Source organism: Fischerella thermalis PCC 7521 (assembly GCF_000317225.1).
Classification (GTDB): domain Bacteria; phylum Cyanobacteriota; class Cyanobacteriia; order Cyanobacteriales; family Nostocaceae; genus Fischerella; species Fischerella thermalis.
In genome coordinates this window covers 113807-215160 of sequence record NZ_AJLL01000033.1, presented here as the reverse complement: position 1 = coordinate 215160, position 101354 = coordinate 113807, and the positions used below count along the sequence as shown (strand labels likewise).

Sequence of the window (101354 nt, the reverse complement as noted above, 5' to 3'; positions counted from 1 at the left end):
AAAGATCAACTTTAACATTACCTTAATCCCCATTTGGTTATGGATTGATATGTTCGTTTTGCATGGTCAAATTACTGAGAAACGAATTAATAAATACTACCAAGTGGGGCAATATGAAACTGATGGATGGCGATCGCTTGCTATCAATCCGGTGCAGACGGCGAAATTTTTTACTGGGTGCAGGATTTTTCACAGGCTTAGCAGTAACTAGTCAATGGCATCCAGTATTGGCACAGCCCAGGTTTTCTAGTTATCCATTCAGTCTTGGTGTAGCCTCTGGTGATCCATTACCTAATAGTGTGGTGTTATGGACACGTCTAGCGATCGACCCACTTAATGGTGGGGGAATGCCACCAGAAAACATTATAGTGCGGTGGTCGGTTGCCGTTGACAAAAACATGACCAAGATAGTCAGAAGTGGTCAAACCTTAGCAACTCCTGAACTAGCCCACTCAGTACACGTTGATGTGCGCGGACTAGAACCTGAGCGTTGGTATTGGTATCAGTTCCGAGTGGGTAAGGAAGTTAGCCCGATAGGTCGGACTCGCACAGCCCCAGCCCGGAATTCCTCTATTCCACAACTCAACTTTGCTTTTGCCTCTTGCCAAGATTGGCAAAATGGTTATTACACAGCCTACAAGCACATGGCGGAAGAGGAACTCGATTTAGTAGTGCATTTGGGTGACTACATTTACGAGTACGAAGCCCAACCTGACAAGCTACGCCAGCATATTGGTTCTGAAATCTTTACCCTAGAAGACTATCGTAACCGTCACGCTCAATACAAAACTGACCCAAATCTGCAAGCTGTTCATGGCAAGTTTCCTTGGATTATTACCTGGGATGATCATGAGGTAGAAAATAACTACGCTGGTTTGATACCAGAAGAGAATCAAAGTCAGGAAGAGTTTGTGAATCGGCGGGCTTACGCTTACCAAGCTTACTACGAACATATGCCCCTGCGCCGCTTTTCGTTGCCTAAAGGGCCTGACATGCAGCTATATCGACGGTTTACTTTTGGTGATTTAGCTGAGTTTAACGTGTTGGATACCCGTCAATATCGTACTGATCAACCTTGTGATGATGGACTCAAGCCCCGTTGCTCCCAAGCTTTGGCTGAAGAAGCCACGATGACAGGCCAAAAACAAGAGCAGTGGTTGCTCAAAGGTCTCGATAAGTCATCAGCACGCTGGAATGTGATTGCTCAGCAGACTATGTTTGCGGAATACGATTTTGATCCTCGCCCAGAAACAGGACTGTTCAACGTGGATCAGTGGGATGGTTACGTAGCTGCACGGAATCGGATTTTGAATTTTTTAGCTCAACGCCAACCTTCTAACCCAGTGGTGATTACCGGAGATATCCACTCTAGTTGGGTAAATGACCTGAAAGTAGATTTCCAAAACCCAGATTCAGCTACAGTCGGTACTGAGTTTGTGGGAACTTCAATTTCATCAGATTTTCCAACCGAATTTATTGCTCCAGTCAAAGCTGCTTTGAGTGACAATCCCCACACTAAATTTTTTGATGGTGCTTACCGGGGTTACGTCCGTTGTAACCTGACGCGCGATCGCTGGCAAAGTGATTACCGTGTTGTCTCGACAATTACTGATGAAAACGCCTCCATCAGCACCCTAGCTTCGTTTGTAGTTGAAAACGGTCAACCAGGCGCACAAAAAATTTAATCAAAATAATGTTTTAGTCGGTTACAAAAATATTCGTAATAGTGTGAATTTTGTAGGTTGGGTCAAGTTTACCAGACCCAACCTACAAAATCTAACACGCTATTTTAGTAGTGTTAGTCCATTACTGACTTATAGCTTCTTTGACAGTCAAACCATAAATCAAGGATTTCAGGGCAAATTTAGGTAAAGCCAACATGCGTCGCCAACGCCAAGGTTCTTTGTATAGCCGATACAGCCACTCTAAATGGTTGTTCCCCAACCAAGCAGGAGCGCGAGTTTTTGTCCCAGACCAAATATCAAAGCTACCACCAACACCGATCCAAATTGCTTGGCGACACAAATGGCGGTTTTGGGCAATCCATAACTCTTGACGTGGCACACCTAAACCAACAAAAATAACTTGTGGTTGGACTTGAGCAAGAGTTTGTCGTAATTGTTCTTCTTCTGCTGGGGAATGGAAACCCGAATGTGTACCTGCTATTGCCAAACTCGGAATTTGCCTCTGCCAGTAATCTGCGGCTTTGGCAGCAACTCCAGTAGCACCACCATAGAAAAATACTTTTGCATCCGTTTGTTTTTCTCCAAGTTCTCGCAACAGTGTCTCTGCTAGCTCGATTCCTGGAATTCGCTGCACTTTTTGCCGCCGCAGCCACCGCAAAAACAGAACTACTCCCGCTCCATCTGGAATAACTAGCTCGGCAGTTTTTATTACCTCAGCTAGAGATTTGTTTTGTTCTGCCTGCATAGTCATTTCGGCATTAAGCGTAATTACATGCGCTCCCATGCCTTGCTTCAGGCTTTCCAGCAACCAGCTTGGATAATCAGTCATTATATGAACTGGTAGCCCCAACACCGAAAATACTTTAGGCGGTTTAAACATAGCCTATTTTTGAGTAGCCTCACACCAATGTCCATCGAACGATAGTCTAACAAATTTTTGCAAATAGAGAATTCCTGAAAAATGCGTATTTTATATCACAAATTTTGATTAGATAATTTTCGCTACATTCCTCCTAAAACGCAGATTGCAACTCTGCTCAAGATACTTTAGGTCGAAATTTATGCTGTATTAATAAATACAAAGTATTTTATACTACAGTATTCTTCAATTTCCAAACACAAGATGAGGGTAGAAAGCATTAGGCATAAAAGTAAAAATAGAGAGGGCTTTATCTTCACCCCTTAACATCAAAGTATTGTGCAAACTCATGATTTAAGTCGTTTATTTTTAGTGCAGCATCAAGCAACTAAACTCAAACTAATTCAGGATTCGCTATTGGCTATTCTCAATTTGCAAGTAGTTCACACTCCATCTTCTAAAACTTTTTAGTAAACTCAATCATACACAGTTAAGAGTGCAACAGGCAGAATTGACTATGAATAAAATTCGTGTGGTATTGATAGAAGATCATGACCTCACCCGTGTAGGTATCAAAATAGCACTACAGCAAAAAGAAGAAATAGAAGTGGTGGGAGAAGCTGCTAACGCTGCTGATGGGATAAAATTGTTAAAAACTATACAACCAGATATTGCAATTATAGATATTGGTTTACCAGATAAAGATGGTATTGAACTCACACGGGAGGTCAAAGCATTTAACAATGGGGAAGATTCGGGAGTAAAAGTATTAATTTTGACTCTGCGTGATAATAAAGAAGCCGTTCTAGCAGCTTTTGCTGCTGGGGCTGATTCCTATTGTATGAAAGATATTAAGTTCGATAATTTACCAGAAGCTGTACGTGTTACTTACAATGGCAATGCTTGGATTGATCCAGCGATCGCCCGTATTGTATTACAACAAGCACAACAAAATCCATTGAAATTGGAGGGGACAACAGAGAATAAAGTTTCAGTGCCAAGTCTAGAAAACAATGGTACTGAAGAAGATATAATTGACCCCTACATCCTCACAGAAAGAGAATTAGAAGTACTGCAACTGATTGTAGAAGGTTGTAGTAATGCTGTAATCGCAGAAAGGTTATACATTACGGTTGGTACTGTCAAAACACATGTTCGTAACATTTTAAACAAACTATGTGCTGACGACCGTACCCAAGCAGCGGTTAGGGCTTTGCGTTCTGGATTAGTTGGATAGGCTAGACAAACTACTAGAAAAATAATTTGATTTCCCTATTCGCTAATCAGTATAATTACTACTTTGTTCCCATAAATATGTGTTAAAAATGAGTTGATTACCCTGAATACGGTCTTTCTTAATGTTCTAATGACGATTAGGTGTAACAGATATGATTACGCCATTCCGCCATTGAAATATCTGGAATAGTGAAGTCAAATATGACTGAGACAGATGTAGAAAAACTTAAATTGATGGTTGTAGACGATGAGCCAGATAACCTAGAACTACTCTACCGCACTTTTCGGCGAGACTTTCAAGTGTACAAAGCAAATCACGCTATGAAAGCACTTGAAATTTTGGACAAAGAAGGCGAAATGGCTGTGATTATCTCTGATCAAAGAATGCCAGAGATGAATGGCACGGAATTTTTGAGTTTGACAGTAGAGCGCTTTCCTGATACGATTCGCATATTGCTGACTGGTTTTACTGATGTTGAAGATTTAGTTGATGCCATTAACTCTGGTCAGGTCTTTAAATACATTACTAAACCTTGGAAACCAGATCGACTCAAAGAAATTGTTGAGCAAGCAGCAGACGCCTATCAGCTAGTCAAAAAGCGTACTCAAGAGTTACGTCGCGCCCTACGACGAGAATCATTATTTAATGCTGTTACCACTGCAATACGTGAGTCTTTAGACTACTCCAGCATGTTGGAGAAAATTGTTGCCACAATAGGTCAGTCTTTTAAAACTAGTTATTGCTTGCTTAGACCAGTAGAAAGCAATTGTTTGACAGCAGATGAATTCTCCTACTTAGATCCTCAAATTACCTATTCCTGTGAATTTTTCGATGCCAGTTTTTTGATTGAACAAGTTCTAGAAACTCAGCATTATCAGCATAGTTTATATAATAAAAATGATAATCCTTGTTACCAATTGGCGGTGCCACTGATTTATCAGCAACATCTCCTTGCTGTTCTTGCTCTCTATGAAACAGGACGAGATCAACCTTGGCAAGACGAGGATATCCAGCTAATCACAGGTGTTGCGGAACAAGCAGCTTTAGCCCTTTCTCAGGCAAAACTCTATCAACGTCTTCAGGAAAAACAACAACAGATTCGAGCGGAATTAGAGATTGCTCGCCAAATTCAAAACAACTTGCTACGTCAAAGCTTACCTGATATCAAAGGTGTAAAGGTACAAGCTTGTTGTTACCCCGCCCGTGAAGTCGGCGGAGATTTTTTTGAAGTGTTTGTCCATCCCAAAGGAGATTTATGGTTAGCAGTGGGTGATGTTTCTGGTAAAGGCGTCCCTGCTGCATTGTTTATGGCTAGTGCAATTTCGGTGTTACGCCGGGAATTATCTCAGGAAACACCAGCTATGCCCAACATGGTAATTCAAAATCTGAATAAAGCTTTGGGTGATGACTTAATTAGTAGCAATTGCTTTATCACTCTCATCTTAGCCCGATATACTCCCAGCACCAGAGAACTTGTTTATGCCAATGCAGGCCATATATATCCTCTGCTGTGGTCTCGTGAAACTGATATAGACAATCCCCAGTACCTAAAAATACGTAGTATTCCTTTGGGTATTTTACCCAAATGGCAAGCAGATTTTGGGCAATTGTTTCTTGCTCCCAAGGACATCCTACTGTTTACCAGTGACGGCATTACTGAGGCGATGGTGACAAAAAAGACCTGTGTTCCAGAAAACTCAGTAAATGGTTTTAAGTCAAATCATCGTTCCATGCTACATCTTGATGGTCTTTGGCAACTTTTGCAACAAGAAACTCAACCACTATCCCTCAATCATTTGTTAGCTCGTATCCAGGCTGACAACAATATTCAAGAAGATGATCAGACTATACTCTCACTGGAGGTTTTTTAAATGATGAAAAGTGAGCTTCATGTACCAAGCGACCTGAAGTTTTTAAGCATCGTCGAAAACTGGTTGTTGGGATGCTTGGAAATCCAGTTCAAAGAATCGATTGATTGGTCACGACAATCAAGTCGTCTACGACTTGCTTTGGTAGAAGCTTATTCTAACGTTGTGCGTCATGCCCATAGAAATCAGCCCTCTTTACCAGTGTTAATCCGTTTGGAATTTAAAGACCGAGATATAGCCTTGGAAATTTGGGATCGTGGGGATGGCTTCGACTTATCCAACTATTTCCCTCCTAGCCCCACGGATAAACAAGAAGGTGGTTATGGTTGGCTAATTATGAATCGTCTCATGGATAAAGTTGAATACAAGTTACAGGTTGATGGTTACAACTGTCTTAAACTAGAAGTGACTTTGCCAGATTCTGCTTAATTAGTACATTATTAGCGAGTTTAAACGTAGAATCTCGCAAAGATGAGCGCACAGAGGCGCAGAGTGTTTACTTATAGAGAATTTGCTTATACTAAGTGCATTTTTGAGCAGCCTTGATATTAAGAAGTGTTAATTAGTTTAATAACTTTTGCTAATTTTATTTGATTTATAGGTGATATTTATCAAAAAATAAAAATATCGCTAAGATGACCTTGCCGTCCATTTTCCACAAGTGCGACTCCGAAAGTTTTTTTGGGGGTGTGCTTGACTCGGTAAGGCATTAATTATGGATAGAACGGGTGCGATCGCAAGTTCAACAATCGACTTTGCACGTGTCCGGTGATAAATCTCACTCAAATATTGCACAACAAAGTCACTGTTTTACCTATGGAAGCCTTGTTTTGTTTGTCACCACGCTATCGTCTTGATGATGAATTACCCTGGTTAGAAGGAATTGACCCCAGTCGTCACTACTGGATTATGGTAAATGGAGACAAAAATTTAACAGTAGCGCTTCCTGGGTTGATTGTGTCTGCCAAAAGCGAACTGAAGCAAGTCATGCAGCAATTTCGTTCGCTACAACCAGGAGAACAAATGACCTTGGCAAGAATTGCTGATACTTGTAAGATTCACTGTGTTAGCTCTAATTGCTATGCCATAGAAACAGAAATTAATGGCGCCCCTGTCTGGCATTTATTCGATCAAGAAACTTTGGACAGTTTGCTCATGACAGCACATCCTGATTGGCAGTGTGCGCCCAAAGATATAGAGTTAGGACGAAGATTACTACTGCGCTCTTTTGAACAAATGGCAGCAATAAAAAATTAGAATTTGTTAGTGGTTGGTAGTTAGTGGTTAGTGGTGAACAACTAACAACTAGCAACTAACAACTAACTAACCTCGTCGCATTTTCAGCAATTCTTGAGGAGAAGCTAACAATTTAATTTTGGTGTAAAGAATTTCCCCTTGCTGATTGAGGACAAACTGCCATAAAACGTTGACCCCACACCAAGAAGTTTGCGCTTTTCCTGTCACCTGAAATTGAATTACACCTTCTTCCAAAGTCTCAGATATTCCTTCGCGGGGATAAACTTTAATATCCACAGCTTCTTTTTTTAAATAACTAGCGATCGCCTCTGGTCCTACGATTCCAGATTCAAAAGGTGGATGCATTACACCATCATTTGCAAATAAATTAGCAGTAGCATCAAACTCTCCTGCATTCAACGATTGAAAGTAACACAGGATAGTTGGTTCTGTAATTCCCTCAATAGTTAATTCTTGTGTAGTATTTCTAGATGATTGTGATAAAACCATAAAATTAACTCCAGATTATATTTCCATTAATTTACAAATAACAATCAATTTAATCCTGTTGCTGGAGATGTATTTTTTATGTTGGTTAGTGGTTAATTGTGAGTTGTTTGTTGTTAGTTGTTAGTCTTCGATTTTGCACCAACTTTTCATCCCGCCAAGAAATAAATTTCTTGGCTTATAGCTTAAGTCAGATAAATCTGACTGCAACAAGATTTGAGTCCGTTAAAACTGACTAAGGCGATCAAGACAGAGAATTTATTCTCACACCAGTAAATTGGGTAAGTCCAAGATAGAGTAGTTGTTTGTTGTTAGTAGGTGATAGCTCAATGTAGCCGAGTACAGCATTCCATTAATTCGTGGCGGATTAAATTTACCGATACTCTGCGTCCCTCTGCGCTAACTCCCCAATCCTCTGCGTTTCAAAGAATTACAACTTTGTACTTCCTGAGTATAAAAAAGACTCTTTATATTACCCAGATGGGAATATAAAGAGCAACTTGGTAGTTGGAAATAAGGGGAGATAGAGAAAGATACTTACAGAACCTAAGCAGGATGCCAGAATGTCTTAAATGGTTACAATGAAGTGTATACATCAGAAAGCGTGCAAAAATCTTACTTGCTTTTTCCTGACTCCTGCCTTCATAATACTTAGTCGGCGAGAGGGTCAACACCCATGTCAGTTACGACCTTACGGAGAACGGTGATTTGTTGACCAAAATCGAGTTCTTTTAATGTTTCCAATACCTGCACACCATCACGAGACAATTGATAATTAGATGGCATGGGAACAACAAAACCTTTAACCATCAATTCAGACAGTTCGTACCAAAAAGCTAGCTTGGTGTTAGCGCTCAGGATACCATAGGAACGGCAGAACTGGGTATTTTTCTTGGCAGCCAGATCACGCATTACCTGTAACTGCTCTTCATGAGTCATCTGCTTAATTTGATTCAGCAGACCTTCGGCTAATTGCAAACGAGCAGCGCCTGTAGCAGCTGGTGTAATTGAACGCCCCATTTCAGTGTAAGCATACCAAAGTACTGCCAGCTGATCATCTACACTCAAGTTTGTAAATACAGCCACAGTGGATGCAACTGCATCCACTGCTTGGGTGCTGTAGTTGAAAGTGTTAGAAAAGCGGTTTTGTGCTGAATCAGTAGTAAATGTCATGATTGCACCAAAGTCGATAGTTTGTACGCTGGGAACTACTGAAAGCATTATTTTTGCTTCCGATATATATCTTGCATCATTTATTTACAAATTGCAAATAAAATTTACAAATACCATGTCTAAGAAATGGCAAATATATGTATTGACTAGGTAGTGTAAAATAGCGATGCCGTAGTTACGGCAAATTTCAGATAAGATAAATGAATCAATTGCCGGGAACAAGCAGTGCTGAAGTTAAACAAAAAGCTCTGGAGTTAGGATTTCACAAAGTCGGAATAGCTGCTGTAGATGGGGACGATACAGAGATAAAGCGGTTGCAAGCATGGATTAAGCTTGGTTATCACGCCGACATGGAATGGATGACTTCTCCTAAGCGCCAGGATATTCGGTTAGTGATGAGTGATGTGCGATCGCTAATCTGTGTAGCCCTCAACTACTATACGCCACACCAACGCCCTGAAGGCAAGGAATACGGTAAAATCTCTCGTTATGCTTGGGGGCGGGATTATCACAAAGTCATGCACAAAAAATTAAAAGCACTCTCGCTTTGGTTGCAGGGATTAGGTGAAAACATTCAAGCACGCTATTATGCAGACACAGGTCCGGTACAAGATAAAGTCTGGGCGCAAAAAGCCGGAATTGGTTGGATTGCCAAAAATGGGAATGTGATTACCCGGGAATATGGTTCTTGGGTATTTTTGGGAGAAGTGCTAACCAACTTGGAGTTAACTCCAGACAAACCCCATACACAACATTGTGGTAATTGTACTCGCTGCCTAGAGGCTTGTCCTACAGATGCTATAACTAGTCCATTCGTAGTAGACGCCAATCGTTGCATTGCTTATCACACGATTGAAAATCGTCAGGAAAAGCTACCAGAGACAATTGCATCTAATTTACAAGGTTGGATTGCTGGTTGTGATATTTGCCAAGATGTTTGTCCTTGGAATCAGCGTTTTGCTAGTCCAACTGATGTGGATGACTTTCAGCCATATCCTGGGAATATTGCCCCCAAACTGATAGAATTAGCCCAAATCTCAGATCAGGACTGGGATCAACAATTTCCGGCATCGGCGTTGCGGCGAATTAAGCCAGAAATGTTACGACGGAATGCCCGTGCTAACCTAGACGCATTCCAGCAGGCACAAGAATGACCCAGAAAGTAGTTATTTTTGATTTTGATGGCACAATCGCTGATACGGTAGACGCACTTATAAGTATTGCTAACCGTTTAGCTAAAGAGTTTGGTTATGTGCAAATTACTCCAGAAGAACTAGCTTTGTTGAGAAATTTAACTTCTAGGGAAATTATTAATTATTCAGGTATTTCTGTATTTAAAATACCTTTTTTAGTCAAAAAAATCAAAGGAGAATTAAAAAGTAAAATACCAGAGCTAAAACCAATTCCAGGCATGAAAGAAGCCTTAATAAACTTGAAAAATGCAGGTCATCGTCTAGGAATTATCACGTCTAACTCTAAAGACAATGTGACGGAATTCTTGAGAATTAATGAATTAGATAATTTATTTGAATTTATTTATTCTGGCATAACTATTTTTGGTAAAACAACAATTATTAATAATCTGCTTAAACAAAAACAACTGAAACCAGAAGAAGTAATTTATGTGGGAGATGAAACTAGAGATATTGAAGCTTCTAAAAAAGCTAATATCAAAGTCGTAGCAGTCAGTTGGGGGTTTAATTCTCCAGAAGTTTTAGCTAAACAAAATCCAAATTATTTAATTCACCATCCAAGTGAACTGTTAGATGTAGTGAATAATAGTTAAATATCAAAAGTCAAAAGTCATGCAATTTTGGATTTTGGATTGACACGTTAGTTAATGAGAAACTATCAACTACTATCAATTAACTAACCCTTCACACTTCAGTTAACGTCGCCATACGATTCAAATCAGCCGGGGTAAGGTGCGAGTGTACCACTTGTCCATCACGAAACCAGACAATACGTTGAGTTTGACGGGCAACATCTGGTTCGTGAGTTACCATGACAACTGTAATCCCAGTGGTATTTAGTTCGGTAAAAATATCCAATACTTCTTGGGTGGTACGGGAATCAAGCGCGCCTGTGGGTTCATCTGCTAGCAGCAACACCGGACGATTGACAATCGCACGAGCGATCGCTACTCTTTGTTGTTGTCCTCCAGAAAGCTGATTTGGTTTGTTGTTGATACGTTTTTCCAAGCCAACGCGTTTAAGTGCTTCGACGGCGCGATCGCGTCTTTCCCCGGAGTCCACACTAGCATACACCATTGGTAACATTACATTTTCTAGTGCTGTTAGTTGGGGTAAAAGGTGGAATTGCTGAAAGACAAAGCCAATTTTTTTGTTACGAATGTGGGCAAGTTCGGTATCATCCATTTGTGCCACATCGAGATTATCTAAATAATAATGTCCTGATGTGGGGCGATCTAAACAGCCAATAATATTCATCGCTGTGGATTTCCCAGAACCAGATGGGCCCATAATTGCACAATATTCGCCCTCGTGGATTACTAAATTCACATTGTTAAGTGCTTTGACTTCAGTTTCACCACTGCCGTATATTTTAAAGATATTTTCTAACCGAATGATTGATGATTTGTGATTTGTCATTTGTCATTTATCCCCTATTCTTTATTATCTCCACTCATTTCCTCATTCGACTACTTCCTATTTCTATAGACTTTTTGCAAAAAATCAGGCTTTAGGCTTTAGATCAAACGAACACAGATAAACACAGATGAACACAGATGAACACTGTTTTAGTTCGCTCAATTCAAAGTTGAAGCGCTGACTACGAACCTTTCACAAAACTAAGCGCTTCTTAAAGCTACAATGGGGTCTAGTTTCGCAGCACGACGCGCAGGAACAACGCCAAAGAATAAACCAATACCACCGGAAACGCTGACTGAGAGAGTGATTGCGACTACAGAAATTCCTGCATCTAAGGGTGTTAAGGCTCCCACTAACAAAATACCACTCACACCGATCGCAGTTCCGATTAAACCACCTGCGGCGGAGAGAATCACAGCTTCAATCATGAACTGTAATAGGATGTCTTGCTGGGTTGCACCTATTGCTTTGCGCAGTCCGATTTCTTGGGTGCGTTCGGTGACAGAGACAAGCATGATATTCATGATGCCAATACCACCGACAATTAAAGAAATAGCTGCGATCGCTGCTAGCATAATTGTCAATGCACCTGTGATCTGGCCGATAGTCTGCATTGCATCTTTTTGCGTGCGGATCGTAAAGTCGTCTTCGCCAGTAATTTTGTGTCGCTGACGCAGCAAATTTGTAATTTGAAACTCTGCACCATCAACACTATTCGCATCACGAGCGGAGACAACAATGTAATCTAAACCAATACCATAGGGAGAATTTCGTCCCACTAATCGGTTTGCAGATGTGGTGATTGGTATCAAGGCTGCTTCGTCATAATCTGCACCCAAGCTTGAGCCTTTAGCTTCCAACACACCAATGACTTGAAAGCTGGAATCTTTGATTCGCAGCTGTGCGCCGACAGGATTACTTTCATTGAAAAGTCTTTCTGCCAATTTCGCACCCAGTACCGTAACTTGATTATTGCGCTTAATATCGACTTCGGTGAAAAACCGTCCTTGAGCCATGTCAAAATCCCGTACCTCTGGGAAAGTGGGAGTTGTACCAATAATGTTGACGTTGGTGTTGCGGTTGCGGTAAGTTACCACTTGTCTTCTGTTCAACTCTGGAGCAACTCCTGCTACCGTTGGTACTTGAGTTGCGATCGCATCTGCATCAGCTAAGACAAGAGTTTTCGGTACTTCAAAAGAAATGCGCTGAGTTTCGCGATTTCCAGGAAGGATAAACAGCACATTTGGTCCCAAAGATTCTAACTGCTTATTTACATACTTTTGTCCAGCTTCACCAATCCCAATCATGGCAATTACGGAAGCATTGCCAATGACAATACCCAACATGGTGAGAGTACTACGTAATTTATTTGACAGCAGGGTTTTCCCTGCCATTTTGATACTTTCTACTAGGTTCATTGTTGTTGTTCTTTTGCTTGCTGTTCGCGTTTATAGTCTTTGGGTGGGTTGAGAAATACGCGATCGCCTTCTTCGACACCAGACACAATCTGAGTCTGATCTTTTACCTGCGCTCCCACTGTCACTGGACGGAACAGAGGTTTATTTTGAGCATCCGGGACAAGTACTCCAGTTTCACCCTTTTCAGTAACAATTGCCACAGTCGGTACTAAGAGGGCATTATCTAATTGATCGCCTAAAAACGTCAAATCAACATTTAAGCCAGAACGTAGCACTTCTTGTCCCGTAGTAATAGCTACTCGTACTTGGAACAATGTCACACCTTCTTCCTTCACGGCTTCGGGAGCAATCAGGCGGACACGACCTTTAAATACTTGGTCTGGGTAAGCATCGGTAACAATTTCTACCTGTTGTCCTTTTTTAATTCTGCCAATATCGGCTTCAGGAACTTGTGCTAACACCTCTAAACCCTTAGCTAGAGCAACGATAGAACTGGAAGTAGCCGAGGCACTCGAAGAAGCAGAAGTAGTCGGTGCTACATACGCACCGTCGTTAGCATATTTCTGAGTCACAATTCCTGCGAAAGGAGCGCGGATGATTGTGTCTTGTAGCTTCACCTGAGCCGCCTTTAACTGTGCTTCTGCAACACCTACGGCTGCTTTGCGTTGAGCGATGATTTCCGGACGAGTACCATTTTCCAACAAGCGTAATGCTGCTTGGGCTTCCGCAACAGCAGCTTCTTGGCGGGCGATTTCTTCGGAACGAGAGCCGCTTTCTAGTAGTGATAATCGGCGTTGAGCTTGTTGAAGAACAGCTTTTGCCCTTGTGTCTTCACTCACGTACTGATCTAATTGGTCTTGAGAAATGGCTCCTTGTCGTGCCAATTCTCGATATCGCCTGACTCGTGCCTGTGTCAAGTTTACCTGTGCTTTAGCATCATCTACCTGAGCTTGGGCTTCTTGAATCTCCTGGGAACGATTACCAGCACGGGCTTGATCTAGTTGTGCTTGGGCTTGTGCTAAACGCGCTCTGGCTTGGGCAATTTCTTGGGGGCGGCTCCCGGCTTGGGCTTCTGCTAACTGTGCTTTGGCTTGATCTAGACTGGCTTGATATTGCAGAATTTGGGCATTGACATCTGCACTATCCATCACAGCAAGAACTTGTCCTTTCTGGACGCGATCGCCTTGTTCAACTCTTAGCTCTGCCACAATTCCTGGTTGTTTCGGGCTAATATTCACGCTTTGAGCTGGTACTACCTTACCACTGGCAGTAATCCGTAATGTGACATCTTTTGCTTCTACAGGAATAGTGAGCGCTGCAATATCTTCTCTACTTGCCCCCCGATTTACCAAAGTATAAGTTGTAGTGCTGCCAACAACCAAAATCCCAGCTGCCATTAGCCCAATTAGCCAGCGTTGGGGGTGCTTCACTTTGCCTATAACGGGAATTTCTATATGAGTATTCATCACAGCAGCCTTGAAAAATAACTTGGATTTCAGGATGGTAAAGCGGGAGACAAGAAAGAAATATTGATGAAAATTTTCTATCCGTTGCCAAGATCGTTAGTTTCCTATTGAACTTAAGTTCCGTTAGGATGCATCTTGCACAGGAAAGAGCATGTGTATAGATAAATAATTAACTTATAGTTTCTTAACTTTCCTTGATGGTATCCTGCGCCAAGTATTTTTTACTTCACCTGAATGGGTGACTTTAGTTAAAGGGGGATCGGGAATTCGACATCAGTGCTGCTTGTACCTGCTCCTGGAACCACAAATAGATAAGTTTACGTTTATTCAACCCGAAGAATTGCCATTGCATGTCGATATTAGAAGACCTGTCGCTCCTGCAAATGAGCTAATATTTCCTGACGCTGACGCCAAACTGGATGTAATTGTTTTTTGGCAAACATCTGTAATTGCTTACCACCATCAAATGAATTTGGTTGCGATGCATTACCGTAACTAGTGAGTGCCATTGCTCGTACAGGATTGGAAAATTCAATGACAGCAACATAGGAATCACCTGCAACGGCTTGGAAGCGATCGTTTTCACTAGGAGCAAAGTTGAGTACACGGAAAATCCCCAAATCACCATCTCCACCATTGGCAGGTAAATCAATATCACCCACCCTTACCCGAAAGACATCCCCCCAAGGAACATCCAGCGCCCCATAAGTCTTTTCTACCTGTGCTGCTACTGCTTCGAGTGTTGCAACTGCACTTTTCGGATTAGCTAAACCATCAGGGGTGGTGCGTGGTGAATTTTCACTCCAAGGTTTACTAAATGCCTGATCCCAGTCCATCTTTTCTACCCAAAGGGCAAATAATACTGCTCCCCGACTATCTGCATTGGCTTGCCGATCCCAGGCTTCTAGAATATTAGCTGCTCGCCGTCCTATGTCCTGACCGTATTTGCGAGCAGCTGGGATTAAATCATCCAAAAGCCGATCAGCCAGTTCCATACGGGTAGAGTGCTTATATGCAATCATTTCATCAAAAGAAATTTTTTCATCTTCATCCAGCATTCTTACAGAACGTTGGGAGCGGAAATCCATGAAACGAGGCGCTATGTAGGGCGGGTAATTATTTGCTTTGATGGTGGCTGGAAATGTGGTTGTCCAAGGTGGATCATTGGTATTTTGTAGCCAACCGCTCTTGGGGTCAACTATGCGCGGTAAATCCCGGTATGGATGCATTTTTGTCCACAAAGTTTTGGATGTATTGCCTGGAATAATACCTTCCCAGTAAGTAAAATCACCATTTGATCGCACTGGAACTTGACCGTTGAATAGGTGCATAATATGCCCTTTTCTATCGGCGTAGATTACCGTAAACATTGGTAATTGCAATCGCTTGAGTACCTTTTCAAACTCGTTGAGGTTTCGGGAACGTGCCATGTCCCACCATTGTTGGAGGACACCTGGTCGGTCAAGACCGACAACTCTCAGGGCAAAGGCTTTATTATCTTTTTCAACGACGACGGGTCCATGGACAGAATTTTTCACTACTAATGATTGTTCTTGCAAAGAACCATTTTTCTGCTTCACCTTCAAGGAGAGGGTTTTGGAAAGGAAGTCGCGAACTTTGCCATCAAAGCGATAACCATTACCTGCCAATGTCAGTTCATAAACATCCCAGCCATCGTGGGTGTTAACAGTGTGAGTCCAACCTAAGTTGTCGTTAAATGCGATCGCCAACACCGGAATACCTACAAGTGTTGCTCCGTAAGCATCAATTCCAGGCGCGGTGATTTGAGCTTCATACCACAGGAATAAATCTGACCAGGGTAGGTGTGGGTTGGCTAAAAGCATTGCGTTTCCACTAGCAGAATGACTGGGTGCGATCGCCCAACCATTAGACCCTGCTTGTAATTTTTGTTGGCTTAGTCCTATGACTTGTTCTGGATTGACTACAAAAGTGAAGTGGAGTACCCGATGCAGGTGAGCCATGACATCTTCTGGTTTGACTGGTAGCACCACCTCTACTTCATCATTAATCAAGTTACCGTGTTGGGAAGCATAGGCATTGATCCCAGCAGCAAAAGCATCTAGATAACTACGAAAAGTAGGATTCTGTACCTTGTACCAACTACGAGCGCGTTCTGGTATTCCTGTCGTCAACACCCATCGGTCTGAGTCTAGATATTCCTCTCCCCAGTATTCGGCTGCACGTCCCCGTGCTTGACCGTAGAGACGTAAAAGCAAATCTCCATGACTTTGCATTTGCGCCCAACCGAAGCCATAAAATGCACTCCGGTTATCTTTACCGTAGATGTGCGGTACACCATAGGTATCCCATAATATTTCTGTAGATTTGGCTGATACAGCTGTAGTCTGGCTCCCTACAAACAAAATAAGTATCAAAGCGAGTATCAACGGTAAAACGCGTCTTGATACTCTTTTGTAAACCCTGGATAAAAAGTCAATCCTCATTACCACCACCGTGTGCAGGTATAACGTCTGGTGACTGAAACTGCTAAGTAAATTGTGCGTATAACTTTTAGACCTCTTGCAAAATTATCTTTTGCAAGAATTGGGGTGCATATTAAAGGGGAAAGGATGTTTTAATCCCTTTAACCCTTTCCCCTGACTTCTGCAAGAAGTGTATTATTTCTATGACCGTCATTTGACCAATGACCAAGCAGATTCTCGTTGAGCTAACAACGCCACCTTGTTGAGAAATTATATCAGGCTTTACAAGAAACTGGAATGGTATATTTATTGTTATAAAAAAAGAGGAAATAGCTAAATAATCTACATAATAATGTAATCTATATATAAATTTATCAAGAAAGATTATCAAATTAGTACTTTAAAAACTGTTAAATATTGAGAGTGCAAATTACAAAACAAATAGCCCACAGAGTCTAAATTTTTCAAGTAACAGCAAGATAATGACAAAAGCGACCACAGTGTCACCAAGAGGATTGAAAAAGCGACAAATGCCAACCTTACTTGGTCTGGTTCTGGGATTGTGTATCCTGCTAATTTGCTTGGTATACAGTGTCACCCTAGGTGCAGCAGACATTCCCCTGGACAAGATTTTGGCATCTTTTATCGCCTTTGATGGTTCCTATGAACACTTAGTCGTCCAGACAGTGAGATTACCGCGTGTACTCATTGCTATCCTTGTAGGTTCAGCCTTAGCAGTATCGGGAGCATTAATGCAAGGTTTGACACGCAATCCCTTAGCAGATCCAGGGATTTTAGGTATAGAGTCAGGAGCAGCACTGGCTGTAGTTGCCACAATCTTTATTTTTGGCAGTTCCAGTTTGAGTGTTTTAACGATTGTGGCCTTTTTGGGTGCAGGAGTCACAGCAACGTTAGTCTACTTTCTGGGTTCTCTGGGACGGGGAGGAGCTACCCCACTGAATCTCACAGTCGCAGGCGCAGCACTCACGGCTCTAATTTCTTCTCTCACTACTGCTGTTCTGATCCTCAGTCAACGAACTTTAGAAGAAATTAGATTTTGGTTAGCAGGTTCCCTGGCTGGACGCGATAGTAACATACTCTTGCAAGCACTACCTTTTGTCATGGTTGGATTAGTAGTTGCTTTTGCCCTTGGTAGGCAAATTACCACTATGAGTCTGGGTGAAGATGTAGCTAAAGGCTTAGGTCAAAAGACAGCTTGGATCAAAATAGTTACTGCCATTAGCGTAGTTTTACTAGCAGGCAGTTCAGTCGCTCTTGCTGGGCCCATCGGTTTTATTGGCTTAGTAGTTCCCCATATGGTGAAATTCTACATCAAAGCCGATTATCGTTGGATTTTACCCTATAGTGCCGTTTTAGGTGCGATTTTACTCTTGGTTGCAGACATTGCTGCGCGCCTGTTACTCAAACCCCAGGAGTTACCTGTGGGTGTAATGACAGCACTGATTGGCGCTCCCTTTTTTGTGTATCTGGCTAAGTCTAAGGTGAAAAAATGAAGGTTGATTGGCTAGTCATTCGTTCCCAGGTGATATCCTTCCGGATTGACCGACGCGTACCACTGGTGCTGCTATTTCTGGGATTAATCACTATAGTGGCGATGGTGATGAATTTGGGCAGGGGTGAATATCCAATCTCACCCTTGGATATCATCAAAACTGTATTGGGTATAGATACGGGAAACCCAGATCATGCCTTCGTGATTTATAATTTGCGTCTATCCCGTACTCTTGTGGCTTTGATGGTGGGAGTGGCACTGGCCATCTCTGGCACTATTTTCCAAGGTTTAACACGTAATCCTCTGGCAGATCCTGGAATTATTGGCATCAATGCCGGAGCGAGTCTGGCGGCTGTTTCAGCAATTGTACTAATTAATTCAGTACTAATTTATACTTTACCCTTGGCAGCCTTGGTTGGTGCTTTATTGATGAGTGTTTTAATTTACTCGCTAGCTTGGAACAAAGGTAGCTCCCCAGTTCTATTAGTTTTAATGGGTATTGGCTTGTCTGCGATCGCAAGTGCTTTCACCAGCTTGTTGATTACCTTTGGAGATATTTATAACGTCAGTGACGCTTTAGTATGGTTGGCTGGCAGTGTCTACGGACGTACCTGGGAACAAGTATTTTCCTTCTTACCTTGGTTGATTGTTTTCGCACCAACGGCGTTGCTCCTAGCAAGGCATTTGAACGCTTTGAACTTGGGAGATGATGTCGCCAAAGGTCTGGGTACTCGCGTGGAATGGGAGCGTGGGTTACTAGTGCTAGTGGGTGCAGCCTTAGCAGGTGCAGCAGTCGCCACCGCCGGAAATATCGGTTTTGTTGGTTTAATCGCACCCCACATAGGAAGACAGTTGGTGGGTGCAAACCATCAAGGATTAATTCCTACCTCAGCGCTGTTAGGCGGAATGATTGTTGTGATAGCAGACTTCCTGGGAAGAACACTGTTTGCACCCATTGAAATACCTTGTGGGGTGGTGACTGCTGCGGTTGGCGCTCCTTATTTTCTGTATTTGTTAATTCGTAATCGTAAAAAATAAGAGACTGGGGACAAATTGATTCATAATTCATGAAACTATGGCAAAAATTATGTTTTTAAAGTCGAACACCGATGAACACCGATGAACACAGATAGATTATCGGTGTTCATTGCCTTATATTGTGTACCCTAGCTTAAGCCTATGATCGCGTCTACGTTAATCAAATCAAACTCTGGACAATTGCTGAAAAACCTTATATTACTTCTTCAATTCACAGTCTTACGTGATTCATAATTCATCATGGTTTCGCCTATGAAAGGACTATCAACCAAAAGCCTGTCTTTAGCTTACGATGGTGTGCCAATTATCCGTGATTTGAATTTGGCAATCCCCAGTGGACAAATTAGTGTTTTAGTTGGTGCGAATGGTTGTGGTAAATCAACTTTGTTAAGAGGTTTAGCCAGGCTGCTCAAACCCCTTGGTGGCACGGTATATCTTGATGGAGAGTCTATTTTTAAGCTTTCCACTAAGGAAGTAGCGCAGCAGTTAGGTATTTTACCCCAAGGACCAGTTGCACCAGAAGGGTTAACAGTAAGAGATTTGGTAGCACAAGGGCGTTATCCTTATCAAAATTGGTTGCAGCAGTGGTCAGCAAAAGATGAAAAGATTGTACAACAGGCACTAGAAATCACAAATTTACTGGATTTGGCAGAGCGAGAATTGGACACTTTGTCTGGTGGACAAAGACAACGAGCTTGGATTGCAATGGCATTAGCACAGGACACAGATATTTTACTTTTGGATGAACCGACTACTTTTTTAGATTTGGCGCACCAAATAGAAGTGTTGGATTTGTTGTATGAGTTGCACCAAACTCAAGGACGGACTATTGTCATGGTGCTGCATGATTTAAATCACGCGTGTCGTTATGCTGATTACTTGGTTGCTGTCAAAGATGGTCGGATTTTTACGGCTGGGGAACCAAAGCAGGTAATGACTGAGGAGATGGTACAAGAGGTTTTTGGGTTAGAGTGTCGTGTTGTTAATGATCCAGTGGTGGGAACACCAATGTGTGTGCCGATAGGACGTAAAGGAACAAGTAAATTACAATCAAACAGGCCGAACTTGCAAAGAGAGTTGGAGTGAAGTTTTTCGTTGTTAGCGTTTTCTCCTGGTTCAACTAACGAACACAGATGTAGACACGCTCAAGCGGCTTCCCCGTTACTGCTAGGTTGAAGCTGAATAAGACCCGCAAACTTGCCCCTTACCGCGTAAGCGGAAGTGTAGGTAGTTCACAATTCATACAAGAGGTCTAAATCTATCTGCATTTATCGGTGTTTATCGGTGTTCATCGGTGGTCGATTTCTTAAACATACTATTGTTCACAGCTTCACATCAGGCATTATCATTAACTCTTCACCTATTGCCACACTACCACTACTAATTACCTGCGCTAAAACACCAGTCTGGGTATGCTGAAATTGCTCTTGCAAAAGAGACAGTAACCTCATATCTCTTTCTCCGGTTTCAGGATGAACATCTATATTTAAGCAGCGATTAATTCTGGCAGTCACAACGATTCGGGCTGTTCCGAGTTGTATTTCTTTCCCCACCCAGTCAAATTCTCCCCAAGCAGGGACACCTTCTACAACAATATTTGGGCGGAAGCGCCGTACGTCTATTGGCTGTCCAGCTAATTGACTTAAATTATCAATAGTGCCTCGGCTGACAAGGGAAATATGTACTGCTTCCCGGTCAGGATAGCGAGTTTTGTCAAATTCTCCAACTAGCTGTAGAGGGGCGCGGTTAGGGTGTCTCGCAGCCTGACTAGGGTAAATTCCTGCTAGGTAGCCAGTGAAAAAGGCTGAGATCAAATCCCTTCCTTTGCCAGTTTTAGTATCAGCAACTAATAACTCTACAGCTTTGCGCTTGACTGTGAAAGTGCCAGTGTCTGGATCATAGAAACAATTCAAAGCAGCGAGTCCTGGCCAGTCGTTTTGCATGGCGAAGTTTTGCTTGTTCATCCAAGACACAGTAGTCAAGCTAGTATCTGTGGCATTTTGCTTATACATCAAAGCAAAAGCGCGATCGCCTGGAATACCATGTCCGACTTTGAGATAGACGCGATCGCACTTGTGACTACTTAATCCTTTAACAGGATAAATCAATAATTGCTGAACGGATATTTTAGTCATAGGGGATCGGGGATCAAGGACAAGGGAAGGGAGAAAAGGAGGACAAGGAGGATAAGGGGGACAAGGAAGTATTTATCTCTTATCTTCCCCTATCCCCAATCCCTATTCCTTAGCTGGACTAACCGATTTTTGTCCTGCTGAAATATTCTTACTATCTTGAGCAGAACCACCCATAATACTACGGAAATATAAACCTCCAACGGTCAATAAAAATACAACATACCCTACTGCCTGCACAACATAAAGATGTTCTCTGTAGCCAAACAAGGCTTTGAGTAGAATACCGGGGAATTTTTCTTCAGGTAGGATATTGGCTGTATTCCAAACCATTGGCCCTAGTATACAAGAATGAATTTTGGTAAACCTTTCGTAGTAAAAACAAAGGCTTTCGGAAGCACGATTACTGAGGGCATAATTAGCTGCGGCTTCGTCAAAATTATGTAATGCAGAAATTACTAATCCACCAACAATTAATACCAACAAAACACCCATGATTTGGAAAAATTGGCGGATATTAATTTTAACTCCCCATTTAAATAAAAGTACACCAATTGCTGCTGCAAGTGCAATCCCACCAATAGCCCCAAGAGCAGGAATTAGCCCCTGTTGAAAATTAGCAGCAATGAATAGAACTGTTTCAAAGCCTTCGCGGACAACAGCAATCAAAATTAAACTAAAAACACCCCAGCCAGCATTAGTATTATCTTTTAAAGCTTCTGTTACCGCTCCCTCTACTTGAGCTTTCATAAATCTAGCTTGTTTGGTCATCCAGATCAGCATCCAGCTGAGCATGATAATGGCCAGTACGCTAAATACAGCTTCCATCAATGGTTCAACAACAGATGTGTACTGGGGATTAATTGTTCCCAATACTTGTATTACCCAACTAAATAACACGCCAATCAGCGCACTTAAGGCAATACCAACACCGACACCAGCATACACCCAAGGATTGAGTCGGGATTGTTTAGCTTTTTTCAACAAAGCCAAGACAATACCAACTACTAAGGCTGCTTCTACTCCTTCTCGGAGTGTAATTACAAAAGTAGGTAAAGCAGTACTAAAGTCCATCAGTTGTCCTTTTTCATTTGTTATTTGTCATTGGTAATTTGTCATTTTTATGTTGCTTGTTATTTGTTGTTTGTTGTTTGCAATTACAACCAACCATCAACTACCAACAAATAACTAATGACTAATGACCAATGACTTGTGACTCTTAACTAAAATCGCGTAACATTTTCTTCAGTTCAAGATTATGCATCTCTTCTTGACCGATCATAGTTCGGGCGAATTCTTCTAAGTAAATACTTGCATCAGTTACTGTATCAAGCAACTTTTTATACAAATCAAGTGCTTTCTTTTCGTGTGCCAAGCTTTCTTCCAAAATATGTTTCACTGAATGCTTGTAACTTTCTTCTATTGGGGCAATTTTTAGGCTAGGATGTCCATCTAACCCTGTGAGAATTTCACCTACTTGTTGAGCGTGCAGCAAAGATTCGTTTGCCTGGGCCTTAAAGAAAGTTACAATCGGAATCCGATTGGGGCCAGTTACCATCAAAGAGTAGTGAGTGTAACGCACAACTCCTGCCAATTCAAACTCCATAATGGCGTTGAGCAGGTCAATTGTTTTCTTTTGGTCAAGTTCTTGCATTAGTTCTTAATTTTCGTTAAAAGCCAGAAGTTTTTAGTTATGAACTATAAGTTAGAGATGTCTAACTTTTGATCCATTTCTCAGTAAATTTTAAATTCATAGTTTGGAACAAAAAGTCAATAGTAATCTAACCATATGTATTATTGTGTTTGTAGTCAGGACTTTTGTCCTTGTTGAGCGAAGACAGCACTGACTACAAACTTAATTATCGCTGTGCTTGGGTTTTGGCAGCGTCAATGACTTTTTGAGATGCTGATTCTATCGCTTTAATTTGTTTGGTGACTTCCTCAGGAGTATTGACTGGCTTGGCTGCTGGAATCACACTTGGCCAGGTTTTTTTCAGTTGCGCCATACTCGCCTGAATTGCTTTGTCTGCTTCTGGCTTATCTTTAGCAACCTGGCTAGAGATGCTTTTATACAACTCGTCAGCGTAGAGTACAAAGCCACGAGAATCTTGATATTCGATGGCTGCGGTGATTTTACCGTCGGCGACAGCTGCACCATATTCTGAGTTAGCAGAATCCAACAGGCCATTAATTACCTGGAGGACAAATGATGGCTGAGTACGCTGAGTTTCTGGTAAGGCTGCGATCGCTCTATCCACCGACTGCATAGAAGTAGTAAAATTAGTCTTGACTTTGCTGTCTTTGGGGTTAGATTTCACCAAATCTTGCAAATTCACTAAAGTTGTCTTAAATTCTTTGACTTGACGCTCATTTAATTGGTCTTCCACATCAACATAAATCTCTTCTACTGGATGACCAATATGAGGTTCTGCCTGTTTCGGTTGATTTTGATCCAATAGCTCTTGCGCTACAATCAGATGTCCTTTCATCAACCCTAGCTTGGTCATGTAATCTATATCTTTGGCTTCCCCAGTTAAAATAACTTCTTGAACAGTTACTTGATCCTTTATTTTGTCAAACTGTTCTTGGGTAATTACCTTCTTGTTGACTAATTCCTCTGGACTAGCGTAGGGACGATTTGCCTGAATTTTATTTGATAATGCTGGTACACCTAGCTGCGCTTCAAATTTATCTAACTCAGACAAAATAGCTGTATTAATGTTAATTTGTTTTTTGCTACCATGACTGCTATGGCTTACTGCTTCTGTTGTCTGAGCAACAGAATTGGGAGTACTGGCTGAGGGTGAATTTTCTGTGGTTGAAGTGCCGTCGTTACAAGAACTCAAAGTTACTATGGCACACGCAGTCACAGCTAAATACAAATAACGAAATTTTTTCATATTTACTCCTGAAAATGTTGATACAGTTATTAGTTATTAGCTTTATTAAGTGGGTATAAGTTTCCCAACGGTAAAGTTCACTGATTGAAAAGCAAGTAAACTTAGATCTTGCACCTATTCCACCAAGAAATAAATTTCCAGAGTTTTTACTTCAAGTAAGCTAAAGCTTACTGGATATGCATTTGAGTCCGTAGTTCGCTTCCCTAGGGAATTGCCACGGTTATATTTGAGATTTATTGTAGATTTGGCTAAATTATTTTTGCACCTAGTGAAAGTATTTATCAACTATTTCACCCTTGAAAAGGCTAAAATTTAATAATTAATTTCAATTTAAAAATGCTACGATTTTACGCTTTTTGCTGGATTTTGATAGTCTTTCTCAGCCACAACTTCAAATAAGCCCATACACCCATTTTCTGCGATCGCGTCTTGATGCGGATGAAACATATACTTACCTGGATAGCGAAAAGCAAATTCTAAGATGTGCCTTTCTGCTACACCCATCGTCACTACATCACTTTTTTGGCTAGGAGTCAGAGTCATTCCAGTCGGATAAACATCAAAGAAATTGGCGTGCAAGTGAAATGTCACTGCGGGGTCGAATTCAATAATATTGAGGACATACAATCGAATCAACTGATTTTGATAAATGCGGATAGGGTTATCCATGTAGTAATGGGGTAAACCATTAAAGGCGTAATATTCGTTGTGGTTATCGTCATTGACGTCATACCCAGCCATCACTAATACAATCTCATCCGCCGCTGGACGAGGCTTGGGTGGATCGATGATGAACATGCCGTATAATCCTTTGGCAATATGTCGAGTCACTGGTTCAATGTGACAGTGATAAAGATGAACACCAAAGGGTTCAGCATCAAACTCGTAAATTGTTGCGCTACCGTTACTAACTGGACGAACGCCGTCCATCTCGGCTGGGTGGACACCATGAAAATGTAAAGAGTGCGAATGTCCAGCTTTGTTGAAGAACAATATCCGCACGCGATCGCCTTGTTTTGCTCTCAGTGTTGGGCCAGGAATGCGACCATTTAAGTCCCAGATGTTGTAAGATACAGCACTATTGAGTTTAATCGCCGAAGTTCCAGCAGTAAGACGAAATTCCCGGATTGTCCGCCCGTTTTCTTGCTTCAGTGTCCCGTAATCAAAATTCCGCAATACTTGTACCGGGTTCACAGCACTATTAAAATTTTCCTCTGTCTCCAAAGGTGGTACTCTTGCCAACTGCTTTTGTGCTGTTAATCTACTCCATAGCACAGCTGCTCCTGTGACGCCTGCACTGATTAATGCTAGTTTGAGCAGTTGACGGCGATTCAACAATTTTCCTTGGTTGAGAGCAAAGTAGTTAGGCATGGTAGTATCACGAATATTTGCAGTCCAAGACAAACTGCAAATATTTTGCAATTACTTTTTATTCATATAGGAATTATAAATTATTGTCAATTGTTTTTGAGTGACTTTAAAGTTGCAAATATGACAATATGCCATTGCATACAATACACTTTTAACTCACCCTCTCCGCAAGCTCGGAGAGGGGCTGTTCTTGTGAGGTTTGCAGTGAATGTTTAATTTTTTATTTATAAATGCATCTACCATAGGTAAGAATATACAAAATTTAATCTATTTTTTTAGAGAATGATAATCATTATATAATCAACTTGAAGATTAAAAACTGCCAATATAAACTAAGTCCTTATACATATTTATGGAATGGCTGATTTTGAGAATAATTCTTAAGGTGAAACGTCTATTACCCATTTTGCTGGGGATTTTTAGCTTTTATATAGTCGTAAGTGCAGCTGCACCAGCCTACGCCATGCACATCATGGAAGGCTTTCTACCCGTGGAATGGGCAGTATTTTGGTGGATAGTAGCTTTACCTTTTTTTGTGTTGGGGTTACGACGAATATCACAGATTACCCAAGCAAACCCGCAATTAAAATTACTCTTGGCGTTGGCGGGAGCATTCACGTTTGTGCTATCTGCCTTAAAAATGCCATCGGTGACTGGTAGTTGTTCTCATCCCACAGGTACAGGATTAGGAGCAATATTATTTGGGCCTTTAGCCATGTCTGTATTGGGTAGTTTGGTACTACTGTTTCAAGCGTTGCTCTTGGCTCATGGTGGTATAACTACACTAGGAGCGGATACATTTTCAATGGCGATCGCAGGGCCATTTATTGCCTATTGGATTTACCGCTTGGTTGTACCAACGGGTAAACAAAGGCTAGCAATCTTTCTCGCCGCCGCGATCGCAGATTTGGTGACTTATATTGTCACCTCTATTCAATTAGCTTTGGCATTTCCTGCGGCTACAGGCGGAGTCCTCACTTCCTTTATAAAATTTGCAGGCATCTTTGCTATTACGCAAGTTCCTTTAGCAATTAGTGAAGGATTATTAACAGTACTAGTTTGGAACTGGCTTGCTAACTATGGTCGTCAAGAACTAGAAATGTTGCAGCTAATCAAGCAGGATGAGTAATCTGTTTGGATTAGGTCTGGAACTAAGGTTCCAGGCTTATAGCCAAAGTCATCTGAAGTTGACTGAAGATGGTTGAGCAACTGGATGAGTGTACTTTTGTAGACTTAAGCTATCAGCCAATGAATTTATTTCTTGGCGCTCAAAAAAATGGGTGTAAGACTTCCACAATTGACCACAACGAAGGAATGAAATGTTAACTCCTCCTACGTCTCTACACCCTTTTTCAAAACAGATGTGATGTTACAAATAAGCATAGACTATTAACTTATGACTAATCCAAAATCAAAAATTCAAAAACATCGATGGAATAATTGGTTATTACTATTAGCAGTAGTTGCATTATCAGTAATACCCTTAATGCTCATTCAAGATGCAGAATTTGGTGGAGCAGATGGTCAAGCTGAAGAAGCAATTAAAGAGATACAGCCTCAATATCAACCTTGGTTTAATTCATTAATTGAATTACCAAGTGGAGAAGTTGAGAGTCTATTATTTGCAGTGCAAGCGGCTGCAGGGGCTGGCGTAATTGGTTATGTAATTGGACTGTATAGAGGACGCTCAGAACAACAAAATCGTCGTAATGAAAATTCAGATTGACACCCTAGCTTATACTAATCGTTTGTGTTGGTTGCCACCAGAACAAAAACTGCTATTTGCTAGTGTCCTACTAATAATTTCTGCCTTTGGTCATTCTTTTATACAAGTTATGATTGCTCTTTGGATGACTATTTGGACAGTAATTTATGCAAAAATTCCTAGCAAAACATATTTAAAGTTGATTTACGTCGCAACTTTTTTTTGGTTAACAAGTTTGCCAGCTTTAGTCATCAACGGGATTGACATATCTCATTTAAATTTAGTAGAAAAAGACTCAATTGCAGGATTAAATTTTGGCAATTATTACTTATACCTTAGTCACCACGGTGTTGTACAGAGTTGGGCAATTTTAACACGAGCTTTAGCTTCTCTTTGTTGTTTGTATTTCATCATTCTGACTATTCCTTTTACTGCACTCTTGCAAACTTTAAGACGCATCGGCTGTCCAGTAATTATTACTGAAATTTTATTACTGATGTATCGTTTTATTTTTGTACTGTTAAGCACAGCTTCTGAATTATGGGTTGCTCAGCAAGCTAGGGGAGGATACCGTACTTTTGCTACTGGAATCAGAAGTCTAGCGCTGTTAATTGGACAATTACTCAAACGTACAATAGACAACTATCGTCAAGTTTCCTTGAGTTTAGAATCCAGGGGCTTTAATGGAGAATTGCGGGTTTGGCATCCCTATCGTTATCATCAATCAAAGCGATATATAATAGAGGCTATTTTTGGCTGTGCTTTATTAATAGCATTAGAATGGGGGCAGAATGCAGGAATGGTTACTAGAATTTGAACAAGTACATTACACCTATCCAGGAGCTAAGCAAGCCGCTATTAATAATCTTAGTTTAAAAATTCCTGCTCAAAAAAAGTGTGCATTAATTGGTCAAAATGGTTGTGGCAAAACCACCCTTTTTTTATTAGCAAATGGTTTATACAAACCAGATAAAGGTAAAATTATTTGGCAAAGTAAACCACTACAATATGATCGTAAATCCTTAGTGCAATTGCGTCAAAAAGTTGGTGTGGTTTTCCAAGATCCAGAACAACAACTAGTTGCTTCCACGGTAGAAGAAGATATTTCTTATGGACTGTGTAATTTAGGTTTACCAGAGATTGCAATTCAACAGCGAGTCGAGCAAGCATTAATTGAATTTGATTTAATCGAACTTGCGCAAAGACCTGTACATCACTTAAGTTTAGGTCAAAAAAAGCGAGTGTCGATCGCAGATGTGATGGTGCTAAAACCAGAATTATTATTGTTAGATGAACCAACAGCCTATCTAGATAGACTGCATACTCGTAAGTTGATGACAACTTTACAAGATATCCATGCTACTGGCACAACAATAGTAATGGCAACCCATGACCTTGATTTAGTATATCGTTGGGCAGATTGGATGTTTGTGATGGATCGGGGACGGTTAGTGTTGGAAGGAGAACCCAAGGATGTGTTTTCTCAAGGTGACACTCTTGAAGAGTTACAGTTAGGAGTGCCTTTAATTTGTGAGATACTACGTGCTGTGGATGAAGTAACTCAAAATGAAACTATTTTAGAGCAATTACAACAGCGAATATTAAATAAATTTCTTTATTTTTAGAGATTTGTAAAAAACAAGATCCCCGACTTCTTTAAGAGGTCGGGTATCTGATATCAAGTCCGGCTAATTACTTACGATATGGTTGGTCTTGTAGGTAACAGGTAATATCAAGTTCGACTAATTGCTTACGATATTATGCTTCGGTGTTGGTCATTGGTTTTTCCCATTACCAATTACCCATTACCTATTACCAGCCCACGCGACAGTATAAGTATTTAAGCGAACATGATATAACTGGTTTTTCCCATTACCTATTACCCATTACCAATTACCGGCCTTCACAGATATGATAAGTCTTCAAACGGACATGATATGACTCTCTCAATTTTCACAACTCGTTGAGGATTGCTACGCATTTTAATTATTGATTTTTGATGTGAAATTTTATTTATTTTAATTTTTGATTTTTTTAAATTTCTTAACTTTATTATATGCATTGAAACATAAGTGTTAGACAACAAATTGTAACGCAACAAAATTTATTTGCTTTGTATGTTGTTAACTTACAGGATTTAACAATCAAAATTATAAGTAAATCATTTTATACAAACTTTGTTGTCAATAATCCTGAAGTAAGAGTATAAAATCCCCCGCGAGGGCATTGCACAAGAGGAGCAAATTTTGTTTTTTATGAATTAGTTTCATGTCTTAGTTATAAAAATTACTCTGTACAAATAAAAACACAAACGGGAGATACCTAATGCATATTCCTGATGGTTTTATTTCTCCACCAGTAGCAGCAGCTACTGGTGTGGCAAGTGTGGCTGCACTAGGTATTGCATTGACGCGATCACGGGATGCTTTTGGAATTAAACATGCACCTATTTTGGGTTTAACTACTGCCTTTATTTTTGCTGCCCAAATGATTAATTTCCCAGTTGCAGGGGGTACAAGTGGTCACTTATTAGGGGGAACTTTAGCAGCAATCATTCTTGGTAATCCTGGGGCTGGTACAATATGCATCGCCACAGTTTTAATTATTCAAGCTGTGTTGTTTGCCGATGGAGGAATCACTGCCTTAGGAGCGAATATTTTTAACATGGCAGTAGTGGGAGTCTGGGTAGGTTGGAGTTTAACCCAAACCCTACAGCGATTGTTTGGGGGTTACAGAAGTCGCTTACCATTAGCAGCTGGGATCGCTGCTGCTGTGAGTGTGGTTGTAGCTGCGATCGCCTGTGCGATTGAGTTAGCTATTTCGGGAACAGCACCTCTGGGACTAGTTTTACCAGCCATGACTGGTGTACATATTTTGATTGGGATTGGCGAGGGTTTGATTACTGGGGGTGTGTTAGCTTACCTAGCCACAGTTCGACCAGATTTGTTACCTGGAGAACAACGCCAGTTGCAAGGGTGGGTAGTGCCAGTAGTCATTGTTCTTTTGATTTCTGGTTTACTTTCCTTAGTAGCCTCCGCCTGGCCAGATGGTTTGGAAAGAGTTGCAGAAAACTTAGGCTTTATTAACCTCGCCGAACAGGTAAGAGTAGCAGTACCAACACCTTTCGCTGACTATAGTATAGAAGGATTGGGCCCCATCGGTACAAGTATCGCCGGAATTATTGGTTCGATTGTTTGCTTTGCCGTTGCCTTTGGCATTGCACAGGTAGTAAAACCAAAGAATGCTTAAACTATCATTACCCTTACGCTTACAGCTATCTCTGGTAATTGTCATCGGGGCGGCTTTGTTAAAGTATGAAGCTTGGTACTGGCTAGCTGCATATGCTTCCATCGCCCTTATTTGGACTGTGTTATTACGCGCACCCCTACCTCAACTAACAGGCTTGTTGGGTACAGAATTAATATTTCTCTCATGTGTGGCTTTACCTTTGGGATGGGAACGAGCCAGTTTTTTGTTGGTTCGTTCTCTTGTTTGCTTACTCACAATGAATAGTTTTTTGTTAACTTTACCACCACATAGTTTTGGTATTGCTCTGAAGGCTTTGCCTGTTCCCAGTGGTTTGAAGCAAAGTTTACTGCTGTCTGGACAATATCTAGAAATCTTATTGGCAGAAGTACAGAGAATGCAGCGTGCTGCTCAATTACGGGGTCTGAGTGGCCCAGCTGGGTGGTTACGTTACGCCAGTGCAGCGATGATTGGTAGTTTGTATCTCCGCAGTTTAGAAAGAGCAGAACGAGTTTATGCAGCAATGGTAGTTCGTGGTTATACAGGAGAACTACCTGTAGATTCAAAATTAACAACAAAAGAGCGAATGATTTTATTCGCTGCTTGTGCGATCGCTGCTAGTTTAACCATAGCTTCTCATATCTGTCGGTAAACAGATGTGGGTCATGACAAATAAGCGATCGCTCAACACCAGCCAATTCTTGGTTTAAAACAAATTCCTCTGTCCCAAAATGAAGCGAGTTTTACAAACGAGAACAAAAGCTCAAACAAGAAGTGTTAGAGTTAAAAATTCAAATAGACCAAGCAAAAAAAGAAAGCGATATTGCTGAGATTGTGAATCTTGATTATTTTCAAAGGTTGCAGCAATACGCTGAGCAGTTTAGAAACAAAGATAATCTCACTTGAAAATGGGTGTGGGGGTGTAAGGATGTAGGAGTATAGAGGAGTTAAATTTTTATCGCAAGGTTCGTGGGGCTTTACCATGATTGGCTTGAAAAACTTCACACTTCTTTATCACTCAACTTCATTCCCAGCAATTGCCGTACAAGATTTTGCCTTAACCTGATATTTGAGAGTAGAAACACAGGTTAAAATTCATGGCTTATTCTTGGTTTAAAGCATTTCATATAATCGGCGTTGTGGTTTGGTTTGCTGGGTTATTTTATTTAGTGCGTCTTTTCATCTATCACATCGAAGCTGAACAAGAACCAGAACCAGCAAAGACGATACTAAAAAATCAGTATCAAATTATGGAAAAGCGCCTCTACAACATCATCACAACTCCGGGAATGCTGGTGACTGTGGCGTGTGCAATTGGGTTACTGGTGACGCAACCAGAGTTTTTAAAACAAACTTGGTTACACTATAAACTCGGATTTGTGGCACTTTTACTTGTTTATCATCACTACTGCGCTCGTTTGATGAAACAGTTGGCAGAAAATAGATGCAAATGGACTAGTAAACAGATGCGTGCGATGAATGAAGCACCAACAGTTTTATTGGTGGTGATTGTGATGTTGGTTGTCTTTAAGAATAGTTTGCCTACAGATTTGACTGCTTGGGTTATTTTTGGCTTGGTTGTGCTGATGGCGGTGACTATTCAGCTTTATGCTAGAAAGCGCAGACTTGATAAAGAAAAGCAATTAGCACAAATGACACAGGTTCCTCAGCAGCAAGCTTAAGTAATTATGCCTGAACACCCCTTTGCATCTAGATGGAGTACACCCCACCCTCACCCTCCTCACTTGCGGGGAGAGTGCGCGTAGCACGGGCGGGGTGGCAAAGAAAGACACGGGAGAAAAACAATAATTAACCACAACCACCAACAATCAACAACCATAACTAACTAACTTGACTGCTGTATCACCCTAGAGTGAAGATAAAATGGTTAGGCCCCTTGGCAAAGCAACAGGTGATTTTATATCTCACCTGGTTCTCTTATTCTCCCATCGATTGGAAAACAAGGGTCTTAGACTAAGAGAACGAACCATATTCAAGCCTGCATAGGCAGGCTTTGTTTGTCTAGGTAGTATTAAGGCGTTAAATCACGCCTCAATACTGCTTAGAAGCCAAAAACGACTTTTGCAAGCAGTCTATGTTTTATCAGCAGCAAGTTCAGTGAGGGATGGCAGTGGAGACACTTGTGGAAAAGCAGAAGCTAGGTGTAAGTTCTATTATGAAGAAAGGCGATCGCGTTCGTGTTAAAGAATCCGTGGTAGTGTACCATCATCCCGAGCATCGTGGTAATGCATTTGATCTAAAAGGTACAGAGGGAGAGGTAGTAGATATTGTTACCCAGTGGCACGGTAGACCAGTTAGTGCTAACTTGCCTGTTCTAGTGCAGTTTAGCAAAAAATTCAAAGCTCACTTCCGTGAAAAGGAGTTAGAAATTATTTAACGTCCCTCATTGGCGGCGAACAAAAAACTGCATTATATTCAATTCGCCGCGCATTTTTTTTAGGTCTTGACGATGTTGTTCTGCTGTTGCGTAATACCACTCACAGTATTGTTGATAATCTGTTCTGGTTTTAACTTCGTGATAAAATTGGTGAGTGGTTTGGTAGACAGCAAAACTTTCCTCAATTTGAGGTTGAGGACAAGGAATAATATGTGGTAAGTCTTTAGACATAACTTGAATGAATTAAAAGCAAAAATTTAAGAGTGAAAGTTCATAATTACTTATTCAACTCCTCATTTATTATTACAGCCAGCCTCTCAAACGATAGACAAACATACCAACATACTCTTTAGCTGCCACAGTAAACTTATGTAAATTAGAACTATCTGGTAACAAACTCAAAATAGCAGCTTTAGGAGTATGGCCGAGTGCTTTGATTTCGGTGTTAGTTATCAGAAAATCAGTAGGTGCAGGGATAGCCTCAATACCCTGACGCTTAAAGATTAAAAATGACCGAGGCATATGCATAGCGGAAGTCACTAGTAAAATCCGGCCAATCCCACGAGTGTCAAGTATTTTTTTGACATTTACTGCATTTTGATAGGTATTGAGAGATTCAGCTTCTTGAACGAGAACTTCTGATGGTATACCAATAGAGGTAAGGACTTGGGCCATATCTTCAGATTCTGATAAACCTTGATTGTCGCCCCAATCAATGCGCCCACCACTCAGAATAATTAAAGGGGCTTTGTTTTGGCGATAAAGTTGAGCAGCATAAATAACGCGATCGCCACTCTCATTTAAATCTACACTTGGTCGTGGTGGCAAAGCTGGTTTAGTAGCACCGCCTAACACAACGATTGCTTCTGCATTTGGTAGTTGTGCAGGTGGCAAATACTGCCATTCTAGCGATCGCACTAGTAAATTAGCAATCCAGGCATTACTACTTAATAACAATATCACTAGCGCCAACGTGATAGCGATCGCTGCTGTACGAGGACGTTTCCACAACATGAACAGTGCTACCAGCAAACAAATACTAGCTAGCCCCAAAGGATAAAAAAATAGTGGTAGCAACTTTGAGAGAAACAAGAACATGGGAGATGGAGAGACGGGAGGACAGGGGAGAAAACAAACAACAAACAACTAACAACTAACAAAACTTTTTTACCTCCGCCAAAATTGTGGCCAGTTAGAACCTCCAGATGAACGACGGTAGCGACGTGTAGGCTTTCTGACTCGTCGCTTGACAGTTGGGGTAGGAGGTAACTCTAGTTGTGTTTCATCTATTAATTCGTCCGGGATTTGAGTTCTAGTCTCTTCCTTACTTTTCCACCAAGCAATAATCCAGCCTCCACCAATACCGGCTAACGAACCCAGCAATATACTTACGGATGGTTGATATCCCAGAAACACAAAGCCGAGTAAGAAGAATAACCAGTATTTTAAACCCGCATCAATACCCTCAGAAGAGGCTATTGAATCACCTTGGGGAGTACCTTTACTAGCTGTTGTTAGCCAGCCTACAGCTAAGCCACCTAATATACCCAAGAAAAGACTTACAGGTAGTGGGTAACGTACCACTAAAAAAATGAGTGTTAAAAAGATCCCAAATAGTATCTGATTTAAAAAATTGGGCGATATCGATAGAAATTGCTTGAAATTGTTCTTCTGTGGTGTCATAAGGTCAACCGATTTTGAATTTTGCGAAAAGTTTGAGCGGAGGAAACCTCCGTACTCTTACGAGAAGTCGCTTACGCGCCTACGCGCAGCGTCCCGGAGGGAACTTCAAAGCTTTTCAAGATGGATTTCGGATTTTGGATTAATCAGCATCAAGCCAATTACAAAAATTACTTTCCTAATCACTGAAATCCAAATCCCAAAATCTAAAATTCACTGTTAAGGCTTTTTGTAAATCTTTACCTTCTGCCTTCCTTCGTAAATATTTCCTTTAATTGTGCCTGTATTGGTTGAGTTGTGTCCAAAATTTTCACAAATGGTTTTTCTTTTTCAGTCCAGCCCTCAGCAGTATCAAGTTGTGACGCTAATAAATCAGCAGTTGCATCAGCAATATCACCAGTACGCTGTTGCAGACGTTGTTGTAAAACATCCAGTGGTGCTGTACAACACAAAATCTGCAAGGGTATTTTCTTAGCTTGGGCTTGAGCGATCGCTTCTTGTCGTAACTGCTGGCGATCATACTTGGCATCTAAAATCACATTAAAACCTTGACTTGCCAGCATTATCCCCAACTCCAGTAAGCGTGTATAAGTTTTCTGACTCATTTCGGGGGTATACAAATCATCTCCACCACGTTGCAGCAAGGGAATACCCGCCAAATGCTTGCGCACTGCATCGGAACGAATGTGAATTGCTCCTATCTGTTGAGCTAAATACCGAGCTGTTGTACTCTTTCCAGAACCAGATACGCCCGACATTAAAATTAGCTGTCCTTGACGCGGCTGAGTATACTCCCACGCTTGCTTGTAATAAGCAGCAGCAGTTTTCGTCGCCTCCTGCTTAGCTTCTGTTGGTACACCCGGATCATCCAGCAAAAACGAAGTGACTTTCGCCCTGACATAAGCTTGGCGACTTAAATACAAAGGTAATACCTGTAAACCTTCCCAATCCCCTGTTTGTTCAACATAAGTATTCAAAAACACATTAGCTAAATCTCGAGACTGTCGCGCTTCCAAATCCATTACCGTAAACGCCACATCGTACATCACATCAACAAAGCGAAACGGCTCGTTAAACTCAATGCAGTCAAATAGCAAAATCTTATCTTGCCATAGCGCAATATTTCTCAAGTGCAAATCGCCATGACATTCCCTAATATAATCATTAGCAATACGACTTTTAAACAGTTCCCCACGCTCTGCAAAAAATTGACCTGTATATTTCTTCGTTTCCTCAAACTGCACCTGCGTCTGTGGTCCACCAATATACCTTTCCGTTTGCTGATAATTTTCCTCAAACGCAGCCCGGACTTGTGATACTTCTCCAAAAGAACGAATGTAATCATTACTAACAGTTTTCCCATGAAATTCTGCCACTACCCGTCCCAATTCCACCATATGCCTCTGTTCTAATTTCCCCTGTTCAAACATCTCACTCAACAACGCCTCTTGGGGAAACTGACGCATCTTTAGTGCATACTCTACCACTGGCGTTCCCCCCAATTGATATTGCTCACCCACCAAAGCAACAGGTAATACTTCCAAATAAAGTTCCGGCGCACCCCGTTGATTTAACCTTAACTCCTCCTCACAAAAATGCCGACGCTTCTCCAAAGTCGAATAATCCAAAAAGCCAAAATTTACTGGCTTCTTCAACTTATAAACAAAATCCCCAGTCAATAACACATAAGAAACATGCGTTTGAATTAACTTCACTGGTTCCTGCACCTGATGAGGATAAAACCCAGGCTGCAACATCTGCTGAATTAAAGGTGGAACTAAAACCTCTGTCATTTCTTAGCGTCCTTGGCGTCTTCGCGGTTCAATCAATAAAAAACCAGGGTGAAAACCCTGGTTCCATCAGCAATTATGACAAACTGTATCAACCTTTGCTGGAAGCAAAAAAACTTAGATGATAAGGTGTCCCTTTCGCTGGATGAGTTTGAACCTCTCGGATCACCGTTGTACCGCGCCAATCCAAATCTGTTACATTAAGTTCAAACTCAGTTTTGTTGACACGAGCCTTTTTAAGCAACTGCTCAACAGTTTTAGCATCAACAACTAGAGAAACAGACTCGCTACCTTTGTGACCGTACAAATTAGCAGGTATTAACCCAGAACGACGCAAAGCATTAGGCTTGCTACCTTCTGGCCGCTTTTTACACTCAATCGTAAGTTCCATAGAAATTGTTAGTAGTGAATCGACAAATTGGGCTAGCCTAGGCACTCAGCAAGGAAGCTGGAGAGCCATCAGCATGTAGCAAAGCCCGTTTGGGGCCATGTATGGGGTCTTCAACAATGATAGTTTGATCGCGGCTGGCTCCTAAAGAAACAATCGCGATCGGCACTTCCATTAATTCTGCCAAAAATTTTAGATAATCCAATGCTTGTCGTGGCAAATCATCTAAAGAGCGACAGTTACTTGTAGACTGCTGCCACCCAGGCAAGGTTTTGTAAACAGGACGACACTGAGCAAACTTACGGGCGCTGGTGGGAAAATGTTCACAGCGATCGCCGTCTATTTCATAAGCAACACAAACTTTGATTTCCTCTAATTCATCGAGGACATCTAGTTTGGTGATTGCCAAACAGTCTAAGCCATTGATACGCACAGCATAGCGACCAATAACCGCATCAAACCAGCCACACCGACGTTTGCGTCCGGTGGTTGTACCAAATTCTGCACCGCGGTCACACAACAATTCTCCCAATTCCCCATCTAATTCTGTGGGGAAAGGCCCTTCACCAACCCGAGTGGTGTAGGCTTTTGCTACCCCAATTACCCGGTCAATCATTGTCGGGCCTAGTCCTGTACCAACACAAGCCCCTCCCGCTACTGGGTTAGAAGAGGTGACGTAGGGATAAGTCCCGTGATCGAGGTCGAGAAGTGTACCTTGTGCGCCTTCAAACAAAATATTGCGCCGCCGCTGAACCGCATCGTAAATTTTTAGCGAGGTATCGACCACATAGGAGCGCAACCTTTCTGCATACCCTAAGTATTCGTCTATTACCTTTTGGGGTTCTAACGGTGGTAAGTTATAAAGCTTTTCTAAAATTACGTTTTTGTAATTGATAGTCCACTCTAGCTGGTCACGTAGCCCTTGGGGATCCATCAAGTCTAACATCCTGATGCCTGTACGCTCCGATTTGTCGGCATAGGTTGGACCAATGCCACGACCAGTCGTCCCTATTTTATGATTTCCTCGCCGCTCTTCTGATGCCTGATCAATCAAGCGATGATAAGGCATCGTCACATGTGCTGTTTCAGCAATTAATAAGTTTTTGGTAGAAATACCAAGTTTTTCTATTTGATCGAGTTCTGCTATTAAAACCTGTGGATCAATGACTGTTCCACAACCAATAATACACTCTGTATCCGGGTACAAAATACCAGAGGGAATCAAATGCAATTTAAAGGTTTGACCCTTGACTACAATTGTGTGTCCAGCATTGACACCCCCTTGGTAACGTACTACGACATCTGCGGAGCGGCTGAGTAAGTCAGTTATTTTTCCTTTTCCTTCATCGCCCCACTGGGCACCTATAACAATGACGTTAGCCAAGAGTTTATTTTAAAAAGCTAAAGTTTTCACAAACGTTAATTATCGACAAATTTGGGAGCAGATGTCAAGCTTTGAAAGCAAAAGTTTAGTGGAGACAAACGTAGGTGCGGTATACATCCTGAAAGTACTTGGTTGTTGAGAGGAGAGAAAGTTACCAAAGTCCAAGATATGGCAGTCAAAGCACTTTTGTCTAAACTTTGTGGCAAATTTTAGCAAATCAAATTTAGATGTACTCAATGCAAAAGCGCTACATCAAAAACAATGGCATCGCATTTAGGTAATTTTAACTGTATCGCTTATACGCGAATTCAGTGAAGAGACTAGATATTTTATTTCGGAGTGTCGCGATCAGCACACTACACAAAATAAATCCCAATGTCAAAATTATTGCTACTGGTAGACTGTTGTCCCGACAAAATCTAGCCGAACACAAGCTGTAGGAGTAAAAGCATTTTTATCAAAACTGTGTACGGTGAAAGAATTATTACTGATAATTGCCGCAGTCAAAAAAGTAATTAAAGAAACTTACAAAAAATTTATCCAAAAGCAGATTGTTTTTTTATTTGTTACTGTTAATAATAATTAAAATTTATTCTAAATACACTACTATGGCTTTATATGCAGAGTTACACAGACACCTTGGTGGTTCGGTCGTACCAAGAGTTTTATGGCGATACTTTGAACGTCATTCTTCTAAGTTAATTTCTCGGTTTGCTAACTATGGAGATTTTGAAGAGTTTTACACACGTCCGCGTAATACTTTGGATGAATATTTAGAGTTACACACTCTTGTTGAAAGTGTGCAAACTGTAGAGACTCTACCCTATTTTATTTATCGTCTGCTGCGGGGTGCTTATATATTTGAAAATTTGGCTTATTTAGAATTACGTTACACACCTTATCTGCGAACACCAGAACACCTGAGTCAATCAGAAAGAATTGACAAAATGGCGGAAATTGTTGAAGTGGTGGGTAAAGCGAGCAAAATATCTGAGTATCCGATTGTCACAAGTCAAATTCTTTGTATGCATTCCCGTCTACCCTATGAGGTGAACAAAGCGATTGTAGATTTAGGCGCACAAAATAAGCAGTATGTATGTGCAGTAGACGTGGCAGGCGGGGATAGTTATTATGGCGATCGCCTAGAAGAATGGGTAGAATTATACGAATATGCCCTGTCTCTGGGAATTGGCACAACAGGACATCTTTACGAAACAACCGCTGGTTGCTACCCAGAACTGTTACCTTATCTGATGCGAATTGGTCACGGTATCCAAATTCCTTTGTTACACCCCGAATTACTTCCAGATTTAGCCAAACGTAATCAGTGTTTAGAAATTTGCCCGACAACTTACCTGAAAACAGGTACTTTAGAGGATATCCGGCAACTTAAAGTTGTTTTTGACCGTTGTTTTGATGCTGGAGTAGATATCGCCATTTGTACAGATAACGCCGGGCTACATAACGTCCGTTTACCGTTTGAATACGAAAATCTTCTCACCTATGACATCATTAACTTTCAACAGCTCCAAGCCTGTCAAGATGCAGCTTTCCGTCATGCTTTTGCTTGGCCTTACGGTCAACGTCCAGTATCGTTGTTAAATGGGTTGCTCAATCATGAAGATAGTAAACTTGTAGCGATGCAACATTAGATCGGGGACAGGGTATTGGGTATCGGGAATTGGGAAGAGACCTGTTAAATAATTCTCCCTTCCCTTGTATCCGTTTCCCTTTCCCCTTATACTTCCACTGTTGCACCTCCAACTGACTTCCAGGCAGACAAGCCACCTTTGATTTCAGTAACATGAGCAAAACCTGCCTCTTTTAAAATCTGTGTAGCTTGGGCAGCCTGATCATCGTTTTCACCATAAACAAAAATCTCACGCTTGCTGTGGAAAGCAGTTTTAGCACGACTTGCCAACTCAGCTAAGGGAATGGGTACTGCTCCTGTAATATGACCTATATTGTAGCTGCTGCGATCGCGTACATCAACTATCGAAAAACCAGGTTGACCAAATTCCAGACGAGATTTCAAGTTGTGTGCAACAGAATCAAGCATAATAGCCTTGCCTAATAGTTAGTTGATTTTCACCATAAACAGCAATCTATCAAAGAATTTATTTTTCTCGAGCTTTTTTTAAAAATAATAAATATTTTTATTAAGATTGACAAAATTGAATAAATTTAACTTAAAAAATATAAATTTTTATATAGAAATAAAAGGAAATTTATTTAGATGCTAAATTAATTAACTCCTCGCCTAAACTAGACTTTATGGTATCCACAATTCAAGTTTTACCAAAAGAAGTCGTACACTTAATTACAGCTGGAGAGGTAATAGACTCTTTAGCAGCTGTAGTGCGGGAACTAGTAGAAAATTCCCTTGACGCAGGGGCAACACGGGTTGTGGTTTCTTTATGGCCTGAACAATGGCGAGTTCGAGTTGCTGATAATGGCTGTGGTATGAACTTGGAAGACCTACAGCGAGCAGCATCAGCTCATAGCACAAGTAAAATTCGTAGCTGTGCAGATTTATGGAAAATCACTAGTTTGGGATTTCGTGGTGAAGCCTTACACAGTTTAACGACCTTGGCAGAATTGGAAATCTTGAGTCGTCCATCTGCACGTATATCTGTTCCGTTGACGGGGGGGACGGAAGAAGGCGTCGGTTGGCGAGTAGTGTACGGCTATGGAGGGCAAATACTAGAGCAACAAGTCGCTGCGATCGCACCTGGTACAGTTGTCACAGTCTCCAATCTCTTTGGTAGTTGTATAGCCAGACGTCAGGGATTACCAGCACTAGCACAGCAAATGAAAGCAGTGCAAGCAACAATCTACCAAATTGCCCTTTGTCACCCCCAAGTTGCTTGGCAAGTTTGGCAAAATGACCGGGAATGGTTCACTATCTCTCCCGCCCCAACAATGGGGAAACTCATACCGCAACTTCTCCAGCAAGTGCGTCCGGGTGACTTGCAAGAATTGCAACTAGAATTCCCCGATTCTTCTAAAGACCTTACATCTAAAGTCTCTACACTGAATTTAGTTGTGGGATTGCCTGATCGCTGCCATCGCCATCGTCCAGATTGGCTGCGGGTAGCGATAAACGGCAGAATGGTCAAAGCACCAGAATTAGAACAAACTATCTTAGGAGCATTTCACAGAACATTACCACGCGATCGCTACCCAGTTTGTTGTCTACATTTGTTGATTTCCCCAGATCAAATCAACTGGAACCGCAACCCAGCTAAAACAGAAATTTATCTTAATGACTTGACTTACTGGCAAAAGCAAGTTAATCAAGCGATTGAACAAGCACTCCGCATCAACTCTGACACGATTCAAGAGGCAGTTCATACTAGTAGAGTGGGAAAATTAATCAAAGTCGCAGAAGAAACTGGTGCTTATAACACCAATCCTTCTACCCCTCATACTCCCCCCACTTCCCCTACTTCCCGCACCCTCAAAGCCGTAGGTCAAGTAAACAATACTTATATAGTTGCTGAACATCCTGGTGGTTTGTGGTTAGTGGAACAGCACATAGCCCACGAGCGGATATTGTACGAGCAATTGTGCGATCGCTGGCAAATCATTCCCATGGAACCGCCGATCATTTTCTATCAATTATCATCAGTACAAGTATCTCAGCTACAACGTATTGGTTTAGATATTGAACCCTTTGGTGAACAACTTTGGGCAATTCGCAGTGTACCCGCAATGTTACAGCAGCGAGATGACTGTGCAGACGCAATTTTAGAACTGAGTCGGGGAGGTGACTTACAAACTGCACAAGTTGCTGTTGCTTGTCGCAGTGCCATTCGCAACGGTACACCCCTTTCCTTGGAACAGATGCAGCAAATTTTAGATGATTGGCAACGCACTCGCAACCCCCGCACCTGTCCCCACGGACGCCCAATATACTTATCACTAGAAGAACCTGCTCTAGCCCGTTTCTTCCGGCGTCATTGGGTGATAGGAAAAAGTCATGGGATTTAAATCATCCAGGCAAAGAAAAGAGGAATTAGTTGTGACTGCTTTATTTTAATTAACACTTAGATAATATGATAAAAAATTTACTAATATTTAATTAAATTTAAACCAATTACTCCTACAAAAATTAAGCCAATACATAAGACTTTAGCTAGGTTAATATTTTCCTGAAAGATAATTGCACCCAAGATAGATGTCCCAATAATTCCTATTCCAGACCAGACTGCATATCCCACACTAATTTCAATTGTTTTCAGAGAGAATGCAAAAAAGCTAAATGCAAGAGGATAACCAATTATTGACCCCATTAAGTAAATCGGTTTTGAGAAGCCATCTGCAAATTTTAGAGAAGTGGTTGCAAAGATTTCACAAGCAATTGCTAGAAACAGAAAAAACCAAGCCATGAAAACATTCTCTAGTTCATAATTAATAATTTAACGTGATGTGTGACTGATTGTAAAACCAATTGCTCAAATCTTATTAGTTTGTCATCGCAGGGCTAGGTACTATAAGTCTGAGAAATTGGGTTGTCAGGAGATAAGGAGGACGAGGAGGTTGCTGAATTTGGTCATGAATTATGTTTGCATACATTTTTGTAGATCGATGCCAAATCATTGACCAGACGTAGTAGCATTGCTACGTCTCTACTAAATTCTCTCAACGAAGAGCAGAATCACGCATCATAGCGTTTAGTTACCGAGAAAAGACTTTTGACATACCTCCTCGTCCTAAAGGAGCGAGGATTCCTTGACGCTTCACAGAAACTTGCTACTAGGTAGTCTTACAGTCTCTCCACGTCCGTTTAGAGTCTCCCAATGCCCTATGGCGACTTGTTTCTATGGTAGTAAAGATATCGGTTCCTTTTAAAACAACAACACCCAAGCATCTAATCGCTGAGAAACTTCCTCTCTTTGTTCATTTAATTTAGGGTTGTACTGCCTGAAATTTGCTTAGAAACAGTCACATTGCCCTCAATTTACTACTATGAGGAAATATCAGCGTTCGAGTTGGGTGTTGGTGTTAGCTGACGAGACAGACTGGAATAAAACAGCTTTTTTACCTCTTAACTAAATTGAACATTGGCTGTTAAATCTGCCAGGGAAGCTTTCTAGCTTCAATTAATAAGTTATCACTCCTACAATCAGAATAAATTATTCTGCAACTAAACTTTACTTTTTTACCAAAGTGCTAGGAATGCGATCGCTTTATCTAGTTACAACCCTATCTAAAAGCACAAGCGATCGCTAATTCTGCATGTTGCTTGAGTGTATCTTGGTCAAGGGCAGAAACTGAGTATTGCGGCGTCATGGCGATTAAGCTATCAATTCGCATTTTTGCTGCTTCGACAATGCGTTCATCTAGGCTACCGTTACTCAGAGAATTTACAAAATCTTGAGCGATCGCAAAGGTGCGTTCCACAGATGATGAAGGTAGATTGCGGGAAACGATGAATAAATCACAGCCAGCATTAAATGTCTGTGCTACAGTGCCACTTTTAGCATACATACTTGAGACTGCTTTCATATCTAGGTCATCAGATACAATCACCCCTGCAAACCCAAGTTCTTTCCTAAGTATGCCCGTTAAGATAGTTTGTGAAAGTGTCGCAGGTACACCAGCATCTATCTGTGGAAATAAAATATGAGCAGTCATAATCATCGGCACTTGTTCGGCGATCAGTGCTTTAAAAGGTATAAGTTCCCGATTTCGTAATTCTTCTATAGTTAAATTCAGAACTGGTAACTCCAGATGGGAATCTGTGCTGGTATCTCCATGTCCAGGAAAGTGCTTAGCACAGCCAATAATCCCAACTTCGCGCAGTCCCAGAAAATAATCACGCGCACCAGCAGCAGCCGTATCCGGAGTAGTACCAAAAGCGCGAGGCCCGATAATTGGGTTATCTGGATTAGAGAAAATATCTGCTACAGGCGACCAGGATATATTAATTCCCAATGACTTCAATTCTAATCCTGCTGCTTTTGCGACTTCACGCGCCCGGGACTGCAACAAGAAAGCATGGGGAAAGCGAGTTATTGGTAAATATGGACGATGGACAGTACCACCTTCATGATCGATGGTGATTAACATCGAGTTACGTTCAGCATATTGCCGAATCTGATTAACTAGATCCTGATAGATTTGCAGCCATTCTTCGTAGTGGACACCGTAACGAAAGTTCTTAGCATAAAAGATAATCCCCGCTGGCTTTATCTCGCTCAGTATGCGTTTATCTTCATCGTTTAATTTAGTACCAGAAATACCGACGATGAGGTGATGTCCAAAGCGATGCATATCTTGCGCTACTGCCATGATGGGTTCCTTGTGCTCAACCGACTGGAACACAAATTCTAACCCGCATGAGCGGTTTTGAGCTATTAGCCGGAACTTTAGTTCACGGCTTGTTGATAACTTGCTCACAAATCGGTGATAATTGCCAGCTTTTTACTAGGTTTCTGATTTTTCAGACTTAGGTTCAGATTTTTGAGAGTCATTTTCACTTCACTTGGTTGCATAATCACTGCTTCATAGGGTACCACTCCAGCAACTTCACTATTGATACAACGAGCTGCTACTCGTGACAAATCTAGACTTCGAGGGGGAATATAAGGACCGCGGTCATTTACCCGCACAATTACCGCTTTGCCAGTTTGCAAGTTAGTGACTTTTAAGAAGGTGTTAAAAGGCAAAGATTTATGAGCAACTGTCAATTCATTTTGATTGAATATTTCACCATTTGCCGTTAAGCGACCATGAAAATATGGACCATACCAAGAAGCTAGACCATACATTTTTTTCTGGGAAGGCTTTAAACCATACATCTCTAATTGCCCTTCCACGAGTGATAATGTCGGTGCATTCATTGCCATACGTAGGTTATTAGTCCATTCAATTGCTAATAATTCGCCACTACGATTGGCTTTTTGAGTAATTTGTTTGTTAATGCCAAACAGATAGCGATTTCCTGCCATTAATGCTGGTACACCATCTACTAATGCTGGTTGCAGTTGCAATGCATTGAGATTGGGTGATTGCAACAATCGTCTCAAGCGTTGTTGCATCAAAGTTGCTTGTAACCTATTAGGTAAATTTGCAATCAAGCGGTTATTCACCCAAACTTCGTAATTACTTTCGCCACGATGCACTACACCCACCGGTAAACCTGATGAAGAACTAAACAAAGACTCGAAAGGCGTGGAAAAGTGGAAAAAGTTATGCAGCGATCGCAATATTTTATCTGCTAGAAAAGCTGGTTGAGTCGCAGTTGCTTCTATAAATGTAGCAGCTGATAAATTGCTGACACTTTTGACAGAAGGCTGGCGAATTTCAGTTACCTGGAGGGAAGGACAAAATTGATTTTTGTTGCTTTTAGTCCTTAATTTCAAAGCATTTGACGATTTATTTAGAGTAGGTTTTGCTGCTTTATCTCCCCAGTCTATCTTTAAAAAACGTGTAGGTAGTAGCGTCGTAGTCCAAAATTTTACTGGTTGCCTTGGCTGCACAAAAAATGGATGAGACTTACTAACCAATTTACCTAAATTAGCAGCAAATTTTGTCGAATCAACTGTTGATGCAATGCTTGGTAGCAAGCTTTGATTCAGTGACAAAAATGAACCAATCCAGGATGTAGCCCAAAGTAGTCCAAACAATATCATGGTTATTGTCAATGTTCAGAATAGTGCGCCTTTCTACAGGTGCAAATTACTTATGTTTTCCCAAGTTTCTCAACAACTATTTGTGCATATATTCTTTCCTTTGGAAAAGAATATACATCTGTTTAGATACACACCAAAGGAGCGATTACCAGCAGGGATCATCTTATACTGTTAATGCTAATTAAGCAAATCTATGTTTCATAAAACTTTCAGATATGAAAAGCAAACTATACTGGTTTTTCGATTTAAATTTTTTATAAGACAGGCAAATAAAATCTACAAAATATGCAAAAATCTGCTCATAAAGTCCAGTCTAAATACGTAAAATCCAAAAATGATTAGTCTTAAATTTTACATTGTTGACGTATTTGCTGAAGCAAAATATACAGGTAATCAACTAGCTGTTTTTCCCGACGCAGCTAATCTTTCTACAGAACAAATGCAGCAAATAGCTAAAGAAATTAACTATTCTGAGACTACATTTGTGACTTCAACCCAGACAGTATCTGAGGGCTATAATGTAAAAATATTTACACCAAAACAAGAACTTCCTTTTGCAGGCCATCCTACTTTAGGCACAGCATATATCCTCCAAAAAGAGATTATTAAAAGCTCAGTTAAAGAAATTTTATTAAATTTAAAAGTTGGGCAAATACCAGTAAAATTTTTGGATCAGAATGGTTCTGAAAAATATCTATGGATGCAGCAACAAGCGCCTACTTTTCATCAAGTCTTAGATAGACACAAAATAGCTGAAGTTTTGAGAATAGAGTCAGATGAGATAGATGATTGCTTTCCTATTCAAGCAGTTTCTACAGGGGTTCCCTTTATTATTGTTCCTCTGAAAACTCTGGAATCTGTAAAGCGAATTCAGGTTAATAGAGACAAATATTTTGAACTGATTAACACCATAGATGCTAAATGTATCCTTGTATTTTGCCCAGAAACATACAAAAAAGAGAATGATCTGAATGTGCGAGTGTTCTGTGATTATCTAGGCATACCGGAAGACCCTGCTACTGGCAGTGCTAATGGATGTTTAGCTGGTTATTTAGTTCAATATTCTTATTTCGGCAAATCAGAAATTAATTTACGAGTTGAGCAGGGGTACGAAATAAACAGACCTTCTTTGATTTTGCTACAAGCAGAGCAAAAAGGTATAACCATTGACGTGAACGTGGGAGGACGAGTGGTTATGGTTGCGAGGGGGGAGTTTGTATGAGGTGGGGAGGTGGGGGGAGTATGAGGAGTATGAGGGGTAGAGGAATTACCACTAGCTACTAACCACTAACTACTAACAACCAACAACCAACAATCAACCATCAACCATCTTCTGCAAATGTAACGGTTTGCAAAGTATAATGAGTACGGCAAAACCCTTAAGAAATATTGAAGAGCAGTAAAGTTAAATGCGAGTAGCGATCGCCGGAGCAGGTTTAGCAGGACTTTCCTGTGCTAAATATTTGACGGATTTAGGTTATACCCCCATTGTCTTGGAAAGCCGGGATGTACTGGGAGGGTTAGTAGCAGCTTGGCAAGATGCAGACGGTGACTGGTACGAAACTGGTTTGCATGTCTTTTTTGGGGCTTACCCCAATATGTTGCAGCTACTCAAAGAACTGGGAATTGAAGACCGTTTGCAGTGGAAAAAACACACTATGATCTTCAACCAGCCTGAGAAGCCGGGAACCTATAGCAGGTTTGATTTTCCCAACTTGCCAGCACCGTTAAATGGCATCGTGGCAATTTTGCGGAACAATGACATGCTCAGTTGGAGAGAAAAAATCGAACTAGCAAAGGGATTGGTTCCCGCAATGCTCCGCGGACAAAAGTATGTTGATTCCACAGATCAATATACTTTTTCCCAATGGCTGAAACAGCAAGGAGTGAGCGAGGATGTCCAACAAGATATTTTTATTGCGGCCTCGAAATCACTTAATTTTATCAATCCTGATGAAATTTCGGCAGTAGTATTATTGACTGCCCTGAGTCGCTTTCTCCAACAAAAAGATGGCTCCAAAATGGCATTTTTGGATGGTTCACCCACAGAGCGTTTGTGTCAGCCACTGGTAGATTATGTTACAGAAAAAGGAGGAGAAGTACGTATAAATGCTCCATTAAAAGAAATCTTGCTGAATGAAGACGGTACGGTGAAAGGATTCTTGATGCAGGGACTCAATGGATCAGCAGATTACATAGAAACTGCTGATGTTTACGTTTCGGCAATGCCAGTGGACGTCATGAAGGTGATGCTACCAAATCCTTGGAAGGAAAATGACTTCTTTCAAAAGCTAGAAGGGTTAGAGGGCGTGCCTGTGATAAACTTGCAGTTGTGGTTCGACCGCAAACTTACTGATATAGACCAGTTGCTATTTTCGCGCTCGCCTCTACTCAGCGTTTATGCTGATATGAGCAATACCTGCCGTGGGTACGCCAATCCTGAGCGCTCAATGCTGGAATTGGTTTTGGCTCCGGCAAAAGATTGGATTGCCAAATCCGACGAAGAGATTTTGCAGGTAACTCTCGCCGAGTTACAAAAACTCTTTCCCTCACACTTTAGCGGAGACAATCCAGCAAAATTGCTGAAATATCATGTAGTCAAAACGCCGCGTTCAGTATATAAAGCAACTCCTGGTCGCCAACAGTACCGTCCTTCTCAGCAAACACCGATTAGCAACTTCTTTCTGAGTGGGAGTTACACTATGCAACCCTATCTCGGTAGTATGGAAGGTGCTGTGCTTTCTGGTAAGCTGACAGCGCAGGCGATTGCTGAAGGACGCTTGGTGGCAAATTCATCAAACCTGCAAATGCAAACCCCTCAGCCCGCAACGAATGCTGCAACTGTCTGATTCCCCCCCGCGCATGAAACCGCCGGTCTCTGTGGACGAGTCCTATCAACTTTGCCGTCAAATCACAGCAAAGTATGCCAAAACTTTTTACCTTGGCACTTTGCTGATGAGTAAGGCAAAACGTCCAGCTATTTGGGCAATTTATGCCTGGTGTCGCCGTACCGATGAACTGGTGGACGGCCCGGCGGCTGCTATTACCACACCAGAAACCTTAGATAAATGGGAGCAGCAGCTGGAATCCATTTTTGCGGGACGTCCAGTAGACAAATTTGATGTGGCTTTAGTGGATACCCTCCAGCGCTTTCCGATGGATATTCAGCCCTTTCGGGATATGATTGCCGGTCAGCGCATGGACTTACACCGCAGTCGCTACCAAAACTTTGACGAGTTATACCTGTACTGTTACCGTGTCGCCGGTACTGTAGGGCTAATGTCAACGGCGGTCATGGGAGTAGATACCAAGCAAAACACTGCTCCTTGGAACCGCAATCAACCACCTTATGTGCCTACAGAAGAAGCGATCGCCCTCGGAATTGCCAGTCAACTCACCAACATCCTGCGGGATGTCCATGAGGATGCACGGCGGGGAAGAATTTACATTCCTCTTGAGGATTTAGCACGATTCAACTACACCGAGCAAGATTTATTCAAAGGCGTGGTAGATGAACGCTGGCGTTCCCTAATGCGTTTTTTAATTGCTCGCACCCGCCAGTTTTATCAAAAGGCAGAAAAGGGGATTAGTTACCTCTGTCCAGATGCACGGTTACCTGTGTGGGCGGCTTTGATGCAATACAGTCAAATTCTGGAAAAGATTGAGCATAACGACTACAACGTATTCAGCCAACGTGTTTATGTGCCACAGTGGCAAAAAATACGTAGTATTCCACTGGCGTGGTTGCGATCGCAAGTACTTTAATTACTTGTTGGTTGTTGGTTGTTGTTTGTTGTTTGTTGGTAGTTCAACCAACAACTAACCATCAACCACCAACAAGATAAAAATGACTCTTGACTCTACCAAAATAATCTGTTAAGATTTATGTTCAACATAGTGGAGAGGTGGCTGAGTGGTCGAAAGCGGCAGATTGCTAATCTGTTGTACGGATCGAAAGGCCGTACCGAGGGTTCGAATCCCTCCTTCTCCGTTTTTTATTAGAGACGCGATACATCGCGTCTCTATTTATTAGGGACACGACAAACTCTGTCTGTAGATATCCAGAGAAATACTCCTTTTGGCAGATGCTATTATTTATGCTTCGGAGCGATTACAGATTAAACTTATCTTGCAATTAGAAAATAAGTTTGCATCTGTATTAATGACTCAGCTACTGAGCAAAATAAGGAGTGGAATTTAAATATATGAAAAAAACTATTAGTGCTTTTGCTCTAGCTATAACTACCTTCACAACAGGCTTTTTAGTAGCGGCTTGTGATGGCAACACCACCACAACCTCCAACACAAGCACTGATGGAGCTACTAGCACCCCAGCAGGTTCAACAATTACAGCCGCCAGCAGCACTCAAGGGTTAAAAATAGGTTCGCTGTTACCAACAACAGGTGACTTAGCAGCGATCGGACAGCAGATGGTAGAGTCTGTTCCCTTGCTTGTAAATACTGTAAACGCTTGCGGTGGTGTGAATGGACAACCCGTAACCCTAGTGCAAGTTGATGATCAAACCGACCCTAAAGCAGGTGCTGCTGGTATGACTAAACTGGCAACCTTAGATAAAGTTGCAGGTGTAGTTGGTTCCTTTGCTAGTAGTGTCTCCAGTGCTGCTATCTCCATAGCTGTGCCAAATAAAGTCATGCTCATTTCTCCTGGTAGTACCAGCCCTGTATTTACCGAAAAGGCAGCAAAAGGTGAATACAAAAACTTTTGGGCGCGTACTGCACCTCCAGATACCTACCAGGCTCAAGCTTTAGCTCAACTTGCTAATCAAAAAGGTTTTAAGAGAGTTTCCACTGTCGTGATTAATAATGACTATGGTGTGGGTTTTGAAAAAGCCTTTGTACAAGCATTTGAAAAATTAGGAGGAACCGTAGTCAATAAAAGCAACCCTGTTCGCTACGACCCCAAAGCCACGACATTTGATACCGAAGCACAAGCAGCTTTTGCGGGTAAGCCAGATGCAGTACTAGGCGTATTTTACGAAGAAACTGGAGCCCTATTTCTCAAATCCGCATACCAGCAAGGTGTAACTCAAGGGGTGCAGATAATGCTGACTGATGGTGTAAAATCAGATACATTTCCAGAGCGAGTCGGTAAAACTCCTGATGGCAAATACATCGTTGCTGGAGCTATAGGTACAGTTCCTGGTTCTAACGGTAAAGGATTAGAAGCTTTCACCAAACTTTGGCAAGAAAAAAGAAAATCCCCACCTGCACCATACACTCCCCACGGTTGGGATGCAGCTGCTTTGTTAGTTTTATCTGCCCAAGCAGCGAAGGAAAACACAGGGGTTGGTATTGCCAGTAAAATCCGTGAAGTTGCCAATGGCCCTGGTGTGGAAGTTACTGATGTTTGTGAAGGTTTGAAATTACTCAAAGAAGGTAAAGATATCAATTACCAAGGAGCTAGCGGTAATGTAGATATTGACGAAAATGGCGATGTGGTTGGTGTCTATGATGTTTGGACAGTGGGTGATGATGGCAAAATCAAGACCGTTGAGCAAGTTAGTCCAAAGTAGGAACTAGGTATGAATGATGAATTATGAAAATTTCAGCATTCATAATTCATCATTCATCATTTTTACAGACCGAAGTTATAACCAACTCCGAGTGTCAAACCGATGTCAGTGTCATCAAAAAATGCTGCATTCACAGCGGCTGTCGCAGTAAATTGACTGTTGAGTGGGAAATCTACACCACCAGATAACAAGAAGGAAAACTGAGAGTCATCACCTGTGTTAATCGCTGCACCAGCACCGACGTAAGGGGCGATCGCAACAGGTCCACTGAAAGGATCTCCTAGCTGTTGGAAGGAAAAATCGTAGGTGACAGGGACGAGAATTGTGGTGTTGTCACCCACGACTACTGAAGGTCTAACAGATAAGCTTCTTGATAGTCCTACCTTACTGATCACCATAAAGTTACCATCACCTAAAGAGGAGTCACCACCAGCCAGACCAATGTTTGCTGCTATACCAATATAGCTAGATCCTCCACGGGTAGCTCGACCTGGAAGAATGTCTGATTGTGCAACTTCCTGAGTAGCAGTAGATGGTTGAGAAATTGAGTGTTGATCTTGAACAGTAGTAAGTCCTGTGGATGATGTTGCTACCGTGCCAGGAATCGGTGTAAATGTAGGATTATCTGTTTCTGGTGTAGCGACATTATAGAACTGTTCCTGGGTAGAAGTAGAATTAGATACTTCTACTGAATTTTCTACTGGAACGGGTGATGCAGTTATGGCTTCTGCTTCCAAGCTAGTAGAGTCAGCAGTCTGAGCAACAGTAGGCAAACCACCAAATAAAACAGCGGTAGTTGCTATACCAACTAAACCGACAAGTTTTTGATTAAAAAAAATCGTATTCACATTCACTCCTCAAACAATATTACCTTTATATATAATGGGTTTTACCCATATTGAGCCAATGTTTGGCAATATCTACATTTAACATCAAAAAATTTATTTCTACATCCCTATTTTCAAGGTAGTACAAATTTTTGAATAGTCACTATATAGAGGGATAGATCCTCAATTCAACGGATGACAAAAATTATTCAAGAAATAAAAATAACTTTCTACCAATCATCAAAGTTATTTTTTGTCATTAATCACTAATTGCTATTCATTTATTCTTGATTATTGATTGCATAATAGACCTTTTGTACAAATATTTTTACCCCACCCTAACTCTAAGCGAAATCGGGGAGGTAAGTAAATTTTCTTCTTCCGGGGGAAATTAAGGGGGTTTAACAATTCATGGAAGAAGCCTAATAAGCACTGACTAATGACTAAGACATAACTTCTAACTAATGTTAATAAAATACAAATAATTTATATAAATTAATAGTAGTACTGCTCATAAAAAAGTCATTCTACCTTTACCTTTTGGCGCTCTACATCTTGTAATTTCTGTAGTAAATGCAATGGTTGTTCGACTTTTTGCCTGACTAATAAGTCAGTTACTTTGATAATCTCGTCAAAGCGAAAATTATAAGTGAGTTGCGTTAGGACTTGAATTAAATTTGGAAATTGTGTGGGAATTTGAGCCAATAGCTGAAGAATACTTTCATCATTGCACTCTTTAGCTGCTGTGTGTAGTTTTTGTATCCATGCATCTGGCATCTTTGCTAGGTCTTCAGGAGTTAAGCTTCCAGATTTCACATCCTTATTTTGGTTAACTATACCTGGTTCAAAGTAAATGTAGCGTACGCCTAAGTGTTTTGTAAGTTGGGCAAAAATTTCTTCTTCAGAAAATGGTTTGCTAATAAAGTCATCACAACCAGCAGCTATCATTACTTGGCGCTGTTCCTCAAAAGCATAGGCCGTGAGGGCGATAATTTTGGTATGAGATGGGAGATGGTTCTCCCTATCTCCCCAGCTAGATTGCTCCCTCCTTTTAATTTCCCTGGTAGCTTCGTAACCATCCATAATTGGCATCTGCATATCCATAAATATGATATGGGGACACCAACTTTCCCAAATAGCTATACCTTGTTGGCCATTTTCTGCTTGTTGTATTTCAAAACCCAAAGGTTTTAAGAGTTTGATGAGACATTGGCGATGGTCTTGATTATCGTCCACAATTAACAGACGATAAATTGGTTGGTCTGGTGCTAGACACTTAACCCGTTGACTTGACAACTGTGGTAGCTGTGTCATCTCTGCTAAGTTGACCTGAATGTCGAATGCAAATATACTTCCTTTTCCGACTACGCTGTTAACAGTAATATCTCCACCCATTAACTGTACAAACTTACGACTAATTGCTAATCCTAAACCTGTACCTTCTTGCGATCGCTTACCTGTTTCGGTTTGGACAAAAGCTTCAAATAAATTGTTGGTTTCTTCTGAAGCAATACCAGAACCTGTATCTTCGACCTCGAAAATTAAGAATTGAGGATTGGAAATTTTCGTTTGTCTTGCTTGTCCCATTCTCACACGTAGAGTCACGCTTCCTACTTGAGTGAATTTAAGGGCGTTACTCAACAAGTTCAATAAAACTTGCCGCAGTTTACTTTCGTCAGCAATTATGTGTTGTGGTACTGATGGCGATCGCTCAAAATTGAGAGTGAGTTTTTTGGCTGCGGCTTTGGGGCGCAGCATATCTTCTAAGCTATCTAACAGACTATATAAATCTAATTTTTTTTCATTGAGCTTAATTTTACCTGCTTCAATTTTGGACATTTCTAGCACATCGTTAATTAATTGCAGCAAGTGTTGACCACTTCTGTTAATAATGTCGAGATACTCCCGATTTTCACCGTTGCAGGAAGTATCGTCATACATGATTTGAGAAAAACCTAAAATACTGTTGAGGGGGGTGCGGAGTTCATGACTCATCGCTGCCAAAAACTGGCTTTTAGCCTTGTTAGCTGCTTCGGCTGCTTCTTTGGCATGTTGCAATTCTATTTCAGCTTGCTTGCGATCGCTAATATCTCGTGCTACCCAAAGTACTGATTGGTCTGAGATAGGGGAAATACTAGCGCTAAACCAAACCTGACGCCCCTGCCGAAACAAATTGTAATCAAAATAAAGTGTCTGCTGTAAATCTAAAGCCTGTCGGACTTTTTCTAACCAAAGCTGAGCGGTCTGTTCATGAAAAAATTGTTCTACCGTCTGACTAATCACATCAGTATCATCTGTATGTGTTTGATTGGGTTTTGTTGGTAGAATTTTTATGCTTCCAAGTTGGTTGCTGTGAAGATTAATGATCAGCACTACATCAGTCATTGCCTCAAAGACAGCACGCATTTGAGCTTCAGAAGTCCGTAGCTTTTGCTCAAGTAACTTCCGCTTGCTTGTTTCCTTTTGCAGCTGCTGAGTTAAGTTTCTTAATTGGCATTCCGGGCAATCAACTAGATCCATATATCTTTAAAATTTGCGAATAATGACTAGTAAGAAGTTAGAGATAAGGATTTATGCTATGTAAAAAATAAGTTTTTATATAAAAAACACTTTATCTTAAGTATATTCTTGGATACATCATTAGTCACTACTTAATTTTTGCAGAGGACGCGCAGAGAGAAGAGATGGGCGACGCGGGGACCAGCAGCAGATGCTTCGATTTGAGAATACGCTCCGCGTCTCTCTTTCTCCGCCTCCATCTTCTAATTTAAACTGGCAACTGCTTCGGCGATACGCTGAGAAACAAAAGGCAACAGATTACGATTTTTGGCGTGCATTTTGCCTTCAGTAAATACAACTACAAGATAAGGGCGAAGATTGGGTATTTCTATATACGCAGCATCATGTCGGACTTGGCTAGTCCAACCCGCCTTTGACCAAATTTGTGCTGTTTGGGGAAGACCTGCACCTAAAAAGCCTGTAATTTGGTCTTCCTCTACATCTTGCGGCAATTCATCAGCCTTGAGACTACGTTTGAGTATACTCATCATCGCTTGCGATCGCACACTAGATACTGCTACACCACCAACAATACTATGTAACAGCCTGGCGGTAGCATTAGTTGTCAACATATTGCGATTTTCTAGCAATTGTCCATAAAATGCCCGTTCCCGTCCGTAAGGTCCATCACACCAGGTCTTTTGGCAGACGTTAATACTTTCCATTTCCGGCCATCCCAAGGATTGATAGTAGCGGTTAACAATATGGCGCTGTTGCTTCCACGTCTCAAATGGTCCTGGTGGCAATTCTGGTCCGGATGTAGTTCCTGTCAGTATATCTACTATTAAGCTAGTAGCATCATTACTAGAATCGATAATCATATCACCCATGGCTCTTTCCAACTCACCAGAGGTCTGAACCATACCTTTTTCTAGCCATTCCTGGACTGCTACCAAGTAAAATAGCTTCACCACACTGGCTGGGTAAATTCGCTCTGAACCTCGATAAGTAAAACCACGAACTGGATGGTTCCAAAAAGCATCTGGCGTCAAAGCACCACCAGTATTTACCAACACAGGTGGATCGTAGACAATCCAAGTCAAAGCAATTTGGTTAGGGGCTAAGGTCGGAAATTCTGCCCAAGTTGCTTCTAAAATGCCATTACCTAGTTTTTCCAGTTGTTCTTCTTGATTGAAAAAAGTCATTGTTGTGTTTGCAGAATGTCCCTAAATCTCAAATCCCAAATCGAAAATTTAGAATCAGGTGAGTACGAGTGTCTAACTGACCTGAACATATATGATTCTCCAGAATGTACACGCTTGGCTACCCAAGCCCAAGCCGGGCGACATTTGTGGTTAACATCAAATTATCAGGATGTGGCAGTAGAGGTGTGTTTGTGTGAGGATGACTATCCAGGTTGGTTGTCGGTTGCAGATTTGGTTTTTTTACAGACAGCTACTGTACCTTATCAGGCTAAATCATTTTCCGAATCAGAAATTAAAAAATTGCTACCAGAAGTGATTGCTTTTACTCATAAAGCGATGCAACAACCTAATTATTATCTCTGGGGTGGTACAGTTGGGCCAAATTATGACTGTTCAGGCTTAATGCAGGCAGCATTTCGTTCAGTGGGTATTTGCTTACCTAGAGATGCGTATCAACAGGAAGGCTTTACCCAACCAATTGCCCTAGTACTGCTGCAACCAGGTGATTTAGTATTCTTTGGGTCTCCCCAAAAAGCCACTCATGTGGGACTCTATTTAGGAGATAGTTTTTATATCCATAGTTCTGGTAAAGATAAAGGACGTAATGGTATTGGGATTGACATTCTCTCGGAACAAGGTGATGAGGTGAGTCGGTCATACTATCAGCAACTACGCGGTGCTGGCAGAGTGGTGAAGAGTTATGAACCGCAGAGTCATAGAGGATTGAAAGAAAAAATATGAGGAGTGGATTAGTTTCTAATGGGTTAGCTGGACAATATGAGGTGATTTCCTCACCAGTTCCCAGTGTTTCAGTGGTGGTTCCTGTACGTGATGAAGTGGAAAGTTTGCCTCATTTACTAGAGGCGATCGCTTCTACCCTAAACGCTAGTAATCTTAGTTATGAAATTATCTGTGTCGATGATGGTTCTACGGATGGTTCCGCGCAGTTGCTCAAAGAACAAGCACAAAACCGTAATGATTTAAAAGCAGTAATTCTGCGGCGTAACTACGGTCAAACTGCGGCAATGGCAGCTGGATTTTATTATGCACGTGGCAAAGCAGTTGTAACTTTAGATGCCGATCTGCAAAATGACCCAGCGGATATACCAATGTTGTTGGCAAAGTTGGAGGAAGGCTACGATTTAGTGAGTGGTTGGCGGCTAAATCGCCAAGATGCAGCTTTGACAAGGTTATTGCCCTCTAAAATTGCCAACTGGTTAATTCGACGGATAACTAGCGTAGACATACATGATTACGGCTGTTCATTAAAAGCCTATCGTGCGGAATTGGTAGCAGATATGAACCTCTACGGTGAACTGCATCGATTTTTACCAGCCTTGGCATATATCGAAGGGGCAAGAATTACCGAAATGCCCGTACGTCACCATGCACGCCGCTTTGGGCGGAGTAAGTACGGTTTGTCGCGGACTTTTCGGGTGGTAATGGATTTATTAACGATCGCTTTTATGAAAAAGTTCCTGACTCGCCCAATGCATGTTTTTGGGCTATGGGGCTTGATTTCTATGCTTTCGGGAGGTGCGATCGGCATTTATTTGACTTGGGTAAAATTAGCTTTGGGTCAAGATATTGGCGATCGCCCTTTATTAATTTTGGCTGTTCTTCTGTTAGTGACAGGGGTACAGTTATTTTGCTTTGGTTTGTTAGCAGAGTTATTGATGCGTACTTACCATGAATCCCAAGGACGTCCTATCTATCGAGTACGAGAGATAGTGACAGCCAAGGAAGTTGAGTAATTCAGTTATCAGTTTTCAGTTACCAAGTTCTATTAATTGCAGTTGGCTATTCATTGATTCCTAACTAACAACTCACTACGAATAGACTTCTTGCAAGAGGTCTAATAAATAAAAAAGGCGATCGCTTTTCCGTCGCCCTTTTTTATTTAGTTTGTAGTCAACACCAAGCGTGCTTATATTTACTAAGAATTAAAGACTTAGACTTGTGCTAGTTCTGGTGTAGGACGCTTGCTGTTACGAACAGCTGCGATCGCCTCGCCATAATCCTTAGCGTTAAACACAGCCGAACCAGCTACAATTGCATTAGCTCCGGCTTCTAAAACTTGCCAAGTATTATTGGCCTTCAGCCCGCCATCTACTTCAATCCAAGGGTCAAGACCACGTTCATCACACATCTGACGCAGTTTGCGGATTTTGGGAACTACCGCTGGAATAAAGCTTTGACCACCAAAGCCAGGGTTGACACTCATTAGCAACACTAAATCGCAAACTTCTAGCACATACTCAATCAAATCCAAAGGTGTAGATGGGTTAAGTACGACACCAGCTTGCTTGCCAAGTTCTTTAATTTGGCAGAGAGTACGATGTAAGTGTGGCGACGCATTATGTTCACAATGTACAGATATAATGTCTGCCCCAGCTTTGGCAAAATCTGCAACATATTTTTCTGGTTCCACAATCATCAAGTGGACATCCAGTGGTTTTTTCGTCACCGGACGAATCGCCTCCACTACCAAAGGACCTATCGTAATATTAGGTACAAAGCGACCATCCATTACATCAACATGAATCCAATCTGCCCCCGCCTCGTCTACGGCGCGTACTTCCTCTCCCAGGCGACTAAAATCGGCTGATAGGATAGATGGAGCAATTACAATCGGCTTGTTAGATAGCGTTTTGGTCATGGCTAGTGGATATTTAAGCGTCCTTTTCTGTAAACATTGTAACAAAACTTGAGCAAAGGCTCACAAGGGGAAAAGGGGATAGGGGAAAGGGGATAGTTAATATTCAACCACCAACAACCAACCACCAACAACCAACCACCAATGACAAATGAGTATGGTAAAAAAAATTAGCTGGATAATTTGGGGCTTAAGTGTTACCTGTCTGAGTGTGCCGGTGTTAGCTTTGGAAAATACCCTTAGTACTAACGGCATTGATGCTCTTAAGTTACATAAGCTTCCGTATAATCTCATAGGTCGCAAGATTGCCATTGGTCAGGTGGAAATTGGGCGTCCTGGTAAATTTGGTGTAGACAAAGCGGTTTCTAAAAATCGCTCTGTAAATATAGCAGGTGTCTTTTTACGCAATAGTCCTGCTAAGTCAAATAGTGGTGTTGATTCTCACGCCTACAATGTTGCTGGTGTCATGATTAGTACAGATAAAGCTTTTCCAGGAGTAGCTCCAGGAGCGCGCTTGTATTCATCTGCTGTGGGTTCTACTAAAATGGGTCAGCCAGAAGAATGCTTGTCTGCACAGCACATAGCCTTACAGAACAGTGGTGATGTTCGCGCCATTAACTTTAGCTTTGGCGAACCTCTAAACCGCGATCCGCGACCGGATGCTGTTTTGGATGGTAACGCCTTACTAACCCAATGTATTGACTGGTCGGCTCGCGCTCACAACGTTTTGTATGTGATTGCTGGCAACCAGGGTAAAGGAGGAATTCCCATCCCTACCGATAATTTTAATGGAGTTAACGTGGCTTTTTCCTCTCGTCGGGGAGGAATTTTTAATAAAGTAGATGTTTCTAATTTAGTAGCTACATCTGAGGCAATGACTCAGCGTCTATCTGGCAAGGAAATTAATCTTGGCCCACGTGGAACGATTGGTATAGTTGCTCCTGGTAGTAATATTCCTATGCTTAATCCTGATGGCAAAATCAACAAAGTCACAGGCACAAGTTTTGCAGCACCCCACGTCACAGCTACAGTTGCTCTATTACAAGAATTTGGTGACAGACAATTACGGAAAAAACAACCTAATTGGAGTCTTGCTTCTCGTCAACATGAAGTCATGAAAGCTGTCTTATTAAACTCAGCCGAAAAAATTCAAGACATGGGCGATGGTTTGCGGCTAGGAATGACTAGAACACTCATAAATAAACAGAATCAAGACTGGCTAGCTTCTGAAACCTATAAAAATCCCAAAAAACCTTTAGATCCTCAAATGGGAACAGGTCATCTCAATGCTTACCGGGCTTACGAACAATTTAGTGCAGGTCAATGGCAACCATCACAATCTGTACCTGCAATTGGTTGGAATTATAATACTATCAACGCTGGCTCATCTGTGGAATATGTTTTAGCTAAACCACTACAGCAGAACAGTTTTGTCTCCATAACCTTGGCTTGGGACAGGTTAGTAGAACTCAACGATAAAAATAAAAATGGTCAATTTGATCCAGGGGAAGATTTTCGCGATCGCGGTTTAAACAACCTTGATATCTATCTAGTTAAAGCCGATGAAAAAAGTCCAGACACAGGAACTGTTTGCGCCTCCATTAGCGAAGTTGATAGTGTAGAACACATTTTTTGTCCTGTCCCTACCACTGGTAAATATAAAATCCGTGTCCAGTTTCAAAACCAACTCAACGAAGCCACTCAACTTTATGCCTTGGCTTGGTGGACTCGGGCAAATAGGGACTAGGGATCGGGAAGCAGAAGGGAGACACGGATAAATATCTCTCCCCATCACCCCATCTCCCCATCCCCGATAAAATGGTTGCCAAAACTGTAACCACCAAATGGCTGTGTCATCTGAAATGTCATAGTCGATAGATAGACTCTGCCTTTTGGTGTGATAACATGAAGCAGAAATTTGGTAGTTCTTGGGAAAAATTTCTACAAAGACGTTATGCCGTGCGTTTAGGAAGGCGCTACGCTCTGGCAGCTGCTAGTGTGGTTTTAATGGGTGTGATCGGATGTACCCAAGTAGAAGGTAATACAAAAGTTTATGCCCAATCCAGTGTACCTCGCTCAGAATCTCTTGCTCAAAAATCTGTCTTGCCTGATACTAAACTTATTCTAGCTAACACCAAATTTGGCTTCAAACTTTTTGAAGAAGTTCTCAAACAAGAGAACAATAAAAATGTATTTATTTCACCTGCTAGTGTAGCGATCGCTTTAGATATGACCTACAACGGTGCTAATGGTAGCACTCAGCGAGCAATGGCCAAGGCACTGGAATTACAAGGGTTAAGTTTACAGGAAATTAATTCCTCTAATGCAGCATTAAAACAGCTTTTAGAGAATTCAGATCCAGAAATTCAATTGAATATTGCTAACTCACTTTGGGCAAATCAAGAAGTTAAATTTAATGCCGATTTTATTAAAAAAAATCAGGATTTCTATCAAGCAAAGGTAACGAATTTAAACTTTCAAGATCCAAATTCTGTTAGCAAGATTAATAACTGGGTAAGCGAAAGTACTCGTGGCAGAATTAATAAGATTATTGAAAGAATAGAACCAGACCAAGTATTATTTCTGCTTAATGCCATTTATTTTAAAGGCAAATGGACAAACGAATTTGACAAACAGCAAACTGTGCAACAGCCTTTTTATCTGACATCTGGTACTCAGAAACAACATCCCATGATGTCACAAAAAGGTAAATATAAATACTACGAAAACGAACAATTTCAAGCCGCGAGTCTGCCTTATGGTAAGGATGGTAAGTTCAGTTTTTATGTCTTTTTGCCCAAAAAGAATTCTAATTTGAAATCTTTTTATGAAAATCTCAATGCTGAGAACTGGGAAAAATGGATATCCCAGTTTAGCCTACGAGAGGGTTTGATTCGCCTACCCCGTTTCAAAATGGACTATGAAATAACACTTAACACTGCTTTAGAAGCATTAGGTATAGGTGAGGCTTTTACCAACCAAGCTGATTTTTCTCAGATGGGACAAAACTTTCAAATTAGCGAAGTGAAGCATAAAACTTTTGTGGAAGTCAACGAAGAAGGAACAGAAGCTGCTGCAACTACTTCTGTAGGTGTTACCGCAGTATCTGCAACAGTTAATCAACAACCATTCCAAATGACTGTTGATCGTCCATTTTTCTGTGCAATTCGCGACAACCAAACTGGAAGCATTTTATTTATGGGTGCAATTTTAGACCCTTAATTTCACAACCAACAACTAACAACTAACCTTAGACTAAGCAGTCGGAGGAGATGCTTCTGGTGTCACAGGTGCGCCTACTTCTCGCGATCGCACATTTGCTGTTTCACCTATTTGTTTCCGACAAGCTTCTTCCCCTTGATCAGGACTGTGAGTGGTGACATCTCCCGTCTCGCTATGACCAGATGCAACATCAGGACGCAAAGCACTTAAAGCTGTCTTAATGACAACGGCAGTAGGTACTGCTAAAATTACACCCAACAAACCACCTATTCTTGCTCCTGTTAAAACCGAAATTAACGCCCAAACAGGATTTAACCCTGTGAAACTACCCAAAATTCTTGGACCAATCAAGTTTTCCAGAATTTGTTGCACTATAACTGCTGCAATCAACACTCTTGCTCCCATCCAGACATCTTGTAGCGATACCAACAAAGTAGTTAAGGCAATACCCACAGAACCACCGTAGGGAACAAGAGCCATAATCCCAATACTTAAGCCAAATAGCAAACCAAATGGTACTTTCAGCCATAAAAAAGTTGGAATTAGGGCTGAAGCCATACAGGTAGATAAAATTAGCTGAGTAATAAAGAAATTTTGAAAGCTCAGACGTACAGTTTGAGAAAAAGCCTCACGAAATTTGCTGGGTAGCCAGCTAACTAAACTTTGCCAAAGTTCATCCCCATGCTGCAATAGATAAAAAGTCAAAACCATTGTCAGCAGAAAATCCAGCAGACTGGTGAAGGTGACAACCGCCAGATTTAAAACTTGTCCAGCGATCGCCTGTAATTGTCCCTTGACACGATCATTGATTTGCACTAGTAAAGCATCAAGGTTAATGGGTAAGCCCATACTTTCGGCTTTTTCGTTCAAAATCATCAACTGGGAGCGTCCAGAGTCAATTAACTCCGGTAAACGCGCCACCAATTGTTGGGCTTGAGTTAGAGCTAGTGGAACAAGAGTCAAACCTAATGCTAATAAAATCGACAAAGCCAGTAAAAACACCAAAATGGCTACTTGCTCTCGCCTAGCACCATGACGTTCCATCCAACTTACAGGATAATTGAGCAGAAACGCTAGTACGGAGGCTCCCACCAAGATAACAATCAGCGAGTGAAAGTAATGGAAAATGACTGAAAGCGCCCAGCCATTCAGCACCAGAAGCGGAGCAAATAAAGCGATCGCACCAAATCGTGCCAATGGTGTGAGTGCTTGCCACCAGTTTAAGAGCTTGCGTGTCTGCATCTGCCGATTGCGGGATAACACAAAATTATGATCCTTATTTAAAGATTATTATCTCTAACTACATCAATATCATTCATCCCTCTAATTTAGGATTACACTCAACCAAAATGGATAATTTTGAATCAAAGTACAGGAACCCAGGGGCAAAGGGACAAGGGGACACGGGGGACAAGGGGACACACAGATACGGAGATATTATTAACAATTTCTCCACGTCAGCGCCCCCCTCACCCTCTGCGTCTTCTTCTGTATACCTAGTTTGGTATCTTCTACCCATTATCGGTTTTTTCCCATCTCTGTGGACTCTTTATCGCCGCCAGGGTAGCAGGGAACAACTTGCTATCAGTCGTATATCAATTACGCTGGCTATTTCCTGGTTGTTAGGTTATCTTTTTTTAGCAACTGGGGCAGCAAATTTAGATTTTTTGTCAGTGCGCCTACTGATACTTAATAGTTTTCTCACCTCTGGTTACTTTTTGATCAGTTTGTGGTTAATAATTGTCACCATCCGAGGCAAATCTCAACGTATACCAGCTTTTAGCCGTTTTGCTGATGAAATCGTTGATAAGTATCTTTCATAGAAAGAGGGGAAAAGGTTGTTTTCACTGATCACTCAAAATTTCTAATTTCTCCTCAAGCCATCTAGTCAAATGCCGCCTAATATTGCCATACTTCATAAATAAAACACCTAAACCATTTTAAATGAATCAAAAAATTAAGAAAAATACGGTGGGAAGTGTTACGTGAGACACTTAATCTATGAATTTGGCACTATTAATTAAGAGTTAGTTATTATAGTCTGATTCGTCTGTTTTCCCAAAAGTGGATTCACCAAGTATTATTCAGTAAGTGTGAGGAAGTCTGTGACCATTCAAAGAGGTTCGGCGTCAGAAAACCATTCTAAGCCCCGCCCTAAATCCAGGCGCAGAAAGGTTAATCATCCAAAATCGGGACGTTGGCTATGGTTTTGGTTGGGCGGTATCGCGATGCTGTCAGCCACCATTGGAGCATTGCTGGCGAATTCTTTAAGCAGTACACCTCTCATGCAAGCCAATCTGAGTGCGGATGAGGCAGCTGTTTTTGGTGGCGATCGCATTTCTGGAGGTGGGTTACGATTCTCAGAATTAACTCGCCCCGTTAATATCCTAGTTATGGGTATGAGTGTACTACCGCCAGATGTCCAAAATGCGCCAGAAGAAACCAAAAACTTGGGATATCTACCCCAAATTAATTCCTTTGATGGTCTTACTGACGTCATGCTCTTGATCAGGTTTGATCCACAGACAAAAAAATTGGTCATGCTTTCCATCCCCAGAGATACCCGTGTAGAAATTGAAGGGCATGGAATTAAAAAAATTAATTCTGCTAATGTCCAAGGTGGACCTGCTCTCAGTGCGAAAACTGTTAGTAACCTCTTGGATGGAGTAGGAATTGATCGCTATGTTCGTATCAACATCTTAGGAGTTGCCAAGCTGATCGATGCTTTGGGAGGTGTAACTGTTTATGTCCCCAGAGATATGAAGTATCAAGATGATTCACAGCATCTATACATCAATCTAAAGAAAGGAAAGCAGCATCTCAATGGCGATCAAACGCTGCAACTTTTGCGTTTTCGTCATGATGAAAATGGGGATATTGGCAGAATTCAGCGGCAACAAATGGTGATGCGAGCATTGATGGATCAAGCTCTCAACCCCACAACAATGGCACAACTGCCCAACATTCTCAACGTAGTTAAAGAACACATTGATACTAACTTGACTGTTGAAGAATTAGTAGCATTGGTGGGATTTGGAGCAAGAATAAATCGTTCTAATATGTTGCAGTTGATGCTACCCGGTCGGTTTAGTGAAAAAGGAGAGTATAGCGCTAGCTACTGGATACCAGATAGGGATCGCATTGCCAGCACAATGGCACAGTATTTTGATATGCAATCGTCTGACCAACAGCAAGCAGTAGATCCAACATATTTGCGAGTAGCTATTCAAGACAGTACCGGTAGCGATAACGCTAACCTCCGACCACTAATTAGAAGCTTGCAAAAAGCTGGTTATCGTAATGTCTACATCGCTAAAAGCTGGGGTGAACCATTAGAAGTCACTCACATTGTTGCTCAACAAGGAGATGGTAACAGTGCCGAATCAATTCGTAACACTCTAGGATTTGGAGAAGTGCGAGTAGAAAGTACTGGTAATCTCTATTCTGATATCAGTATTCAAGTTGGTAAAGATTGGTTAGAACAAAAAGATTTGTTTGAATAGCCAATTCAACCCTGATATCAATTTTGGATTTTGGATTTAAAGTCTCCTGCAAAAGGTTATTCCAGGAATCTCAAATAATACTAACTATCCAAATGTCATACGAGAAGGCTGGAGGGATAGGAAAGAACAAACTTTTATTTAAAAGCTAAACTATCGGATTATCCATTACTTACTTTCCAAGTTCTGAATCCTGAATTCTTGTTCTTTCCCATATCCAGTCCTGTAAAATTGGATTGACCAACTCCGGGGCTTCATCCTGAGGACAATGCCCTACGCCTTCCAGAGGTATAAACTTTTGCACTTGTGGAAAGCTGGCTAACTCTCTGCCTAACTCAATCGGTTCCCAACGGTCAGCTGTTCCCCACAAAATAATTGCTGGACAAGGCAGTTGAGGTAAAAGGTCTTCTGGTAGGGGTCCTTGGGAATAAGAGGTAAAAGCAAGAAACACTGCTGCTGCACCTGGGTCACTCGCAGGAGAGGTAATAATATTTACCAGTTCTTCTGTCACCATTGCAGAATTTGCATAGGCTTGCAGTAGAACTTTACGCACAGTTTTTGGTTTAGCAATTTGATTGAAAAAAAATTCGCCAATTGGTTTAAAAGATAGTAAACGTTGCAGAAGAGGCGCTCCTAAACGGCGATGCCAAGGTAAAGCCCCGCGTTTGCGATCATGCAACAGCCGCAAAGAACAATTTAATAACGCTACTCCCAGAGCAATTTCGGGGTTGCTGACAGCTGTTTGCATCGCTACAATACAACCGATGGAGTTCCCAACCAAAAAAGCAGGCTCTCCCACCACTTCACGGCAAAAATCAGCTACTTGTTGTCCCCAAGTTTCAAAGGTATAAGTAATATTCTCACCAGGTTTAGGTTTAGCTGAAGCACCAAAGCCGATCAGATCAATTGCATAAACGCGACAATTTTGTGCCAGTGTCGGCATATTTTTCCGCCAATGCCACCACGAAGCTCCAAAGCCATGTACAAAGATCACGGCTGGACCAGCACTTCCTTGAGATTGATAGCAAATAGAAAAGCCTTGCCAAATCCAGGTTTTTGTTGGAGTCAGTGCGATCGCTGAAATGGAGGAAGCCATGAGTATTTTATGAATATAAGTATGAAAATCAACAAATTAGAAAAAAGCAGATATATTTATTTTTATTTTTACAAAAATTTACGTAATTTTACAACTAAACTTTCCTCCGGTTAATATTGTTAATCTAAGTAAAATCCTAAAAATAATGTAGTTCTGACTACTGTTGTTGCCACTATCCCCTCAAAACTTTAGAACTTTGTACATCTGTCTTGAAGATAAGGAAAGGTGCTTGAAGCCCGATTTTTGTTTTCTATCCTCAAGACATTGTACAAGTTAATGAACTGTAATTTCAGTAGTTTCACAATTCACATCAGCAAAATTGGTTTATAAAATAGTCTAGATACAAAGGAATTCCCTGATACCGTTTCACTATAAGTCTGATACATTTAGTGGTTAAGGAGACAAGGAGGACAAGGAAGACAAGGGAGAGAATTTGTAGCAAAAATTTTGTGAAATGGTATGAAAGGTGGTTGAAATTAGAAAAAATCAAGCTAAATTTGGCTATATTTTATTTTTAAAATCTAGGGTTGCAGAACTCAATATCTAGTTGCAAAATTTTAAAATTTATTTTTGGGCGTAGTGCAATATTTAAGTCTTTGACTAGTAGCAATTGCCACTATTCAAAGATGAAAAAACATAATTTTTCTCCTACACCCTTACATCAGCCAGTTGCTACAAAGGAACGGTTCCTTAACTGGAGGAAACCTTCAATGGCTCACTGGTTACCCTATAACCCTATACAGCCTGTGTTTCTTGAGAGGATATTTATCTCTCTGCCTTCTGACTTCTGCTTCCAGCATAGCTATCCTTGTGTTCTTAGTTCCTGTGAGTCAGAAAATATGAATAAAGTAGAAACAATCAATACTCCTGTGGGAAGTTACGCACCAGATTTTGAACTACCAGGAATCGATGAGCAAGTACATCACTTGAGCCGTTATTTAAAGAAATTTCATGCAGTTGGTGTCATTTCGATGTCTAACTATTGTCCCTATGTAAAATTGTATCTAGATAGGCTTAAAAAAATTCAACTAAAGTTTTACAAACAAGGTTTTACACTTATTGGTTTGAATGGTAATGATGCCACTCAATTGCCAACAGAAGGTTTTGAAAATATGAAAGCTTTCGCGAAAGTCAATGAGTTGAACTTTCCTTATTTATGGGACTCCACCCAAGATGTAACTCGTAGCTTTGGTATTAACAAAACACCAACGGCTTTCTTAATAGACACCGAAGGTATAGTTCGCTACAAAGGTATGATTGATGATCAACCCTACAACCCATCAGCAGTGAAGGAAAATTATCTAACTCAGGCGATCGCATCACTCATGAAAGGTCAAGAAATTTATCCCATGGAAACGGAACCTACAGGTACTTATTTGCTATGGCGTAAGTGAAGGGGAAAGGATTAATTTTTCTGTTTAACCTTTGGTTGATTAACACACGTTAATTTTAGGATGGTGAAGTAGTAGAGACAGATAGTCACACTACTGTTATCTTAAATTGGAGGTAATTAGCATATTTTTTGATAAAGCGTAACTTCATGGGAACAAATTACCGACGGGTTTTACTTAAACTAAGCGGTGAAGCCTTAATGGGCAACATGGGCTATGGAATTGACCCAGAAGTGGTCAAAGAGATAGCTCAAGAGGTAGCAGAGGTAGTAGCCACTGGTGTTCAAATCGCCATTGTCGTTGGCGGGGGTAATATATTTCGTGGTGTCAAAGCGGCATCGGCGGGGATGGACAGGGCAACCGCTGACTACATAGGTATGATTGCCACGGTAATGAATGCCATGACGCTGCAAGACTCGCTGGAACGAATAGGGGTACAGACACGGGTACAAACCGCGATCGCCATGCAGGAACTTGCTGAACCATATATACGTCGTCGGGCCATCCGTCACCTAGAAAAAGGACGGGTGGTCATTTTTGGTGCTGGTTCTGGTAATCCCTTTTTTACAACTGATACCACCGCAGCTTTAAGAGCTGCCGAAATTGAAGCCGAAGTAATCTTTAAAGCCACTAAGGTAGACGGAGTGTACGACGCCGATCCGCATATTTATCCTGATGCCAAACGTTACAAAAGTCTCACATTTGGACACGTTTTGGCAAAAGATTTGCGGGTAATGGACAGTACCGCGATAGCCTTATGTAAAGAAAATAATATCCCAATTCTTGTTTTTGACTTAGGCGTACGGGGTAACATCCACCGCGCAATCATGGGAGAATCTATCGGCACCCTTGTGGGAGGTTCTTGTGAAATTAGCTGAAGCTGAGAGTACGATGCAAAAAACTGTTGAGGCGACTCAACGAGCTTTTAACACAATTCGCACTGGTCGCGCAAATGCCAGTTTGTTAGACAAAGTGACAGTGGAGTATTACGGTACACCTACACCTTTGAAGTCACTTGCTAACATCAGCACACCGGATGCTACGACGATTTTGATTCAGCCTTACGATCGCAGTTCCTTAAATTTGATCGAGAAGGCTATTTCTATGTCAGATGTGGGTTTAACCCCCAGTAACGACGGTTCAGTCATTAGACTGAACATTCCACCACTGACAAGCGAACGCCGTAAAGAATTAGTAAAAATCGCTGCTAAGTATGCCGAAGAAGGGCGTGTTGGCATTCGCAACATCCGCCGCGATGCTCTAGAGACCATTCGCAAAATGGAAAAAAACTCTGAGGTATCCGAAGACGAAGCACGCGATCAGCAAGACAAATTACAAAAACTGACGGATAAATACACTGCCAAAATCAATGAATTATTGGCAGAAAAAGAAAAAGACATCACCACTGTCTAATCAAAGTCCAAGGTAAAAGAGAAAAGGTAGGAATCAGGACAGTAAATTTTTACTTTTTCCTTTTACCTTACTTAGGTAAATATGAGGCAGTAATTGGTAAAGGAAAGGGAAGAAGAGATAATATAGGTCGTTTTTTCAAAAAAACAATAGGAGTCTCATAGTGAATCTTTCGAGCAGATGAGTTAGTTGAAATCTAGATATTAAATAATTTTTATCAAAAAATTCACTAAAACTTTATAATCTATCTTAAATATTTGGCAGAAAATTTGTAATCAGTGAAACTAATGAATTGTAACTTTGTAAAGGAAGCCTGATTTTGAATTGTTTCTCTTGATTCAAAATCAATATTCATGAAGCTAATATTACTAGCTTCAAACGATGTTCAATGCTGATAGATTAGATTTATTAAAAGTGAAATTAGGAGTTACATATAATTTATCTTTTCCAAATTGATGAGAGCTTTCATCAAGTTTCCACCCCTATATGTCTAAAATATTGTTAATCCCAGAAAACAGTAAAATGTAATCAAAAATAGTCCGATTAAATTGCCATAAAATATCCATATATATGAAAAATAAAAGTAAAATACAGTTTTAAATAATCACTAAACTATTGGATTAAAATTATAAATATTTACCAATGAGTATAGTTAGGAAAAAATAAATATTTGTTCAGAAAAAGCCCAAATAAGCTATGAAGTTTTGCACATAAATCCAAACTTCGGTTAAATTTTGGTCACACCGTCTTCAACAATCAACTAATTCAAAAGCAAAAATATAGACATTATGTACGACTGCATTATCGTCGGCGCTGGCCCAGCTGGTGGAACAGCTGCATATCACTTAGCTAAACAGGGTCGGTCTGTGTTAATCCTGGAAAAACAATCTCTGCCAAGATATAAACCCTGTGGTGGGGGCGTATCACCTGCGATCGCTGAGTGGTTTGACTTTGATTTTAGTCCAGCAATTTCCATCAAAGCAGATACCATCCGCTGTACTTGGAAAACAGGCGATCCGGTAGAAGCGAAACTAGAAACTCCCGAACCAGTGTGGATGGTACGACGTGATGTTTTCGACCACTTCCTAGTGCAGCAAGCCCAAAAACAGGGGGCGGAACTCAAAGAAAACACAGAAGCTACTGGCATTGAGTTTAAAAGTGACCATTGGCAAGTCAATACAGCCAATGGCCCAGTGATGGGTAGATATTTAATTGCTGCTGACGGTGCAAAGGGACAGATGGCAAAATGGCTAGGTTTTAAAGAACGCAAACGCCGCCTAGCAGCAGCCTTAGAAGCAGAAGCACCAGCCAAAGTAGAAAACGGTAATATCGCCCATTTTGAATTTGGCATGGTGAAAAATGGCTATCTCTGGAATTTCCCCAAAGCAGACGGTTACTCTATTGGGGTTGGTACATTTATTGGTGGCGAACCGCAGGACTTCAAGAAAATTTTGGATGAGTATGGCAACTCCTTTGGTTTGGATATAAAAACCTGCCAGCAATATGGTCATGCTATTTGTCTATGGAATGGTGAACAAAAACTGCATACTGAAAATGCAGTTTTGGCAGGGGAAGCAGCTTGTGTGGTTGATCCTTTTACCGCCGAAGGTATTCGTCCCTCAATATTCAGTGGTTTAAAAGCATCAGAGGCTATCAACAAAGCCCTCTCTGGTGACATCAATGCCTTGGAACAATACTCCGATATCATTAATGCTGAATGGGGCGGTGATATGGCTTGGGCGCAAAAATTAGCCGGGCTATTTTATCGTTTTCCCGGTGTTGGTTACAAAGTTGGCGTCAAGCGCCCCTCTGCACCTCAAATTATGGGTAAAATCCTCTGTGGACAACTGCGTTACGGTGATGTGGCAGGTCGGGCAATTAGGCGCTTAACTCCGTTTGGTGGCTAGGGTGATGGGGTGATGGGGTGATGGAGAGTATAAACTACAACAACTAACAACTAACAACTAACAACTATTCCCATAATCGCCTACCACTTTTCCCTTTTAACCTTTGATGGGTATCTTTCAATAAAGCGGGGATATCTAAATTTTGCGGACACCTGGGTAAGCACTCACCGCATTCTGTACAGCGATTTGCTTTCATTCCAGGAAACCAGTGACCGGCGTTTTCAAACATTCCATAACGATATTGTCCATAATCGGTCATGTCATAGGCTACTGCCAAATTTCTTAGCCGCAGCACTTCTGGAATGTTAATATTTTCTGGGCAGGGTAAGCATTCATAACACTGACTACATTGCTCAGTACCCAAAACCAAATTTTTGTAATTTTCTAAACTTTGAAAAACAGTAATTTCCTCTGAGGTTAATTGTCCATCACAGTCAGCAACCCCAGATAGATGAGTTAATTCTTCAGGTGTTGCTGGCCCCACACTCAAGGTAGTAATCCGGGGGTCACTCAGTAAAAATCGATAATTCAACTCTAAAGGTGAGAAGGGATGACACAAATTAACTAAGGTTGGGGGTGGAGTGTACAAACGTCCACCCTTATCGGCAGGGGAAATAATAAATATGCCCATGTCCTTGGTTGCAGCCAATTCAATAGCTGGGGCATGACGCTGGAAAAAATAGTAGTAGTGCAGATTGACAAATTCAAAAAAATCTGTATTAATTGCTGCCAAAATCACATCTAAGGAACCGTGGGTAGAAAATCCAACGTGTCGCACCCGGCCATCGGCAACAGCTTCTTGAACAGCTTGCATACAGCCACCTTTAGCCTTGACCCAATCAAGATGTTCCCAAGTGTTTAAACCGTGAATCCCCAAGCAATCTAGATAGTCTAGATGCAATCTTTTTAGAGATTCATCGATGCACCGACGCATTGTATCTGCATCTACTGTGGGAGGGATTTTTGTTGTAATGTAAAGCTGCGAACGGGATATCGGCAACCCCAAGGCGATCGCCTGACCAAGATACTCCTCACTTTTGCCGTAACCTCTTGCAGTTTCTATATGATTAATTCCCAGCGCTATCGCTGTTTGAATTGTTTGCCATACATTGTCTGGTGAAGCTAAATAGCGCATTGTTCCCAAGGAAAATACCGAAAGGCGCAGTTCGGTTTTTCCAAAGCGTCGGTATTGCATCTTAGTGTTTGTTGTTTGGTGTTTGATGTTTGTTGTTTGGTGATCCTACCAACGACCAACAAGCAACAATCAACAACCAACTCACTTAATTTCTATGATTCACCATTGCCAAAACGCTTAATTAAATCTTCAGGACGGAGATTGGAGATAAATTCACGGAAGGCTTGCTGTTCAGCTTCATCAGCATCCCGATCTACGGGTATAGATGCATCAGCTATGACTTCTTCCATGACCCAAATAGGCGTATTTGTACGGAGAGCAATGGCGATCGCATCGCTAGGACGTGCGTCAATTTCTTTTTTGACTTCGCCTTGTTTAATAATTAAAGCTGCATAAAATGTATCCTTTTGTAAGGAATGAATAATAACGCGCTCTAGAGTCATATTCCACACCTCTAGAATATTTACTATTAGGTCGTGGGTTAAAGGTCTAGGAGGCTTTTGATTCTCTAGTGCGCCCATGATCGCCCTAGCCTGTTCCTGACCGATATAAATAGGTAAAGCACGCCGATCTGAAGCATCTTTTAAAAGTACAATCGGGCTGCGGGTTATGGCATCTAATGCTATGCCAGCGACTTTCATTTCAATCATTGGCTAAGCCTCTACAATCCTTTGAGCGTTAGAGGAATCTGTAACAAATCATACCCTTGATTGGGCAAGGTTGGGACTATCAAAAACATAGGTCTTTATTCTATATAATTGCTTCTATTAAACTCCCAAATGGTTGTGAATACCAGAGTAAGTCGAATTAGTTTTTTCTCGCCATAATGTAATTATCTAAATATGCCTTATCTTTACTGTAAATGTATTGAAATCTTGATACAAACAATGGTTGAAAACTATACTTTGAGGATTTAAATTCTTGTGAGAATTACCAATTACTTTTAGTCAAAATAAAGCGTTAAATTGAGTTGAATTGAGAAAATAGTCGTGTTTACAGGAATAATCCAAGCATTAGGAACCATAAGACCCTTAGAGGGAGATTCTTGGCAAATTAGTTGTGTTAGCCACCCATGTGGAGTCATTATGGGGGACTTAGGTTATGGTGACAGTGTAGCAGTAGATGGCATTTGCCTTACCGTAGAAGAAATTTTAAAAGACGGTTTTATCGCAACAGCATCACCAGAGACTCTGCGCCGCACAACTCTAGGGAAAGAACACACGGAACCAAGATATGTAAATTTAGAAACTTCCTTACGGGTAGGTGGCAAAGTCGGCGGTCATTTTGTGATGGGACACGTAGATGGTATCGGTTGCATGGTTTCGGCACAACAGACAGCAACCGCTTGGGAAATGACTTTTACAGCTCCTGATGCGATCGCGCGTTATATTGTTCCCAAAGGCAGTATAGCTGTGAACGGTATTAGCCTTACAGTAGCTGATTATAATCCAGAAATTTCCCAGTTTACAGTAGCCGTGATTCCCCTCACTTATGCCGAGACTAACCTCCGCTATCTAGTAAATGGCAGTTGGGTTAATCTCGAAGGTGATATTCTCGGAAAATACGTAGAAAAGTTTCTTAAATTTCCCCCAAATGCAAATCGTGAGGAAATAACACCCGCATTCCTTGCTGAACACGGGTATTTGTGATTGGGGATAGGGAGATGAGGAGTATGAGGAGTATGAGGAAGGAGTGTGAGAAGTGGGGATTGGGGAAATATATGGATAAATACCTCCCTGTCCTCCTTGTCCCTAATTCCTAATCCCTACTCCCCGATTACCTGGGCTGTCTGTGTGCTTTGTTGTAATTGACCAAGGGCAGATTGTATTTGTGGGCTTGGATCGACAGCAATCCATCCTTGAGGTGTAAGTTGGCGGACTTCAAAGTGGAGGTGAGGACCTGTAGAGTTACCTGTACTGCCTACTAAACCGATTACAGTTCCCCTTTCTACCCGTTGACCTGGTTGAACAAGGATTTGGGACATGTGACCATATAGGGTTTGTAGGGCGTTGTTGTGGTTGAGGATCACAGCTTGACCATAACCACCAACCCAGTCAGCAACTTCTACTTGACCGGAATATGCTGCTAAAATTGGTGTTCCTGTTGCCGCCCCGATGTCCATACCAGCATGGAAACGGCGATCGCCTGTAATTGGATGAATGCGCCAACCAAACAATGAGGTAATCGGGGAGGGAATCGCCAGTGGGTAGATCAATCCTGTACCACCAATTGCGACTCTATTACCATAAATGGCTCTGTAGGCGATCTGTGGTAATGTTGTGGCCAAGGGAATGTCGTAAGCTACCACGCTAGGACGGGGCGTGAGATTGTCAGCGGTCATCGGTGCTGTTAAAGTTCCAGCACTGGGTGCGATCGCCACATCACTAACTCTAGTTGTGGGAAAAAAGTTGTCAGGAGTAGGAATGAAGCGGTTGGGGTGATAATTATTCTTGGTAGTACCCAGATTAGCAACTCGGTTAGAACGCAAACCATTACTAGAGATTACCTTTGAAACAATTCCGGGTGGACGCCAACTAGGATTGTTTTCCTTTTTGGTAGCCAGCCGTTTTGTGACTGGAATCGCGGCTATCTGGACATTTTGACTTTTCTTTAGCCAACTAGGCGTTCCAGTATTGGCATTCACCCCAGACTGACTGCTACCACAGCTGTTGCTAGCAACTCCTTGCCGCAATACAGCTTGACAACCACTGGAACGCTCTGTAGCTATGACGCTACTAGGAGCTTCATATTTAGCTGTGGGATTATAATCTGTGGGGTCAATATAAGCGTTATTGTAGTCTTTGGGTTTTCCTGGTGTGGTACTAGTAGAAGAAGGAGAATTATTAACAGGTTGGGCAACTTCAGGAAGTTTTTGTTGTCCTGGACGAGGTTGAGTCGGGGCGGTAAATTCTACTTGTGGTTTTTCCTCTGTGATCACAACAGGGGCATTATTCTGTTGAGAAATTCTTACTCTCTGTGGCGATTGAGAAGTTGACACCTCTGGTTTGGATTTCCTGACTCTGACTGTTGCTGGGGTTTGGGAAGCCTCCTCCTGTCGCAATCTTTGTCTGAGTCTACTCCGGCGCTGGGAAAATTCTGGTTGGGAGTCAGGTTTTTCTGGGATGACAATTTGACTACGCTCAACAATATTTTTTTTGACAGTTGGAGAATTTTCAGTTGTGGGAACAATGTTATCTATAGCCGATTCGCTTTGGGCAAGCACCATGCCACTGCTGATCAGGCTGAAGCTACCAAGCAAACAGAGACTCTGTGCTGGCAGCGATCGCCGCCATAAGTGATGCAATCGTTTGGGGGCAGAGTTATTGCGCTGCGTCATTTGTTTTGGTATTGGGTGTAAGTACGTAGTTTGCCTAAACAAATTGTTTAACCAGTAATCAGTTTTTAGTTATCAGTTAGTCGAAATGAAATTATGGGCTTGCTTATCATTTTTTAACTTGATAACTGTTTACTGTTCACTGACTCGGTGATGTACAATAGCCCAAACTGATTATACCGGGCTGGAGGTAAATTTCTGGTTTTGTTGCTTGTGAAGATTCGGATGTGTCCATGATTACATGCAGTTCCCCAGTAGGTGTGACACCAACTATAGTGCCTGCAAGGTTGTTGACGTAGACGCGATCGCCTACATTTGCAAGCAACTGTTGATAGCGAGTCAATAATATATTTACTCCTTCTTGCAAAAGACTCTGTATACCGGATTCTATTCCTAGTAAGATTTTCGCTGCCAGTACTTCTAAACAGGGAATTAGTTTAGGTTCTTTTGCAGCTTGCCACATTTCCAAATTTATCCCAGTTTCCGGAACTGGGTTCATCCAGTTAATACCAACTCCAATTACTGCTTGGGTAATTCTGCCTTGATGGACTTTTGTTTCAGTCAAAATACCGCCCAATTTACGCCTATTGATCACTAAGTCATTGGGCCACTTGATGCCAACATCAACACCACTTTTTCGCAATTGATTGGCAATTCCCCAAGCGGTTGCCAAAGTTAGCTGGTAGCTGTGACTAGCCACAATGTTAGGAGTAATTAAAACTGAAAGATATAATCCTCCCATGGGAGAAATCCAATTTCGCCCCCATTGTCCCCGTCCTGCTGTTTGCTGAGTTGCAATTGCTACAGTCCCGTCTTTTGCTCCTTGCTCTAGCAGTTCCCATAGGGTCTGATTAGTTGAAGCAACAGATTCAAATATATGCAGGTGAAAAGGTAAATAAATATACTGACGTTCGCTTTTTAAGGCTACTTCCAACCGTTGCTGATCCAATCCCACAGAGTTTCCCGAAATTTGCTTGTTCAAGTTAGCATTAATTGGCTGATTTTTATGTTGTTTTTAGGCTTGGTTGAAGATGCACACTTGGCATTGGCAGACTTGGGAAGAGATGTCTTACCTGACTTGTAGTCTTCTCGAAGCTTGGCCACATGGCTTTTTTACCCAACATTTTTGGCCTCGTTCTCCAGAAGAATTAACGATAGTACTGCATTCAGATGCTTCAGGATATCGCTTAAAACAGGTGCATGGCAACACTGTTCTCACACCCTCAGAAATTGCGACTCAGTTACTCTCAACAGAGGATGAGGTAGATCAAGAAGATAATTGTGTCCTTGCATCAGCAGATGGTTTAGTCAGCGAACAGCCACTACAAGCCCTCTGGGTCGCTTCTGCTGATTGTACACCCGTGCTGATTGCCGATGAAAAGACTCTTCAGGTGGCAGCAGTACACGCCGGATGGCGCGGTACGGCAGCGAAGATCGTACCGCAAGCGATCGCCCGCCTGCAAGCCCAAGGCAGCAAAATCGAAGATTTGCGGATTGCTATGGGGCCAGCGATCGCTGGAGAAGTCTACCAAGTATCCATCCAAGTTGCAGCACAAATTGGGATGACAATTATACCACATGATGACGAGAATGCAATAGTTGAGGCGTTACACAAACTACCCAATTCACCCTTATTTCCAGACCCTAACCCTGGTAAAGTCCGTTTGGATGTAAGACGGATAAACTTTTTACAGATGGAAAAATTAGGCATTAGTCCCGAACAGATTGCGATCGCCCCTTATTGTACCTATCAAAACCCTGAACATTTCTTTTCCTATCGTCGGGAAAAACAGAAGAAGGTTCAGTGGTCGGGGATTGTGAGTAGGTAGGGGATTGGGGATGGGGAGGTGTGGGTAGTGGGCATTGGAAATAACTAACAATTAACCACCAACCACTAAACTAATGTAGAGACGTGCCATGGCACGTCTCTACAACCATCAACCACCAACCACTAACAACTAACAAATGAATAACTAATATTGTTGTTAACTGCTCTACATACAAATTATTTGCCTGAATATTCAGGGGTAGAACACAGGGCAAATCAAGAGACTGAACACGCATTTGCTCACTTTCGGTTAATGCATCCAGAATTGGTAGTAAGTGATGTGACATCCTTAACAGAGGAGCAAAAAAAGCGATCGCAGCTCGCTGTTTAGAATTAGCCATAGAAGGAGAAACTTACGAGTACACAATTATGTACCCAGGCTTTGCTGAACAAGCACGTGCAGATCGAGATGGGAAAGCCATCGTCGAGTTTGAAGCACAACAAGCCGAGTCTCGCGAACACGCTGGGATATTCCGCAAAGCCGCTCATAATTTTGGCTTACTAACACATATTGAAAACCATCACGCTCAGCAATATACAGAAGCACTACAAGCCTTAGAAGGAGTCAAAACCTCTCCCAAAGCAGCTAGTAGTGATCCTGCTACCCAAAAATGGATTTGCCGCCAATGTTCAATGATCTACGATCCAACAGAAGGTGATCCTGATTCTGGTATTGCACCAGGTACACCCTTTGCAGCCATCCCAGAAGATTGGCATTGTCCAATTTGTGGCGCTAGCAAGAAAACGTTTGTTCCCTATGAGGAAGTTGTTGCGGCTTAAGTGATTTTGCCAAGTTATTAACCACAAAGGCACAAAGACACAAAGAAAAGATAACTTTGTGTCTTTGTGTCTTGGTGGTTTAATCATGATTTTTATTTTTCCAGAGTTATAGGTAAAGTGACAGTAACATTAGTACCTTTACCGAGGGTACTTTCAAGTTGAATTTGACCTTGATGATTTTCTACAATCGCTAAAGCGATCGCTAAACCTAAGCCTGAGCCAGTGGTATTTTCTGTCTTGATACTACCATTGGGATGGGTACGCGCTGGATCTACTCGGTAAAAGCGGTCAAATAACCGGGGTATTGCTTCTGTAGGAATGCCTATACCAGTATCACTGACTTTAATTTGTAACTGAGGGTGACTAGAACGTAGTCCTGAACTACGGTTTGTTGTTTCTAGTCGTGCTAATTCTACATTTACCTGTCCAGAAGGTGGAGTGTAGCGCAAGGCGTTACTGATTAAGTTGGTGAACAATTGTATTAATTGATTCCAGTTACCTGAGAGTGTGAACCAATTTTCTAATATTTCGGGTTTAGTTTCTGTGGTTGGAGGGTCAATTAAGTTGAAGGTGAGGGTAATATTTTTTTCAGCAGCTAACAGTTGTTGTTCTTCTACTACTTCCATGAGTAAAGCATCGACAGGACAAGCAGAAAAGTTTTCTTGGCTGATACCGCTATCTTGGCGTGCTAGGAAAAGTAAATCATTAACTAGTTTACCTAAGCGTTGGGTGAGTCGTTCTACCACTTGTAACTGTTGTCGATAGTGGGAAAGAGTAGCATCTTTTACCTCAGCAGCATCTAAATCTGCAAGAGCAACTTGGACATTGGTTTGAATTAATGCGATCGGACTTCTTAGTTCATGAGAAGCGTCAGCAGTAAACTGTTTCAGGCGTTGATATGACTCGTATACTGGTTCCATAGCTTTACCCGAAAGAAACCAACCGCTTGCAGCCACAGAAAGCACCATCATCCAGATACCTATAGCTAAATCAAGGATTAACTGTCGGCTGGGTTTTGTGACTTCAAACCAAGGATGACTGACACGCAGATATCCTAGTACTTGTTTGCCTACTTCCACTCGTTGAGTTACCTGGCGCAGAAGTAGTGAAGAATTCTGCCCATCTCTCTGTCTCACCACATGCACTGTCTCGCCTGTGCGATTCACATGAATGGGAATATCCAGTGGTTCTGAGAGAGTAGACCAGAGTAGTTGTCCAGTCGGACTAAACCATTCTAAGTCTATGTGGTCATCTTCTACAGTTTCTACTGTATCGGTGTTATCGCGAAAACTAGCCTCTACATTAATACGGTATTGACTGGTGTTAGAGTTAATTGGTTCAATGACTAGCGATCGCTCGACTACTTCCACTACATGATTTAAGGTATCGTCAATCCGCTCCACCAAAGTATTACGAACATAAAGATACACACCAGTAGCAAATAACAGCAGCAGTAAAGCTGTTACAGCTGTGTACCACAAGGCTAGGCGACGACGAGTTGTTTGAAACATAGATGTAGCAAGTCATAGCAAATCTATCTGATATTCATATCTTGTCCATATTTTGTACTAAGTTTTAGTACGCCTTACTCTCTCAAAACTCTTGTAAATGACATAATTTTTGTGCAGACTCACAAAATTTATGTCATTAAAACCGTATTTACACTTGATCGTGTATAATTTTTATGTTTGTCAATTACACAATATTACGGAAGTAATGATTAAGACATAAGAGCTATATTCTGGTTGTTGTAATTTGGAATTGAATTCCTAAATAATCAAGACAAACAATAGATATTTTCTTGTTCACAAAAAGTAATTTTACTTATTTACTAGTAAGTTATACATACATATAAACTTACTAAGTAGGTTTAACAATCAAGAAATTTAGTAAATTAAGCTACAAATTTTTCTAAAAAGTCGATCTTGGCATCTACATACTCAATTTGAGCTAAGACATTTATTGACTGAATAATTCAAACCCATAAAAAGTTTGACTCAGTTTTTAATTACCCCATCAGGGACTGCTGCCATCAAAACAAAGATAAAAAATATTTTTTGGAAGGAGTCGGTAGACTTTCATGGCAACATTTTCAGGATTTCCAGACCCAGGGAGTACTAGAAGCACTGCTTTAGACACAACATCAGCATCCTACATTGGTGGGTCCGTTAGTAGTACTCCTAATATCTTTCAAGACTCGGTTAGTAGTTCTGACATTAGTGATTATTACAAAATCAGCATTGGTGGCAGCAGTGCCAGTCTCTTAAGCATGACTTTGGATGGTTTAAGTGACAATGCCAGTTTGAATCTGTATACTCAAACCGGTACGCTTCTACAGACAGCTAATTTTAGTGGCACAGCGTCGGAGTTACTCACTCGTACCTTGAGTCCTGGCATTTACTACGTCCGTGTCGGCTTAGTTAATGGTGCTGTAGGCACTAATTACAACCTCAGCCTTGCTGCTTATTCAATTCAAGAAAGTGGTATTTCTGATAATACACGAGCTACAGCCCAAAACATTGGCACGCTTAGTATTAGCTCTCCTACCACTTACATTGATTTTGTAGGTAGTAAAGGTGTCATTACTGACAGTAATGATTACTACAAATTTAACATCGCTACTGACGGTAAACTCAACTTGAGCTTACAAGATTTAGTGGGCAATGCCAATGTTGAACTGTACAACAATTCTGGCACTAGAATAGCATTTTCTAACAACCCATACACCACTTCAGAGTCAATTATTAAAGACTTAACTAGTGGTACATACTACATTCGGGTTTATGATAATACAGGTGCAACTAACTACACCTTAAATCTTTCCTTTGAAAGTAAAAAAGGTAAACGGCTGGATATCTGGTCTGGTCCTAACAGTTCTAACCCAGATTCTCTCACAGCATTAGGAAGCACGCTCTACTTTACGGCTAATGATGGCAGCAGTGGTGTACAACTGTGGAAGAGTGACGGTTCTGTTGCTGGTACAAGCCGCATCACCAATCTTAATCCCAGTGGTTTCAATCCAGCGAATCTGACAGCTTTTGGTACTACAAAGCTTTTCTTCACTGCTGATGATGGTAGCACTGGTAGGGAACTGTGGGTTTACGATAGCTCCACAAACACAACTACAAGGCTGAGTGACATCAATCCCTCGGCTGGCAACGCTAATCCGCAAAATCTCACAGTTGTAGGTAACAGGCTGTTTTTCACTGCTGATAATGGCAGCAATGGTAGAGAACTTTGGGTATCCGATGGCAATACAGTTAGTCTAGTTAAAGATATCTACACTGGTGCTACTAGTTCTAATCCATCAAGCCTGCTTGCTTTTGGTGGCAAGCTTTATTTTGCTGCGAATGATGGGGTCAATGGTACTGAACTATGGTCAAGTGATGGCACGGCAGCAGGTACAACTCTCGTTAAAGACGTTGCTATAGGTGGAGCAAGTTCTGTCCCTGCTAATCTTACAGTTGTTGGTAGTACTCTCTACTTTACTGCTAACGATGGCAGCACAGGTATAGAGTTGTGGAAGAGTGATGGTACAGTGGGAGGAACTTCTGTTATAGACCTTACTCCAGGGACAGGTGGATTTGGACCCACTCTACTTACAGCGGTAGGCAGCACCTTATATTTTGTACTCGATAGCAACAACGACTTTAAACAAGAACTGTGGAAAAGTGATGGTACAAACACAGCCCGTGTCAAGAGTGATTTGAATGCAGCGCCGAATCTCAGTTTTGGCCCCATCAATTTAACTGCTGTTGGCAGTATGCTTTACTTCACTACCTACGACCCCAACAATGGATTTGAGTTGTGGAGGAGTGATGGCAGTGATGCAGGTACATATTTAGTTAAAGATATTTGGTCTGGTTCTAATAGCAGTCTCCCTGGAAGCCTGGTGAATTTTGGTGGCACTCTCTACTTTGCCGCCTCCACTTTCAATGCTTCTGAGGAACAGACTAGTCGCGAAGTATGGAGCAGTGACGGCACGGAAGCGGGGACGCAACAGGTTACATACATCAACTCTGTAGATTATGCCAACCCTGACAAGCTGACTGTCGTTGGTGACAAGCTGTTCTTTATTGCTGACGACGGAATCAACGGAACAGAGTTGTGGGTGCTTTAGTAAAGGAGGTGGTGTGGAGAGACAAAATTAAGCAAGTTATTGAACAAGAAAAAATTGATTGCAGATTTGCTAACAGCTAGTAAATTACTACGAAATAGGGCAATTAGAGAGATTTCAAGTTACTTAATTTGACACAAACATGAGGAGCAATTTTTAATCATGAAGAATAAAATTCTCGCTATTGCTGCGACTGCTGGTACGGCCATTCTGGGCAGTTCTGTGTTTTCTACACCCGCTCAAGCTTTAACTCAAACCCAAGATGTAACTATTAACTATACAGTACCAGAAATTTTGTACCTGCGGACTTTCCAAACAGTTAACATGACTCTCGACGCGAACCTATTGGGTGCAATATTAACAGCACAAGGCAGTGGCTTTGTTGGCAAAGACTACGACCCTACTAATCCCACAGTCAATATAGATCCTGTCACAGGTAATGCTGATGTAACTCTTGATCAAACCAGTCCTTTTGGAAATTTGGCAGCCATACAACAAAGTATTCCAGAGTTATACGCAGTTTGGTCTAATTCTACTGGTACTGTGGATGTCAACCTTACGAGTACACCTTTAACTGAAGTGGGTGGTAAAACTATAGCAGTGAATAGTATTACTCCAACTGTTGATAACTTTGCTGCACCTGGTCTAGATACACCTCAGATAGGGGGTGCAGACTTGGATTTAGACTTAACTAATGCCACAGTAATGGGAATCTACACAGGCACAATTACCGTAGATGTGTCAACTCCATAACTATTAATGTATGGTGCGGGCATCTTGCCTGCTCTTTTCATCAGGTGGGCAAGATAAACACCACAAAAAGCTATAGATGGGGCATCTACCCATCATTTATTTCTTGATTTTTTTCAAAAACATAGCCACATGGTCAGCGATCGGCAAGTAAACTGCAAATTGTATATTCAACGCTGTCTTGGTATCGTAGCAGCTTTCTTAACTTTGCCGTATTTCCAGGCAACAGCACAATCTCTAGATGTGTCGGAGCCAACCCAAATATATCAGTTAGCGACTCCCCAAAAACTGACCATTCCTCCTCAAGAATTAGGAGGGATTTTACCTAATTCCTTTAGTGAGAAGGTAAAAGATGAACAAGACTTGCTGGCTCCACCTCTATTTAATCCGGTAGTCATTCGTGAGTTACCAGGTTTATGGCAGATGCGGGTTCCCATCGATCAGGTCGGTTCTCTCTATGCCACCTACGATCTCAAGGGAGTGAACGGTCAGGTGGACGGGTTTAGTAACAATCAACGTGGCGATCAGGCAATGCAAGTTTCTGTGGAGCCATTGCCAATTATTGAAATATCGCGCGATGAAGCTACTAATACAGCTTTGGTGCAGGGAGGTGTGCGCTTGCGATTCGACCTTTCAACCGCCCGTACAGCAGGGAGCTATGAGGGTGTGTTATCGGTGACGGTGAATCGGCGTGAGTAGGGGATAGCGCTTTACCTAAAACAGGTGTGTGAAGGAGTGAAAATTTCATAGAAATGTTCGCAAAAGCAATAAAAATAGCCTTAACTTTAATTGGAACATTTACCTTGGGGATACCAAGTGCGATCGCAGCAATTAATATTGGTGTCAATCCGCCTCGAATGGAACTGGAAATTGGTGGCAAAACACGCACACAAACGATTCGTGTCATCAACCTTTCCTCTCAGCCTGTGGAACTCAAGGCTTATGTTCGCTCATGGCGGATGAGTGAAAATAATAGACTTGAAGAAATTCCATCTGGCGAAGAATCATTGGCACGATGGATTGTTTTTACGCCCTCGCAATTTACTATCCCACCTCGTAGTTCTCAAACCATACGCTTCAATGTCCGTCCCAGAACCAAACCAAAATCAGGGGAACATCGGGCGATTATGTACTTAGAAGAACTTCCCTCAGCAGCTGAGAAAGCGAGTGGTATTAAAACTGTTGCCCGGTTAGGCGTGGTAATTTATGGTTACGTAGGAGACATTAAAAGGGTTGGCGTTCTCAACTCCATTACTGTAGATACGAAGACACAGACTCAGCCAACAGCAGTATTTGATGTTTCCAGCCAAGGTAATGGTTACGTACGCCTTACAGGGCAATATTCAATCTGGCCTGCGGCAAAATATCCAGGCGCTAAGACAACAAAACCCATAGATGGTTTGGGAAGACCAGGAAAAAAAATCCCAGAGAATATTCTTGATGCGGGAATGTTACCAAACTCCCCCGTTTTACCTGCGGAACGTCGGCGCTTATTGCTACCTATCACCAAAAAATTACCTCCTGGTAACTACGTCTTAGACCTCAACGGTGAGTTGAATGGCATAAAAATTGACCAAGGTATACCCTTTACTGTTTCAGCACCTACTACCCAAAAGTCTCAAACTCAGCCTAATACTTCTCGTAATTTAAAAAATCCTCTTGGCAGCAGATAGTGATTGCTGTTTTCAAGCAAAAATTATCTGGATAAATCTGCATCTATAAATCCTTCATTACTCTTGCTTATTTTCCTAGCAAATAAAGTTCCTAGCTACACAAACAAAGTCCATCCAGATGGACTTTAGAAAAGTCTAAATTCATTTACTGCCTAGAAATCCTCTAGGCGGTGATTCTTTGCTTGCTTAAACTTTCTAATCTAATACAAATTTTGTGCTTGAGTATGCTCTATCCAGCTTTACCACCTGCACCACCAGTCATTTCAATTACATTACAGCCAGAGCAGGTTATTGAACGAAAAATTACAGAAAAACAGCTTTTTTCTGAGCAACTAAAAATTATTGCAGAAGCCGCTTTGGAGAATAGCACTAATGATATTGCTTCCAAAGCACAAAAATCAAAATTATCATTAGAGCAGGAAGAAATTGATTTTCTTGATGGTCAGATTGATTTAGCAGAACAACACTATAAATTGTTAGCAGCTATATTTAAAGCACAAAGTTTAACACCAGAGCAGGAAGAAATTGATTTTCTTGATGGTCAGATTGATTTAGCAGAACAACACTATAAATTGTTAGCAGCTATATTTAAAGCACAAAGTTTAACACCGGAATTTTCTAATAGCCAAGCTACTTCAACAACAGCTTTACCAACCTCAACAGCACCCATTAATACGCCTATTTTGGTAAATCAATCTCCCAAAGTTCAGGTAATTGCCGATCTGCCACCAGATTTAAATAATAATCAACAATCTTCTAATAATTCTGCTACTACAGAAACTCCAGGCAATACAGAAGTAACTACAAATAATATCAAATCTGTGGAAGATGCTAAGAATGATTATGCATCTGTGAATAGAGATTCTAGCAATATTGCTCAAAATATCAAATCTGTAGGAGGTACTTTTTTAGTCGGAGTAATTATTAATCGGCGAGAGGTTGGTGGTCTCGAAATTCGTCTTGATGGAAATACTATTTTAGTACCTTTAGAATCATTTGCTGAAATTGCTAATTTTACGGTTACTAATGTTAATGGCAAAATCCAATTAAAAACTCCTTTAGGAGTAGTTGATATTGCTGAAAATAATTTGATAAAAATCGATGGTATTACATATATTAGCGATGTTTTACTAAAAGAAAAATTAGCTACACCAATTGAATTTAAAGCTTCAGATCTAGCTTTAATTGTTAACTTACCTTGGCAACAAGATAATAGAGAGTCTGGGCAACCCACTCCTGAATTAGAACCAGATGTCAAACCTCCTAGCAGCGCCCTATCAAGTCTAAGGCAAGAATTATATCTTTATAGGAATTCTGAAGATACAAATCTACGCAGTTCTACTCTTTTGGGAGGAAGGCTGGCAGGAGGAACATGGCGTGTTCGTCTCAATAATAACTTTGAGAATGTACCAGATGTTTCTGAGTACTTTTTCTATAAACGTGAAAATCGGTTTCGCTATCAAATCGGTCGGCAACAAATAGGTTTACATCCTCTACTCAATAGTATGGATTTGACAGGAGCGCAAATTGGTTTGACTAATTTGCCTGCTGATAGCTTGTATCAAAGTTACAGTGCTTCCGAACTTTTACCCAGACGTTCTCGACCTTTACAAACATTTCGGGGAGAAGCACCACCCGCAAGTTTTGTGCAGTTAAGAGTAAGTGGAATTGTAGTTGCCCAGCAACAGGTCGGATTGAATGGAGTATATGAATTTGTTGATGTCAGATTGCCTGTTAGCAATAGCAATGAAATAGAACTATTAATCTACGATCGCAACAATATTAGCGTACCAACGGAAATTCGCTCTTTAAGACTTAATACTTCTGACTTATTACTGCCAGCTGGTGGCAATGTGCAATTAGCTGGATTGGGATTAAGCGGTAATTTAGCCCAAAATGCTTTGTTTTACGGTTTCGATGGTGATGCTGGAGAGCCAGTCGGATTTTACCAGTTTCGTCAAGGACTTTCTAATAACTTAACTTTTGAAGGAGCAATTCAGGCTATCCCTGATACCTTGCAAGCACAAGCAGGCTTTGTTTGGCGACCAGCAAGTCCTGTGATTCTTGCTACAAGTCTTGGTACATCACGTGGTGAATTAGGTTATACGGCAGATTTAGATGCAGATTTTGGCAAGTTAGAAATCCTGGGTAATTCTCAGTTATTTCCATCAGGATATTACTCTAACAACGGATCAGGCGATCGCTACAATCATAGCCTAGAAGTTAATTATCGTTTTAGCAATACTTTTAGTTTAGGTTTTCTTGCTCGTAGCCGTCAAACTGATGGTGATGATGCAACTAATTATATTTTGCCTACGTTTGCAGTAAATCCTTTTTCGGGCTTATCTTTAAGGGGCAGACCAGACACTGAAGGACAATATATATTCAACGCCTTTTATCAAATATCTCCAGTAAGCAGACTATCTTTTAATTCTTTTGGTGATATTTATACTTCTGATTTTAGCTACAATCTGAACAGAGCATATCAATTGTCTCTAGGTGGTGAATTTGGTGGCGATTTGTCTCCTCGTTATACTGTTGCCGTCAATCGTAGTTCTCTGAGTTTGGGTGGTTTGAATTGGAGATTAGGACTCGCGTACAGTGATGGAGATGTAGGGCCAGTTGTTGGGGCAAGTATGCAAGTACTTCCAGGCTTACTCGCTAGAGTTGATTACCAAGGCATTCCTTCCAGGAGTAAAAACATAATTGGAGGATTTGAAGATGATCGTCTGACAATTTCTTTGGTATCAGATTTGTCTTTTGCTGGTGGTAAACTTACTCCTGCTAAATCTTATGGTTTGGGACGTGAAAGAGGTGGAATTGCCGGACGAATTGTTGTAGAAGGAGAAAATAAAGATTTTAATTTAGCAGGAGCTGCTATTCGTGTAGTTGATAGTCGTAATAAAACAGTTGGTGGATCTCAAACCGATTCTTTTGGTAACTTCTTTGTTGGTAACTTACCGGAAGGCGTGTATGTGGTTGAACTTGATCCAAACAAATTACCAGTAGAACTTTCTACGGTCAAAACTAGCATAGTAGCAGAAGTCGCCTCATCTGCTGTAACTCGTCTAAATTTCCCTGTGCGAGAAGAATATGGTATGGCTGGAAAGATCACTGATACTGCTGGTCAAGCTGTGGCAAAAGTTAAGGTGGAATTAATTGGCTCTGACGGTAAACCTGTGACATCTGGTATGACAGACGAGTTTGGTTTTTACCGCTTTGATAATGTTCCTGTTGGTAAGTACACAATCCAGGTTCCTTCCCAGGATGCTACTGCACCAAGCGATAATCTTGCCAAGCGAGTAGTGCAAATTAAAAATGAGTTTGTTTTTGATCAAAATCTGCAATTGCCAATTTCGGCAGCGGCTAAGAAAAAATAAGTTAGAAGTTTAGGGTGGTAGGTTCCTTTTTTCCTGGTTCGGGGAAGAGGGGAATATTTTTTGGATCTTAATCTAGTTATAAAAGCTATGGCAAAAAATTATGTTGTGATAAATCGAACACAGATGCACGCCGATGCACACCGATAGACACAGATAAATTTTTCTGTTGGTGGCTGATTGTTAATTGCCGTGAGCTGTTGGTTTTGGCGACAGGAGTGAATTCACGGTTTTACGTTAGTTAATTACTGATTTTTCTGGAATTTTTTGATAATAACTGTATCTATTTTGGAATAGATACTGTATAGGAAAAAGTATGAACACACCGACGCTGTTAAACAATCGCTACAAGCTTTTGGGCGTGCTTGGCGGTGGTGGATTTGGAGAAACTTTTTTAGCAGAAGATACTCAGATGCCTTCTGGTCGTCGTTGTGTGATTAAACAACTCAAACCTGTGGTTGATAATCCCCAGGTTTACCAATTGGTGCAAGATCGGTTTCAAAGAGAAGCGGCGATTCTAGAAGAATTGGGTGATGGTAGCAATCAAATTCCTAAGTTGTATGCCTACTTTATTGAGAATGGACAGTTTTATTTAGTTCAAGAATATATAGAGGGTTACACTTTAACCCAGATAGTGCAACAACAAGGGTTAATGAGTGAAACTTCGGTAAAAGATATTTTGATCAATATTCTGCCGATTCTCAATTATGTCCATAGCAAGCGCATGGTACACCGGGATATCAAACCGGACAATATTCTGATTCGTAGTTTTGATGGTAAGCCTGTTTTGATCGACTTTGGCGCGGTCAAAGAAACAATGGGTACGGTGGTGACTCCTTCTGGGAACTCCAGTCGATCAATTGTGATTGGGACACCAGGATATATGCCAATGGAACAAACTGCTGGACGACCTGTGTTTGCCAGTGATATTTATAGTTTGGGGTTAACAGCAATTTATTTGCTTACAGGTAAGATTCCGCAACAGTTGGCAACTGATCCTGCTACGGGTGAGATTCTATGGCGACCTTATGCTTTGAATGTCAGTCCTAGTTTGGCAATGGTGTTGGATAAAGCTATTCAACAATCACCACGCGATCGCTATCTCAATGCTAGAGATATGCTGGCAGCTTTGCAAAGTGGATCAACACCAGTAGCACCTACAGTACCAGTTTTCCAGAATCCAGTGCATACCGTACCACCACCAGGGCAATATGTACAGCAACCGCCAACAATCAACAATCAACAACCAACAATTAACAACCAACCGCAAGTCGCTTACCCCCAATCCACTACATCCCCAAACCCTTTTGGTTTGGGGACTTGGCAGCAAGCTGTGATTTTAGGCAGTGTCATCGGCGTATTTATCGTCGGTGGTTGGTGGATGATGGAGATTTTGAGAAATAATTCTTCCGAACAAAATCAGTCTGTGACAAGAATTAGTCCTTCACCCATTGCATCTACTTCACCGTCTGTCACCCCTTCTACAAATTCCCAAGCAATATCAATTTCTACTCCAGAACGTAATGTTATTCCTGATTCACCCACACCGATCATAACTTCATCTGCTGAAACTACTCCGATTGTTTTACCACCTACAAATGCCTCGATTTCCCAAACAGCAGCTGTAGAACTACTGAAGAATTGGATCACAGCTAAGCGGGAAATATTTGCTCCTCCCTACAGAACAGATATAGGAGAACAATTACTCACAGGTAAAGCCTATAGAGACAATATTAAAAAAACAGATGACCCTGATCTATGTTTAGCAGATGGTGGCAAGGAAGAAGAATGTCTCAGTTCTGTTGATTGGTTGCAGAGAAATAATGCTTACTACAACTATGGAGTACAAAGTCTTGATGCAGTCAAAAATTTCAAAGCTAGTGGCGATCAAGCAACTATAGAAGTGGAAATTACAGAAGAACGGACGCTAATCAAAGATGGCAAAGCAGATCCAACCAATACTTCCTTTGATACCCTATTGGTGCGCTACTCTTTAGAATTTACAAACGGTCAAGTCAAAATCGCAGATTATAAAACTGTGAGAACTCTGCGCAAAAGTTAATTTTTTGTAGTTTATACCTTATAATTTCTGCCTTGTAGTGATTCAAGGTGTAGCTTGTGGATCAGCAATCCAAACGACAACCAGATAGCCGCGATCGCAAAATCGCCGAACTTGAAGCCAAGTTACAACGTGCTTACCAAGTTATTGGGAATTTACAACAAACAAATATTGAATTACAAAGGCGGATTGCAGAATTTAATAGTGCAGGAAATCAAAAATCTGTTTTGCCTACAAGTCTTATTGCTGTTTCACCTCCACAAACAGTACATGCCCAAAATCAACGAACTATTATTAAAAGCCGAACAACTCCTCCTGTAAGCAAATATACTGCAAATATGAATAAACCTCGTTTCAGGAAATTACCACATTTACAATTTTACGGACTCATTACTTTAGTTGTGCTGATAATAGTTAGTTTGTTTAGCTTTAGCTCATTCTTAGTACAAAGAGCGAAGAATAAAAATTCTGAAACAGTCAATAATTTGCCTATACAACAGCAAACTAATTTTCCAACTCAGCCGCCGATTATTAATACTCAAAATCCTGTTATTAATCAACCTGATTTGTCTAATCAACCGATCAACTTACCATTAGAATCATCTTCTCAATTATCAAAAACAAATTTAGATTTAATATATAACGTCAAAACACCTCCTAATTTAACAAAAAGTGATGAATTAAGTAGCATCGTAAAAAATATATTAGATTATGTCAAGGATAAAAAACTACCAACAGAAAGTCTATCAATTACATTAATAGATTTAAATAAAAATACAATTGCAGGTTATCAACAAGACATACCTAGATATCCTGCTAGTGTAGTTAAACTATTTTGGATGGCTATACTTGAAGCCAAAATCAAACAAGGTTTAATTCCACTTAACCACACTATCAATTCTGATTTAAATGCAATGATATTGAAATCAGATAACGATGCTGCTAGTCGTATAGTTGATGTTATTAGTGGGACTTATTCTTTTGAAAACAAATTAGCAGATGAACAATTTAAAACATGGAAAAAACAGCGACAATCGTTAAATTACTTCTTTCAAAAAGCCGGATATAAAAATATTAATGTTAGTCAAAAAACTTATCCGATTACTTACTTAAAAGCTACAGAACCCAAAGGCGCTGATTTACAGTTACGTGGTGATAATCCTCATCAGCCAAAGCGCAACAAAATTACAACCTACCAAACAGCCAGATTGATGTACGAAATTTTTACAGGTCAAGCTGTTGGGCCTGAATATAGCGAACAAATGGCTAGTTTGTTAACTAGGGATTTACGTCCTGAAGCGTGGAAACTACAGCCACCGAATCCAGATGAATTTAATCCTGTAGAGAATTTTTTAGGTGAATCTTTAGCCAGCGATGCAGATCAAATCGTTTTTGCTTCCAAAGCAGGCTGGACTAGTGCATCTCGTCAAGAAGTCGCCTATGTGGCAACTAAAAACCGCAAGACTCGTTATATTATTGCTATTTTTGGAGAAACTCCAGCCTACGCAGCTAGTCAAAATGCTTTCCCAGATATTTCTCGGCTCGTGTTTGATCAAATGAGGAATCGTAGATAGACCGGATGTATTTATTACCTTAAATAATACAGGTAAATTGTGTGGTGTGATCGGTTTGCGAATTAACCAAGAACATAAATTTTTTAGAAAAAACACTTACAGATAACGTCAAAGCATATGGATAATCTACCTGTATGCATCTGTGTACATCTGTGTACATCTGTGTTCGTTTTTTAAAACTGAAATCTTGCACCATATCAAAAACTGCCATAGGTTAAAAACCCACGGCTAATAGTAAAAGTCCTCTTAAGAGCGACTTTGTTTGCTGATGCGGTGATGAATACTATGCCTTGGGATTACTGGCAAGAAAATGGCGAACCCAAGCCAGAAACTCAAGAAATTTTGCATACATTGGAAGCAGTATTAAAAAGTAATCCTAATCATCCTGGGGCTAATCACCTATATATTCATACTGTGGAAGCTGTAAAACCTGAATTAGGGATCGCAGCAAATGGCTGGTCGTTGGCAGGACTTGCCCAGAGTTTAGAAGCACAGGGGAAAACCGAAGCAGCACAGGCAGTACAAAGGCGTTTTCAAGCTGCTTGGAAAAATGCTGACTTACCGATGACGGTAGCGCAACTTTAATAGTTAAGCATCTATCACGCCCAGAACTAAAGTTCCAGGCTAATAGTGAAAGTCCACTCAAAGTGGACTGAATTTTTCATTTAGTCCTCTTGAGAGGACTTTTGCTATGAGACTCGGAATTTATTCCGAGGCGGGATAGATGCTGCGTGGTAAGATTTGTGTTTGCACCGTAGCCAGTAACGAGGGGATAGAGGGGGGTGGACACAGATGAATTATGCGTTGCTAGCATGTCTGTGAGAGAACGACTAGAAGGTGCTATTGCTGTTAAAAACACAACTCTCTCCGGATATTAGGGGAGGGTTTTTTATGAGTACTGAATAATTCCGTAGACTTGGCATCAGCCAAGTTTTATACTTGGAAGCATAATGGGAAATAGCGCTTTGCGTTGTTTTTAATTTGACAGCAAAAGGATGTCAAACACATGCTGCTCAATAACCGCTATCAAGTTCTTAAGACTTTGGGAAGCGGTGGATTTGGTGAGACTTTCTTAGCGGAAGATACTCAAATGCCCTCCCACCGCTGTTGTGTCATTAAACAACTCAAACCCATTCAGAATAACCCCCAGATTTACCAACTTGTACAGGAGCGGTTTCAACGGGAAGCAGCTATTTTGGAAGACTTGGGTGGTTCTAGTGACCAAATTCCCACATTGTATGCTTATTTTCAGTTAGATAGTCAATTTTACTTAGTCCAAGAGTGGATTGAAGGTGATACGTTAACTTCTAAGCTCAAAGAGCAGGGCTTATTTAGTGAAGGTGCTGTCCGGGATATATTAGTCAATTTGTTACCAGTTTTAGAGTACGTACATTCCCGACAGATTGTTCACCGCGATATCAAACCGGACAATATTATTTTGCGTCATCGCGATCGCAAACCTGTGCTAATAGATTTTGGTGCAGTACGGGAATCGATGGGAACGGTGTTAAATTCTCACGGTAGTCCTACTAGTTCGATTGTGATTGGTACACCAGGATATATGCCCAGTGAACAAGCAGCAGGTAGACCTGTTTATTCTAGCGACTTATATAGTTTAGGCGTAACGGCTATTTACTTGCTCACAGGTAGACAACCCCAAGAACTAGAAACAGATCCACGCACTGGGGAAATCATTTGGCACAATCATGTAATGGATGTTAGCCCTACACTGAAATCAGTAATTGATCAAGCAATACAGTATCATCCCCGCGATCGCTTTGCTAGTGCCAAGGAAATGCTAGATGCTTTACAGGGTGGAGTCAGTCCAATTCCACCTACAGTACCTTTCCTGACTCAACCACCGACGTCATCTCCACCACCTCCAACTATCAATTTAGATACACCACCCAACCATAAAAGTAATAGCCGCAATAGTATTTTGATGGCAAGTGCGATCGCAGGCGGTTTCATCGGTGCATCTGTGATTATTGGTTTGACCTTAACAAAGTCTTCTCAACCGTCTTTGGACAAGCCACTAGTAACTTCACAGATTCCGCAAACCTCTAAACCTCAAGTTGCAGAAGAAAATAAAGCTTCCTTATCACCTTCTGGTTCATCTATAAATAAAATTCCTCAACCTCAAAAAGAGTCAAATCCTACCACTGTTCCCAGTTCTTTTTATTTCCTAGCAGATTCTGCTTATTCAAATTCACAAACAGCTGCTAAGCAAGTCCAAGCTTTACAAACAGCAGGTTATCCCCAAGCAGGAATGTTTTGGATACCAGAATACCCAAATTTGTCAGGACAAGAATTATTTGAAGTTTATGTAGCTAAGTTTAGCGATCGCAACAGTTGCATCAACCTACTAAAAACTTACGGACAAGACAACTCCCAAGCCTATTGTGCTTTTGCTAGTCAAGATGCCAATACATCAGCAGACAGGTTGTATTTCAAGGATATTTCTACTCCATCAACACCATCAGTTGCTACTACCACTGTCAAAGATTATGCTTGGCTTTCTGAAAGACTGGTGACAGACTCAGATTTAGATGCAAAAGATGGATTTGAGTTAGATATTATGCGAAATTCTATTTTTGCGCGTCACGGTCGGCGTTTTGATACTCCCGGCTTGCAAAAATATTTTGATAGTCAGCCTTGGTATCGTCCCAGATATTCACCAAAGGAATTTCCTGCTAACTTACTATCGGAAATAGAGCGGCAGAATGTTGAGTATATTGCAAAATATCAAGATCGTTACAGGCGTAGACATTTTAAGAAATAAGTAAAATCGTATCCGCTTGAAAACTCGTATTATCTGTTGAAGTCGGTAATTGGTAATGTAGTCTAGTTTATTTCATGTACACTTTATAGTACATAAATACTAGTATAGGAGATCGCAATGTGCCAGTTGTGTAATATCATCTCCGTTTAAAGACTTATCATATCTGTGAAGGCCGGTAATTGGTAATGGGAAAAATCTCTTGCCCAATGCCCAACTGCATCAGAATAATATCGTAAGTAATTAGCCGGACTTGATATAAGTCCTGAATTATGAATGACGCTTTACATTTTGGCGATCGCCACAATAACAATCGCAGTATAAAAATATGAGTACCCTACGGGAAGTTGCTTGCGCGTCTACACTGTCCACTGTAAACTGATTTCCAACCACTAACCAATGACTATTGGCTCAAAAAAGCTTCCACTTCCTCTTTTGTTGGTTGAGATGCGATCGCTCCTGGTTTCATTGTCGTTAAGGCTCCGACAGCGCTGGCATAGGTGACAATTTGTTTAGCTTTTACTGGATCACTCAAGCTTTTGATCCCATGCGTTAGGACTTGATAGATGAACCCAGCAACAAAACTATCTCCTGCTCCAGTTGTATCAGCAACAGCAACAGCAAAGGCCGGTAATTCACCATCTTGTTCTTCAAACGAGTAAGCACAACCGTGTTCCCCATTTGTCACTATCACGCCCTCCACGGAGTCGAGACGGTTGAAAATTTCCCTGGGTTTTCTAGTCTCAAAAAGCCATTCAGCTTCTTCTAGTGAAAGTTTGAGAAAATCGATTTGCTTGAATAAAGCGCGAATTGTCTGCGGCGCAATGTCAGGGTTAGTCCAAAATACAGGACGCCAATTCACATCCAGTAAAACCTTGAGATTATACTCTTGTGCTAGTTCCAAAGCGTGATGAACTGCTTTGCCACTTTCTGGATAAGCTAATTCCAAAGTACCTAAAACTAGAAAATCTGCTGCTTCAAATAGCTTGATTGGCAATTGCTTGGCTTCCAGGCGGGTATCAGCAAATTCTGTGGTGTCGTACTGTCCAAATCCGGCAAAGTGGCGATCGCCTCCGAGAGAGCGAACTACATAAACTTGTCGCGTTGGTGCTGTAGGATGGCGCTGTACGCCAGTAGTATCTACACCGACTCTTTGCAATAAGTCTACCAGTTCATTGCCTGGCTGATCTTCACCTACACAACCAATAAATCCCGTTGGTATACCTAGCTTTACTAAGGCACAGGCTACATTAGCTGGCGCTCCCCCCGGATAAGGAGTCCAGGACTCCACCTCCTCAAGCGATCGCCCCAACTGATCAGCTAAACAATCAAACAAAACTTCACCCAGGCACAAAACACGGGAATTACTCATCTGATTTTAAATTTTGGAAGATGATTTTCCAGTAAAAAATCTACAATAATTTCTATTATTTTGGCGGCGATATTTAATACAATTAAACAGCTTTTTTTATACTTATAAAAATTTTGGCGATACGCTTGCTAAAAATTAATTTTTAGGCTATAATCTGAAGTTTTATTTGTATTGTATAAAATCAATGAACTCTCAAAAAATTACTAACTAACCCATTTAAATAAAGATTTATTGAAAAAGGAGCTACAAAGGTAGAAATGGTGTATTCACAAAGAGCTAGAAGCTGAAGTTAACAATGATTTTACATTCCTAATTGCCAATCTTAATTCCCAATTTCCTAGACCTTTGTGAAAAGAGTATTAATACTAACACTTGAAACTCCCACCAGCTAAAGAATCTTCTAGAATGAGAAAGAGTGATTGAGTACATATACCAAGGAGGATAAAATAAAGCATGGCTGGTGGCGAGTCTCAGACCCCTGTAAGTCTGTCAGACAGAGAACTGCAAATTATCGACTTAGTGGCCGCTGGCTTAACTAATCAGGAAATTGCAGCAAAGCTTGAAATTAGCAAGCGTACAGTTGATAACCATATCAGCAACATTCTCACCAAAACTGGTACAGACAATCGAGTAGCCCTTGTCCGCTGGGCTTTGCACTGGGGCAAAGTCTGTTTGGATGATGTAAACTGCTGTCCTTTGCCTAATCCCAATAATGAATAAACTTACTAGTATGCTGTCAAGCCCATTTTGATCGGTTTTTGTTCATTTTTCTCCTCACGCCTGATGTTAAGTGTCAACCTTTCAAAATTCAGCGCCACATACTACTGGAAGATTGGTTAAGCTTAGGAACAGTCTTTACCCAAGGATGAGAATTAATATATGCCAGGTTAAGCATCCCGACTGTACGAGTTAAGGTATTGGGCATTGGGCATGGGGCATAGGAAAATCATCATTATCTTAATTACCCTTACCCATTACCCTTACGGGTTTGCCAGTTGCTCATGGGGAAACCCCCATAGACGTGCAAGCGGTGAGCTAGTGTGGTGGACTGTTTCCCCGACATAAAGTAGCCAATCCGCCCTTGGGGGTTCCAAGAGTTGTAGCACGTGGCGTCACCTGGCGTACCCGTAGGGCTTCCCGAAGGGTAGACCGCGCTGGCTCACCAATACCCATTACCAATTACCAGTCTACGCAACAGCATAAGTATTCAAGTGAATGTAATGTTGTTAAAACGAAAAATCTAGAAAACCTACCCTTGAAAGCTAGCCCCTAGTCAACAAAAATTAGCAACAATCTATAGGCTGAAAGGGTACATTTAAAAGAAATATGTATTGCTCCATCAGTGTAGCGAGCAGTGTTCTTATGAATAATTTTGCTTATGCCAAAATAGATGGGTTTCCCTTAGACTTATTTAATTTTGATTTAACAGCACCTCAACCCACCTTAGATGCTGATTTACTTAAACAGCTATCTTTTATCCCAGGGTTGAAAGAAATTCTCATGCTTCGGCAAGTTCATGCTTTAGAACATGCCACAGTGTGGATGCTGAGCGAATCAAAAAGTACCCATCCTTCCGCATTCATCTCCAATAATGTTCAGATAGATAACAAATTATTGGGTGGATTGTCCACAGAGCAAGGTTTCTATCTGTATGGAGAGGTAAATATTAGCGACTTGCGGCGTGCAGCCACACTTGCCTTACATCGATTGATCAATGGGGAGTGGCATTTAGCTATACATCCTCGCTGCGGTACAAATGCATCAGTAGCAATGCTGTTGACAGCAGGATTTGCAGTTGGTATGCATATATTGCTACCACTAGGCATAATAGAACAACTCGTAGGTTTAGGTTTGGCAGCAACGACAGCAGCAGAATTAGCCCCTGATGTGGGTGCTTTAGCACAACGATACATCACAACTGCCATTCCCTTTAATTTGAAAATTGAAAACATAACGCGTACAACAGATGTATGGGGAAAGGAGGCGTATTTTGTAAAAGTATGCTGGCAGGAGGAGTAGGAAGAGGTGGGGACAAGGAAGACAAGGAAGACAGGGAAAACAAGGAAGACAAACGATATAATAGATTCCCAACCAACCACCAACAAACAACAATCAACAATTTAGCTAATGAGAAAACTTTACTTTTTACTTCCTGGGACAGATAGAAAGTTTGCTTGTGGTGGTCTTTGGGCAGAATTAAAAACATTTCATCTTGCAAAACATCTTTGCCATGCTGATATCGTTACTTATCGTCAAAAAGAAGAAGGAAAACTTTTTATTGATGACTTGTTGCAAGAAAAAAAATTAGATGATGTGATTTTTGTGATCAGCTGGGGTTTTGATGTAGCCAGACTTGCTACTAAACTCAAGCAATATAATGTTGTTTATCATGCCCATAGTGCAGGTTATGGATTTAAATTGCCTGCAAGTATTCCTATCATTACTGTTAGCCGCAATACCATGGGATATTGGGGACAACATTCACCCCATTCGCTGATATATTATTTACCCAATCAAATTGGTAACGAGTTTCAAAATATCCACTTAGAAAGAGATATTGATGTGTTAGTTCAGGCTCGGAAATCTTCGCAATATTTGATGCAAGAATTGATTCCAGCCTTACGACAAAAATGTCAAGTTTTTGTTGTTGATTCCTATGTCGAGGATTTACCGGGACTTTTTAATCGAGCTAAGATATATCTCTATGATTCTGCTGAATATTGGACACAGCAAGGTGTAAGTGAAGGATTTGGCTTGCAACCTTTGGAAGCTATAGCTTGTGGATGTCAGGTTTTTTCTAGTATTAATGGTGGTTTATCTGATTACTTAGATCCTGGTTTTAATTGCTATAAAATAGCTGCTTATTCAAAAGAATATGATATTCAACGCATTCTGAAACTATTGAATAATTGGAAAGTACCGGTATTACCTGAAGAGTTTTTAGCAGAATACAGGCATGAAAATATTATCAAACGTTTAGAAGTGATTTTAGATGATTTAAATGACTTTTTTGATCATAAAAAAGATTATCCTGGTAATATCAATAATTTAACAAAAATCCGTTTGACTCAATTACGGTTACAAACACTGTTTAATAAGGTGAAAAAGAAGTATTTCAAAATTTAATAATTAATTATTTATGTAATTGAACGTGGTGAGCAACATAGAGAGAGGCAGATCCCCAACTTCTTTTAAGGGATACAAGTGGCGAATAGGGGTTCTGAGCCGAATGGCACTAAGATAAGCGATCGCCTCAAGAGGGACGATAAAAAATGCCAGAATCGGTAGGAAAAAATAATATCTGTCCGCTTGAACACTTATATTATCCGTCGGGGTCGGTAATGGGTAATGGGTAATTGGTGATCATTAGTTATTTTTTCACCATGCCCGATGTTCAACATCCAAGCTTTATATCATAAGCAATTAGTTGGACATGATATAAGTCAAAAAATCACAAAATTAATACACTAAAAAACCTCTCTAGTCCTTATAAAACTCTGAGTCCCTCCGTGCCAAACTTTGTGACCCTTTGTGTTTCTAACTTCAAATCTCAAACAGAATCAGAATTGTTTGCCAAAGCCCGTCTTGCTAATTTTGCATAAGTCTTCACCGTCTCATAAGGTATCCCCATATCCTGGGCAATAACTTGCAAAGATTCTCCCATTTCCCGACGTGCCAAAATAGTAGCCCATTTAGCTGCTATCTCTTGCGCCCGCACTCCTCCTGTCCGCTTGCGTTGCGCCTTAAAAATATCTGTTAAATCTTCTATTCTTTTTGCCAATAAACTTTCCACATTTGGCACTTCTGGCGTTGCTTGTAATGACCAACCTAAACGTGTTTGTCCTAATCCAAAGGTAGTTTTGTGACCAGTACCACAGTAAGGTGCAAGCTTTCCTAAAGCATAAAATAACTTATAAAACTCCGGTTGCTTAGCTGCTTGTTTACTTAAACCAAATTCTATCGCGCCTGTAAACCCTGTAACAGCACCTTTCTTTCCTGCTAGCACTTTTGCGGATGTCAGTTGGTGACGAGTAATTAATACATGCTCATCCACCCAAGCCAAAAATGTTTCTTGGTCAACAGGCATACCCGAAAAGTCATTCCAACGACGCAGATAACTGTGGAAGACATTCGTAGGCATTGGCAAGGGTAGGTGATGACCCTTGCGACGGAAACTTGTTGGACTTAAAAATTGGAGTGCTATTGTGTCTTCGTGGTCAGAGTTGAGTAACTCAGCATATGTGACCGCATGAGTAATTTGACACGATTTAATTTGCAGAGGTGCATTCCGTAAATTTACTTCTGTGGGTGGGTTTTTCAGCCATTGTGCCAGCCATGTTACTAGCCGCTTTGATAAAACTGTAACATACCAATGGTAAGTATTGCTAGCAAAAAGGTGTAACTGTTTACCACTGCTGACCAATTTTCCATCTAATGCAGAGATTGTAAATGGTTTTTCTGACTCGCCATCATGGAGGTAAGCAGAAAGTTCTGGATCTACAGCACGCACTTGATCCAGAAACCAAGCGTGCAGTCCAATGGTGTATTGGGGATAAATGGAAACATCTGCTTTGGGGGCTAATTCAAATACTAATCCTACTAGTTCTGTGTTGGCTGACCAGCTGAGGTGAGATTCGTAGTTATTAATTATACTTGGGTGACTGCGAGGCATTGTTTAAAATTTAGAATAATTGGTTTTTTATTCCCCAGGAGGGGAACAAAAGGTAATTTTAACAGAGCGATCGATTTTGAAGTTTGAGCAGATAAAATTTTTACACATTGAAGGTAACAGCATAAAATTCATCAGTCTTTGGACAGATGACTTGCAATCACCCTGGTATAAAAACCACATAATGAAAGTTAAATATTTTTCTAATCATTAGTCTTAACTCCTAACTCTTAAAATAAGAGTAGACACTGTTGAGATTTGTATAGTTATTAGGGATTACCTGTCATGGCTCCCGCCGTTTTAATTGAAAACCTTAAAAAGCGCTACGGTTCGGTTGAAGCCGTCAAGGATGTTTCCTTTCAGGTAGAACCAGGAGAAATTTTTGGTTTACTTGGTCCCAACGGAGCCGGCAAAACTACTACCCTACGTGCTTTGTGTACTCTCACTACACCAGATGCTGGTAAAATCGAAGTATCTGGTATTTCCGTGATAGATAATCCGAGAGCAGCTAGAAAAAGACTTGGTTATGTAGCTCAGGAAGTAGCTATAGATAAAATATTAACTGGACGCGAACTCCTGCAACTGCAAGCAGCACTCTATCACTTAAACGCGGCAGTGGCAAAACAGCGCGTTGAGGCGGTGCTAAATTTACTCGGTTTGCAAGAATACGCAGATCAAAAGACTGGCGCATACTCTGGTGGTTTACGCAAACGCCTAGACTTGGCAGCCGGATTACTACATGCACCAGATGTCCTAGTTTTAGATGAGCCAACAGTGGGGTTGGACATAGAAAGCCGTTTTATTGTCTGGGAATTTCTGCGTAAATTGCGTGAAGCTGGAACTACTGTAGTGATTACCAGCCATTATTTAGAAGAGATAGACGCTTTAGCCGATCACGTGGCGATAATTGACCGGGGTGTAGTCATAGCCAATGGTACACCCTCAGAACTCAAAGATAAAGTGGGAGGCG

General features: G+C 41.2%; 88 protein-coding genes, 1 tRNA gene and 1 pseudogene (1 of these 90 cut by a window edge). 53 read left to right on the top strand and 37 right to left on the bottom strand.

Translation table 11 applies throughout. The features are described from left to right. Window positions 1–113 precede the first annotated feature (113 nt). The gene (locus UYK_RS0107900) at window positions 114–1685 is read left to right on the top strand and encodes an alkaline phosphatase D family protein (RefSeq protein WP_016871219.1); all 1572 of its coding nucleotides are present in this window, start codon (window positions 114–116) and stop codon (window positions 1683–1685) included. Window positions 1686–1806: 121 nt separating this feature from the next. Here the strand turns inward: UYK_RS0107900 and UYK_RS0107895 are convergent, their stop codons facing one another. After that, on the bottom strand, window positions 1807–2565 hold the full coding sequence (locus UYK_RS0107895) for a WecB/TagA/CpsF family glycosyltransferase (protein ID WP_026086399.1): 759 nt from the start codon (window positions 2563–2565) through the stop codon (window positions 1807–1809). Window positions 2566–2883: 318 nt separating this feature from the next. On the opposite strand from UYK_RS0107895, the gene UYK_RS27540 reads away from it, so the two are divergent. The 5 genes from UYK_RS27540 to UYK_RS0107870 all read left to right on the top strand — a co-directional run bounded on the left by UYK_RS27540 (window position 2884) and on the right by UYK_RS0107870 (window position 6906). Beyond that, window positions 2884–3015, top strand: coding sequence for a hypothetical protein (locus UYK_RS27540; protein WP_016871217.1), 132 nt, complete (start codon window positions 2884–2886; stop codon window positions 3013–3015). A 46-nt stretch (window positions 3016–3061) separates the two neighbouring features. Continuing rightward, a complete protein-coding gene (locus UYK_RS0107885; RefSeq protein WP_009458464.1) occupies window positions 3062–3781 on the top strand; it encodes a response regulator transcription factor in 720 nt (239 codons plus the stop codon). A 200-nt stretch (window positions 3782–3981) separates the two neighbouring features. Further along, window positions 3982–5652, top strand: coding sequence for a SpoIIE family protein phosphatase (locus UYK_RS0107880; RefSeq protein ID WP_009458463.1), 1671 nt, complete (start codon window positions 3982–3984; stop codon window positions 5650–5652). A gap of 3 nt (window positions 5653–5655) precedes the next feature. Then, window positions 5656–6078, top strand: coding sequence for an ATP-binding protein (locus UYK_RS0107875; RefSeq protein WP_026086398.1), 423 nt, complete (start codon window positions 5656–5658; stop codon window positions 6076–6078). A gap of 387 nt (window positions 6079–6465) precedes the next feature. Then, the gene (locus tag UYK_RS0107870; RefSeq protein WP_009458461.1) at window positions 6466–6906 is read left to right on the top strand and encodes a hypothetical protein; all 441 of its coding nucleotides are present in this window, start codon (window positions 6466–6468) and stop codon (window positions 6904–6906) included. Window positions 6907–6972: 66 nt separating this feature from the next. Here the strand turns inward: UYK_RS0107870 and UYK_RS0107865 are convergent, their stop codons facing one another. Then, the gene (locus tag UYK_RS0107865; protein WP_009458460.1) at window positions 6973–7395 is read right to left on the bottom strand and encodes a ketosteroid isomerase family protein; all 423 of its coding nucleotides are present in this window, start codon (window positions 7393–7395) and stop codon (window positions 6973–6975) included. A gap of 648 nt (window positions 7396–8043) precedes the next feature. Then, entirely contained in the window at window positions 8044–8565 is a 522-nt protein-coding gene (locus tag UYK_RS0107860) for an orange carotenoid protein N-terminal domain-containing protein (protein ID WP_026086397.1), read from the bottom strand. A gap of 200 nt (window positions 8566–8765) precedes the next feature. Here UYK_RS0107860 and queG point away from each other — a divergent pair, with 200 nt between their 5' ends. Both queG and UYK_RS0107850 read left to right on the top strand, forming a co-directional pair. After that, window positions 8766–9719 (top strand): tRNA epoxyqueuosine(34) reductase QueG, encoded by a 954-nt coding sequence (gene queG, locus UYK_RS0107855; protein WP_009458458.1) that lies wholly within the window; start codon window positions 8766–8768, stop codon window positions 9717–9719. Beyond that, the gene (locus UYK_RS0107850) at window positions 9716–10351 is read left to right on the top strand and encodes an HAD-IA family hydrolase (RefSeq protein ID WP_009458457.1); all 636 of its coding nucleotides are present in this window, start codon (window positions 9716–9718) and stop codon (window positions 10349–10351) included. The genes queG and UYK_RS0107850 overlap by 4 nt, the downstream gene beginning before the upstream one ends. 91 nt (window positions 10352–10442) lie before the next feature. Here UYK_RS0107850 and UYK_RS0107845 read toward each other — a convergent pair whose 3' ends face one another. From UYK_RS0107845 to UYK_RS0107830, 4 genes are all read right to left on the bottom strand, one after another. Further along, a complete protein-coding gene (locus tag UYK_RS0107845) occupies window positions 10443–11177 on the bottom strand; it encodes an ABC transporter ATP-binding protein (protein ID WP_016871215.1) in 735 nt (244 codons plus the stop codon). A 200-nt stretch (window positions 11178–11377) separates the two neighbouring features. Then, window positions 11378–12595: an ABC transporter permease gene (locus UYK_RS0107840; RefSeq protein ID WP_009458455.1), complete on the bottom strand. Its 1218-nt coding sequence runs from the start codon at window positions 12593–12595 to the stop codon at window positions 11378–11380. Further along, on the bottom strand, window positions 12592–14061 hold the full coding sequence (locus UYK_RS0107835) for an efflux RND transporter periplasmic adaptor subunit (protein ID WP_009458454.1): 1470 nt from the start codon (window positions 14059–14061) through the stop codon (window positions 12592–12594). The genes UYK_RS0107840 and UYK_RS0107835 overlap by 4 nt, the downstream gene beginning before the upstream one ends. Before the next feature lie 359 nt (window positions 14062–14420). Then, a complete protein-coding gene (locus UYK_RS0107830; protein ID WP_016871214.1) occupies window positions 14421–16526 on the bottom strand; it encodes an acylase in 2106 nt (701 codons plus the stop codon). Window positions 16527–16987: 461 nt separating this feature from the next. On the opposite strand from UYK_RS0107830, the gene UYK_RS0107825 reads away from it, so the two are divergent. The 3 genes from UYK_RS0107825 (at window position 16988) to UYK_RS0107815 (ending at window position 20142) form a co-directional block, all read left to right on the top strand. Next, window positions 16988–18019 carry a FecCD family ABC transporter permease gene (locus UYK_RS0107825; RefSeq protein WP_016871213.1) on the top strand — a complete coding sequence of 344 codons (1032 nt, stop codon included), beginning with the start codon at window positions 16988–16990 and terminating at the stop codon, window positions 18017–18019. Beyond that, window positions 18016–19056: a FecCD family ABC transporter permease gene (locus tag UYK_RS0107820; protein ID WP_009458451.1), complete on the top strand. Its 1041-nt coding sequence runs from the start codon at window positions 18016–18018 to the stop codon at window positions 19054–19056. Before UYK_RS0107825 ends, UYK_RS0107820 begins: the two co-directional genes overlap by 4 nt. A 252-nt stretch (window positions 19057–19308) precedes the next feature. Next, window positions 19309–20142, top strand: coding sequence for an ABC transporter ATP-binding protein (locus UYK_RS0107815; protein ID WP_009458450.1), 834 nt, complete (start codon window positions 19309–19311; stop codon window positions 20140–20142). A 236-nt stretch (window positions 20143–20378) separates the two neighbouring features. Here UYK_RS0107815 and UYK_RS0107810 read toward each other — a convergent pair whose 3' ends face one another. The 5 genes from UYK_RS0107810 to UYK_RS0107790 all read right to left on the bottom strand — a co-directional run bounded on the left by UYK_RS0107810 (window position 20379) and on the right by UYK_RS0107790 (window position 25459). Beyond that, window positions 20379–21191, bottom strand: coding sequence for an MOSC domain-containing protein (locus tag UYK_RS0107810; protein WP_009458449.1), 813 nt, complete (start codon window positions 21189–21191; stop codon window positions 20379–20381). Between the two features lie 102 nt (window positions 21192–21293). Then, a complete protein-coding gene (locus UYK_RS0107805; RefSeq protein ID WP_009458448.1) occupies window positions 21294–22262 on the bottom strand; it encodes an FTR1 family iron permease in 969 nt (322 codons plus the stop codon). A gap of 145 nt (window positions 22263–22407) precedes the next feature. Beyond that, window positions 22408–22842, bottom strand: coding sequence for a ferritin-like domain-containing protein (locus UYK_RS0107800; RefSeq protein ID WP_009458447.1), 435 nt, complete (start codon window positions 22840–22842; stop codon window positions 22408–22410). A 205-nt stretch (window positions 22843–23047) separates the two neighbouring features. Then, window positions 23048–24088, bottom strand: a complete 1041-nt coding sequence (locus UYK_RS0107795; RefSeq protein WP_009458446.1) for a ComEA family DNA-binding protein — start codon at window positions 24086–24088, stop codon at window positions 23048–23050. A 339-nt stretch (window positions 24089–24427) separates the two neighbouring features. Continuing rightward, window positions 24428–25459 (bottom strand): multicopper oxidase domain-containing protein, encoded by a 1032-nt coding sequence (locus UYK_RS0107790; RefSeq protein WP_009458445.1) that lies wholly within the window; start codon window positions 25457–25459, stop codon window positions 24428–24430. Between the two features lie 352 nt (window positions 25460–25811). Between UYK_RS0107790 and UYK_RS0107785 the strand changes: the two genes are divergently transcribed. From UYK_RS0107785 to UYK_RS0107745, 8 genes are all read left to right on the top strand, one after another. After that, complete coding sequence (locus UYK_RS0107785) at window positions 25812–26588, top strand: energy-coupling factor ABC transporter permease (protein WP_026086396.1); 777 nt, start codon at window positions 25812–25814, stop codon at window positions 26586–26588. Window positions 26589–26855: 267 nt separating this feature from the next. Continuing rightward, a complete protein-coding gene (locus tag UYK_RS0107780) occupies window positions 26856–27185 on the top strand; it encodes an energy-coupling factor ABC transporter substrate-binding protein (protein WP_016871211.1) in 330 nt (109 codons plus the stop codon). Continuing rightward, window positions 27169–27981: a cobalt ECF transporter T component CbiQ gene (cbiQ, locus tag UYK_RS0107775; RefSeq protein WP_016871210.1), complete on the top strand. Its 813-nt coding sequence runs from the start codon at window positions 27169–27171 to the stop codon at window positions 27979–27981. The genes UYK_RS0107780 and cbiQ overlap by 17 nt, the downstream gene beginning before the upstream one ends. Next, on the top strand, window positions 27956–28789 hold the full coding sequence (locus UYK_RS0107770; RefSeq protein ID WP_016871209.1) for an energy-coupling factor ABC transporter ATP-binding protein: 834 nt from the start codon (window positions 27956–27958) through the stop codon (window positions 28787–28789). The genes cbiQ and UYK_RS0107770 overlap by 26 nt, the downstream gene beginning before the upstream one ends. A gap of 700 nt (window positions 28790–29489) precedes the next feature. Continuing rightward, window positions 29490–30413 (top strand): energy-coupling factor ABC transporter permease, encoded by a 924-nt coding sequence (locus UYK_RS0107765; RefSeq protein WP_016871208.1) that lies wholly within the window; start codon window positions 29490–29492, stop codon window positions 30411–30413. Beyond that, a complete protein-coding gene (locus UYK_RS0107760; RefSeq protein WP_009458432.1) occupies window positions 30406–31062 on the top strand; it encodes an energy-coupling factor transporter transmembrane component T family protein in 657 nt (218 codons plus the stop codon). The genes UYK_RS0107765 and UYK_RS0107760 overlap by 8 nt, the downstream gene beginning before the upstream one ends. A 445-nt stretch (window positions 31063–31507) precedes the next feature. Continuing rightward, window positions 31508–32092 (top strand): protoporphyrinogen oxidase HemJ, encoded by a 585-nt coding sequence (hemJ, locus tag UYK_RS0107750; RefSeq protein WP_009458429.1) that lies wholly within the window; start codon window positions 31508–31510, stop codon window positions 32090–32092. A gap of 443 nt (window positions 32093–32535) precedes the next feature. After that, window positions 32536–32808 (top strand): ferredoxin-thioredoxin reductase variable chain, encoded by a 273-nt coding sequence (locus UYK_RS0107745; RefSeq protein ID WP_009458428.1) that lies wholly within the window; start codon window positions 32536–32538, stop codon window positions 32806–32808. 6 nt (window positions 32809–32814) lie between these two features. Here UYK_RS0107745 and UYK_RS0107740 read toward each other — a convergent pair whose 3' ends face one another. The 3 genes from UYK_RS0107740 to UYK_RS0107730 form a co-directional block, all read right to left on the bottom strand. Then, window positions 32815–33039 carry a hypothetical protein gene (locus UYK_RS0107740; protein WP_016871206.1) on the bottom strand — a complete coding sequence of 75 codons (225 nt, stop codon included), beginning with the start codon at window positions 33037–33039 and terminating at the stop codon, window positions 32815–32817. 72 nt (window positions 33040–33111) lie between these two features. Then, the gene (locus tag UYK_RS0107735; protein WP_009458426.1) at window positions 33112–33906 is read right to left on the bottom strand and encodes a YdcF family protein; all 795 of its coding nucleotides are present in this window, start codon (window positions 33904–33906) and stop codon (window positions 33112–33114) included. 69 nt (window positions 33907–33975) lie between these two features. Continuing rightward, the gene (locus UYK_RS0107730) at window positions 33976–34491 is read right to left on the bottom strand and encodes a hypothetical protein (protein ID WP_009458425.1); all 516 of its coding nucleotides are present in this window, start codon (window positions 34489–34491) and stop codon (window positions 33976–33978) included. Between the two features lie 14 nt (window positions 34492–34505). On the opposite strand from UYK_RS0107730, the gene UYK_RS27535 reads away from it, so the two are divergent. Continuing rightward, a complete protein-coding gene (locus tag UYK_RS27535) occupies window positions 34506–34634 on the top strand; it encodes a hypothetical protein (protein WP_268741950.1) in 129 nt (42 codons plus the stop codon). Between the two features lie 93 nt (window positions 34635–34727). On the opposite strand, the gene UYK_RS0107725 is transcribed toward UYK_RS27535, so the two are convergent. The 3 genes from UYK_RS0107725 to UYK_RS0107715 all read right to left on the bottom strand — a co-directional run bounded on the left by UYK_RS0107725 (window position 34728) and on the right by UYK_RS0107715 (window position 38050). Then, window positions 34728–36281, bottom strand: coding sequence for a bifunctional aminoglycoside phosphotransferase/ATP-binding protein (locus UYK_RS0107725; RefSeq protein WP_009458424.1), 1554 nt, complete (start codon window positions 36279–36281; stop codon window positions 34728–34730). Between the two features lie 88 nt (window positions 36282–36369). After that, window positions 36370–36669: a 50S ribosomal protein L25 gene (gene rplY, locus UYK_RS0107720; protein ID WP_009458423.1), complete on the bottom strand. Its 300-nt coding sequence runs from the start codon at window positions 36667–36669 to the stop codon at window positions 36370–36372. Window positions 36670–36706: 37 nt separating this feature from the next. Continuing rightward, a complete protein-coding gene (locus UYK_RS0107715; RefSeq protein ID WP_009458422.1) occupies window positions 36707–38050 on the bottom strand; it encodes an adenylosuccinate synthase in 1344 nt (447 codons plus the stop codon). Window positions 38051–38658: 608 nt separating this feature from the next. Here UYK_RS0107715 and UYK_RS0107705 point away from each other — a divergent pair. Further along, entirely contained in the window at window positions 38659–39702 is a 1044-nt protein-coding gene (locus UYK_RS0107705; protein WP_009458421.1) for an adenosine deaminase, read from the top strand. Between the two features lie 86 nt (window positions 39703–39788). Here UYK_RS0107705 and UYK_RS0107700 read toward each other — a convergent pair whose 3' ends face one another. Then, complete coding sequence (locus tag UYK_RS0107700; RefSeq protein ID WP_009458419.1) at window positions 39789–40109, bottom strand: rhodanese-like domain-containing protein; 321 nt, start codon at window positions 40107–40109, stop codon at window positions 39789–39791. 215 nt (window positions 40110–40324) lie between these two features. Here UYK_RS0107700 and mutL point away from each other — a divergent pair, with 215 nt between their 5' ends. Then, a complete protein-coding gene (gene mutL / locus UYK_RS0107695; RefSeq protein WP_009458417.1) occupies window positions 40325–42043 on the top strand; it encodes a DNA mismatch repair endonuclease MutL in 1719 nt (572 codons plus the stop codon). Between the two features lie 80 nt (window positions 42044–42123). Here mutL and UYK_RS0107690 read toward each other — a convergent pair whose 3' ends face one another. The 3 genes from UYK_RS0107690 to UYK_RS0107680 form a co-directional block, all read right to left on the bottom strand. Further along, window positions 42124–42441: a DMT family transporter gene (locus UYK_RS0107690; RefSeq protein ID WP_009458415.1), complete on the bottom strand. Its 318-nt coding sequence runs from the start codon at window positions 42439–42441 to the stop codon at window positions 42124–42126. An 817-nt stretch (window positions 42442–43258) separates the two neighbouring features. After that, entirely contained in the window at window positions 43259–44347 is a 1089-nt protein-coding gene (gene nagZ, locus UYK_RS0107685; RefSeq protein WP_016871203.1) for a beta-N-acetylhexosaminidase, read from the bottom strand. 104 nt (window positions 44348–44451) lie between these two features. Then, window positions 44452–45690 (bottom strand): septal ring lytic transglycosylase RlpA family protein, encoded by a 1239-nt coding sequence (locus UYK_RS0107680; RefSeq protein ID WP_009458411.1) that lies wholly within the window; start codon window positions 45688–45690, stop codon window positions 44452–44454. 334 nt (window positions 45691–46024) lie between these two features. Between UYK_RS0107680 and UYK_RS0107675 the strand changes: the two genes are divergently transcribed. From UYK_RS0107675 to UYK_RS0107655, 5 genes are all read left to right on the top strand, one after another. Beyond that, window positions 46025–46912 carry a PhzF family phenazine biosynthesis protein gene (locus UYK_RS0107675; RefSeq protein ID WP_009458408.1) on the top strand — a complete coding sequence of 296 codons (888 nt, stop codon included), beginning with the start codon at window positions 46025–46027 and terminating at the stop codon, window positions 46910–46912. Between the two features lie 187 nt (window positions 46913–47099). After that, the gene (gene pds / locus UYK_RS0107670; RefSeq protein WP_009458406.1) at window positions 47100–48539 is read left to right on the top strand and encodes a 15-cis-phytoene desaturase; all 1440 of its coding nucleotides are present in this window, start codon (window positions 47100–47102) and stop codon (window positions 48537–48539) included. After that, entirely contained in the window at window positions 48523–49455 is a 933-nt protein-coding gene (gene crtB / locus UYK_RS0107665; protein ID WP_009458404.1) for a 15-cis-phytoene synthase CrtB, read from the top strand. Before pds ends, crtB begins: the two co-directional genes overlap by 17 nt. Window positions 49456–49589: 134 nt before the next feature. Then, a tRNA-Ser gene (locus UYK_RS0107660) sits at window positions 49590–49681 on the top strand. 214 nt (window positions 49682–49895) lie between these two features. Next, entirely contained in the window at window positions 49896–51224 is a 1329-nt protein-coding gene (locus tag UYK_RS0107655; RefSeq protein ID WP_009458403.1) for an ABC transporter substrate-binding protein, read from the top strand. A gap of 62 nt (window positions 51225–51286) precedes the next feature. On the opposite strand, the gene UYK_RS0107650 is transcribed toward UYK_RS0107655, so the two are convergent. The 3 genes from UYK_RS0107650 to UYK_RS0107640 form a co-directional block, all read right to left on the bottom strand. After that, window positions 51287–52072, bottom strand: a complete 786-nt coding sequence (locus UYK_RS0107650) for a hypothetical protein (protein ID WP_009458402.1) — start codon at window positions 52070–52072, stop codon at window positions 51287–51289. Window positions 52073–52573: 501 nt separating this feature from the next. Next, window positions 52574–54571 carry an ATP-binding protein gene (locus tag UYK_RS0107645; protein WP_009458401.1) on the bottom strand — a complete coding sequence of 666 codons (1998 nt, stop codon included), beginning with the start codon at window positions 54569–54571 and terminating at the stop codon, window positions 52574–52576. Window positions 54572–54813: 242 nt separating this feature from the next. Further along, window positions 54814–55755: a serine hydrolase gene (locus UYK_RS0107640; protein WP_009458400.1), complete on the bottom strand. Its 942-nt coding sequence runs from the start codon at window positions 55753–55755 to the stop codon at window positions 54814–54816. Between the two features lie 15 nt (window positions 55756–55770). Here UYK_RS0107640 and UYK_RS0107635 point away from each other — a divergent pair, with 15 nt between their 5' ends. Continuing rightward, window positions 55771–56496 carry a C40 family peptidase gene (locus UYK_RS0107635; RefSeq protein WP_016871201.1) on the top strand — a complete coding sequence of 242 codons (726 nt, stop codon included), beginning with the start codon at window positions 55771–55773 and terminating at the stop codon, window positions 56494–56496. Then, window positions 56493–57509, top strand: coding sequence for a glycosyltransferase family 2 protein (locus tag UYK_RS0107630; protein WP_009458398.1), 1017 nt, complete (start codon window positions 56493–56495; stop codon window positions 57507–57509). Before UYK_RS0107635 ends, UYK_RS0107630 begins: the two co-directional genes overlap by 4 nt. Window positions 57510–57706: 197 nt before the next feature. On the opposite strand, the gene rpe is transcribed toward UYK_RS0107630, so the two are convergent. Beyond that, window positions 57707–58414 carry a ribulose-phosphate 3-epimerase gene (rpe, locus tag UYK_RS0107625; RefSeq protein ID WP_009458397.1) on the bottom strand — a complete coding sequence of 236 codons (708 nt, stop codon included), beginning with the start codon at window positions 58412–58414 and terminating at the stop codon, window positions 57707–57709. A gap of 154 nt (window positions 58415–58568) precedes the next feature. On the opposite strand from rpe, the gene UYK_RS0107620 reads away from it, so the two are divergent. After that, a complete protein-coding gene (locus UYK_RS0107620; RefSeq protein WP_016871200.1) occupies window positions 58569–60158 on the top strand; it encodes a S8 family serine peptidase in 1590 nt (529 codons plus the stop codon). Window positions 60159–60316: 158 nt separating this feature from the next. After that, window positions 60317–61633, top strand: coding sequence for a serpin family protein (locus UYK_RS0107615; RefSeq protein WP_016871199.1), 1317 nt, complete (start codon window positions 60317–60319; stop codon window positions 61631–61633). A gap of 33 nt (window positions 61634–61666) precedes the next feature. Here UYK_RS0107615 and UYK_RS0107610 read toward each other — a convergent pair whose 3' ends face one another. Then, window positions 61667–62875 carry an AI-2E family transporter gene (locus tag UYK_RS0107610; protein WP_016871198.1) on the bottom strand — a complete coding sequence of 403 codons (1209 nt, stop codon included), beginning with the start codon at window positions 62873–62875 and terminating at the stop codon, window positions 61667–61669. A 107-nt stretch (window positions 62876–62982) separates the two neighbouring features. Here UYK_RS0107610 and UYK_RS0107605 point away from each other — a divergent pair, with 107 nt between their 5' ends. Together UYK_RS0107605 and UYK_RS0107600 are read left to right on the top strand one after the other, a co-directional pair. Next, window positions 62983–63456: a hypothetical protein gene (locus tag UYK_RS0107605; RefSeq protein ID WP_026086395.1), complete on the top strand. Its 474-nt coding sequence runs from the start codon at window positions 62983–62985 to the stop codon at window positions 63454–63456. A 282-nt stretch (window positions 63457–63738) separates the two neighbouring features. Beyond that, window positions 63739–65136, top strand: a complete 1398-nt coding sequence (locus UYK_RS0107600; RefSeq protein WP_009458392.1) for an LCP family protein — start codon at window positions 63739–63741, stop codon at window positions 65134–65136. Window positions 65137–65305: 169 nt separating this feature from the next. Here the strand turns inward: UYK_RS0107600 and UYK_RS0107595 are convergent, their stop codons facing one another. Beyond that, entirely contained in the window at window positions 65306–66229 is a 924-nt protein-coding gene (locus UYK_RS0107595) for an alpha/beta fold hydrolase (protein WP_016871195.1), read from the bottom strand. A gap of 839 nt (window positions 66230–67068) precedes the next feature. On the opposite strand from UYK_RS0107595, the gene UYK_RS0107590 reads away from it, so the two are divergent. The 4 genes from UYK_RS0107590 (at window position 67069) to UYK_RS0107575 (ending at window position 70937) form a co-directional block, all read left to right on the top strand. Beyond that, complete coding sequence (locus UYK_RS0107590) at window positions 67069–67623, top strand: thioredoxin family protein (RefSeq protein WP_016871194.1); 555 nt, start codon at window positions 67069–67071, stop codon at window positions 67621–67623. 146 nt (window positions 67624–67769) lie between these two features. Then, window positions 67770–68498: a UMP kinase gene (gene pyrH / locus UYK_RS0107585; RefSeq protein WP_009458387.1), complete on the top strand. Its 729-nt coding sequence runs from the start codon at window positions 67770–67772 to the stop codon at window positions 68496–68498. Beyond that, on the top strand, window positions 68485–69033 hold the full coding sequence (gene frr, locus UYK_RS0107580; protein ID WP_009458386.1) for a ribosome recycling factor: 549 nt from the start codon (window positions 68485–68487) through the stop codon (window positions 69031–69033). The genes pyrH and frr overlap by 14 nt, the downstream gene beginning before the upstream one ends. Window positions 69034–69818: 785 nt before the next feature. Continuing rightward, on the top strand, window positions 69819–70937 hold the full coding sequence (locus tag UYK_RS0107575) for a geranylgeranyl reductase family protein (RefSeq protein ID WP_009458385.1): 1119 nt from the start codon (window positions 69819–69821) through the stop codon (window positions 70935–70937). A gap of 64 nt (window positions 70938–71001) precedes the next feature. Here UYK_RS0107575 and UYK_RS0107570 read toward each other — a convergent pair whose 3' ends face one another. Continuing rightward, on the bottom strand, window positions 71002–72132 hold the full coding sequence (locus tag UYK_RS0107570) for an aldo/keto reductase (protein WP_009458384.1): 1131 nt from the start codon (window positions 72130–72132) through the stop codon (window positions 71002–71004). A 92-nt stretch (window positions 72133–72224) separates the two neighbouring features. Further along, window positions 72225–72722: a bifunctional nuclease family protein gene (locus tag UYK_RS0107565; RefSeq protein ID WP_009458383.1), complete on the bottom strand. Its 498-nt coding sequence runs from the start codon at window positions 72720–72722 to the stop codon at window positions 72225–72227. Window positions 72723–73061: 339 nt separating this feature from the next. Here UYK_RS0107565 and UYK_RS0107560 point away from each other — a divergent pair, with 339 nt between their 5' ends. Continuing rightward, window positions 73062–73721 carry a riboflavin synthase gene (locus UYK_RS0107560; RefSeq protein WP_026086394.1) on the top strand — a complete coding sequence of 220 codons (660 nt, stop codon included), beginning with the start codon at window positions 73062–73064 and terminating at the stop codon, window positions 73719–73721. Window positions 73722–73837: 116 nt separating this feature from the next. Here UYK_RS0107560 and UYK_RS0107555 read toward each other — a convergent pair whose 3' ends face one another. Next, window positions 73838–75409: a peptidoglycan DD-metalloendopeptidase family protein gene (locus UYK_RS0107555; protein ID WP_009458378.1), complete on the bottom strand. Its 1572-nt coding sequence runs from the start codon at window positions 75407–75409 to the stop codon at window positions 73838–73840. A gap of 136 nt (window positions 75410–75545) precedes the next feature. Further along, window positions 75546–76361 (bottom strand): biotin--[acetyl-CoA-carboxylase] ligase, encoded by an 816-nt coding sequence (locus UYK_RS0107550; RefSeq protein WP_009458377.1) that lies wholly within the window; start codon window positions 76359–76361, stop codon window positions 75546–75548. 76 nt (window positions 76362–76437) lie between these two features. Here UYK_RS0107550 and pgeF point away from each other — a divergent pair, with 76 nt between their 5' ends. Continuing rightward, window positions 76438–77235, top strand: coding sequence for a peptidoglycan editing factor PgeF (pgeF, locus tag UYK_RS0107545; protein ID WP_016871193.1), 798 nt, complete (start codon window positions 76438–76440; stop codon window positions 77233–77235). Between the two features lie 70 nt (window positions 77236–77305). Here the strand turns inward: pgeF and UYK_RS27175 are convergent, their stop codons facing one another. Continuing rightward, window positions 77306–77521: a hypothetical protein gene (locus tag UYK_RS27175; protein ID WP_235182310.1), complete on the bottom strand. Its 216-nt coding sequence runs from the start codon at window positions 77519–77521 to the stop codon at window positions 77306–77308. Between UYK_RS27175 and UYK_RS24105 the strand changes: the two are divergent. Then, window positions 77446–78014 (top strand): annotated as a pseudogene (locus UYK_RS24105) (rubrerythrin family protein); the annotation flags it as partial. The gene UYK_RS27175 and the pseudogene UYK_RS24105 overlap by 76 nt on opposite strands. A 92-nt stretch (window positions 78015–78106) precedes the next feature. Here UYK_RS24105 and UYK_RS0107535 read toward each other — a convergent pair. Beyond that, on the bottom strand, window positions 78107–79525 hold the full coding sequence (locus tag UYK_RS0107535; RefSeq protein WP_009458370.1) for a sensor histidine kinase: 1419 nt from the start codon (window positions 79523–79525) through the stop codon (window positions 78107–78109). 569 nt (window positions 79526–80094) lie between these two features. Here UYK_RS0107535 and UYK_RS0107530 point away from each other — a divergent pair. From UYK_RS0107530 to UYK_RS0107490, 9 genes are all read left to right on the top strand, one after another. Next, window positions 80095–82134, top strand: coding sequence for an ELWxxDGT repeat protein (locus UYK_RS0107530; RefSeq protein ID WP_009458369.1), 2040 nt, complete (start codon window positions 80095–80097; stop codon window positions 82132–82134). Between the two features lie 159 nt (window positions 82135–82293). Continuing rightward, window positions 82294–82884 (top strand): hypothetical protein, encoded by a 591-nt coding sequence (locus UYK_RS0107525; RefSeq protein ID WP_009458368.1) that lies wholly within the window; start codon window positions 82294–82296, stop codon window positions 82882–82884. Window positions 82885–83013: 129 nt separating this feature from the next. After that, window positions 83014–83580 carry a hypothetical protein gene (locus UYK_RS0107520; RefSeq protein ID WP_009458367.1) on the top strand — a complete coding sequence of 189 codons (567 nt, stop codon included), beginning with the start codon at window positions 83014–83016 and terminating at the stop codon, window positions 83578–83580. 53 nt (window positions 83581–83633) lie between these two features. Beyond that, entirely contained in the window at window positions 83634–84554 is a 921-nt protein-coding gene (locus tag UYK_RS0107515) for a fimbrial biogenesis chaperone (RefSeq protein ID WP_016871192.1), read from the top strand. A 224-nt stretch (window positions 84555–84778) separates the two neighbouring features. Beyond that, window positions 84779–87934 carry a carboxypeptidase regulatory-like domain-containing protein gene (locus UYK_RS0107510; RefSeq protein ID WP_016871191.1) on the top strand — a complete coding sequence of 1052 codons (3156 nt, stop codon included), beginning with the start codon at window positions 84779–84781 and terminating at the stop codon, window positions 87932–87934. A 313-nt stretch (window positions 87935–88247) separates the two neighbouring features. Next, the gene (locus UYK_RS0107505; RefSeq protein ID WP_009458361.1) at window positions 88248–89993 is read left to right on the top strand and encodes a protein kinase domain-containing protein; all 1746 of its coding nucleotides are present in this window, start codon (window positions 88248–88250) and stop codon (window positions 89991–89993) included. Window positions 89994–90049: 56 nt separating this feature from the next. Next, complete coding sequence (locus tag UYK_RS0107500; protein WP_016871190.1) at window positions 90050–91564, top strand: serine hydrolase; 1515 nt, start codon at window positions 90050–90052, stop codon at window positions 91562–91564. A gap of 276 nt (window positions 91565–91840) precedes the next feature. Beyond that, a complete protein-coding gene (locus tag UYK_RS27170; protein ID WP_016871189.1) occupies window positions 91841–92149 on the top strand; it encodes a hypothetical protein in 309 nt (102 codons plus the stop codon). A gap of 421 nt (window positions 92150–92570) precedes the next feature. Continuing rightward, window positions 92571–94346 carry a protein kinase domain-containing protein gene (locus tag UYK_RS0107490; RefSeq protein WP_009458352.1) on the top strand — a complete coding sequence of 592 codons (1776 nt, stop codon included), beginning with the start codon at window positions 92571–92573 and terminating at the stop codon, window positions 94344–94346. A gap of 400 nt (window positions 94347–94746) precedes the next feature. Here the strand turns inward: UYK_RS0107490 and UYK_RS0107485 are convergent, their stop codons facing one another. Next, window positions 94747–95715, bottom strand: a complete 969-nt coding sequence (locus UYK_RS0107485) for a carbohydrate kinase family protein (RefSeq protein ID WP_009458350.1) — start codon at window positions 95713–95715, stop codon at window positions 94747–94749. A gap of 453 nt (window positions 95716–96168) precedes the next feature. On the opposite strand from UYK_RS0107485, the gene pedR reads away from it, so the two are divergent. Continuing rightward, window positions 96169–96435 carry a photosynthetic electron transport-dependent transcriptional regulator PedR gene (pedR, locus tag UYK_RS0107480; RefSeq protein WP_009458348.1) on the top strand — a complete coding sequence of 89 codons (267 nt, stop codon included), beginning with the start codon at window positions 96169–96171 and terminating at the stop codon, window positions 96433–96435. A gap of 315 nt (window positions 96436–96750) precedes the next feature. On the opposite strand, the gene UYK_RS26020 is transcribed toward pedR, so the two are convergent. Then, the gene (locus UYK_RS26020; protein WP_009458346.1) at window positions 96751–96888 is read right to left on the bottom strand and encodes a hypothetical protein; all 138 of its coding nucleotides are present in this window, start codon (window positions 96886–96888) and stop codon (window positions 96751–96753) included. Between the two features lie 189 nt (window positions 96889–97077). Here UYK_RS26020 and UYK_RS0107475 point away from each other — a divergent pair, with 189 nt between their 5' ends. Together UYK_RS0107475 and UYK_RS0107470 are read left to right on the top strand one after the other, a co-directional pair. Further along, window positions 97078–97734, top strand: coding sequence for a DUF6391 domain-containing protein (locus UYK_RS0107475; RefSeq protein WP_009458344.1), 657 nt, complete (start codon window positions 97078–97080; stop codon window positions 97732–97734). A gap of 108 nt (window positions 97735–97842) precedes the next feature. Continuing rightward, complete coding sequence (locus UYK_RS0107470) at window positions 97843–98841, top strand: glycosyltransferase (protein WP_009458341.1); 999 nt, start codon at window positions 97843–97845, stop codon at window positions 98839–98841. Window positions 98842–99265: 424 nt separating this feature from the next. Here UYK_RS0107470 and cas6 read toward each other — a convergent pair whose 3' ends face one another. After that, complete coding sequence (cas6, locus tag UYK_RS0107465) at window positions 99266–100387, bottom strand: CRISPR-associated endoribonuclease Cas6 (RefSeq protein WP_009458339.1); 1122 nt, start codon at window positions 100385–100387, stop codon at window positions 99266–99268. A gap of 282 nt (window positions 100388–100669) precedes the next feature. Here cas6 and UYK_RS0107460 point away from each other — a divergent pair, with 282 nt between their 5' ends. Further along, window positions 100670–101354 carry the 5' portion of an ABC transporter ATP-binding protein gene (locus UYK_RS0107460; protein ID WP_009458337.1) on the top strand. It continues 335 nt past the right edge of the window, so the window shows 685 of its 1020 coding nt (coding positions 1–685); it begins with the start codon at window positions 100670–100672; the stop codon falls past the right edge of the window.

Coding starts and splice junctions, on each gene's coding strand:
- UYK_RS0107530 (WP_009458369.1), top strand. CDS start 80,095: ATGGCAACATTTTCAGGATTTCCAGACCCAGGGAGTACTAGAAGCACT.
- UYK_RS0107835 (WP_009458454.1), bottom strand. CDS start 14,061: ATGAATACTCATATAGAAATTCCCGTTATAGGCAAAGTGAAGCACCCC.
- UYK_RS0107470 (WP_009458341.1), top strand. CDS start 97,843: ATGAGAAAACTTTACTTTTTACTTCCTGGGACAGATAGAAAGTTTGCT.
- UYK_RS0107555 (WP_009458378.1), bottom strand. CDS start 75,409: ATGACGCAGCGCAATAACTCTGCCCCCAAACGATTGCATCACTTATGG.
- pgeF (WP_016871193.1), top strand. CDS start 76,438: ATGCACACTTGGCATTGGCAGACTTGGGAAGAGATGTCTTACCTGACT.
- UYK_RS0107870 (WP_009458461.1), top strand. CDS start 6,466: ATGGAAGCCTTGTTTTGTTTGTCACCACGCTATCGTCTTGATGATGAA.
- UYK_RS0107705 (WP_009458421.1), top strand. CDS start 38,659: ATGGCTTTATATGCAGAGTTACACAGACACCTTGGTGGTTCGGTCGTA.
- UYK_RS0107860 (WP_026086397.1), bottom strand. CDS start 8,565: ATGACATTTACTACTGATTCAGCACAAAACCGCTTTTCTAACACTTTC.
- UYK_RS0107785 (WP_026086396.1), top strand. CDS start 25,812: ATGGAATGGCTGATTTTGAGAATAATTCTTAAGGTGAAACGTCTATTA.
- UYK_RS0107875 (WP_026086398.1), top strand. CDS start 5,656: ATGAAAAGTGAGCTTCATGTACCAAGCGACCTGAAGTTTTTAAGCATC.
- UYK_RS0107485 (WP_009458350.1), bottom strand. CDS start 95,715: ATGAGTAATTCCCGTGTTTTGTGCCTGGGTGAAGTTTTGTTTGATTGT.
- UYK_RS0107570 (WP_009458384.1), bottom strand. CDS start 72,132: ATGCAATACCGACGCTTTGGAAAAACCGAACTGCGCCTTTCGGTATTT.
- queG (WP_009458458.1), top strand. CDS start 8,766: ATGAATCAATTGCCGGGAACAAGCAGTGCTGAAGTTAAACAAAAAGCT.
- UYK_RS0107900 (WP_016871219.1), top strand. CDS start 114: ATGAAACTGATGGATGGCGATCGCTTGCTATCAATCCGGTGCAGACGG.
- UYK_RS0107605 (WP_026086395.1), top strand. CDS start 62,983: ATGGATAATTTTGAATCAAAGTACAGGAACCCAGGGGCAAAGGGACAA.
- UYK_RS0107475 (WP_009458344.1), top strand. CDS start 97,078: ATGAATAATTTTGCTTATGCCAAAATAGATGGGTTTCCCTTAGACTTA.
- UYK_RS0107575 (WP_009458385.1), top strand. CDS start 69,819: ATGTACGACTGCATTATCGTCGGCGCTGGCCCAGCTGGTGGAACAGCT.
- rplY (WP_009458423.1), bottom strand. CDS start 36,669: ATGGAACTTACGATTGAGTGTAAAAAGCGGCCAGAAGGTAGCAAGCCT.
- UYK_RS0107700 (WP_009458419.1), bottom strand. CDS start 40,109: ATGCTTGATTCTGTTGCACACAACTTGAAATCTCGTCTGGAATTTGGT.
- UYK_RS0107865 (WP_009458460.1), bottom strand. CDS start 7,395: ATGGTTTTATCACAATCATCTAGAAATACTACACAAGAATTAACTATT.
- hemJ (WP_009458429.1), top strand. CDS start 31,508: ATGGCTTATTCTTGGTTTAAAGCATTTCATATAATCGGCGTTGTGGTT.
- UYK_RS0107645 (WP_009458401.1), bottom strand. CDS start 54,571: ATGGATCTAGTTGATTGCCCGGAATGCCAATTAAGAAACTTAACTCAG.
- pyrH (WP_009458387.1), top strand. CDS start 67,770: ATGGGAACAAATTACCGACGGGTTTTACTTAAACTAAGCGGTGAAGCC.
- UYK_RS0107675 (WP_009458408.1), top strand. CDS start 46,025: ATGATTAGTCTTAAATTTTACATTGTTGACGTATTTGCTGAAGCAAAA.
- UYK_RS0107800 (WP_009458447.1), bottom strand. CDS start 22,842: ATGCAAGAACTTGACCAAAAGAAAACAATTGACCTGCTCAACGCCATT.
- UYK_RS0107795 (WP_009458446.1), bottom strand. CDS start 24,088: ATGAAAAAATTTCGTTATTTGTATTTAGCTGTGACTGCGTGTGCCATA.
- UYK_RS0107680 (WP_009458411.1), bottom strand. CDS start 45,690: ATGATATTGTTTGGACTACTTTGGGCTACATCCTGGATTGGTTCATTT.
- crtB (WP_009458404.1), top strand. CDS start 48,523: ATGCTGCAACTGTCTGATTCCCCCCCGCGCATGAAACCGCCGGTCTCT.
- UYK_RS0107745 (WP_009458428.1), top strand. CDS start 32,536: ATGGCAGTGGAGACACTTGTGGAAAAGCAGAAGCTAGGTGTAAGTTCT.
- UYK_RS0107690 (WP_009458415.1), bottom strand. CDS start 42,441: ATGGCTTGGTTTTTTCTGTTTCTAGCAATTGCTTGTGAAATCTTTGCA.
- UYK_RS0107780 (WP_016871211.1), top strand. CDS start 26,856: ATGACTAATCCAAAATCAAAAATTCAAAAACATCGATGGAATAATTGG.
- cas6 (WP_009458339.1), bottom strand. CDS start 100,387: ATGCCTCGCAGTCACCCAAGTATAATTAATAACTACGAATCTCACCTC.
- UYK_RS0107805 (WP_009458448.1), bottom strand. CDS start 22,262: ATGGACTTTAGTACTGCTTTACCTACTTTTGTAATTACACTCCGAGAA.
- UYK_RS0107760 (WP_009458432.1), top strand. CDS start 30,406: ATGCTTAAACTATCATTACCCTTACGCTTACAGCTATCTCTGGTAATT.
- UYK_RS0107770 (WP_016871209.1), top strand. CDS start 27,956: ATGCAGGAATGGTTACTAGAATTTGAACAAGTACATTACACCTATCCA.
- UYK_RS0107740 (WP_016871206.1), bottom strand. CDS start 33,039: ATGTCTAAAGACTTACCACATATTATTCCTTGTCCTCAACCTCAAATT.
- UYK_RS0107725 (WP_009458424.1), bottom strand. CDS start 36,281: ATGACAGAGGTTTTAGTTCCACCTTTAATTCAGCAGATGTTGCAGCCT.
- nagZ (WP_016871203.1), bottom strand. CDS start 44,347: ATGGCAGTAGCGCAAGATATGCATCGCTTTGGACATCACCTCATCGTC.
- UYK_RS0107630 (WP_009458398.1), top strand. CDS start 56,493: ATGAGGAGTGGATTAGTTTCTAATGGGTTAGCTGGACAATATGAGGTG.
- cbiQ (WP_016871210.1), top strand. CDS start 27,169: ATGAAAATTCAGATTGACACCCTAGCTTATACTAATCGTTTGTGTTGG.
- pedR (WP_009458348.1), top strand. CDS start 96,169: ATGGCTGGTGGCGAGTCTCAGACCCCTGTAAGTCTGTCAGACAGAGAA.
- mutL (WP_009458417.1), top strand. CDS start 40,325: ATGGTATCCACAATTCAAGTTTTACCAAAAGAAGTCGTACACTTAATT.
- UYK_RS27170 (WP_016871189.1), top strand. CDS start 91,841: ATGAATACTATGCCTTGGGATTACTGGCAAGAAAATGGCGAACCCAAG.
- UYK_RS0107640 (WP_009458400.1), bottom strand. CDS start 55,755: ATGACTTTTTTCAATCAAGAAGAACAACTGGAAAAACTAGGTAATGGC.
- pds (WP_009458406.1), top strand. CDS start 47,100: ATGCGAGTAGCGATCGCCGGAGCAGGTTTAGCAGGACTTTCCTGTGCT.
- UYK_RS0107815 (WP_009458450.1), top strand. CDS start 19,309: ATGAAAGGACTATCAACCAAAAGCCTGTCTTTAGCTTACGATGGTGTG.
- UYK_RS0107525 (WP_009458368.1), top strand. CDS start 82,294: ATGAAGAATAAAATTCTCGCTATTGCTGCGACTGCTGGTACGGCCATT.
- UYK_RS0107845 (WP_016871215.1), bottom strand. CDS start 11,177: ATGACAAATCACAAATCATCAATCATTCGGTTAGAAAATATCTTTAAA.
- UYK_RS0107820 (WP_009458451.1), top strand. CDS start 18,016: ATGAAGGTTGATTGGCTAGTCATTCGTTCCCAGGTGATATCCTTCCGG.
- UYK_RS0107765 (WP_016871208.1), top strand. CDS start 29,490: ATGCATATTCCTGATGGTTTTATTTCTCCACCAGTAGCAGCAGCTACT.
- UYK_RS0107895 (WP_026086399.1), bottom strand. CDS start 2,565: ATGTTTAAACCGCCTAAAGTATTTTCGGTGTTGGGGCTACCAGTTCAT.
- UYK_RS0107620 (WP_016871200.1), top strand. CDS start 58,569: ATGGTAAAAAAAATTAGCTGGATAATTTGGGGCTTAAGTGTTACCTGT.
- UYK_RS0107730 (WP_009458425.1), bottom strand. CDS start 34,491: ATGACACCACAGAAGAACAATTTCAAGCAATTTCTATCGATATCGCCC.
- UYK_RS0107595 (WP_016871195.1), bottom strand. CDS start 66,229: ATGGCTTCCTCCATTTCAGCGATCGCACTGACTCCAACAAAAACCTGG.
- UYK_RS0107515 (WP_016871192.1), top strand. CDS start 83,634: ATGTTCGCAAAAGCAATAAAAATAGCCTTAACTTTAATTGGAACATTT.
- UYK_RS0107880 (WP_009458463.1), top strand. CDS start 3,982: ATGACTGAGACAGATGTAGAAAAACTTAAATTGATGGTTGTAGACGAT.
- UYK_RS0107885 (WP_009458464.1), top strand. CDS start 3,062: ATGAATAAAATTCGTGTGGTATTGATAGAAGATCATGACCTCACCCGT.
- UYK_RS0107830 (WP_016871214.1), bottom strand. CDS start 16,526: ATGAGGATTGACTTTTTATCCAGGGTTTACAAAAGAGTATCAAGACGC.
- UYK_RS0107520 (WP_009458367.1), top strand. CDS start 83,014: ATGGTCAGCGATCGGCAAGTAAACTGCAAATTGTATATTCAACGCTGT.
- UYK_RS27175 (WP_235182310.1), bottom strand. CDS start 77,521: ATGTCACATCACTTACTACCAATTCTGGATGCATTAACCGAAAGTGAG.
- UYK_RS0107535 (WP_009458370.1), bottom strand. CDS start 79,525: ATGTTTCAAACAACTCGTCGTCGCCTAGCCTTGTGGTACACAGCTGTA.
- UYK_RS0107850 (WP_009458457.1), top strand. CDS start 9,716: ATGACCCAGAAAGTAGTTATTTTTGATTTTGATGGCACAATCGCTGAT.
- UYK_RS0107655 (WP_009458403.1), top strand. CDS start 49,896: ATGAAAAAAACTATTAGTGCTTTTGCTCTAGCTATAACTACCTTCACA.
- UYK_RS0107840 (WP_009458455.1), bottom strand. CDS start 12,595: ATGAACCTAGTAGAAAGTATCAAAATGGCAGGGAAAACCCTGCTGTCA.
- UYK_RS0107735 (WP_009458426.1), bottom strand. CDS start 33,906: ATGTTCTTGTTTCTCTCAAAGTTGCTACCACTATTTTTTTATCCTTTG.
- UYK_RS0107615 (WP_016871199.1), top strand. CDS start 60,317: ATGAAGCAGAAATTTGGTAGTTCTTGGGAAAAATTTCTACAAAGACGT.
- UYK_RS0107810 (WP_009458449.1), bottom strand. CDS start 21,191: ATGACTAAAATATCCGTTCAGCAATTATTGATTTATCCTGTTAAAGGA.
- UYK_RS0107490 (WP_009458352.1), top strand. CDS start 92,571: ATGCTGCTCAATAACCGCTATCAAGTTCTTAAGACTTTGGGAAGCGGT.
- UYK_RS0107635 (WP_016871201.1), top strand. CDS start 55,771: ATGTCCCTAAATCTCAAATCCCAAATCGAAAATTTAGAATCAGGTGAG.
- rpe (WP_009458397.1), bottom strand. CDS start 58,414: ATGACCAAAACGCTATCTAACAAGCCGATTGTAATTGCTCCATCTATC.
- UYK_RS0107565 (WP_009458383.1), bottom strand. CDS start 72,722: ATGATTGAAATGAAAGTCGCTGGCATAGCATTAGATGCCATAACCCGC.
- UYK_RS0107590 (WP_016871194.1), top strand. CDS start 67,069: ATGAATAAAGTAGAAACAATCAATACTCCTGTGGGAAGTTACGCACCA.
- UYK_RS26020 (WP_009458346.1), bottom strand. CDS start 96,888: ATGGGTATTGGTGAGCCAGCGCGGTCTACCCTTCGGGAAGCCCTACGG.
- UYK_RS0107505 (WP_009458361.1), top strand. CDS start 88,248: ATGAACACACCGACGCTGTTAAACAATCGCTACAAGCTTTTGGGCGTG.
- UYK_RS0107790 (WP_009458445.1), bottom strand. CDS start 25,459: ATGCCTAACTACTTTGCTCTCAACCAAGGAAAATTGTTGAATCGCCGT.
- UYK_RS0107610 (WP_016871198.1), bottom strand. CDS start 62,875: ATGCAGACACGCAAGCTCTTAAACTGGTGGCAAGCACTCACACCATTG.
- UYK_RS0107510 (WP_016871191.1), top strand. CDS start 84,779: ATGCTCTATCCAGCTTTACCACCTGCACCACCAGTCATTTCAATTACA.
- UYK_RS0107825 (WP_016871213.1), top strand. CDS start 16,988: ATGACAAAAGCGACCACAGTGTCACCAAGAGGATTGAAAAAGCGACAA.